We start from the raw sequence: 113,362 nt of genomic DNA, 5'->3' as shown, positions 1-113,362 counted from the left end.
CATGCCGGTTCTGGAGTGCTGGAAGGCGAAACAGGTGTTCGTCTCCAAACGCGGTCAGGGCACCGGCTATTCCGGCATCGAGAACCCGCTGTTCTTCAAAGAAAACACCCGCATGTTCTACGGCGACGCAAAACAGTCCCTCAGCACGCTCCTCAATATCATCGAGTGAGCGGCGGGTGTGCGGGGAATACGATTGAAAGAAGAGGGAGCGGGTCGAGGAGGCCTGCGGACCTCAAACGAAGGGAGAAGACGATGAAGGATCTTCAGAGCAATACGAGAGTGGACGGCAGTCGGCTCTGGGACAGCCTGATGGAAATGGCGCAAGTTGGCCCCGGTCTGCGCGGCGGCAACAATCGCCAGACGCTGACGGATGCCGACAGGGACGGGCGCGATCTGTTCAAACGCTGGTGCGAGGAGGCTGGCATGACGGTTGGCGTTGACAGCATGGGCAATATGTTTGCCCGCCTTGAAGGGGCGGAGCCGGATCTCGACCCGGTGATGATGGGCAGCCATCTGGATACGCAGCCCACCGGCGGCAAATATGACGGTGTGCTGGGCGTTCTCGCGGGGCTGGAGGTGGTTCGCTCGATCCGCGATCAGGGCATCACGCCGCGTCGCCCGATTGTGGTGGTGAACTGGACCAACGAGGAAGGCACGCGGTTTGCACCGGCGATGCTGTCCTCGGGTGTGTTCGCCGGGGTGCATTCGCAGGACTGGGCCTATGCCCGCGAGGATGCAGAGGGCAAGACATTCGGCGAGGAACTTGCGCGGATTGGCTATGTCGGGGATGAGCCGGTCGGCACCCGCAAGATGCACGCGATGTTTGAGCTGCATATCGAACAGGGACCGATCCTCGAGGCAGAAGGCAAAGACATCGGCGTTGTGACCCATGGGCAAGGCTTGAACTGGTTGCAGGTGACGCTGACCGGGCAGGAGGCGCATACCGGTTCCACCCCGATGCCGATGCGGCGTAATGCCGGGCTTGGCGCGGCGAAAATCACCGATCTGGTGCATGAGATTGCCATGAGCCATCAGCCCGACGCCGTGGGGGCCGTGGGGCAGTGCGACTACTATCCCAACAGCCGTAATATCGTGCCGGGTAAAGTTGTCTTCACCATCGATTTCCGGTCGCCCAGTTTCGAGACCCAAGCCGATATGGAAGCGCGCCTGCGCGCAGGGGCCGCAAAGATCGCCGAAGATCTGGACCTGCAACTGGAGATCGAACAGGTCGGCCATTTTGATCCGGTCACCTTTGACGAGGGCTGCGTAAGCGCGGTGCGCAGGGCGGCAGAGAAGCTCGGCTATTCCCATCGCAACATCATCTCTGGCGCCGGGCATGACGCCTGCTGGATCAACAAGGTCGCGCCCACTGCGATGGTGATGTGCCCCTGTGTTGATGGCCTCAGCCACAACGAGGACGAAGACATCAGCCGCGAATGGGCCACCGCTGGCACCGATGTGCTGCTGCATGCCGTCCTCGAGACCGCAGAAATCGTGGAGTAAGACAATGAGCGCGAGAACTGTCATCAAGGGCGGCACCATTGTGACCGCTGACCGCAGCTATGACGCGGATGTGGCCATTGAAGGCGGCAAGATCGTCGAGATTGGCCAGAACCTGAGCGGCGGCAAAGTGCTGGATGCGGAGGGGTGTTATGTGATGCCGGGCGGGATTGATCCGCATGTGCATCTGGAGATGCCCTTTATGGGCACCCATTCGGCGGATGATTTTGAATCCGGCACCCGCGCGGGACTTGCAGGTGGTACCACCATGGTGGTCGATTTCTGCCTGCCCAGCCCCGGCCAGTCGATGCTGGAGGCGTTGGAGGCATGGCACGCGAAATCCAAACGCGCCTGTGCGGATTATTCTTTCCACATGGCGGTGACATGGTGGAGTGAGCAGATCTTTGATGAGATGCAGATGGTGGTCGACCATGGCATCAACTCCTTCAAACACTTCATGGCCTACAAGGGCGCGTTGATGGTGGAGGATGACGAGTTGTTCGACAGCTTCCGCCGCTGCGCGGCCATTGGGGCCTTGCCCATGGTGCACGCAGAAAACGGCGATGTTGTCGCGACCATGCAGCAGAAACTGCTGGCAGATGGCATCACCGGCCCCGAAGGCCACGGTATGTCGCGCCCGCCCGAGGTGGAGGGCGAGGCCACCAACCGCGCCATCATGATCGCCGATATGGCGGGGGTGCCGCTCTATGTGGTGCATACCTCTTGTGAGCAGGCCCATGAGGCGATCCGTCGGGCGCGTCAAAAGGGCATGCGGGTCTATGGCGAGCCGCTCATTCAGCATCTGGTGCTGGATGAAAGCGAGTACCGCAACCCAAGCTGGGACCACGCCGCACAGCGCGTGATGTCGCCACCGTTCCGCGACCAGGCCAATCAGCAAAGCCTCTGGGCGGGATTGCAGGCCGGGTCCTTGCAGGTGGTGGCCACGGATCACTGTGCCTTCAGCATTGAACAGAAACGCTACGGCATCGAGGATTTCACCAAGATCCCCAATGGTACCGGGGGGCTAGAGGACCGGATGCCGGTGCTGTGGACCGAAGGTGTGAACACGGGCCGTCTGACCCCGAATGAGTTTGTGGCAGCGATATCGACCAATATTGCCAAGATCCTCAACATCTACCCGCGGAAAGGCGCGGTGCTGGAAGGCGCGGATGCGGATCTGGTGGTCTGGGACCCTGAAAAGACCAAGGTGATCTCGGCTGAAACGCAGCAATCCGTGGTGGAGTACAACGTCTTTGAAGGGCGCGAGGTCAAAGGCCTGCCGCGCTACACCCTCAGCCGGGGCGAGATCGCGGTGGACAATGGCACCGTCTGCGCCACGGCAGGCCATGGCAAATTCGTCAAGCGCGCGCCCTATCCAGAGGTCAATAAAGCGCTGTCGAAATGGAAAGAAGTGACCGCGCCCCGCAAGGTGGTGCGTGATCCGGAAAACATGCCGGCCTGCGTCTGAGATTTTCCCCGGTCACTGGCCGGGGAATTTTCGTTTGCGCCCTTTGGAGGAAAGGGCCACAAATCCGAATAAAAGGGAGGAAATAAAGAAATGACCGATATAACAAGTGGGTATACCACGTCTCGGGACAGCGAACCGGGCCAGTTGAACCTCGCGGGGCTGGATCCGGAACTCTACAACGAAGACCAGTTGCCGACCACCGCAGCAGAGCGCACATGGAACTGGTTGTCCATTTCAGCACTTTGGGTGGGGATGGTGGTCTGTATCCCGACCTATCTGCTGGCGTCCTATCTGATCGGCGCAGGCATGAGCTGGGATCAGGCGGTGATGACCATTCTCGCCGCCAATGCGATCGTCCTGATCCCGATGGTTCTGGTGGGTCACGCAGGCACCAAATACGGCATCCCGTTTCCGGTGCTCTTGCGCTCGTCCTTCGGCCCGGCCGGGGCCAAGATCCCGGCGGTTGCCCGTGGCATCGTGGCCTGTGGCTGGTTTGGTATCCAGACATGGGTTGGCGGGTCTGCGATCTTTGTGATCCTCAACAAGCTCACCGGTGGGGCGCTTGCGGGGGAGGCACTGCCGTTCCTTGGGATCAGCCTTGGTGAATTTGTCTGCTTCCTCGCCTTCTGGGGCCTGCATCTCTACTTTATAAAGAACGGCACGGAGTCGATCCGCTGGCTGGAGACTTATGCAGCTCCGTTCCTGCTGGCGATGGGCCTTGCATTGCTGGCATGGGCCTATTCGGCGGCGGGCGGTTTTGGCGAGATGCTCTCCACCCCCAGCGCCTTTGATCCGGGTCAGCCCAAAGAGGGGCAGTTCTGGGCCGTGTTCTGGCCGAGCCTGACGGGCATGATCGGCTATTGGGCCACGCTTGCGCTCAATATTCCGGACTTCACCCGTCACGCGCGCAGCCAAAAGGACCAGCTGGTGGGTCAGATGGTGGGTCTGCCGATCCCAATGGCGCTCTTTGCCTTTATCGCGTCGGCTGTGACCTCGGCCACTGTGGTGATCTTTGGCGAGGCGATCTGGGATCCGGTGCAACTGTCGGAGCGCATGGGCGGCTCTGCGGTGATTATCGCGCTGTTTGCGCTGATCGTGGCGACGCTGACGACAAACCTTGCGGCCAATGTGGTGGCCCCGGCGCATGGGTTTGCCAACCTCGCGCCGAGCAAGATCAACCTCAAGCGCGGCGGCTATATCACCGCAGCCATCGGGATCGCCATGTTCCCATGGATTCTGGTGAACCATATCGTCGGCTGGCTGATTGCCTATTCGGCACTTCTGGGGCCGATCGCGGGTGTGATGCTGGCGGATTACTACCTTCTGCGCAAAACCCGGCTTGAGGTGGCTGACCTCTTTAAGGCCAACGGCATCTATTCGGGCCAGAACGGCACCAACTGGGCCGGTATTCTGGCGCTGGTGATTGGTATTCTGCCGAACCTGCCGGGCTTTTTGGCGGGCGTTGGCCTGACCGATGGGACCTCTGCGTTCTTTGCGACCATCTACACCTACGCGTGGTTTGTGGGGCTCTTTGTGGCGGGCGCGGCCTATCTGCTGCTGTCCAAAGTGATGAACAAGTAAACTCTGTCGCTCCGGGGGTGTCCCCGGAGCGCCTCCCGTCTGAGGACATAACCAAGGAGAGTTCTATGCCCAAAGCCTATTGGATCGCCCATGTTACCGTGACCCATCCCGACCCTTATGCGCTTTATGCCAAGGGGGCGACGGAGGCCTTCGCGAAACACGGTGCCCGCGTTTTGGCACGTGGCGGTGCGGTCGAACATCTGGAGGGCGAAGGCCATCCGCGCAACGTGGTGATCGAGTTTGACTCCATGGAGGCCGCGCTCGCCTGTTATAATTCGCCAGAGTATCAAGAGGCCAAGGCCCATCGCGAGGGGGCCGGGATCGCCAATATCATGATCCTTGAGGGCAGTTGATCCTCACCCCTCCAATCTCTGCACCCGGGGCCTCGCCCAGTGATAAAGCGCTCGATCACGGGCGCTTTTTTCATGGCGCGCTGCCAGTTGGCGATACGCAGGCCACAGCCGGTGATGCTCTTTCGCGGACCGGGGCGCCGACGCCTGTGACGGTGGGCCGTTATGCAACTGCGTCCAATCGGTTGCAAATATGATCTTGTTTTGAGGTCGCAGGCAGCAAATGATGCTCGATTAACGGCACGAGAAGGAATTCCTGCCATCAAGATCGGGTACGAGTCTAAGAGGAGTCCCCAATGAGATGGAGACGCTGACGGTGCTCCGGAGGCTTCACCCCCTCGTTCAGGCGTTGGGCAACCGAACCTATCTGCCCACCTGGATCGCGCTTCTGGTCGTGGTCCTCTCCTTTGTGTTTGCCGAAAACCAAAACCGTATCATCCACGAACAGCGCATTCGTGCGGATGTGCAAAGCGAGGCCGGTCTGATCCGATCCCGGCTCGAAGGGTATCTGAACGCCGACATCCAGCTGGTCAAAGGGCTGGTGGCGGTGATCGCCTCGCAGCCTGACATCACGCAGGAACGCTTCAGTGCGCTGGCGGCAGAGACGATCGGGACCAAGTCAGAAATCCTCAATATCGCGGTCGCACCGGACCTCGTGGTGACGATGGTGCATCCGCTGGAACCGAACCGGGCGGTGATCGGGTTGGATTATAACCGCAACGCGGCGCAGCGTGCGGTGGCGTTGCAGGTGCGCGACAGCGGCGATGTTGTGCTGGCGGGGCCGGTGGACCTCGTCCAGGGCGGCACCGGCTTTATCGTGCGGTTCCCGATTTTCACCGGAGAGGGCGCAGACCGGCGCTTTTGGGGGCTGGTGTCTGCGGTGATCGACGCCAACATGCTCTATGCCGCGACGGGCGTGTCTGATCCCAACGGCAATCTGGACATCACCCTGCGCGGGCGGGACGGCACCGGAGAAGCTGGCGCCGTGTTTTTTGGCGACTTGGGCGACAAAGATACCCGCGCGCAGGATCCGGTCTCCATGACGATTGTCCTGCCGACCGGCGAATGGCGGTTGGATGCCGTGCCGCGTGGAGGCTGGCCAACGGCACCCGACAATCTCTGGACCCTGCGTCTGATCCTGGTGATCGCCGGCATCCTGATCCTGGTGCCGACGTTCCTGGCCTGTCGCCTGTCGGCGGTGCGGCGCGGCGCGATCAAGATCCTGCGCAAGCGTGAGCGTGAACTGGAGCTGAAGCAGGCGGAACTCGAACAGCTCTCGGCGGTTGCCCAGAATGCCTCCGACAGCATCGTCCTTACCGATCCGCAGGCGCGGATCATCTGGGTGAACGACGCCTTTTGCAAGATGACCGGCTTTACCGTTGACGAGGCCATCGGATGCACGCCGGGCGAATTGCTGAACGGCCCCGAGACCGATCCGGAGACGATCCGGGCCATTGCGGCGCATTTGCAAAAGGGCGAACGCTATCGGACCGAGATTCTGAACTACACCAAGTCGGGCGAGACCATCTGGGTCGAGACACATCTGGTCCCCGTGCAGGACGATCAGGGCAACGTCAGCATGGTCATCGGCATCGAGCGCGATGTCACCCAGTCCAAGCGTCACGCGGCAGAGCTGGCGGATGCGAAACTGGCCGCCGAGCAGGCCGACCGGGCCAAGTCGGAATTCCTCGCCAACATGAGCCACGAAATCCGCACGCCGATGAATGGGATCATCGGCATGGCGGACCTGCTGTCGGACTCGGAGCTGCCGGAAGAAGAAGAGCAATACGTCGAGATCATTCGAACCTCGTCCCGGGCCTTGTTGAAAATCATCAATGATATCCTCGATCTGTCCCGGCTTGAGGAGGGCAAGCTCAAGCTTGCGGAGGTCGATTTCGATCTCGAAACCTGTATCGAGAATGCGGTGGATGTGCTGCGTCCTGCCGCGCAGGACAAGGGGTTGACCCTGAACATCGACTATGCGCCGGACCTGCCGAAATCGGTGCGCACGGATGACGGGCGGCTGCGGCAGGTTCTGGTGAATCTGGTCGGAAACGCGGTCAAGTTCACGTCCTCGGGCCGGGTGGATGTGCGGGTGATGGCGGCGCCGGGCGATCCCTACCGGCTGACGATCGATGTCGAAGACACCGGCATCGGCCTGTCTGATCTGCAGCTGAAGAACATATTCGAGAGATTTTCCCAGGCCGACGCAGCGACAACGCGCGCCTTTGGCGGTACGGGACTGGGGTTGACGATTTCGCGACATCTGGCCGACCAGATGGGCGGCGATATTACCGTCCGGTCGCGACTGGGCCGGGGCAGTTGTTTTTCGTTGCACATTCAATGCGCCCCACCGGCCGGCGCTCTGGAACAGGCCGAGGTGGCCTTGATGCCGGATCTGGATCTGTTGCGCGGGCGCAAGGTGCTGCTGGCAGAAGACAATCGCACCAATCGCCTGTTGATCCGCAAGTATCTGTCGGATCTGTCGATCGACCTGATCGAGGCGGAGAATGGACGCCAGGCGGTCGAGCTGTGCCAGCTCCATCAGCCGGACGTGGTTCTGATGGATATGTCGATGCCGGAAATGGACGGGATCACCGCTACACGGGCCATTCGGGGCCTCGCGATGGCTCAACCCCCGATCGTCGCGCTTACGGCCAACGCCTTTGCCAGCGACAAGGAAGCCTGTCTGGCTGCCGGTATGAATTGCTTCCTGTCGAAACCGATCAACAAGAAGCAGCTGTTGCAAAGCATGGCCGCCGTGATTGTCGAGCCTGGCGCCCTGAGCCACGTGGCATCTGCCTGAACCATAGACATCTGCAGCTGCGCGGTGACATGCCGTCGCATCTGGATGCGATCCTGGGGGCTTTTGAAACGAATGCGGCACGGCGGGCAACTCCCGCCGTGCCGCACAGAAAGCCGAAGGCCCGCGAGAGGGGCGGGCCTCGACCGTGTGCAGGATGCCCGATAAGGCGTCCGGGCGCGCGCCAGTTCAGGCGCGCGCGGATTGCGGGAGAACAAAGACGCCCGCATCGGGTGGCACGATGCCGGTGCGCAACGGGCATCCGTAGACCTCTGACAGACGCGCATCGGTAAGAACCTCTGCGACCGGCCCGGCCCCGGCAGACCGCCCCTGCGACATGACATGGACGTGATCGGCATACATGGCCGTCAGATTGAGATCATGCATGACGGCGACCACGCCGCCCCCTGCGGAGGCGAAGCCGCGGGCCAGCTCCATCACCGTCAGCTGATGCGCGATATCCAGGCTGGAGACCGGTTCATCCAGAAACAGCCAGCAGGGCGTCCCGTCGCGCATGGGCCGCCAGACCTGCGCGAGCACCCGCGCCAGCTGCACCCGTTGTTGTTCGCCGCCGGACAGCTCCTGATAGAAACGCCCGGCATAGCCATCGAGATCCACCCGGCTCAGGGCGTCAAAGGGCACATCCTGTGCGTTTGCATCCGGGCCGGCGGACAGGCCAAGCCGCACCACCTCCAGCACGGTGAACGGAAAGGCAAGGACGGTCGCCTGGGGCAGAACCCCGCGAATGCTGGCGATTTCCCACGGACGATAATCCTCTATCCGGCGCCCGTTCAGGGTGATGTCGCCGGAATAGGGCAATTCGCCGACCATCGCCTTGAGCAGCGTGGATTTTCCCGATCCGTTCGGGCCGACAATTGCCGAGAATGTGCCGGGGCGGGCATTGAAACAGACATCCTTCAGGATCTGTGTCTTGCCGATGGTGAGGTCGATGTGATCTGCGCGCAGGGTCATTGGTCCACAAGCCCCCGTCGTTTGAGCAGTATCCACAGGAAGACGGGCGCTCCGAGCACCGCAGTGACGATGCCGATCGGCAATTCCGCCGGTGCAATGATGGTTCTGCTGACGAGATCCGCACCCAGCAGCAAGGTTGCCCCCAGCAACGCCGCATTCGGCAGGAGCGTGCCATGATCCGGTCCGGTGGCCAGGCGGAGCACATGTGGCACCACGATGCCCACAAACCCGATGCCGCCGGTGGCGGCGACGGCGACGCCCGTTGCGGCCGCCACCGAGAAGATCGCCGCATTTTTCATGCGCTGGACCGGTATTCCCATGTGGGCTGCTGCCGCCTCGCCGAGGGCAAGGCAGTTCAACCCATGCGCCAGCCAGGTGGAGCCGAGGATGGCCAAGAGGATAACCGGCCCGGCAATCAGTGATTTTTCCCAGGTGGCCCCGGCCAGCGACCCCATCTGCCAGAAGGTCAGGTCCCGCAGTTGCTGATCGTCGGCCATGTAGACCAGGATGCCCGAGACTGCACCCGAGAGTGCACCAAGCGCGATGCCCGCCAGCAGCATTGTTGCCACAGAGGTGCGCCCGCCGCGCGTGGAGACGCGATAGAGGATCAAGGTGCTTCCCCAGCCGCCGATAAAGGCCGCGATCGGGGTCACGTAATGGCCGAACAGGCTCTGCACCCCCAGGGGCAGCAGGCTGCCCAGGATGATCGACACAATCGCGCCAAGCCCTGCGCCGGCGCCGACCCCGACCAGTCCGGGATCGGCAAGCGGGTTCCGGAACAAGCCCTGCATGACCGCGCCGGACACAGCCAGCGCGGCCCCGACCAGGATGCACAGGACGACGCGTGGCATTCGAATATCCCACAGCACGACCCGTTCCATTGTCGTCAATTCCGCGCCCGTGAGGAGTTTGCCAACCGCGCCCCAGAGGGACGTGCCCGACGCGCCGAAAGCGAGGTTCACGACGGTTGCCAGCCCCAGCAGCACCAGGAGAACCACGCTCAGTTGGCGGGCCAGCAGGCGGCGGTCGAAATCCCGTGCCCGCGGTGGGGGGCTGTGGGTGTCTGTATTGTCATAGGTCACCATGGGTCAAAGCGGCCCGTAGAGAGAGGTTGCCAGCTCCAGTGCGGCATCCGCAGTGCGCGGGCCGAAGCCCAACAGATACAGACCGTTCATCCGTACAACCGATCCGGAGGCAGCCGCCGGCGTGGGCTTGATGGACGGGAGCGCAAGCAGTTCCGCATTCGGGGCGCCGTGATCGCCGCCGCGATCCATCATCAGGATCACGTCCGGCGCGGCTTGCGAGACCGCTTCGTCGGTCATCAGCTTGTACCCCTCGAACCCGGTCAGCGCATTGACACCGCCCGCCATGCCGATGATGCCATCCGCAGCGGTATCGGTGCCGGAGGCCATGATCCGTCCGCCACGCGTCGACAGCACGAAGAGCACGCGCTTGCGGTCGGTGTCCGGGATGGAGGCCACTTTCTCTGCAACCGCATCAAGATCGTCGCGCAGCTTTGTGGCGAGGGCCTCGGCTTCGGCGGTTCTTCCCGTCGCCGCGCCGATTGTCGTGATCTTGTCCAAGATCCCCTGGGGGGTATAGCTGTCCGGGACCTCGACAAGCTCGACCTCCGCCTCTTTGAGCACCTCCAGGGTTTCGGCCGGGCCGGCCCCGGCTTCGGAGATGATCAGGTCGGGATTGACCGACAGCACGCCCTCCGGTGCCAGCGCCCGCATGTACCCGACATCGGGCAGGGTGGTTGCGGCCTCGGGATAGACGGATGTCGTGTCGCGCGCGATCAGCCTGTCTTCTGCGCCGAGCGCATAGATGATCTCGGTCACCGATCCGCCGATCGCCAGCACGCGATCTGCGGCGTGGAGGGTCAGGGGCGTCGTAAACAGGGCCAGGCTGAGGGCGATGGTGTGCAAGGGAAGACGCATCACAGTGTTTCCTTTTCTTTTGCGCGGGGGAGGGCGGCCACGAGGGTGTCCCAGGCGGGGCGGCTGTCCAGGTCTTCGGTTTTGCGGCCAAAGATCTGCAGGATGAGGCCACCGTCCGCATCAAATGCTTCGATCGAGGTCGCAGGGCCGCGCTGGGTCGGTTTGGTTACGGCATAGACTTCGGCGATATGATCCAGTCGCAGATGCAGGTTGAAGCGCGGGTCCATGACATTCTGCCACGGTCCCATGGCCTTCAGCCTGTCGATGGCGCCGCCGTGGATCTGGATGCAGCCACGGTTGCCGACAAAGAGCATCACCTCCGTTCCGCTGCCAGCCAGAGCTTGCAGCGCAGCATCAACAGCGCCGACGTCCAGAGCCTCTACGAAAGGTGCGCCGACGTGGCGGTAGGCGCCGAGCCGGTTCATTTTCAGTTTCGAAGTCAGGCGCAGGAACTGGTGGGTGTCGGTCATCTTCGCCCATTCGCTGCGCAAAAGCGCGATCTTATCGAGGTTGACCCTGGGCGCTTCGGCCGGTTTGCGCGGGCTCACGTCGCGCGTGTCCGACTGATCTCCGGTTGCGAGTTGCGCCACCACGTCGGACCAGGCGGCGTGGTTGGATGTGTCACGCAGGTGGATCTTGTGAACGGCGTCCCCGGCTGCATCAAAGATCTGGATCGAGCGTTTGACGCCGCTTTCGGTCTCCGTTTCCACGGCAAACGCGCTCACCCAATGGGAGGGAAACAGACGCAGATCAATTTCAGGCTGCAGAATCATCGCCGCATGCGGCCCGCTTTTGTAGTTACCATAGGAGCCGATGCGCTCATGCACGCAGGAAGCGTTGCGGGTGAGCGCCATCACTTCACCCAGATGCGCGATCTGAGGCATCAACGCGTCCGGATGGGCCGAGACAGCTGTCACCCCCTGGCCGACAAAAGCCGCCAGAAGTTGAGCTTCGGCAATATCATGAGAGTCGCAAAAATCGCGTGCGCGCAGGGTGTTGTGCGCCGCGCGCAAGGCGCGGATGTCGTCTGCGGAAGACGGGGGAGCGTGGGCCATCAAGGGTCCTCGTATTGAAGTGTTGGGATTGCTTGCTGGCACGCGCCGCCGTTCGGGCGCTGGGCTGACATTTCGGCTGCGCATATATTTACACAGCGCGATATTTCTTGACAGAATTAATAAATTATTTTAGGCGCGGCAAGTGTGAACACCCGGTGACGCCAACCTCGCCGGAAAAACAGAACGCAAGACACCAAGCCAGCCCCAAGGCGAGCATGCGGTATTCCTCTGCATCAGATCTATGGGGACGACATGAAAATCCATACAATGCGCCGGGCACTTCTGTGCTCCGCCTCGGGCATGGCCTTGGCCATGACTGCAACTGGCAGCACCGCTCAGGAGCTGAACGAGGGCGAGGGGTTCCTCGGCTATCTGGTCATCGGCAACAACAAGCGCGACGTTCAGACCGACACCGCCACCCCCAAAACCGTTCTCAACGCCGAAGAAATCCAGGACCGGCAGGCCGGCAGCGTGTCGGAACTGATCGATTCCGTGCCCGGCGTCACGCTGGTCAATGCGGGGACGCCGACGGGGGCAGGCATCAATATCCGCGGCTATGGTGCGGACGGGACCTACGGGTCCAACCAGAAAGTGCAGATCCAGCTTGATGGTGCCACGATGGGGTCGGAGGAACTCTATCGGATCGGGACGCAACTCTATACCGACCCGGCGCAGTTCCGCGAAGTTTCCGTGATCCGCGGCACGGTGGGGTCGTATGAATATGGTTCCGGCGTCATCGGTGGGGTGGTGAACCTGGAAACCATTGACGCCGCCGACCTGACCGATGGTGAAATCGGCCTCTCCGGGCGGCAGACCTTTGAATATTACGGCAACGCCAATACGCGGGTCAGTTCCACCATCCTCGGCTGGCAGCCGACCGAGAATCTGGAGTTCCTGCTGAACTACACCTATCGCGAGCAGGGCAACTACACCGACGGCGATGGCAATGAGGTGGCCAATACCGGCTACGAATTGCCGTCTTATCTGGTGAAAGGGAAATACAGTTTCGGGAACAATGCGGACCAGTCGCTGACCTTTTCGCATTCCAAAACCACCTCCGATGAAAAGGATGTGCCCTACGACGCCTTTGCGGGAACGACCACGTTTGGCAACGTGGATCGCTACACAGAAACCACGACAACCAGCCTGCAATATGCCTTCAATCCAATTGGGAATGACCTGATCGATTTGACGGCGACCCTGTCCTATGCCGATCAGTATATCGAGCAGGACATGGTCAGCGGCTCGCCCTTCGCCGCGGCACTGTTGAATGCCGATCACCGCTATGAAACCACCAAGCTGACGGTCAAGAACAGCTCTTATTTCGATGCATTCGGCGTGTCTCACAACCTGCGCGCGGGGGGCGAGATCATCCACAAAGAACGCCTTGACGCCTCCTCCGCGCCGGGGGGCACCGACAAGCGGTTTGCATTGTTTGCCATCGACGAGATCGATTTCGGCAATGGTCTGACCCTGACACCGGCGATGCGCTACGAGACCCAGAACATCGAAGCAAGCGCCGATGGAACTTATGTCACTGCGGGCGAGAGCTTTGACAACAGCGAGCTGATGGGCGGAATTTCCGCACGCTATGCGTTTGAAAACGGTTTCGCGGTCTTCGGGTCCGTGGCCTATACCGCAGGGCTGCCCATTCTCGATGACTTCGATTACGCAACCTACCCGACCTACATGACCCAGAGCGAGAAGGCGGTGACCTACGAGCTTGGCGCATCCTATGACAAGGTCGGTCTGTTCAGCAGCGAAGATCAACTCAAGGCAAAGGTGAACTTCTGGCAGACGCGGCTCTGGGATTATACCTCCGGGACCGACTACGCCACCGTCGACCGGGTCAACACCGAAGGCGTCGAGGTGGAGGCATCCTACAGCCACGAGTCGGGCGCCTATGTGGATATGAACGCCAACATGTCCAGCGGTGAATGGGTCTATGTGGGCGGAACCACTGCCGATTACACCCGGATGCCGGCAAACAGCCTTGGTCTCACCGTTGGCAAGAAGTTCAACGACACCCTCGATGTGTCCTGGGAGGCGGTGCTGACCAAGGACATCCGCAGCACCCCCGGCTATGCGGTCCACAACCTGCGCGCCACCTATGACATCGACACCGGTTTCCTGAAGGAAGCGCAGGTGCGCATCGGCGTCGAGAATATTCTCGACAAGCAGTACACGCCGCATCTGGCAACCCGCGCGGCGGCCGGGCGCAACATCAAACTCTCGTTGGCAGCAGCATTCTGATTTCGAAGGAGATGACACGATGAGATACCGGAGCCAGGTTCATGCCCTTGCCCTCGTGGCGGCTGCCCTTTCTTTCCTCGGGGGGGCAACCGATGCACGGGCAGAGGACACCCCGCCACACTCGGGCGTTCAGATCGAACTCAACGCGCTTCAGGATCAGGGCGGTGCCTGCCGCCTGTCGTTTCTGGCGACGAATGCCCGAGACACCGACATCGAAGAGGCGGTCTATGAGATCGTTCTCTTCGACCGGTCCGGTGGGGTGATGATGCTCACCCTGTTTGATTTTCGAGACCTGCCTGCGGGACGTCCCCGGGTCCGGCAGTTCGATCTGCCCGAGACCGCCTGCGCGGATGTCGGGCGGGTGCTGTTGAACGGTGCAAGCCGCTGCCAAAGCGCGGGCGAGAGCACGATTTGCGAAGAGGCGCTGACCCTCAGCAGCCGCACGGATGTGGAGCTTCTGGGATGATGGATCTTGCTCAAATCTGGTCCGGCGTGCTGACCTCTATTGCTGAAATCGTCGAGGTCGGCGGCCCGGTGGTGGTGTTGCTGCTGGTTCTGTCCGTGGTCAGCGCCGCAACCGTGCTCTACAAGATGTGGCAGTTTCGCCGGGCCGGAGTTGGTCGGCATCGCCGGGTAAAACTGGCGCTCGCGGCCTTCGAACGCGGCGATGCGCGCACAGCAGAGGCAATCCTGGCGGAGTCCAGGAGCTATCTGGTGGCCCCGGTGCGGCGCGCGCTGCACGGCGCAAAGGCGCCGGGGACCGGTGCCGTTTCGGATCGCTGCGATGCCGAGGCCGAGGCGCTGTTTCTGCGTCTTGAAACCGGCCTGGGGTTTTTGGACCTGGTGGCACAGCTTGCGCCGTTGATCGGTTTGTTTGGCACTGTGCTCGGTATGATCGAGGCGTTCCAGGGGTTGCAGTCGGCGGGGACTTCGGTTGATCCGACCGTGCTTGCGGGCGGCATCTGGGTGGCGCTGTTGACCACGGCTGCGGGTCTTGCCGTTGCCATGCCGGTGGCTGCGGTGCATGGCTGGTTGAGCGGCGCGGTCGAGCGCGACCGGGTCTTTGCAAATATGGCGCTGCGCCAGGCCTTCGCCCCCGACGACACTGCGGTGGCGGCGGTTGCGCCGCAAGAGGCGGCAGCCTGATGGGGCTGCGCCTGAACAAACGGCAGGCCAGGCGCCTGTCGATGACGTCTCTGATCGACGTGATCTTTCTGCTGTTGCTGTTTTTCATGCTGTCATCGACCTTTTCCCGCTTTGGCGCGGTGGAGCTGATGGCGGCCGGGCAAGGATCGTCAGACAGCGCGACTTCCCGTCCGGTGTTTCTCCGGCTGGCGGCGAACCATCTGTCGCTCAACGGCGAGACGGTTGCGCTGGAGGGCCTTGCGGACCGCTTGCTGCTGTTGACGGCGGATCTGGCGGAGGCGGATGCGCAGGGGACACAGGTGCTTGTCAGCCTGACCGCCGAGGTCAGTTCTCAACGTCTGGTCGATGTGCTTGCGGTGCTGCGTCGTCAGCCCGGCCTCGCCGTTGCTGTATTGGGGTAGGGGATGCTGTCGCGCACTCGCAAAAGCAAAAGCCAACGAGAGCCCACGATCGCGCTGATCAACGTGGTCTTCCTGATGCTGGTCTTTTTTATGGTTGCAGGGTCGCTGGCGCCGGCACTGGACCCGGCGGTGCGCCTGGTCAAGGCGGCGGATCTGGACGCCAGCCCGCCCCCGGATGCATTGGTGATCCGGGCCGATGGCACCTTGAGTTTTCGCGGCGCGGAACTGACCTCGCCAGAGGCCTATGTGCGGATCGTGCGCGAAGAAGATGCCGCGTTCACCGCACGGCTGGTGCCGGATCGCGGGCTGCCTGCCACCCGGTTGATCGCGGTTGCCAAGACGCTGCGCCAGCTTGGTGCGGCGCGGATTCTCCTGCTGTCGGAGCGCAACCTGTCATGATACCGCGATCCCCTGTCATCGCCGGTCTTTCGGTTGTCGTCGCTCTTGCCGCGCATGCTGCCTTGCTGGTGGAGACCGACGAGGGGCGCGTTGAAATCGCGGGTGGCGGCAGCACCGCCCCGGCGGCCCTGGGCAACAGTTTTGCGGATCTTGCGCAGGGGCGTGCCAGCGCCGTTGAGGCAGAGACGACCACCGAGGCGACGGAGCCTGCCGAGGCCCTGCCGCCGGTCGACGCCGCCGAGGTGCAATCGGCAGCGCAGCCGACGGATGCAACGGCAGCCCCGGCTGTTTCCGCATCAATCCCGCCGGTGCAGCCGGATGCAAGCGCGGCTGACGGCCTGACGCCGATCACGGAGACCGTACCGGTTGTGGATGCGGCGGTAACACCGGCCGCCACCGCGACGCCACAAGCCTCCGTTGCACCGGTTCCACAAGCGGTGGCACCGGTGACCAATGCCAGGGTCGCTCCGGTTGCATCGCCCTCCGAGTTGGCCCCTGACAAAAGCCTTCGACCCGCGGTCCGTCCGGTGCGTCAGGTCAAGCGGCAACCGGTGGCAAGACCCGCTCCCGCGGCGCCACGTGGCAACAGTACCCGCAACGCGCAGGCGGGATCGTCAAGCGGTGCGGAAGGTCAAACCGCGCCGCAGGCCAACAGTGCCCGCGCGGCGCAGGACGCAGGCAAGGGGAATGCCGCAGCCTCCAACTATCCGGGCGAGGTGATGCGACAGATCACCCGCCTGCCCAAGCCGCGAAGCTCCGCCAGGGGCGTGGCGCATGTGGCATTTGTGATCGGGGCAGGGGGGCAGGTGACCTCGGTGCGCATCGCCCGGAGTTCGGGCTCGCCCGCACTTGATCAGTTGGCGGTGCGGCAGATCCGGCGCGCGGCCCCGTTCCCACCGCCGCCAGCCGGTGCGCGGCGCCAGTTCACCATCGGCATCAAGGGATCCTGATCCGACCGCAGTTCCTGTTTGATTAATGCCCGCCAAGGCGCCAGTCTTCAACGCAGCAGGCGCGGTGGAGGATGGGCATGTCCAGTCAGAATGTTGTGGTGATCGGAGCGGGAATTGTCGGAGCTGCCAGCGCCATCTGGTTGCGGCGCGCGGGGCTGGAGGTGACGCTTGTGGACCGCGCCGCGCCGGGCAGCGGCGCCTCATATGGCAACGCCTGCCTGCTGGCCCGATGTGCCATGGTCCCCGTGACAGTGCCCGGGCTGCTGGCCAAGGGGCCGCGCTATCTGCTTGATCCGGAGTTTCCGCTGTTCCTGAGGTGGCCCTACCTGCCACGGCTGCTGCCGTGGCTTGCGCGGTATCTCGGCCATGCCAATGACCGCGATACCCGCCGGATCGCGACGGCCCTGCTGTCCATCACCGGCGACAGCGTCGATCAGCATAAGGCCCTGACCGACGGCACGCCCGCCGCAAAATGGGTGCGTGACTGCGATTACAGCTTTGTATACCGCGACCGGGCGGCCTTTGAGGCGGACAGCTACGCGTGGTCGCTGCGCCGCGAGGCCGGGTTCCTGCCGGAAATCGTCGAAGGGGGCGCGGTGCGGGAAATGGAGCCGATCCTGTCGGACGAGATGCAGCTGCTGGCCGTGAACAAGGACCATGGGTTCATCCTCAACCCCGAGCATTATGTGCAGGATCTCGTGGCCCAGGCCGAGGCCATGGGGGCGAAATACCTGCAAGCGGAGGTCAAGGCGCTGGATATGGCCGGGGGACGGGTCTCGGCCGTGGATACCGACCTGGGGCGTCTGCCCTGCGACCGGGTTGTGCTATCTGCGGGGGTCTGGTCGGCAGAATTGATACGCAATCTGGGACTGCGGGTGCCGTTGGAGGCCGAGCGCGGCTATCACCTTCTGTTCCGTGAGCCGAGCCAGTTGCCAAACAATCCGATGATGCTGACCGAAGGGAAATTTGTCGCCACGCCAATGGACCAGGGGTTGCGTTGCGCCGGCGTGGTGGAGTTTGGCGGGCTGAGTCCGGTCAAATCCCAAAAGCCACTGTCGTTCCTGCGCCGCACCACACGGCGCAGCTTTCCGGCGCTCCGGTATTCACATGAGGAGGAATGGCTTGGCTTCCGCCCCTCTCCCTCGGACAGTTTGCCCCTGATCGGAGAGGTGCGTGGCAGCGGCGTTTACACGGCGTTTGGGCATCAGCACATCGGCCTGACCGGCGGGCCAAAGACGGGCCGCCTCGTGGCGGATATGATTGCGGGCAACTGGCCCAACGCCGACGTCGGACCCTTTGACCCCATGCGTTTTGCCGATTGATTTCACTGCCGGCTGAAAGGTCACGAGCGGGACCGAGGCGGCCCCTAACGCAGTCGGATCGCGATGTTCTTGGTCTGGACGTAGTTCCACAGGGCTTCTCGCCCCTTTTCACGACCATATCCGGATTTCCCAACCCCTCCGAACGGGGTTTCGACCCCGCCCGCATACCATTCGTTGACAAAGACCTGACCTGCGCGGATCTGGCGGGCAGCGCGGGTGGCGCGGTCCAGATCCCGCGTGAAAACACCGCCGACCAGCCCGTAGTCGGTCGAATTGGCAATCTCCACCGCCTCGGCGTCGTCCTTGAATGTCAGGACGGAGAGAACGGGGCCAAAGACCTCTTTGCGGGCGATTTCCATATCGGGGGAGAGACCGGCCAGAACCGTGGGTTGCAAGAAGGCGCCCGGGCGGTTCAGCGCGTGCCCGCCGGTGACCAGTTGCGCACCCTGATCCACGGCGCGGCTGACCATCGCAACGGCACGGTCGCGCTGCGCATCGGACACCATCGCCCCCATGTTGGCACCAAATTCGGGGCGGTCCACGCCGGGGCCCACCGACAGGCCGGAGGCAATCGTTTCCGCCCGTGCAATCAGTTCTTCGGCGCGGCTTTCGTGCACGATGACCCGGCTCATGGCAGAACAGACCTGGCCGGCGTTGAAGTAGATGCCCCAGCGGATGTCCGTTTCAAAGGCCTCGAGGTCGGCATCGTCATGGACGATCGCCGCCGACTTCCCGCCCAGTTCCAGCACGCAGGGCACCACATTCTGGGCGGCGGCTTGGGCGATGGCTACTCCGGTGGGGACCGACCCGGTAAAGACGATCTGGTTGACCATCGGATGCGCGGCGAGTGCGGCCCCGGCCTCATGCCCGTAGCCGCACAGGACGTTGACCGTGCCAGCCGGAAAGCCGACGGCCTCTGCCGCCTTGGCGAACCAGGCGTTGGTCAAGGGGGTCAGCTCCGGGCTCTTGATCACACAGGCATTGCCTGTGGCCAGCGCCGCCGCAAGCGAGCGGGCGGTCATCTCCACCGGGTAGTTCCAGGGGATGATCTGCGCCGAGACCCCCAGCGGTTCATAATCGGTAAAGTCGTAATAGCCGGACCCCAGCGGGATCGACCGACCTTCGACGGTGCTGGCCTGGTTGCCGTAATATTCGAAATAGAGCGCGGCACCTTCGACTTCGATCTCGGCTTCCCAGAGCGGCTTGCCCTGCTCCAGAACCAGCGTGTGGGCGATCGTGCGCTTGTGCTCCTGCAGATAGCGGCCCATGGCCTGAACCATCCGCCCGCGCTCCAGTGGTCGCATGTCGCTGAGCGCGCCGGAGAGGTGGACGGCCCGCGCCGCCATGACCGCCCGATCCACGTCCCCTGCATCCGCCAGGGCCTGCTCTGCGATTTTCTCGCCGGTGGCCGGATCAATGACGTCGATACGCCCGGCGCCGCCATCCACCCAATGGCCGCCAATGTGGTTTTGCCAGTAGAGGGGCAGATCGGTCATGTCGGGGTCCTTTCGGGCGAGGGGGCGCGTGTTGATGGGCCGGTCGGCGGACGACCAGCGCCGGCGCAGTTCAGCAGATCCGGCGCACAGGTCCAAATCGGAATGCGGCGTCGAGATGGTCTGGGGCGACATCGTCCCGGGGCGGGCCATGCTGGGTGCGTGCAATTTTAACAAAATGCGATGTGAAAATACTGCTGTTCCGGCCCCTCCGGAACGCAATTTCAGCGCAAACGGCTGAAAACCGCGGCACTGGGGCTGGTGGGTTTCATCGAATGTTAAGAGCGCCGGGAGCACGCTGTTGCTGGATTGAAACAGGAGGTGTGCTCTTGACAGCATCCGGCCATTCCCATCGCAGGCAGCCCGCATGGCGCGGGCACCGCGTCCCCGCCGGGGCGCGTGGCCGTCTGCGTCGGGTTGCGTTCGGGTGCCGCGTCGATCCCGACCTCCGTCATGCTGCACTGGGGCACCACGCTCATCTTGCGCCGCTGTCCGTATCTGCCCTTCGCTCAGAGTGAAAGAAATGTCCGAACCCACTGCTCCAGAAACTCCTTCCCGTCGTCGTTTTGGCCTGTTGCGTAGTATTCGCTCAAAGATGGTGGTCATCTTTCTGCTGATGGGCGCGGCCTTTGGCCTGTTCGGTTACATGATGCATGTCGTGTTGGACGAGGTTGGCGTGGATATGACGACGCTGACACAGGACCGTTTGCCGGATCTGGTGATCGCCAGCGAGATTTCCGTTGCAGCGGGCGCAACCAAGGACAATATGATTTCCTTGCTGGTGGCCGAAGATACCGAGGCGGTCGAGGCCGCCCGCGACAGGATCGAAGCCTCCACGGCGAAGTTGCAGACCCTGATCTCGACCCTGGATGAGGAGATGCAGCCGCAATTTGCCGCAACCGCGGATGCAGCGACCGTGGCCCTGGAGGATCTGGCACGCGCACGCCAGACTGTTCTTGAAAGCGATGAACAGATTCAGGTCCGGATCGACGATCTGCACCGCATCAGCAGCGAATTGCGCAACCTGATGACCGACCTGTCGCAGATTGCCTCGGTGGAACTCAACAAAGGTGCGGTGAAGACCTACAATGCGATCGATTCCTCTCTGAAATCACTGCTGGAAGTGGACTTCCACAATCTCCAGCTGCTGCTGGAGGCGCGGGCCGAACTCAACCTTCTGGCGGGCACGGCCGTGGCATTCGGGGGCACCAAGGATGCCGAGACCCTGGCGCAGTTGCAGGAGCTGGCGGACAGTTCCGATGCCCGGCTCCTGGAAATCGCCGACCTGATTGAAACCAATGCACCGGCGCTGCTGGATGTGTCCCTGATCCGCAATGCATCGTTCACCCTGCAATCCGTCATTGCACAGAGCCTGTTTCCGTCGGAAACCCTGCGTCGCGCGGCAATGAAGGCGCGTGCCGACACCGACCGTTTCATCGTCATGGCGATCGATGCGCAGGTCGCCAAACTCACCGCCGCCGCGGAAAAAGCCAGCAAGGACAATGGCGATACGCTGCGAGAACTGATGAAGAACGAGGTCGGTTTCCTCAATACGCTGATGGAAATCAGTACCTGGGTCAGCAGTTTCCAAGTCTCCGCGCTGGATGTGTTGACAGCCACGACCGAGGATCAGGTCACCGATGCCGCTTTCGACATGGAAGGGGCAAGCATGAACCTTTCAGTCTACGAGGACTTCCAGGATGCCCGCGTCGGGGAACTGCTCAAAAGCCTCAGCACGCTGAATAATCCCGAAACCGGTCTGGCTGCGCAGAAGGTGACGGCGCTCAACGCCCGCAATGCGGCAATCGCTGCCACGGAAACAACCGAAGCCAAGGTGGTCGATATCGTCAACCGCGCTGCCGAACTGGCCAGCCGGAACCGCGCGGCCATCGGCACCATGGCGGATGACATTTACGTCGAGGTCGCGGATGCCAAGCGCAATCTTCTCGTGGCGCTGGCATTGGCAGCGGGCGTGTTCCTGACGGCCATGATCCTGGTTCAGGTCCTGATCCTGCGCCCGCTGAACCGCATCAGCTCCAGCACCGAGCGTCTGGCCGAGGGAGATCGCAGCCCGATCTCCGGTTTCGAACGCGCCAGCACGGAGATTTATCGCATCGCGCGGTCGCTTTCGGTGTTCCGCGACGGCATCGTCGAAAAGGAAGAGATGGAGCATCTGGCCGAGGAAGAGCGCCGCGAACGCATGGCCGCTCAGGACAAGGCGGTGTCTGCACTTGGCACCGGTCTGTCGCGCCTGTCCGAAGGCGATCTGACCGCTCGTATCGAAGAGGAACTAGCGGAGGGCTACGAACAGCTTCGCACCGATTTCAACCGCACGCTGGATACCCTGAACGAAACGGTTGGACAGGTGGTTGAAACCTCGTCTTCGATCCGCAACGGCGCATCGGAAATCAGCCAGGCGTCGCAGGACCTGTCACATCGCACCGAAAGCCAGGCGGCAACGCTGGAGCAAACCGCTGCCGCGCTGGACCAGATGACCGCAAGCGTGAAATCCGCGGCGGAAGGGGCGCGCGATGTTGAGCGCACCACCAACGAAGCCCGGACCGAGGCCGAGGCCAGCGGCGAGATTGTTCAGAACGCGGTCTCTGCGATGACCGAGATCGAGCAAAGCTCCAGCAAGATTTCCCAGATCATTTCGGTCATTGACGATATTTCCTTCCAGACCAACCTGTTGGCCTTGAACGCCGGCGTCGAGGCAGCCCGGGCTGGCGAAGCGGGGCGCGGATTCGCCGTCGTCGCATCCGAAGTGCGCGGTCTCGCGCAGCGTTCCTCCGACGCCGCGCTGGAAATCAAGACCCTGATCGGGGACAGCTCCAAACAGGTGGAGCGGGGCGTGGACCTGGTGGGCAAGGCCGGGAACGCTCTGGAAAGCATCCTGCAGCGCGTCACGCATATCTCGGAGCTGATTTCCGGCATTGCCACCGGCGCGCAGGAGCAATCCACTGGCCTGGTTGAGATCAACACCGGGATGAACCAGCTGGATCAGGTGACCCAGCAAAACGCCGCCATGGTGGAAGAAGCAACCGCAGCGGGTCAGCTGTTGAACTCTGACGCGCAGGCGCTGGCGGAACTCGTCGCCCGTTTCCGCACCGCCGCGGCCGCCATCAGCCCTGCGGTGGACACTGCACCGAGCAGCTGGGGCGCAGAGGAGGCGGAGGTTGCCTGGGATGCAGACGACGTCGTTGCCGCCGAGGAACCGGTTGAAGACACGGATTGGTCTGACTTCAATTGGGACGATGACGCGGCTGCAACGGGGACATCCTGAGGGGCTGAAGCCAGTAAGACTTGCCAGGCAGACATCTGCTCAGGGCTCCGGTGGAAATCCGCCGGAGCCCTTTTCCGTGTGGCACCGCATTGCAATGAATTTCACATTGAGGTACTAAATTCCGCATATTGAAATTTTGCCGGGCAATGCATCCTGCATCATCGAATACGCCCATGCCGTGGAGGGAGGTTCGCACCGTGTCGCAAGCCGTGACAAATCCTGTTCGCTTTGAAGTCACTGACGGCATTGCTGTCATTGCAATCGCCAACCCGCCCGTGAACGCCTTGAGCCAGGCTGTACGCCAGGGCCTGGACGCGGCGTTTGCAAAGATCGCGGAGCAGAGCGACATCAGGGCCGTGGTGATCTATGGTACGGATCGCACCTTTATCGCGGGGGCGGATATCCGGGAGTTCGGACAGCCCCCGCAGGCGCCGTTTCTGCCCGATGTGATCAACCGCATTGAAGCCTGCGCGGTGCCGGTGATCGCGGCCTTGCACGGGACGGCGCTTGGCGGTGGTCTCGAAGTGGCGTTAGGCGCGCATTATCGCATCGCTGTACCAACGGCACGTTTTGGTTTGCCCGAGGTCACATTGGGGATCCTGCCCGGGGCAGGGGGGACGCAGCGCATGCCACGTCTGGTCGGGGTCGAATTTGCGCTGGATACGATCACGTCGGGGCGTCAGATCGGCGCAAAGGAAGCATTGTCGGTTGGGTTGATTGACCGCATCAGCGAAGATGCGGACCTGCGCGCGATGGGGATTGCCTATGCAAAGGATCTGATTGCGGACGGGGCGGGGCCGCGTCGTACCAGCGTCATGGTGGTAGATCCGGTTGCGCCGGAGGTTTTCGAAGCTGCACGGGACAGGATGGCAAAGAAAGCCCGAGGCCAACTTGCGCCACAGTCCTGCATCAAGGCGGTGGAGGGCGCTGTTGACCTGCCGTTTGGCGAGGGGCTCGCGCAGGAGCGCGCGCTGTTTCAGGATCTGATGGACAGTGATCAGCGGGCCGCATTGATCCATGCGTTTTTTGCCGAACGTCAAGTTGCAAAAGTGCCGGAAATCCAGGGTGTGCAGCCGCGTGCCATGGAGCGGATCGGTGTTATCGGGGGTGGTACGATGGGGGCGGGGATCGCTGTATCCGCGCTGCTCGCCGGACTGGATGTCACCCTGATCGAACGTGATGACACCGCCGCCGCGCGTGCGACGGCCAGCGTGACCAAAATTCTCCAAGGCTCGGTCAAACGGGGCAAGCTTTCGCAGGAGCAATACGACACGATTGTCGGCGGCACGTTTCGGGCCAGCGACGACTATGCCACCCTTGCGCAGGCAGATGTGGTGATCGAAGCGGTGTTCGAGAGCCTGGAGGTGAAGAAGGATGTCTTCACCAAGCTGGATGCCATCTGCAAACCGGGTGCGATTCTGGCCTCCAACACCTCCTATCTCGATGTGAACGAGATCGCGCGCATGACAGCGCGCCCGGCGGATGTGATCGGGCTGCATTTCTTTTCGCCCGCGCATGTGATGCGCCTGCTGGAGATCGTGGTTGCTGACGAAACGGCGCCGGAGGTGACCGCAACCGGTTTTGCGCTTGCGAAACGTCTGAAGAAGGTCGCCGTGCGTGCAGGTGTTTGCGACGGGTTTATCGGCAATCGCATCCTCAGCCACTATCGCAAGGCGGTCGACGGGGCGGTGCTGGCAGGGGCCAGCCCGTTTGAGGTGGACCGCGCACTTGTTGGCTTTGGTCTTGCCATGGGGCCCTTTGCGGTCAGCGATCTGGCGGGGCTGGACATCGGCTGGGCCACGCGCAAGCGGCTGGCGCCGACCCGCGATCCGCGCGAAGTCTATGCGGAATTTGCCGACCGTCTGTGCGAAGCGGGCCATTTTGGTCGCAAGACCGGCAAGGGCTATTACATCTACGCAGAAGACGGCACACACGAAAACGCCGAGGTGCTGGAACATGTGGCCGCGGATCGCGCCGCCAAGGGCATCACCGCGCGTGAGATCTCCGAGCAGGAGATCGTTGATCGCTATATGGCCGCCATGATCAATGAGGCCGCCCGCGTGGTCGAGGAGGGCATTGCGCTCCGGCCGCTCGATATCGATGTGACGCTGCTGAATGGATATGGCTTCCCGCGCTGGCGCGGTGGACCGATGCACTACGCGGATACGGTCGGCCTCGACAAGGTGCTTGCTGATATTGAGCGGTTTGCGCAGGAGGATGCCTTCCTCTGGCAGCCCGCGCCGCTTCTGAAACGTCTGGTGGCTGAGGGCAAGACCTTCGCCGACCTCAACAACGTCTGATCGCCTTCTGAGGGGAATTTTCGATGAAACAAGCTGTTATCGTCTCCACCGCCCGCACCGGGCTCGCCAAATCCTATCGTGGGGCGTTCAACGACACCCATGGCGCTCATATGGCAGGCCATGCCATTGAGCATGCTGTGGCGCGATCAAAGATCGACCCGGCGCTGATCGAGGACGCCTTTATCGGCTGCGGCTATCCCGAGGGCTGGACCGGTGGCAATATCGCCCGTCAGGCAGTGGTGCGCGCGGGCCTGCCGGTGTCGGTTGCGGCCGCAACGGTGAACCGGTTCTGTTCTTCGGGCTTGCAGGCGGTGGCGATGGCCAGCCATGCGATCAGTTTGGAGGGCGCGTCTGCTGCCATCGCCGGTGGCGTCGAGAGCATCAGCCAGATGCCCCCCTCGCGCCCCGCACAGCGTCGGGACACGTGGATCGAGGCGCACAAACCCGAAGTCTACATGACCATGATCGAGACCGCTGACGTCGTCGCGCAGCGCTATGGCATCTCGCGCGAGGCCCAGGATGAGCTCGCCCTGGAAAGCCAGATGCGCACCGCGGCGGCGCAGGCCTCCGGCAAGCTGGATGACGAAATCGTGCCAATCACGGTCACGCAGAAGATCACCGACAAGGAAACCAAGGAGGTCTCCTACAAGGATGTCACCTTCTCGATGGACGATTGCAACCGTCCGAACACCACGCTTGAGGGGCTTTCTGGTCTGAACCCGGTGCGCGGTGAGGGCAATTTTGTCACCGCCGGCAACGCCTCTCAGCTCTCGGACGGGGCCGCTGCGCTGGTGGTGATGGAGGCGGAGCTTGCCGCGCAACAGGGGCTGGAGCCGCTCGGCGCGCTTAAAGGGTTTGTCACCGCCGGTTGTGAGCCCGATGAGATGGGGATCGGTCCGGTCTTTGCGGTGCCCCGCCTGCTGGAGCGTCACGGGCTCAAGGTTTCTGACATCGATCTTTGGGAGCTGAACGAGGCCTTTGCGTCCCAGGCGCTCTATTGTCGCGAGCGGCTGGAGATCGACCCGGCAATCTGCAACGTCAACGGGGGCTCCATTTCCATCGGCCATCCGTTCGGCATGACCGGGGCGCGGATGACCGGGCATCTGCTGCTGGAAGGCAAGCGGCGCGGTGCCAAGCTGGGCGTGGTCACCATGTGTATCGGCGGCGGTCAGGGTGCGGCTGGCCTGTTCGAGATTTTCTGATCGGCGGCCCGGATGGACCTGAGCTACACCGCTGAACAAGAAGCCTTTCGCGCCGAGGTGCGCGCCTTTCTCGCCGAGAAGCTGCCCGAACAGCTGAGCGAGAAAGTCCGGCTGGGCAAGCGCCTGACCAAGGCCGATATGGAGCAATGGCACGCCATTCTCAACGCGCGCGGATGGCTGGCTCCGAATTGGCCCGCCGCCTATGGCGGTGCGGAATGGGACGCGGTGCAGCGGCAGATCTTTGAAGAAGAAGCCAGTCTTGCCCATGCGCCGCGTGTGGTCCCATTTGGCCTGACCATGCTGGCACCGGTGCTGCTGGCATTCGGCACCGAGCGACAGAAACGCCACTATTTGCCGCGTATCCTGAGCGGCGAGGACTGGTGGTGTCAGGGCTATTCAGAGCCGGGCGCGGGATCCGACCTTGCCAGCCTCAAGACCCGTGCGGTGCGCGATGGCGATCACTATGTGGTCAACGGGCAGAAGACCTGGACGACCCTCGGCCAGCATGCCAACTGGATCTTCTGCCTTGTGCGCACCAACCGGGATTGCAAGCCGCAGGAGGGGATCTCCTTCCTGCTGATCGACATGGCCGCGCCGGGTGTCACGGTGCGCCCGATCACGCTGATCGATGGCGCGGCAGAAGTGAACGAGGTGTTTTTTGACAATGTGCGCGTCCCCGTCGACAACCTCGTGGGCGAGGAAAACAAGGGCTGGACCTATGCCAAATACCTGCTGACCCACGAGCGGACCAATATCGCCGGTGTCGGGTTTTCCAATGCAGCGTTGGCGACGCTGAAACAGGTCGCGGCGACCACTATGTCCGGCGGCAGGCCCCTGGCGCAGAACCCGCAATTCGCGGCGCGTGTGGCGCAGGTGGAAATCGATCTGATGGCGATGCGGACGACCAATCTCCGCATGGTGTCGGCCGCGGCGCAGGGGCAGGCCCCGGGACCCGAAAGCTCGATGCTGAAGATCAAGGGCACCCAGATCCGTCAGGAGCTGACATCCCTGTTGCGCCGCGCGGCTGGACCGGATGCCTTGCCGTTCTGGCCCGATGACCTTGATGGTCCTGACACCGACATGCACGCGCGACCGGAACATGCTCCCGCCGCCGCGCCGGGCTATTTCAACATGCGCAAGCTGTCGATCTTTGGTGGCTCCAACGAGATCCAGCGCGGCATCATCACCAAGTCCATTCTGGACCTGTGAGGAGGGAACGGCATGGATTTCACACTGACCGAAGAGCGCGTCATGCTCAGGGACATGCTGCGGCGGTTCCTGTCCGAACAGTATGATCACGACACGCGCCAGGCCGTGCTGGCCGCGGGCGCGCCCTTTGATGCGGGCATCTGGGCGCAATTGGCGGAGCTGGGCATTCTCGGGGCCCTGTTCCCCGAGGCAAACGGCGGCTTTGGCGGCGCGGGGTTCGACATTGCTCTGGTGTTTGAGGAACTTGGCCGTGCCGGTGTGATAGAGCCGGTTTTGTCCTCCGCCATCCTGGGCGGCGGCCTTGTCGCGATGCTCGGGACCGCGGATCAGCAGGCGCTGTTGGCCGAGGTGAAGGCGGGCACGACCCTGCTGGCCTTTGCCCATTCAGAACCGGGGACCCGCTATGATCCGGCCGATGTCTCCATATCTGTGGGGGAGGGGCGCACGTTGAGCGGTATCAAGACCCACGTTCTGGGCGCGGCAGAAGCGCATATGCTGGTGGTGTCCGCGCGCGAGGGTGGGGCTGCGGGCGACACTGAGGGGCTGTCGCTGTTTCTTGTTCCTGCCGATGCGCCCGGCATCCACATCGCGCAACATGTAACGGTTGACGGGGTCTCCGCTGGAACCGTGCGCCTTGAGAATGTGATCCTGCCCGAGACCGCGCGGCTGGGTCCGGCCGGGCGGGCCTTCGATGCGATCGAAGCGGTGTATGCACGCGGCACCCTCGCCGTAAGTGCGGAGGCGCTTGGTGCAATGGAAACCGCCAAGGAGATGACCATTTCCTACCTGAAGGAGCGCCAGCAGTTCGGGCGTCCGATCGGCAGGTTTCAGGCCTTGCAACACCGGATGGCGGATGTGGCGATGGAGGTGGAGCAGGCGCGCTCTGCGGTGATCAATCTTGCCGGGCATCTGGAGGCCGCGCGCGGGATACGTGAGCGCCACGTGAGTGCGGCCAAGAACCTGATCGGTCGCATTGGCGCATTGGTCGCCGAGGAGGCTGTGCAGCTGCACGGCGGCATCGGCATGACGAACGACTATGCACTGTCTCATTTCGTCCGCCGCATCGTGATGATCGACCACCTGTTTGGCGATGTCGATTACCACCTGGAACGTTTTGTCCAGCTCGATGCGGCGCTGTCGTGACGCCAGCGTTGGTGCCGATCAGGCCCGGAGGCGGCGCGGCCCGGCCATGGACAGGGCACCGGTCTGGGTGTCGGGGGCAAAGGCGCTTTTCTTGGTGTTGCAAAAGCCTGTATGATGGAATGCCAGATTGATACAGCGGGGCAGGCGATGATGCGCGAACTTGAGCAGGACCGGCGATATGCCAACACGCTGGCACGTGGCCTGCGTATCTTGCGCGCGTTTCGCCCCTCCGACAACGGCCTGGGCAATCTGGAGATTTCAGAACGCACCGGCATCCCGCGCTCGACCGTGTCGCGGCTGACCTTCACGCTCTGTGCGTTGGGATATCTGACCCACGGTCGCCATTTCGACAAGTATCGCCTTGGCCCGGCGGCGCTGGCGCTGGGCAATATCGCCTCGGCGGCGTTTGGGTTTGTGACCGTCGCCGCCCCGATCATGCAGGCCCTGGCCAATGAGGTCGGCGCATTGGTCGGGGTCGCGATTCAGGATGACGGCAACATGCTGATCGTCAAGACCTGGCGTCCGGAAGGCTCCCGCACCATTTGGCTGGATGTGGGGTACAGAATGCCGCTGCTGACCTCGTCTTCGGGGTTGTCCTATCTGGGGGCCCTGTCGCGCGAGGAACGCGAAAAGGTGGAGGGTCTGTTGCCGGAGGAGAGCTCTGGGACCTGCGAGGAAATCTGGCAGCGCGAGCGCGCCCACTTGTGGCGTGAGGGGTATGCATTTGTGCAGGGCGAGGCGCGGTATTCGCGCTCAATCAACGCCGCTGCGACACCCTTTCGCCCGTCGGAGATCGGCGAGCCGGTGTCTTTTTTCTGCGGTGCGAATGCCGACGATCTGAGCGACGCGCGCATCCACGACCAGGTTGGTCCGGCACTGGTTCAGGCGGTTGCCCAGTTGAAGGCGCTCACCGGTCAGACCGTTTCCGCCGTATCCTCCGGCTGAGGCGAAACCACTGTCAAATCCCTGATACTTAACAGGCGTAGATCCGGTGGGCACGAACACCAAAGGACTTCGCCCATGGCCACCTTCCGCCCTGATCCCATACGCTTCCTGACCGGAGCAGATACCGAACTGTCGCGCCCCAGGGCCATTTCCGAGCCCGCGCAGGGCGGGAAATTCACCCCCGATGGGGAGGTGCTGCCCTTTCCCGGCAACACGGTGATCTGCCATATCGACCCCAAAAGCGATGTGCATGCGGCGCTGTGTGAAATGCAAGACGAGGTCCGGCACAGCGATTTTGGTGCTCTCTTCACCTATCTGCCGCCGGCCAGCCTGCATATGACCGTGTTTCAAGGGATCTCGCCGGATTCGCCGGTCTGGCCCGAAGGTGTTCCGAAGGGCGCATCCCGGGACGAGGTCACAAGCGTTCTGAAAACGCGGCTGGCGGGGCATGACCTGCCGCAGCGCCGGCGTGTCACGGCGACGGGCCTGTTTTGCGGTCATTCGGTGACGCTGGAGGGCTCCACCGACATCGAGGAGGCACGCCTGCGGGCCACCCGCGTCTCCCTGCGCGATCTTACCGGATTGCGGCACGATCATTTCGACACCTACACGTTCCATATCACGCTGGGCTACCTGCTGCGCTGGCTGGATCGTGCGGAGGCCGAGGACCTCGTGGCGTTTTCCAATCAGGTTTATGCGCGCCACGCAGCGCGGTTGTCGGCCATAGAACTCGGCCCCCTAGAGCTTTGCTCCTTTGAGAACATGCACCACTTCGAGCCGGTCACCTGACCGCGCTGCGCGGTCCGCACTGCATTTATGTTTGCGCTAACGCTTGCCATTCCCTGCAAGGCGCGCCAGAGTCGCACCAACTTCGGGGCGCAGCCGCAAAGCGGGCGTGAAAGAGGCGGCAGCACTTGACCTGCGCCGCGCAAGCCTGTTTGACCCTGAGCAACTGATAACCTGAGCATCGGGCTCGACCGTCCGCCCCTGCGTGACAGGGGGGACCGGGCCGGAGGGGCAAAGATGTGGAATCTCATCGCTGACGTTGGCGGAACCAACATGCGGCTGGCAGCCGTGAATGCCGAGGGCGAGATCCTCGAACGGGCGCGCTATGACACCAAGGGCACGCTCAACCTGGAACAGGCCTGCGCCGATTTTGCCGCGCATCGCGGCAGCGCTCCGGGACGGGCCGTGATTGCGGCAGCGGGCGTGGTCCGGGGCGGTTCGGTTCAGTTGACCAATGCCGATCAGAGCTTTTCAGAGCGTGGCATTGCCGCCGCGTTGAAGATCGAACGCGCCAAGGTCCTGAATGATTTCGAGGCCGCGGCGTGGTCGCTCGCGTCGGTGGGTGAGGCGGATGTGACCGTGTTGCAAGGCCAGGCCGTGTTTCCAAAGGAACCCTGTCTGATCATCGGCCCGGGCACGGGTCTTGGCGTCGGGGCCCTGGTCTGGGCCAATGGCGAGCCCTGCGTGGTTCCGGGCGAGGGGGGGCATGTGGCGCTTGGTCCACGCTCCGCCGAAGAGGTACCGATCTTTGAGGCGCTGCGCGAGGAATGGCCCGAGGTCGGCATGGGACCGGGGCTGGTTGTGGAGGCCGAAGCGATCCTGTCCGGCACCGGTTTGCCCTATTTCTATCGTGCGGTTGCCAAAAGCATGGACCTGACCGCGCCGCTGACGACAGGGGCAGAGATCTTTGAATCGGCCAAGGCCAAGCTGGATACGGCGGCGATCCGCTCGGTGCAGCTGTTTGCCCAGTATCTGGCCGGGGTGGCGGGCGATCTGGGGCTGGTGTTTGCGGCCAAGGGCGGCGTGTTCATCAGCGGTGGGGTGGCGGCGGCCAACCCCTGGATCTTTGATGCTGCGTTTGTGGCCGCCTTTAACGCGGGCGGGCGACACACGGCGTGGCGTCAGGAATTGCCGCTGCATCTCTATCATCAGCCTAATTTCGGCCTGATCGGGGCGCGGAACTACTTGCGGGCGCGATGAAACCGTCAGGGCGTCGATGGTGCCCTCTGACCGCTGCCGCGCGCTGTTGGATCATCTGCTGACCTGATGCTCCACCTTTGCGGGTGGGCGTGTGACGATTGCGCGTTGAGCTTGTAGTCACAGCTTGGCATTCTGTTTTGGAAGATCAAGTATTGGACCAAACCCATTACCCGTCAGGAGGTTCGCGTCGCCATGGCGGACAAGACATTGACCACACCGCAGATTTTCACGTTTCGGGGTGCTCCGGTCATCCGCGATGCCGATCTGGCCGCGTTGTTCGACTATAGCACCGGCAACCTCAACAAGCTGGTGAACAACAATGCGGATCGTTTTGGCGAGGATTTTGCATTTCGCCTGTCTCAGGACGAGTTCGAAGACTTGAAACTCCAACTTGGAATATCAAGTGCTCACGGCGGTCTGCGCAAGCCTCCGATGGTCTATACGGAGCATGGTGCGGTGATGGCGGCGACGCTGATCCGGTCGCCACGCGCCGCCGAAGCCTCGCGCTTTGTGGTGAAGACCTTTGTGGCGGCACGGCGGGGGCTGCTCTCACGGGCAAAGGGGCAGAACCTGCCACTGACGCTGCCGGTGAATGACCTGTTGCCGGTCGAGGGCAGTGAGCGACACGGGCTGGTGGCGAAACTCGATGCGGCGCTGGGCCGGGTGCTGGATGCGATCGCCGACCCGGAGCAGGAGACCACCGTGCGCGACGAGGCCCGGGCCATCGCGCTTGACGGCCTGTCAGCCATCAAGGCGCATCTGAAAAAACAGGATATCGCCAACGAGAAAACCCTGACCGAGGTGCAAAAGCTGCTGAAGGAAGCCGAGGCGATCGATACGGAGATCTCGGCCCGTCATATCGAGAACAACCACCGCCAGCTTGCCTATCTGGCCAAACAGCTGCGGATCGTGATCGAGGTGCAGCGCTATCTCGATCAGGGCAATGTGGAAAACTTGCTCGCGGTGCTCAAGGATCTCGGCAACTAGCCTCCTGTCAGCAGGGGCAGATTGGTTGTGGTGGCGGCAGTGGGTCGGTGCGCTTCAGCCGTCCTGTCGCCCGTCCAGCAGCTGTCCGACGTCCGCCAGGTGCTCCTGCATTGCCGCTTTTGCCGCCTCCGGTGCCCCGGCGCAAATGGCATCGGCAATGGCAGTATGTTGCTGCGACAGCCTGGCGATCTGATGCGTGCCAAGTGCCTGTTGCCGTGATCGTGTCCACTCGGCCGCCTGCCGCAGGCTGCGTATCTCCTCGAACACTGTCAGGAACACCGCATTCCCCGCCATTTCGGCAATCTTGTAGTGAAAGATGTCGTCGGCGCGCTCATAGCTGGCCAGGTCCTGTGCCTGCAAAGTCTCTTCCATCAGCCGCAACAGGCGGGCCTTGTCCGCAGAGGTGGCGCGCTCGGCGGCCAGGGCCGCCAAGGGAGGTTCGAGCGTCCGTCTGACCTCCATGAGGTCACGCGGCGCGGCACGTCGCGCCAGCACGCCCAGGCGTTCTGCACCCTGTGCCGGGGGCGGCTGCAAGAAGGTGCCCTGACCATGGCGGCGAAATATCAGCCCTTCTTGTGCCAGTTCTGCAAGAACCGCCCGCAACTGTGTGCGCGACACAGACAATCGCTCCGCAAGGGTGCGTTCGGGCAGCAGTCGCCCCGCGTCAGCCAGCTCGCCGCTGAGGATTGCGGCACGAAGGGCGTCCGTCCGGTGGCGCGCCGTGCTGCCCGAGGGTTTCAGAGCCATCCGATTTGTTCGGCCAGATCTGCGAACATCCGCAGCGCCGTGAGCATCAGGAACACACCAAAACAGAGCTTCAGCGCCCGGCGGGGAATGCTGTGGGCGAGTTTCACACCCACCCGTGCGAAGCTGGTCGAAAGCGGGATGATGACCGCCGCCAGCATGAGGTTCACATAGCCGAGCGACATGGGGGGCAGGCCTTCGGCGGCAAAGCCCGTCGCCATGTAGATCAACGCGCCCGGAAGACCGATGACAAAGCCGATGGCAGCGGATGTGCCGACGGCCTTGCGTATGTCATACCCGAGAAAGCTCAGCGTCGGCACGCAGACGGTGCCCCCACCGATCCCCATCATCGCCGAGACCGCACCGGCAAAAACGCCAAGCGCCGCCCAGACCGGCTTGGAGAAGCTGCGGGGCGCGGTGGCCTCTGCGGGTTTGCGCAGGATCATGTCGAAGGCCACCGCCATCGCAACCGTGGCAAACACCGCCAGCAACACATTGCCGGAGACAACACCGCCAAGAATGCCACCGATCAGCACGCCGGTCAGGATCGAGGGCGCCCAGAGCTTGAGCAACGCGGTGTCGATCGCCCCTTTCTTGTAGTGGCCATAGCCCGAGGAGAGCGAGGTAAAGACGATGGTCGCCAGAGATGTTCCGACCGCAACCTGCATGGTCAGTGCCGGATCCATGCCGGTGAGGGACAGCGCGAAATAGAGCGCTGGAACAATGACGATACCGCCACCAACGCCCAGCAGCCCGGCAAGGATGCCACCTGCGACGCCCGCCGCCGCTGCTACGCCTGCCAGCGGCAGGAGAGTGTCCAATTCCAACATGTCGCGCCGGCCTTCCGTTCTGCTGCGGTCTGCATTGGCGCTAAACCAGTTTGAAATTGGTTGCAATACTTCTGTCCAGAGACGACATGCCCCGCCGGATGGCAGGGCTCAGGAGGTGGGGGCAAAGCCGCTGTGGCTGTCCAGAAGATATTGTGCAATCAGGGGTTTTGCCGCAGCGCCAAGCGCGGATGCATTGGCGCCGATCCGGCCTTCCTGGACCTCTGGCAAGAACAGACCGCGCGCATCTAGTCGGGGCAGTTCCTCGTGGACGCGGGCAACAAGCCGGTTGCGCAAGGAGGGGGGCATGGCGCCGTCGATCACCACCGCCTGAAAATCGATCACGGCGCAGCTGGCCAGCGTCGCACGGGCCAGCGCATGGGCGGTTTCCTCCAGCCACTGATCTGCCTGTTCGGCGATCCTGCTCCAGTCTTGCGGCTGCTGCCAGAGCACGGCGGGATCAATATCCTCGTCGACAAGCCGCCGTTCCAGCACCCGGATCGACGCCGTATCAAGAAGACGCGCCTCGCGACCGTCGGGCAGGCGCGATGGCAGGGGCCCCAATGCGCCCGCGTTGCCGTGGCTGCCTTCGTAGACGGAGCCGTTCAGGATGACACCGCCCCCAAGGAACGACGCGATAAAGAAATAGAGCCCATCGCGCCAGGCCCGGTTGCCACCGAACATGTGCTCTGCGCGGCAGGCGGCGGTGGCGTCATTGATAATGAAAACCTGAAGGTTGCTGAAGCCCGCGATTTCGGTTGCCGGATCCAGTTCCCGCCAGGCTTCCAGGCTGGCTTTGGGTGCTCCGACTTGTTCGTGCCAGCGCCAGAGATCAAACGGAGTGGCGACACCGATGCCACAGATACGGTCTTTGTGATCGGCGGTCATGCCCGCCTCGATGTCGCGCAGGCTGGCTTTGATAAACCCAAACACTTCGGCGGGCTGCGGGTAGCGGTAGCGCAGGCGGCGTTCCGCGTGGATGGTGCCGCTGAAATCGATCAGCAACAGGTCGGTGCTGCGGCGGCCAATTTTGATCCCGTAGGAAAAAAGCCCCTCCGGATTGATGGTCATCGGTACCGAAGGTTTGCCCACGCGACCTTTCTGGCTCTCGCCACGCAAGGTCAGCCCGTCCCGTTCAAGTTTGCGCAGGATGACGGACACCGTCTGCGATGACAGCCCAGTGCGCCGGGCCATCTCGCTGCCGGGCATGGCGCCGTCATGATGAAGGACTGAAAGCATCAATCGTTCATTGTAGGCGCGCACTTCGCTCTGGTTGGCGCCGCTGCTGTATTGGCGTGTGTCTGACATGGGCCGCTCTATGCGCTTCTCCTCGTATTGAGGCAAGAGATTGCCGCTCGCCCATTAATAAATCAAGTTGAATTATTTATTGACAGAGACCGGGAATCGCGGCTTTCTGTGGGCGAGCAGCGTACCGGCACAGCACAGAGAGGGTCGGGCGCGGTGTTCTAAAATCAGTTTCTGGGAGGAGACCATGAAGAAACTTCTGATGACCACCATTGCCGGTGTCGGCTTGATGGCAGGCGCCGCACAGGCGCAGGACACGGTGACGGCCTGCCTGATCACCAAGACAGACACCAATCCTTTCTTTGTAAAGATGAAAGAGGGCGCCACCGCCAAGGCCGAGGAACTGGGTATGGAGCTCAAGTCCTTTGCGGGCAAGATCGACGGCGATCACGAAACGCAGGTGGCCGCGATCGAGACCTGCATCGCCGATGGCGCCAAGGGGATCCTGCTGACCGCTTCGGATACGTCGTCCATCGTGCCCGCCGTGCAGCAGGCGCGGGATGCGGGCTTGCTGGTGATCGCGCTCGATACTCCGCTCAGCCCGATCGACGCAGCGGATGCGACCTTTGCCACCGACAACTTCCTTGCCGGTGAGCTGATCGGCCAGTGGGCTGCGGCCGCATTGGGAGATGAGGCCGAAAATGCCAAGATCGGCATGCTCGATCTCGCCGTCAGCCAGCCGACCGTTGGCGTCCTGCGCGATCAGGGCTTCCTCAAGGGCTTTGGCATCGACCTGGGCGATCCGAACAAATGGGGCGACGAGACCGACCCGCGCATTGTTGGCAACGACGTCACCGCCGGCAACGAGGAAGGCGGCCGGAAGGCGATGGAGAACCTGCTCGCCAAGGATCCGATGATCAACGTGGTCTACACCATCAACGAACCCGCGGCCGCAGGGGCCTATGAGGCGTTGAAATCCATCGGGCGTGAAAACGATGTGCTGATCGTGTCCGTCGATGGCGGTTGCCCCGGTGTGCAGAACGTCAAGGACGGTGTGATCGGTGCCACCTCGCAGCAATATCCGCTGATGATGGCATCGCTCGGCGTTGAGGCGATCAAGAAATGGGCCGACGAAGGTGTGAAGCCGGAGCCGACCCCGGGCAAAGAGTTCTTCGACACCGGTGTTGCACTGGTGACCGACAAGCCCGTGGACGGTGTCGACAGCATCGACACCACCGAAGGGACCAATCTCTGCTGGGGCTGATCCGTGTGGGACGGCGCGGTCTTTTGACCCGCTGACCTGATCTGGTTTCCCGGATCGATTTTGAAAAGGGGCGGCGCGCGTTCGCCGCCCCTTTGCCCCAGACCACAATAAAAACGACACAGACCAACCCCGCCAGCCCGGGTGATTTGGAGGAGTATCATGTCAACCCCGCAGAGCTATGAGGCCGCGGTCGCCGGTAGCCCGGACAAGGTGGCCGAGTTCGACCACGGCCCGCAGAGTTTCATTCAAAAGCTCCAGCATGCGCTACATGTGACACCGTCTCTGGTGCCGCTGATCGTGTTGGTGCTGTCCATCGTGATTTTCGGCCTGCTTCTGGGCGCGAAATTCTTCTCGCCCTTTGCGCTGACGCTGATCCTCCAGCAGGTGGGGATCGTCGGAATCGTCGCCTGTGCGCAGTCGCTGGTGATCCTGACCGCCGGTATCGATCTGTCGGTCGGGGCCATCATGGTGCTGTCGTCGGTGGTGATGGGGCAGTTCACTTTCCGCTATGGATTGCCGCCGGTGATGGGGGTGGCCTGTGGCCTCGTTTGCGGCATGATCTGTGGCTATATCAATGGCTGGCTTGTGGCCAAGATGAAGCTGCCGCCCTTTATCGTGACCTTGGGCATGTGGCAGATCGTGCTGGCAACGAACTTCCTCTATTCCGCCAATGAAACCATCCGCAGCCAGGAAATTTCCGAGCAGGCTGCGTTCCTGCAGTTCTTTGGTGAGAAGATCAAAGTGGGCGGAGCCGTCTTCACCTATGGGGTGATCTTCCTCATCGCGCTGGTGCTGATCCTGGCGTATGTCCTGCGCCACACGGCGTGGGGGCGACATGTCTATGCGGTCGGCGATGACAAGGATGCAGCAGAGCTGTCCGGTGTGAACACCGACAAGGTGCTGATTTCCGTCTATGTCCTGTCCGGATTGATCTGCGCCTTTGCGGGCTGGGCCCTGATCGGCCGTATCGGATCGGTGTCTCCGACCTCGGGCCAGCTGGCCAATATCGAATCCATCACCGCTGTGGTGATCGGGGGGATCTCGCTCTTTGGCGGGCGCGGCTCCGTGCTTGGTACCTTCTTCGGGGCGCTCATCGTGGGCGTCTTCACCCTGGGTCTGCGCCTTCTGGGGGCGGACGCGCAATGGACATATCTCCTCATCGGCGTGCTCATCATCGCCGCCGTGGCTGTGGACCAGTGGATCAGAAAGGTATCGGTGTAATGCAACCCATTCTCAAAGGCCGCAATCTGGTCAAACGCTACGGCAAGGTGACCGCGCTCGATCACTGTGACTTCGACCTGATGCCGGGGGAAATCCTCGCGGTGATCGGGGACAATGGCGCCGGTAAATCCACCCTGATCAAGGCGCTGTCGGGGGCGGTGATCCCGGACGAGGGCACTGTGGAGCTGGACGGCAAACCGGTCAATTTCCATTCCCCCATCGACGCCCGGGAGGCCGGGATCGAGACGGTATATCAAACGCTTGCCATGTCGCCCGCGCTTTCGATTGCCGACAATATGTTCATGGGGCGTGAACTGCGCAAGCCGGGCTGGCGGGGTCAGGTCCTGCGCCAGTTGGACCGCAGCCGGATGGAGGAGATCGCCCGCGAAAAGCTCAACGACCTGGGGCTGTTGACGATCCAGAACATCAACCAGGCGGTGGAAACCCTGTCAGGCGGTCAGCGCCAGGGGGTGGCCGTGGCGCGGGCTGCCGCCTTCGGGTCGAAGGTGATTATCCTCGACGAGCCGACGGCCGCGCTTGGCGTCAAGGAAAGCCGCCGGGTGCTGGAGTTGATCCAGGACGTGAAATCGCGCGGTATTCCGATCATTCTCATCAGCCACAACATGCCGCATGTGTTTGAGGTCGCAGACCGCATCCATGTGCATCGCCTGGGCAAGCGGCTTTGCGTGATCGATCCGAAACAACACGAAATGTCGGATGCGGTGGCCTATATGACCGGTGCCAAGGAACCAGATCCGGCGCTTTCTGCGGCATGATGCAGGTGGCCGAAGAGGCGCTCTGCGCAGCGGTTCTGAGCCGTCTCGACCTCCATGCCGACAAACGTTGTCTGGTGGCGCTATCGGGCGCCCCGGGCAGCGGCAAGTCGACGCTGTCGGGCCCTTTGGCGCAGCAGATGACGGAGCAGGGGATCGCGGCCGAGGTGGTGCCTATGGATGGGTTTCACCTGGACAACGGGCTGCTGGAAAAGCGGGATCTCTTGGCGCGCAAAGGGGCACCGGAGACCTTTGACCTGGCCGGGTTTTCCCATCTGTGCCGCAGGCTCCGGCATGAGGATCACGTGATCTATCCGCTGTTCGACCGCAACCGAGACGCGGCAATCGCTGGTGCGGGGGAGGTCACGCCGGAGTGTCGCGTCGTCATTGTCGAAGGCAACTATCTTCTGTTCGACGAACCCGGCTGGCGTGATCTTTTTCGGCTGTGGGACGTGTCGATCCGAATGGAGGTGCCGCTCGCGGAACTGGAAACACGACTGATCCGGCGCTGGCGGCAGCAGGGGCTGGGGCCCGAAGCCGCACTGGTGCGCGCACGTTCCAATGATCTTGCAAATGCGGCGCGGGTTGCAGCCGCGCAGCTGCCGGCCGACCTGATCGTGGGCTAAGACCGCAAGGCCCGGGTCAGACCTCCGCCCCCGTATCCGACATCGCCCCCGTATCCGACCTCGCCCAAGGGGGCTGGGCAAACGGGTCTAGCCATGCGCGGCGTCGCCGGTTGCGGAGGAAACCGCCTCTGCAGGCGGCAGGCTGTTCAGGAACCCTTGCACATCGCCGAGACTGCGCAGCACATGGATTTGCTTCTCCGCTGGAGCGTGCTGGATCAGGTGCTGGATTTGCTGCCGCGATGTGTGGCGTGTGCGCCAGATGAAACGAAAGAAGTCGAGGTTGAATTGCTCCGGGCAGCCCTCGGGCATATCCGGGCGACTACGTCCCCAGTAAAGAGCAGAGCGCCGGATCACCCGCCAGAACCGCAAACCAAGCGGAACATCAAGCCAGATCACCGTATCGGCACGCGACAGGCGCTCTCTCCAGGTGGCGGAATGGCCCCCTTCGAAGATCCATTCCGGGCGTGCATGGACCTCGGCGCAGCGGCGGGTTTTTTCATCCCGTGGGCGCTCCACCCACCCGGGTGCCCAATGAATGTGATCGATATGAACCACCGGCAGCCCCGTGCGGGCGCCGAGTTTGCGTGCCAGTGTGGATTTGCCGGAGCCCGGTTGGCCAATGATCATTACCCGTTTCATTCCAGACTCCCGGCCAGTTAATTTGCGTCGATACCCAAGGCGACGAGAGCTACCACCAGGGGTTGCATATGACAAGGCGCGTCGCGCGCCATGCGTGGCGCGCATTGATCCCGCTGCCGGGATCACGCCGGCGGGAAGCACTGTCTCAGATCCGTGTATCGCGGTGCCCAGCCTGTCGCCTGTGCAAGGCGCCTTGCAGAGAGCCGTTGATCGAGCATGGGACCCTCCGCCCAGGCGCCTTCACTGGCCAGCACCTCGGCTCGGGAACGGCAGACGTAGGGGGTGGTTTGCCCGTGAGAGAGCGCAAGGATACCTGCGATCTCTGCAACCGGAACGCCGGTCTGAGCAACAGCATTGTAATGCCCCGTGAGCCCCTGCAGCTCGAGCAGCAGGCGATAGGCCCGCGCCAGGTCGTCTCGGTGAATGAGCGGCCAGCGGGTGCTGGCCTTTCCCCAGATCTCGATCGGGCGTTGTGTCCGGACCTGCCGGAGCATCTGCTCCAACACGCCACCTTTGGCGTGGTAGACCATGGCGGGATGAAGGACGGCGGTTGAAAGTGCAGGCGACGCCAGGAGGCGCCGGGCGTGGTCCACCATCCAGGCAAAGGCGGGGATCGGCGCGAAGCGATCCGTCTCGGTGGCAAGGGTGCCGCCGGTGTCACCATAGAGCCAGCACCCACCGGTATAGACGACACGCAGAGGTGTCGCGCGCTTTTCAGCCTGTTTGAGCAATATGCGCACGACGCCGAGGTCGGCGGCGGCCATGTGGTTGTCAAAGGTGGCAGCGGCGTGGATCACGGCCTCCTGATGCGGGAGGGCATCTGCCCAACCGTCCGGGTCACATAGATCGCCAGCAAGGGGTGTTGCCCCGAGTTTGGCGACGGTCGCGGCACTGCGTTGCGACCGGCATAGGGCGGTGACCTCATGCCCTGTACCGAGCAGTTCTTTCAGGATGGCTGTGCCGATGGTGCCGGTGGCACCAAGCAGGAAAACGCGCATGGATCAGACCTCTGCAAAAGGATGTCCAGATCTCTGTGCAGGCTCAACCATGGTTGAGGGCAAGCGTTTTCTCGGCAGGGGGTCCTAGGTTTATAGGCCGGGTCCGCCAACGGGGAGGTTAGACAGCGGACGCGCATGAACGTGGCCCGGCAGGAAACGGGGCGCTGTGGCGCGCCCCGTCTGAGTTTGATCGGTCGTCGGTGCAGCCCTTAGGCGAAATAGACGCCAGCCTCTGCCATCGGCAGTTCGGCCACAACGGTTTCACCTGCGGAAAGACCTGCGATCGCATTGGCCAGGGCAGGTGCCGACGGCGGCGTGCCCGGTTCGCCAATACCTGTCGGGGCAATGGTGGAGGGCACGATATGGGTTTCGATCTGCTTGATGTCAGAGATCCGAAGAGGCTCGTAGTCCGGGAAGTTCGATTGCTCCACCTCACCGCCGGCGAGGGTGATCTGATCTCGCATGGCATGACCGATCCCGTATCCGATACCGCCTTCCAGCTGGGCTCTGATCACATCCGGGTTGATGGCGATGCCGCAGTCGACCGCGGCGGTGACCTTTTCGATCACGATGCCATCATCCGGATTGCCGGAGACCTCTACAACCTCGGCGACATAGGATCCGAACGACTTGTGCACGGCGATGCCCTGGCTGCGTCCTTCGGCGGCCTGACCCCAACCGGCCTTTTCCGCGACCAGTTTCAGAACGCCCGCCTTGCGGGTCTGATCGGCGCCGTCGCCGGTCAGATGGGCGAGGCGGAATTCGACCGGATCCCGTCCCGCGGCGCGGGCGGCCATGTCCATCATGGTTTCCATGACGTAGGCCGTGTGGGTGTGTCCGACCGAGCGCCACCACAGCACCGAGGTTGCTTTCTTGGTATCGGTCAGACCAACCGCCATGCCGGGGATCTGATAGGGGCTGTCGCCAATACCCTCGACCGAGGAATGATCGACACCGTCGTGAACGGACATGGGTTCAAACGCGGTGCCCTTCATGATCGACTGGCCTGCGACCTGGTGTTCCCAGCCCGCAATCGTGCCATCCGCGTTCAACCCGACACGCACCTTGTGGCCAAACGCGGGGCGGTAGTAACCGCCACGGATGTCGTCTTCGCGGGTCCAGACCAGTTTGACCGGGCGTGACCGATCCGTCATCGCAAAGGCGAGACCCGCTTCCACCTGATAGTCCGCATCCGGTGTCGCGCGGCGCCCGAAGGACCCACCTGCGAGCATTGTCTTGATGTGGATCTTCTCCGCCGGCAGGTCAAAGATCTGCTGATAGGCCATATGCGGCCCGGTCGGCATCTGAGCGCCGTCATGCAGCACGATGTCACCCTCGGCGGTCTGCTCGATGGTGCAGTTCAAGGGCTCCATCGGCGCATGCGCCAGCAAGGGGAAATAGAAGGTCTGCTCCAGGACGGTATCCGCCGCGTCCACGGCGGATTTGACAGCCGCGCGATCCGCCTTGTTGACGTTATAGGTGGGCTCCCCGTCGAGCGCGGTCATGATCTCCTCGCGGATTTCCGCGCTTGATCGGGTTTCAGCGGCGGCCATGTCCCACTCGACCTCCAGCGCCTCGCGGGCCTGGATCGCCGCCCAGGTGTTTTCCGCATAGACCGCAACGCCGTGTTTGGTGGGCAGGGTCTGGGCCATGATGAAGCCTTTGACGTCCTTCGCGGCGCTGTCGTCGAACGAGACCACAAGCCCGCCACGCTGCGGCGTGCGCTTGATCATGGTGACCATCTGGTTCGGCAGCTGCACATCTATGGCGAATTGCGCCTGACCATTGACCTTGGCCGGGCTGTCGAGGCGGCGGGTCTCGGGGCTGCCGATGATCTTCCACTCCGACGGCGCGCGCAAACGCGGCGCTTCGGGTGGCGTCATCTCGGCGGCGGCGGCGACAAAATCGCCGAGCGGCGCGCTGTTGTCCGCGCCGGTGACCTGACCGTCGACGATGTCGAGCGTCGCCGGGTCAACGCCCCAGGCCTGTGCGGCGGCGGCAATCAGCATTTCGCGGGCGGTGGCCCCGGCGGTGCGGTATTGTTCCCAGGAATTGGCGATCGCGGTAGAGCCGCCAGTGCCCTGAAAAGCGCCAAAAAACAGGTTGTTGTAGACCTGCGGATCGGAAGGGGCAAATTCGAAATCGATCTGCTCCATGGTCACGCCAAGCTCTTCGGCGATGATGGTGCTGAGGCCGGTGGAGGGGCCCTGACCCATTTCGAAGTGTTTGACGATGGCAAAGATCTTGCCATCGGCATCGATTTTCACAAACGGGGTGAGCATAGCGTCGGCGGATTGACCTGCGGCCATGGCGCCCTTGGCGGTGGCGCCGACAAACAGGACGGCACCGGCTGCGGCGGCGGATTTCAGGAACCCGCGGCGGGAGGTGTTCAAGGTCATGATCTCAGGCCTCCATGATTTCGGACGCGCGCAGTACGGCGGCGCGGATGCGTTGATAGGTGGCGCAGCGGCAGGCGTTGCCCCACATGTAGCTGTCGATGTCGTCGGCGGTGGGTTTGGGCGTTTCGCGCAGCAGGCCGACGGCGGACATGATCTGGCCGGACTGGCAATAGCCGCATTGCACCACGTCCAGCTCGGTCCAGGCCTGCTGGACCGCGGCGCCGATCTTGTCGTCCTGCATGGCCTCAATGGTGGTGATTTCGGCATCCTCGATGTCGTCGACATAGGTCTGGCACGAGCGCACCGGCTCGCCATCCAGATGCACGGTGCAGGCGCCGCAGGAGGCAACGCCACAGCCGAATTTCGTGCCGGTCATCTTGAGGTCATCGCGGATCACCCAAAGCAGCGGGGTGCCTGGCTCGGCGTCGACCGTCTTGATCTCGCCGTTGATTTTAAGGGTAAAGCTCATGGCTTAGGATCTCCTGTTGGGGTGGCGGCCCATCCTGAACCGGTGAGCCAATGCCTGCAGGGCGACGGTGGGCGGGGCAAAGCGCGTGCCGCGCAGCCGTCTGGTGGTAGCTAAAAGATAGGCGGCAGGGGGGCAGGTTCAAAAACAATTGATGCCAATGTTCATGCAGATGAGGCCAATGGTGTTTCGCGTCAGGCTGCGCCTGACACGACCGGCGGGGGCGCGGGCTCGTTGAGCCCGCGCCCCCGCGCACTCAAACCGATGTCAGGCAGAGGCCTCCTGCCGTTGGACGCCCGGGTCTAGAGCGATGCCACCAGATCTCCGGCCGCAAGCCGTGCCCGGGCCTGCAAGGGGGTCAGGCCGGTCCAGTTGCGAAAGGCGCGATAGAAGGAATTCGGATCGCTGTAGGCCAGGAGATAGGAGATTTCCTCGACGCTGATATCGTCCTGACGCAGATAATGGAGCGACAGCTCGGTACGGGTTTCATCAAGGATTGACTGGAAGGTCACCGCCTCCCGCGCCAGATGGCGATACAGCGTGCGTTTGGACATCACCATCTGGCGGCACACCGCATCTGCCGTGGCGTGTCCGGACGGCAGCAATTCCAACAGCGCTGCCTTGACCCGTGCAGAGGTGGGTTGGCTGGCGCGCCAGTCCAGCATCTGGCGGCGCAGCTCCTTTTCAAACGCCGGCCAGATCTCTGTGGCCTCGGAAATCAGGCGTCGGGTGCTGTCTTCCGGTGCAAGCAGGAAGCTCAGGCTGTCGCCGGTGGTGATCTCGCAGCCCACATCGGCCTCCAGCGCTGCCATGTCGATTTCAAGGGACAGGACCGAAGCGGGAAGGGTCACAGCCAGCGGCACCACGTGACAGGCTGTGCAGGCGCGGATGAGTTCCAGGAAAAACACCAGCTCAAAGACAGACATGCCCGCCGGCACAGGACAATCCGGCATGGTGGAGGTGACAATCACCCGCGTGCGGCCCTCCATCTGGGCACAGGTGATCTGCACGGGCGCAACCAGCGGTTTGAAGACGTTGAGCCGTTCCAGCCCGGTCACCACATCCGGGCTGCAGGAAAAGGCAAGCAAGGCGGGCTTGAAGGGGGTCCGTGCCGAGGTCTTTGCAAGATGCAGTACGGTATCCAGCGACCCGGCTTCGGAAAATGTCGCCTCCCAGAGGTCAAAGATCTGGCGACCGGACACTCCGCGCTGTTCGTGATCGAGCAGGTCGACTGGCAATCCGGCACGGCGCATGATCCGTTCGGGATCGATTTGCAGCAAGGCGCAACACCCTTTCAGAGTTTTGACAAAGGGGAAACGCTCTGCTTGCGCCATGGGGACCTCATGTTTCGGGTTGGCCGGTGGAGGCAGGAAGATCCCTAGTAGATCGGTACAAATGGTCGCGGTGCAAGGGGCAGGGCCTCAATTCACACGGAGTGGCATTATTTGCAGGTGTGGTGGCGCGATTTGCACAATCTACCCATCCAGAATGATCGCGGCTCCTGCGGTTTTGCCGGTAGATCGAGGGCGGTTTGGCATATCGGAGACAGGACAGGCACAGCGCCCTTTGGCGCGGTGCTTTTGAATTGGACACGATCCGCATCGCGCCTTTGCCACCAGTGGTACGTGCGGTAAAGGCGAGGTGCGGTAGGTGAGCGTACCGGCCAGGCAGGGAGGGATCTTGCCACCCCGTTCGGGCCTCTGTCCTGTCGCGGGACCGCCTGCGTGGGGGTCAGGCGCGTTCCAATTGGCTGGCTTCGCGGGCCAGCTCTTCGATCGCCTTCCAGTCGCCTGCCTCGACCAGTTTGGCAGGTGCAACCCAGCTGCCACCGGCGCAGATCACGTTCGACAGGCTCAGGTAGCTGTTGGCATTGGCCGGGCTGACGCCGCCGGTGGGGCAGAAGGAGATTTGCGGCAAGGGCGCGCCAATGGCCTTGAGTGCGGGCGCACCGCCAGAGGCCTCGGCGGGGAAGAACTTCAGCATGTCATAGCCAAGCTCCAGCAGCGCCATCGCCTCGGATGCGGTGGCTGCCCCCGGCAGCATCGGCAGATCGGCGGCCAGTGCGGCGTCCAGCAACAGCGGCGTGGAGCCGGGGGAGACACCGAATTTGGCGCCCGCGGCAACGGCGGCGGTGACATCGGCGGGGGTGACCAGCGTACCGGCGCCGACAACGCCGCCTTCGACCTGCGCCATTTCGCGGATCACATCGAGGGCTGCGGGCGTGCGCAGGGTGACTTCCAGTGCGGGCAGGCCACCGGCCACCAGCGCCTCGGCCAGGGGGCGGGCGTGTGCAACATCGTGGACGACCAAAACCGGAACGATGGGGGCCAGCGCGCAAATCTCGCGCGCCTGTTTGCTGGCGTCTTGCGGGGTAAGGGCCATGGGATCAGACTCCAAATACGGTTGCGCCGGTGTCGGCGGAGGTCACGGAATTGCGGAACAGGGCGAAGAGTTCGCGCCCGGTGCCGTGCTGATAGGATGTGAGGTCGGCGGTGGCGGCGGGGCGGTCGAGCACGCCTTCGGTCAGCACCTGCAGATCGCCGCTCAGCGCATCCACCCGCACCACATCGCCATCCTGCAGTTTGGCGATCACGCCGCCGTCCAGGGCTTCGGGCACCACATGGATCGCCGAGGGCACCTTGCCCGAAGCACCGGACATGCGTCCATCGGTGACAAGCGCCACTTTCTGCCCGCGCCCCTGCATGATCGACAGGAAAGGCGTCATGGAGTGCAGCTCCGGCATGCCATTGGCCTTGGGGCCCTGGAAGCGGACCACGATAACCACGTCACCCTTGTCGAGTTCGCCTGCCTTGAAGGCGGCCTTGGCCTCGTCCTGATCGTGGAAGACCCGTACCGGAGCTTCGACCACACGGTGCTCCTCGGCCACGGCGGAGATCTTCATCACCCCGGTGCCGAGGTTGCCGGTGAGGCGCGCAAGGCCGCCGGTGGGCTGGAAGGGGTCGGAAGCAGGGCGTACGATCTTGTCGTTGAGCGTTTCCGTGGTGCCCTTGCGCCATGTCAGCGCGCCTGCATCCAGGAAGGGCTCCATCAGGTAGGAGCCAAGACCCTCGCCGGTCACGGTTTTGGTGTCGGGGTGCAGGTAGCCCGCGTCCAGCAGCTGGCCGATCATGTAGCCCAGACCGCCTGCGGCGTGGAAGTGGTTCACATCCGCCAGCCCGTTGGGATAGACCCGCGCGATCAGTGGTACCACGTCAGAGATTTCGGAGAAATCCTGCCAGTCGAGGATGATCCCGCCGGCGCGTGCCATGGCGATCAGGTGGATCAGCAGGTTGGTGGAGCCGCCGGTGGCCATCAGTCCGACCATACCATTCACGAACGCCTTCTCATCAAGGATATCACAGGTCGGCGTGTAGTCATTGCCAAGCGCCGAAAGCGACAGCGCGCGCTTCGCGCCTTCTTTGGTCAGCGCATCGCGCAGCTCGGTGCCGGGATTGACGAAGGAGGAGCCGGGCAGGTGCAGCCCCATGAACTCCATCAGCATCTGGTTGGTGTTGGCGGTGCCATAAAACGTACAGGTGCCGGGGCCATGGTAAGCGGCCATTTCGGCCTTCAACAACTCATCTCGACCGATCTCACCCTTGGCAAACTTCTGGCGGATCTGGGCTTTTTCGTCATTCGAGAGGCCGGAGGTCATCGGCCCGGCAGGCAGGAACACTGCGGGCAGGTGGCCAAAGGCCTGCGCGCCAATCACCAAACCGGGGACGATCTTGTCACAGACGCCGAGGAAGACAGCGGCGTCAAAGACGTTGTGTGACAGCGCAATACCTACGGACATGGCGATGCTGTCGCGCGAAAACAGCGACAGCTCCATGCCTGCTTCGCCCTGCGTGACTCCATCGCACATGGCCGGAACGCCGCCTGCCACCTGCGCGGTGCCGCCCGCTTCGCGCACGGCGTCGCGGATCAACATCGGATAGGTCTCAAACGGCTGATGCGCCGAGAGCATGTCGTTATAGGCGGTGACGATCCCGAGGTGGCCGCCTGTGCCGGTGGCGAGTGTTTCCTGATCCGGGCCGGTGGCAGCATAAGCATGGGCCTGACCGGAACAGCTGAGGTGCGCGCGTGCGGGGCCTTTGGAGGCGGCGGCGCGCATCCGGGCAAGATAGGCCTCGCGCGTGGGACGGCTGCGTTCGATAATACGGTCGGTGACGGCGGCGAGTGTGGCATTGAGCGACATTGGCGTGCCTCCTTTTCAGATCTTACAACAGGGTCAGGCGCCGATAGCGCGCCAGCGGCGGCCATCGCGATGCAGGAGCAGGAGCGCGTCTTCGGGTCCCGAGCCGCCCTGATCGTAGGGTTGCGGCGCGCGGGTGGAATTGTCCCAGGCCCCGACGATGGGATCGGCCCAGGCCCAGGCGGCCTCGACCTCGTCGCCGCGCATGAACAGGGTCTGGTTGCCGCGGATCACATCCATGATCAGCCGCTCATAGGCGTCCTGCGGGCGCCCCGCCTCGGGCAGACTGTCGGCAAAGGTCATGTCCAGATCCGCCGAGGTCAGGCGCATGCCGCCGGGGCCGGGATCCTTGATGGTGGTCTTGAGCGTGATGCCCTCGTCCGGCTGCAGGCGAATGACCAGCATATTGCCATCAATGGCGTTGTCCTCGCCAAAGATATTGTGCGGCGGCTTGCGGAAGTAGACGGCGATCTCCGACACCCGCTCGCGCAGGCATTTGCCGGTGCGCAGGTAGAACGGCGTGCCCGCCCATCGCCAGTTGGCCACCTCGACCTTCATCGCAACAAAGCTCTCGGTGCGGCTGGCGGGATTGCCCGCATGGTCGCGGTAGCTGTCGTCACCCGCCTTGGCGCGGTACTGCCCACGCACGATGTTGTCCATCGGCGTCGCCTCGAGGCTTTCGATCACCTTGAGTTTCTCATTGCGCACGGCGTTGGGTTCAAAGGTCGAGGGCGGCTCCATCGCGGTGAGACACAAGAGCTGCATCAGGTGGTTTTGCACCATATCCCGCATCGCGCCGGATTTGTCGTAGTATTCACCACGCCCCGCCACAGAGATGCTCTCGGAGACGGTGATCTGCACGTGGTCGATATGATGCGAGTTCCACTGCGGTTCAAACAGCGAATTGGCAAAGCGCAGCGCCATCAGGTTTTGCACCGTTTCTTTGCCAAGGTAGTGGTCGATCCGGTAGATCTGGCTTTCTTCAAAGTGCTCGCGCAGGGCTGCGTTCAGCGCCTGAGCCGAGGCCAGATCGTGGCCAAAGGGTTTTTCGACCACGATGCGGCTGTCGTCATCCGCGATGCCGGTGGATTTGAGCCGCCCGGCAATGTCACCAAAGAGCGAAGGCGCAACCGAGAGGTAAAACGCCCGCACCACACCATCGCGCAGCTTGCTGCCGAGGTCGGACCAGCCGCCTTCGCCCTTGGCATCGACGGAGGCATAGTCGAGCAGCGCCAGAAACCGCTCCACATCGGGCTCCGCATCGGCGGGGATGTCACCGAATTCCTTCAGCGCGTCGCCCACGAGGGTCTGGAACTCGCCCTGATCCATCTTGGAGCGTGACGCCCCGATGATGCGGCTGGTGTCGTCGAACTGGCCGATCTGGAACCGGTGGAACAGGCTCGGCAGGATTTTGCGCCGTGCAAGGTCGCCGGTGGCGCCGAACAAGACGAAGTCGAAACTGTCTACGGGGATGACGCGGGATACCATAAGTGTCTTCCTCTTGGTTGGCGGGTCAGGTTGAAAGCTTGGCCAGCAGGCCACGGGTGGAGGCATCTTTTTGGGATGCATCTGCCCCTTCGACCATGGGCAGGAGGCGGGTCGCCAGTTCCTTGCCCAGCTCGACGCCCCATTGGTCAAAGGAGTTGATCCCCCAGATCACGCCTTCGGTGAACACACGGTGTTCATATAGCGCAACGATCTGGCCAAACACGAAAGGCGTCAGTTTGGGATAGGCAATGGTCACCGAGGGACGGTTGCCGGGAAAGCTCAGATGCCCGGCCATTCGGTCAGCGTCAGCGCCGCTAAAACCGCGGTTTTCGGCGATCTCGCGCGCCTCATCCCAGGACCGTCCCAGCATCAGCGCCTCGGATTGGGCGAGGCAATTGGCCTTCAGCAGGTTGTGCTGATGGGCCAGATCGGGCTCGTGACCTGTGGCGGCGATCAGGAATTCGGTGGGGACCACCTGCGTGCCCTGATGGAGCAGCTGGTAAAACGCATGCTGGCCATTGGTGCCCGGCTCGCCCCAGACTACGGGGCCAGAGGCGCGGGGCAGGGGGGTGCCGTCTAATGCGACGGACTTGCCGTTACTCTCCATATCAAGCTGCTGCAAATAGGCAGGCAGGCGGGAGAGCCGCTGATCGTAGGGCAGCACCGCGCGCGAAGCATAGCCGCAGATATTGTTGTGCCAGACACCAATCAGCCCCAGAAGCGCGGGTAGGTTTTCAGACAGTGGCGCGCTGCGGAAATGCTGATCCATCGCCGCCGCGCCATCAAGGAACGCGCGAAATGCCTCTGGCCCCACAGCGATCATGATTGGCAGACCGATCGGCCCCCACATGGAATAGCGCCCGCCTACCCAATCGGCAAAGCCAAAGACGCGGGCGTCGGGAATGCCCATCGCGGCGGTCTTGTCCATCGCGGTCGATACCGCCGCCAGATGCGCCGAGACATCTTCGCCAAGAGTGCCTTGTAGCCATGTGATGGCGGTCTGGGCGTTGGTCATCGTCTCGATGGTGGTGAAGGTTTTCGAGGCGATCACGATCAATGTGGTTTCAGGGTTCAACCCCGCCAACACATCATGAATATGCGCGCCGTCCACATTGGAGACAAAATGACAGGCAGGCCCGTCGTGATAGGGGGCAAGCGCCAGTGTCGCCATCACGGGACCAAGGTCAGAGCCGCCGATGCCGATATTCACCACATCCGTAAACGCCTTGCCGGACTTGGTCACATAGCTGCCATCGCGCAGGGCAGATGCGAACCCACCCATGCGGGTCAACACCTCCTGAATACCGGGCACCACGTTTTCGCCGTCCACCTCGATCACCGCGTCTGCCGGAGCACGCAGGGCAGTGTGCAGCACCGCGCGGCCTTCGGTGGTGTTGATCTTCTCGCCCGACATCAGCGCGTCGATCTTTGCGGTGAGATCCGCGCTTTCGGCCAGCTGCAACAGCAGGTCGTGTGCCGTGTCATCCAGTGCGGTCTTGGAGTAATCCAACAGCATGTCATCTGCGGATGCCGTGTACCGGTCAAACCGATCAGCGTCCTGTGCAAACCGCGCGGCCAGCGGCGTGGATTCTGTCGCGGCACGATGGGCCTGGAGTTTGTGCCAAATATCACTCATCGGATCAGCTCCTCATGGGTCTGCGGCGGGACCGGCTATCAGGCTGGCCGGGGCCGGGCGGGGCGAAAAGGGACGGCTGCGTCGACTCTCGCCGCCTATATGCCAAGTTAGCGCTAACAATGCCAGATCTAATTCAGACCTCTCATCGCGATAGCCAAGCGCGGTTGCCCGATCCTGTCTCAGGGTCCGTGACATGTTCGGATCTGCCCGCTGCTTCTCTGCTTTGTTCGAGGTCTGTATGCCATGACAGCGCTGTCGTACCAACAGGGCATGCAAAAAAAACCGCAGTTGTGTGAAGCGGTTCATAGTGTCCCAAAGCGCCGCCCGGTACGGTCTTTCCCATACAAAGCGGATTACACGCCCGAGATTTGGAGGAAAGTGATATGGTCCAACACATCAAAACCGTTGCCTTGGCGGCCCTGATCGCGGGCGTTTCCCTGAGCAAGGTCTATGCGTCAGATGCCTATTGCCCGACCGCGGATCACGCAGCGGCAGCGATTGTGACGCAGGTCTGACGCCGACAGTCTGCCGGTTCTGACCTCAACGTTCAGCCCATGTCTGTGCCCGCGCGGCTTGCGGGTGAGTCGAGGCCACCGATCTCGCATAGATGTCGGATCACCTGTTCCACGCCGGTCCCATGGCGCATCGCGGCAAAGACGAATGGCAAGCCCTTGCGCATCCGGGTGGCGTCGCGTTCCATCACCTCAAGTGAGGCCCCCACATGTGGTGCCAGATCGGTCTTGTTGATGATCAACAGATCGGACCGGGTGATGGCGGGGCCGCCCTTGCGGGGGATTTCTTCGCCCGCTGCGACGTCGATCACATAGAGCGTCACATCCGCCAGTTCCGGTGAAAACGTCGCAGAGAGGTTGTCTCCACCGCTCTCGATCAGCACGATTTCCACCTCCGGGTGGCGTTTTTGCATCTCGGCCACGGCCGCGAGGTTGATCGAGGCATCTTCGCGGATGGCCGTATGCGGACAGCCCCCGGTCTCGACGCCAATCACACGGTCCTGCGGCAGGATCTGCTGACGCATCAATGCCTCGGCGTCCTCCTGCGTGTAGATGTCATTGGTGATCACACCGATGGAGTGATGATCCTTCAACGCGCGGGCCAGCTGCGCCGTCAGGGTGGTTTTGCCTGCACCCACGGGGCCACCGATCCCAACGCGAAGCGGGCCATTGTGCGAAGTGGTCTTCGAAGTCATGAGCGGAAGATCCTTGAATATTGGGTTTCATGGCGCATGGATGCGATGTCTGCGGCAAAACTCGCACCAAGGAGATCGTCGAGCGTGCTGGACAAGGCGGCTCCGGCTGTGTCGCGCAAGTGCGGCGAGAGGGCAGAGAGGCGCTGCTGCGCGTCTGTCTGGCCAAGCGCCAGAAGTCTTTGGCCAGCGGCGATGAGGTTTGAAAGGAATGCATGCAGATACATCTGCACGGTGAGGTCCAGCGGGATGTCATGTTGCCGTGCGGCACATCCCACCGCCACCGGATAGGTAAGCTGCGCAAGGTCATTGCCCCAGGTGGCGGCTGTGGTTCGGCAAAACGCCGCGCCTTGCAGGTCGGTCTCTTGCAAGCGCTCGGCCGAGGGGCAAAACGCGCGGGCGGTGGCGTCGATCTCGGACAGGTCCGTGGCCGTCTCTGCCCGATAGGCACAGACCAGCAGCACCGCGTCAGAGCGTGCGCCCCCATGGGTCAGAAGGTCTGTCAGCCATCGGGACAACCCGTTCCCATCGCTGACGTGCCCCTCTGCCACCGCACACTCCAGCCCGTGTGAATAGGCAAAAGCCCCCACCGGATAGGCAGGCGACAGCCATTGCATCAACAAAAGCGTGGCCTCAGTGCTCATGGCTGTGGTCGTGATCGGCTTGGCCGTGATGATGCGTATGCCCATGTTCATGCGCATGGGTGCGCCCGTGGCCATAGGCGCCACCTTCCGGGGTGAACGGCTCTTCGACCTCGCGCACAGTGGCACCGAGGTGGTCGAGCATCGCCCGGATCACATGATCTCGCTGGATCAGCAGGCGGGTGTCTTCGATCTGGCAGGGGGTGTGGCGGTTGCCGATGTGCCAGGCGATCCTTGGCAGGTGCTCTGCGGTGACCTCCAACAGCGGCTCAGAGGCTGCGACCACAAGCACCTCGCCGCCGCGCTCCAGCAGAAGAACGCCGCCATGATCGAGCGAAGTCGTATTGGGCAGGTCAACCAGCAGGCGCTCACCGCTCTCGCAGGTCAGCACCTTGCGACGCAGAAAGCGGGCGTCATAGTCGAGCACCACGCGGTCGCGAGGGCTCTGGTCATGCGGGTGCCCGTGGTAGTGGCGGGCGGTCAGCCGGGGGGCGCTCATGACAGGCCCCCCGCTGTGGTCGTTTTCAGATAACTCTGCGCGCAGAGGCTCAGACGTACATGATGTCCGAGAAGACGTGTTTTACAACGTCGTCGCGCTTCAGGCCGCGCTTTGCCAGTTCCTCGTCGGACAGCGCCATCAAGGTGCGGGCGCGGTTCACACGATGGTTGGATTCTGCGAGGTGAACCAGACCGTTGCCAATCGCGCGGAAAAAGCCTGCGATCAGGCCCAGCGGATTGAAGGGGGCGCGTGTTTGTGCGTTCGATGCGTATGCCATGGGGATGTGCTCCTGTGTTCAAGAATGTCTCTCCCGTGACACCAATATAGCTGCGGTGCAGCAAATAGGTAGGTAGTATTGACGCATTCCCGCCATGCGTCTGTGACAAGGCAAGCGGTGAAGATTCTGATTTTGCTGAATATTTCGGCATGATGATGGGGCCTTTGATGGATTTGTCGCCGTGTTTTGGCCAAGGGGGCAGCCGCGCGACTATCTCGTGGTTGCAGCTGGTTTGCGCTTCAGAACAGGAAATACCGCTGCGCCATGGGCAGCTCCGCCGCTGGCTGACAGGTCAGCAGTTCCCCATCTGCGCGCACCTCATAGGTTTCCGGGTGGACCTCGATATGTGGTGTCGCATCGTTGAGCTTCAGCGCGGATTTACCGATCCCCCGCGTGCCCTTCACGGCGAGTGTTTGTTTTGCCAGGCCAAGTTTGCCGCGAATGCCCGCCGCCTGCGCCGCCTCTGACACGAATGTCACGGCGGAGTGTTCAACAGAGCGGCCATAGGCCCCCCACATGGGCCGGGAATAGACCGGTTGTGGCGTCGGGATCGAGGCGTTGGGATCGCCCATCTGGGCACAGACAATTGTGCCCCCAATCAGCACCATTTCCGGCTTCACGCCAAAGAACGCCGGGTTCCACAGCACCAAATCCGCGCGTTTGCCCACCTCGATCGAGCCAATCTCATGCGAGATACCATGCGCGATCGCCGGGTTGATGGTATATTTCGCCACATAGCGGCGAACGCGGAAATTGTCGTTCTCGCCGACCTCATCCGAAAGCCGCCCGCGCTGTTTCTTCATCTTGTCGGCGGTCTGCCACGTGCGGATGATCACCTCGCCGACGCGCCCCATCGCCTGACTGTCCGACGCGATGATCGAGAACGCCCCCATATCGTGCAGGATGTCCTCGGCCGCGATGGTTTCCCGGCGAATGCGGCTTTCGGCAAAGGCCACATCTTCAGGGATGGATTTGTCGAGGTGGTGACACACCATCAGCATGTCGAGGTGTTCTTCGAGTGTGTTCACAGTGAAGGGCCGCGTCGGGTTGGTCGAGGACGGCAGCACATGCTCCTCGCCGCAGATCTTGATGATATCGGGGGCATGGCCACCGCCTGCGCCTTCGGTGTGAAAGGCATGGATCGTGCGGCCTTTCATGGCCTTTACGGTATGTTCGACAAAACCCGATTCATTGAGCGTATCGGTGTGGATCATCACCTGCACATCCATCGCATCGGCAACCCCGAGACAGCAGTCGATGGCTGCGGGGGTGGTGCCCCAGTCCTCGTGCAGTTTCAACGCGCAGGCACCTGCGTTTACCTGTTCCTCGATGGCAGCCGGCAGCGAAGCATTCCCTTTGCCGGCAAAGGCGAGGTTCATCGGAAACGCATCCGCCGCCTGCATCATGCGACCAAGGTGCCAGGCACCGGGGGTGCAGGTGGTGGCCAAGGTCCCATGCGCTGGCCCGGTGCCGCCGCCCAGCATGGTGGTGAGACCAGAGTGCAGCGCATCCTCGATCTGTTGTGGGCAGATATAATGGATATGACTGTCAAACCCACCCGCCGTGAGGATGCGCCCTTCGCCCGCGATCACCTCGGTGCCGGGGCCAACGATAATGGTCACGTCGGGCTGGGTGTCCGGGTTTCCGGCTTTGCCGATGGCATGGATGCGCCCATCCTTCAGGCCGATGTCAGCCTTGTAGATGCCGGTCCAATCAAGGATCAGCGCATTGGTGATCACAGTATCAACCGCGCCCGCCGCGCGCGTGGTCTGTGCCTGCCCCATCCCGTCACGGATCACCTTGCCGCCGCCGAATTTGACCTCCTCGCCGTAAGGTCCGGTGAGGTCGCGCTCCACCTCGATGATCAGGTCAGTATCGGCCAGCCGCACGCGGTCCCCGGTGGTGGGGCCATACATGGCAGCATAGTCAGAGCGGGAGATCTTGGCGGGCATGTCGGGCTTATCCTGCTGTTCTAGATATGTTTTTCTTGTCAATGCACGGCAGAGGACCGGGTGTTCTGCGTGTCGTGCATTTGGGAAGATTGTGATGTGTGAAGATTGGGAGGTTCCTGAGCCGCTGCGGCTCGCCCTTCATCAAGGAGCGCCTTTTCGTGTCTACATTCAGTTTTTCCTGATCCTGCTTGTCGAGGCAGATCGGTAAGTCGAGATCTCGAAACGACCCGCCCGGACGACAGGCCGGGCCGCGTCCGACCCTCCCCCCAGGGAGGGCGCGTTGGCATCGTATAGACAGGCGAACTCGCTGCTCTGGGGCGTGAGGGCGCGTTCATTATCGAAGGCAGCGGCGCCCACCCAGGCTCGGTCGCGGCCCTCAGCGTCTCCATCACAACTCCCCCATCACCTGAGCATTGAACCCATAGATCGTGCGCGCACCCCCAATCGGGATCAGTTGCACTTCGCGGCGCTGACCGGGCTCAAACCGCACGGCGGTGCCTGCGGCAATGTCCAAGCGCAGACCACGAGCGGCGGTGCGGTCAAACTCCAACGCCGGGTTGGCTTCGGCAAAATGGTAGTGACTGCCCACCTGAACCGGGCGGTCGCCGGTATTGGCAACCATCAAGGTGAGGGCCTCGGCCCCCTGATTCAGGGTCAATTCGCCACTGGCGGGGAACATCTCTCCGGGGATCATGTGAAGCGCTCCTCAGCCTGCGAGTCCAAGTGCGGATCCGGCAAGGACAACGCAGGCCCCAAGGACGCGGGGCAGGGTGGCGCTGCGCTGCGCCAAGGTCAGCCCACCCGCAACACCGGCGCCGTGCAGCAGAGCCGTGGAGAGCGCAAAGCCTGCCAGATACGGCAGGGCCGCGGCCGCACCGATTTCCGCACCGTGAGCATGGCCGTGAAACAGCGCAAAAATCCCGGTGATCGCCGCCGCCCCCGCAAGCGGCATCCGAAGGGCCAGCGCAGCCATACCGCCCAGCACCATGACAGAGGCGAGGATCATCGGCTCGACCAGGGGCAGGTCCACGCCGCGCATGGCGAGAAGGAACCCGAGCGTCATCATGCCCACAAAGGCGGTCGGCAGCAGCCAGAGTGCGCGGGTCTCACCCGTGCGGCGCGCCTGCACAACGGCCCATAGACCCACCGCCACCATGGCGAGGATATGATCCGGGCCGAACACCGGATGGCTGGCACCAGCGGCAAAGGATCCATGCCCGGCCGGGTCCTGATGCGCAAAGGCAGGGCTGGCGGTCAGCAGGGCAGCGAGGGAAAGGGCAATGCGGGATTTCATATCGGTCAGTCCTTGGAAAGCGGTCAGTCAGCGAATGGGGTTGTGTACGGTCACCAGCTTGGTGCCGTCGGGAAAGGTGGCCTCGACCTGAACCTCGTGGATCATCTCGGGCACGCCGGCCATGCAGTCTGCACGGGTGATGACCTCGGCCCCGGCCTGCATCATTTCTGCGACGGAGCGGCCATCGCGTGCGCCTTCGACCACAGCATCGGTGATCAGCGCGATTGCCTCGGGGTGGTTGAGTTTGACCCCGCGGGCGAGCCGCTTGCGCGCGACCTCGGCCGCCATGGCGACCAGCAGTTTGTCCTTTTCTCTCGGGGTCAGGTTCATGGATGTGGCGCTTTCATGGTCAAAGTCTCCAGCAACGGGGCAGGCCACCCTCGGTCAGCCTGTCAAGAAGGGGCAGCAGGCTCTGGCGCAGGACAAAACTATCCACCGCCAAGAGCCGCATGTGCAGTAAATCAGGGGCCAGGAGCGAGGCGCCGCCGAGGGCGTCGCCGCCGTCCGGCAGGTGAGCGCGCAGCCCCCCCAGCGTCGCCTCGGCGTCTGGTGCGGCCAGCAGGAGGGTCGCCATCGCGCTGCATGGCGCCGACAGGACGCCAGCCACGCCCGGACGGCTGAGCTGCGCCGCCAGATCGCCTTGCAGATGGATTGCATCGCGATAGACCAGCTGTCCCGCGCGCCGGATCTGGATGTGATCGCGAAACCGCGCGGAGGTGAGCGCCTCGCCCATTGCGGCGCGTCCGAACACCAGCGGCTCTACCAGCAAGAGCCGTGCGTCCTCTGCCAGATCGGCTTGCAATCTCCGGGTGAAATCGCTGCTCTGAAAGAGGATGGTTTCCTGTGGCAGCCAATTGAGGCAGGCACGGGCGGCGACGCTCAGGTGTGTGGTCATCTGGCCGCTCTGCCCTGGTTGCGCGCGGTAGGCGCGTTCGGCGGCCTGGGTGGTGAGGGTCAGCTGGCTGTCCGGCCTGGCTAAGGCGTCAATGGCAAAGTGATCACCTCCGGTAATGCCGCCTGCAGTGTTCACCAGAACCGCCTCCAGCGGCGGGCGGCCCTGGGGAAACAGCAGTTTCAGCGCCCCGGACTGATGCAGGTGATCGAGCGCGACCTGACCATCGCCACGGCGCTTGGTCGAGAGGCGCGCCCGCCCGATCGCCCGGGGTTGAGCGATGGCAGGCGCATCGGCCAGCGCGGGCGTCCGTGCCGTTATGTCGGTGATGTGATTGATCGCCCTCTCCCCGAAATGCCGCCACCGGGTCGGTTCCAATGGCGTGTCCTCACGGTTCGATTTGTCCCAGCCTGGGCGCGGAAGTGCCATTTCAGACCGCAGTTTCAGGCGGCTGAATGGCGTGTTTGACGATTTTTGCGCCGTTTTGCGCAAAAGCCGCCCAATAAATGGGCATGTGGTGATTTGTCCGCGAGCGGCCGGGGCTGGCAATTGCCAAGCGATGCGGCGTTGCAGAAATCTGAACCCGTCCGGAGAGGATGACCCCGCCGCCAAGAATGCGGGGCCCCGGTCCGGCCGCTAACGATAAGGCGTGTGACGACCCTGCGAATTGCACCTCGACCGGGCCGCCACACTCAATCGCAACAACAGTTGCAGGGTGGGAAGGTAATGCTCCGCTGCCGGTTCGGCAAGCGACAGCGGCCCGATGTGCCCTGCGTGGAGGGATCTACGATGACGTTTTTCACCAAAACCGCTGCCAGCGTGCTGGCTTTGACCATTGGCGCAGGCGCCGCCGCCGCCGCAGACTGCCCGATCAAGGTGGGTGTGCTGCACTCGCTGTCCGGCACGATGGCGATTTCGGAAACCACGCTCAAGGACACCATGCTGATGCTGGTGGAGGATCAGAACGACAAAGGTGGCCTGCTGGGATGCGAGCTGGAGGCCGTGGTGGTCGACCCTGCCTCCGACTGGCCGCTCTTTGCCGAAAAAGCACGCGAACTGCTGACCGTTCATGATGTCGACGTGATCTTCGGCAACTGGACCTCGGTCAGCCGCAAATCCGTCCTCCCCGTTATCGAAGAGCTCAACGGCCTGCTGTTCTACCCGGTCCAGTACGAAGGCGAAGAGAGCTCCAAGAACGTCTTCTACACCGGCGCCGCCCCGAACCAGCAGGCGATCCCGGCGACGGATTACTTCCTCGAAGAACTGGGCGTGGAGAAGTTCGCGCTGCTTGGCACCGACTACGTCTACCCGCGGACCACGAACAACATCCTGGAGGCCTACCTCCAGGACAAGGGCATCCCGGCTGAGGATATCTTTGTCAACTATACGCCCTTTGGCCACTCCGACTGGTCCAAGATCGTCGCTGATGTCGTGGCGCTGGGCGCGGATGGCAAGAAGGTCGGCGTGATCTCCACCATCAACGGCGACGCCAATATCGGCTTCTACAAGGAGCTGGCGGCGGCGGGTATCTCTGCCGATGACATCCCGGTGGTGGCCTTCTCCGTCGGCGAAGAAGAGCTTTCCGGCCTTGATACCTCCAACCTTGTGGGGCACCTGGCCGCGTGGAACTATTTCCAATCTGCCGACACCGAAGCCAACATGGCCTTTGTCGACAAGTGGAAGACCCTGATGGGGCAGGAGCGCGTCACCAATGACCCGATGGAGGCGCATTACATCGGTTTCAACATGTGGGCCAATGCGGTGAGCGCTGCGGAGACAACGGATGTCGATGCGGTGCGAACGGCCATGTATGGTCAGGAGTTCCCGAACCTGACCGGGGGCACCGCCGTGATGCTGCCGAACCACCATCTGGCAAAGCCGGTGCTGATCGGCGAAATCCAGGAGGACGGCCAGTTCGACATCATCTCCGCCACCGATCCGGTGCCCGGCGACGCGTGGACCGATTTCCTGCCCGACTCCGCTGTCCTGACCTCGGATTGGAAGGATCTTGGCTGTGGCATGTACAATACCCAGACCGAGACCTGTGTGCAGTTGAAATCCAACTACTGATTTCTCCTGACGAGCTCCGGGTGCCTGACGGCCCCGGAGCCGATTGACACCGACCTCCGGGTTCAACCGGCGGCACCAATAGGGCCGGACCACCTTCCATGACATGTAAATTTCGTGCTGATCTGCTGCTGTTCTTCTGCGGTGTGCTGGCATTGGCTCTGGCCAGTTTCGCCAGACCCGGGCACGCGCAGGAGGCCGGCCCCCTGCAACAGCTGTTGCAACAGGATGCCGCTCTGATCTCCAAAGCCTCACGCAGGACCATCGGACCGGTCATTGACCGCATCGTCGCCTCCGACTTGCCGGCGGTGCCCATGTTCCTGTCGGCCTGGCAGGACAAGACCATCTGGCAACGCCGCGCGGACGGTCTGTTCTTTGTCGGCGCGGACATGGGGGATCGCACCTATCGTCTGACGGATATCGACAGCGGCGCGGTGATCGCGACCGTCCCGAAGGATGATCTCAAGCAGTTGAAACCGAACAGTGGCGTGCGCGGGCTGATCGCCACCGCCCTGGTCCGGTTCCAGCTGTCCGACCCCGACCCCAGTCTTCGGGAGGAGGCGTTGACCGCCATCGAGCGCCGACCGGAGGCGGGGCTGCTTGCCCCTCTGCGCACCTCTATCGACACCGAACCCGATACCGAGCTGAAGGCCCGGAAGTTGCGGATCGAGCGCCTGTTGACCATCGGCCATGGGCGTGATCCGGCCGAACGCGTTGCCGCGATCAAGGACATGTCGGGCGATCTCGGCGTTGATCTGCGTGCCGCACTCAACCCGCTGGTCGCCACGCGGTTGCAGATCTCCACAGACCTCCCCGAAGGGATCAACCTCGCCCGTGTTTTGTCTCCCGGAGGGCCCGATCTGGGCCGTCTCGAAGCCTATGACATGCTGGCGGAGGCGGAACTGGCGCCAGCGCGCCAGACGCCGGATCAGATCAGGACCGTGCTGTCGAACCATGTCGAGGGCGGCACCGTCGGAGGCGTCGCGCTGGTGCGGCTTTCGACCCCGGACGCCCGTGCCATCGCCTATGACACCTTGGCGCAAGAAGGCAAGGTCGCGCCTTTGGTCCGGGACGAGGAGATCGACGCGGCACTTGCGGCGCATGTGTTCTTTGAAACCTACGCGGAGCCGAACCCGGAGGTGACCGCCGCCGCTCTTGCTGCGCTGCAGGGCATCTCCACCCGTGTCGGTCTCAATCAGACGCTGGACCTGGGGCTGGATGCGATTTCACTGGCCTCGATCTATTTCCTGGCGGCGATCGGTCTTGCCATCACCTTTGGCCTGATGGGGGTCATCAATATGGCCCATGGCGAATTCATCATGATGGGCGCCTATACCGGCTATCTGGTGCAGCAGGTGATCCCGAACCACACGGTGTCGATCCTGCTGGCTATCCCGCTCGCCTTTGCCGTCACCTTTGCCGCTGGCGTCGCAATGGAACGTCTGGTGATCCGCCACCTCTACAATCGGCCACTGGAAACCCTGCTTGCGACCTTTGGCATCTCCATCGCCCTGCAGCAGCTGGCCAAGAACATCTTCGGCACCCAGGCGCGTCCACTGACGGCCCCCGGCTGGCTGGATGGGGCACTGGTCCTGAACGACGTGGTGGCGATCAGCTACATCCGCATCGCGATCTTTGTTCTGGCGCTGATCTTCCTCGGCTTTTTCCTCTTCCTGATGAAACGGACCCGTCTCGGGCTTGAAACCCGGACAGTGACGCAGAACCCGCGCATGGCCGCCGCCATGGGCATCAACCCGGGACGCGTCAACATGCTGACCTTCGGTCTCGGCTCCGGCATCGCGGGCATCGCAGGCGTTGCCATCGGCCTCTACGCCAAGGTCACGTCCGAGCTGGGCGCCGACTATATCGTGCAAAGTTTCATGACCGTGGTGGTCGGCGGTGTCGGCAACATCTGGGGCGCGCTCCTCGGCGCCACGATGATCGGCACCCTGCAAAAGGGGATCGAGTGGCTCAACCCCTCCAATACGCTCGCCGCCCAGACCTACATGATCATCTTCATCATCATTTTCATCCAGTTCCGGCCCCGCGGCATCATCGCCCTCAAAGGCCGCGCAGCAGGAGATTGACCGCCATGACCCTTCATCTTTTTCCAAGTACCTCGGGGGGGACGGGGGGCTGGCCCCCCGCCGCAGGAGGGGCGCGCCATGCGTAGATCCTTTGTCGCCCAAAACCCCTCGGTGCTGGTCTTCCTTCTGGGCCTCGCGGCCTTCACCCTCGGCGTCAGCCTCCTGGCCGAAGGGTTTGGCATCGGTCTCATTTCCACCTCTTTCATCAAGACATTGGGAAAAACGCTCTGCCTCTGTCTTGTGGCCATCGCGATGGACCTGATCTGGGGCTATTGCGGCATCCTGTCCTTGGGCCATTTCGCCTTCTTCGGTCTCGGCGGTTACATGATCGGCATGTGGCTGATGTATGCGCGCACCGAGATCATCGTGGAGGCCTCGCTTGCCCAGGGCGTGATCCCGCCAACCCCGCAAGAGGTGATCGACGGCATCGGCAGCCAGATCTTCGGCGTGGTGGGCGCGTCGGACTTTCCGGTGATCTGGATGTTCGCCGACAGTCTGACGCTGCAGCTTGCTCTGGTTCTGCTGGTGCCCGCGATCCTGGCGCTGGTCTTTGGCTGGTTGGCGTTCCGCAGCCGCGTCACCGGCGTGTATCTGTCGATCCTGACCCAGGCGATGACGCTGGCGCTGGCGCTTTACCTGTTCCAGAACGACTCCGGCCTGCGCGGCAACAATGGCCTTTCGGGCTTGCAGAACCTGCCCGGTGTCACGGCGCCACAATCGGCGATTTCGCTCTGGTTCTTCTGGGCCTCGGCGCTGGCCCTCGGGCTGGGCTATCTCCTCAGCGCCTGGGTGGTCTCCGGCAAGTTCGGCTCCGTCATCCGCGGCATTCGCGACAACGAGGCCCGCGTGCGCTTCCTCGGCTACCCGGTCGAAAGCTTCAAGCTGATGCTGTTCACTCTGACCGCGATGATCGCGGCCATCGCGGGCGCGCTCTATTATCCGCAGGCGGGGATCATCAACCCGGCAGAGATTGCCCCCATCGCCTCGATCTACCTGGCGGTCTGGGTCGCCATCGGCGGGCGGGGGCGGCTCTATGGCGCGGTTCTGGGTGCGGGATTTGTCAGCCTTGTCTCCACCTGGTTCACCGGCGGGCAAGCGCCCGACATCAATCTGGGGTTCTACACCGTGCAATGGGTGGACTGGTGGCAGGTGATCCTTGGGCTGTCCTTCGTGCTTGTCACGCTGTTTGCGCCCAAGGGCATCGGCGGTCTGTTTGACCTTCTGAACCGCGGGGACAAGGCATGAGTCAGATGAATACGCTTCTGGAGGTGTCCGGTGTCTCCGTGTCCTTTGACGGGTTCAAGGCGATCAACAACCTGTCGTTTCAGATTGGCCCGGCGGAACTGCGCGCGGTGATCGGCCCCAATGGCGCGGGCAAGACCACCTTCATGGATATCGTCACCGGCAAGACCCGGCCCGACGCGGGGCGGGTGCTCTTTGGTGAAAAATCCATCTCCTTGCTCACTCTGTCCGAAGCGCAGATCGCGCAGGCGGGGGTGGGGCGCAAGTTTCAGAAACCCACGGTGTTTGAGGATCAAACCATCCGGGAAAATCTGATGATGGCGCTGAAGGCTCCGCGCCGATGGTGGTCGGTCCTGACCTTCCGGGCAGAGGATACCCATCTCGCACGTGTCTCGGAGCTGGCCGAGGAGGTTGGTCTGTCGGACCAGCTTGATCGCATCGCGGGAGAACTGTCGCATGGGCAGAAACAATGGCTGGAGATCGGCATGCTGCTGGCGCAGGAGCCGCGCCTTCTGCTGGTCGACGAACCTGCTGCCGGCATGACGCCGGAAGAGCGCGCGCATACCACCGATCTGCTGGTCGAGGCCGCCCGCACCCGCGCCGTGGTTGTGGTCGAACATGACATGGAGTTCGTGCGCCGCCTCAATTGCAAGGTCACGGTCCTGCATGAAGGGGCGGTTCTGGCCGAGGGCGGTCTGGACCACGTCACGGCTGATCCGCATGTCATCGACGTGTATCTGGGGCGCTGAACATATGCTGGAACTGAACGATATCACATTGCACTACGGCCATAGCCAGATCCTGAACGGGGTCTCGATGACTGCCGAGGTGGGCGAGGTGACCTGCGTGATGGGCTGCAACGGGGTCGGCAAGACCTCGTTGATGAAGGCGATCACCGGCACCCATGCGCGCTCGGGCGGAGGGGTGACGCTGGACGGTGAGGTGCTGGGGGTGCTGCCGGCGCATGTATTGGCGCAGAAAGGCATCGCCTATGTGCCGCAGGGGCGCGATATTTTTCCGCTGTTGACGGTCAAGGAAAACCTGGAGACCGGTTTTGCCTGCCTGCCCAAGAGCGCGCATCACATCCCGGATCATATTTTCGATCTGTTCCCGGTGCTGAAGGAGATGATCTCGCGCCGGGGTGGGGATCTGTCGGGCGGTCAGCAGCAGCAGTTGGCCATCGCGCGTGCGCTGATCACGCGGCCCAAGCTGCTGGTGCTGGATGAACCGACCGAGGGCATTCAGCCCAATATCATCACCCAGATCGGCGAGGTCATCAAACTGCTGCGCGATCAGGGCGAAATGGCGATCGTGTTGGTCGAGCAGTATTTTGATTTTGCCTATGCACTGGCGGATCGTTTTGTGGTGCTGCGCCGGGGTGATGTGGTGATGGCGGGCAAAAAGGGTGAGGTCGAACGCGCGGCGCTGCTGGACGGTGTGTCCGTCTAAGCGGGTTTTAAGCCCGGGGGCAAGAAGGGGGCGCTCCCGCCCGGTTTGCCCGCATTAAAAATGCCGTCAAACCCGTTGGGCCCGGCAGCGCACCTGCGGTGCGCTGCGGGTGCGCTGGGGCAGGCGTGCCGTGTCGTCTCTGAGCAATGGGATTGGCCTTTGGTGATCGGGTCGGCTATGCAAGGAACCAAAGTGTTTAACTTGCAAAGGACATTCCAGCATGACCCCGCTTCAAGGTCTCAAGGTGGTGGAACTCGCCCGTATTCTCGCCGGTCCGTGGATCGGGCAGGCCTTGGCGGATCTGGGGGCGGAGGTGGTGAAGGTCGAAAGCCCCGAAGGCGATGACACACGCCGCTGGGGGCCGCCCTTTGTGGAGCGGGACGGAGACAAGACTGCAGCCTATTACTATGCCGCCAACCGGGGCAAAACATGTGTCACCGCAGATTTTCGCACGCCAGAGGGGCAGGCCAAGGTCCGCGATCTGGTTGCGGGCGCAGATATCCTGATCGAGAACTTCAAGGTCGGCGGACTGGCGAAATATGGCCTCGATTATGAAAGCCTCGCTGAGGTGAATCCGCGGCTCATTTATTGCTCGGTCACGGGGTTTGGGCAGGATGGGCCTTATGCCAGCCGCGCGGGGTATGATTTCCTGCTGCAAGGCATGTCGGGGCTGATGTCGATCACCGGCGCAGCGGAGGGTGAGCCGCAAAAGGTGGGCGTCGCGATCACGGATGTTGTGACAGGGCTATACGGCAGCATCGGCATTCTGGCCGCCGTCGAGCAGAGGCACCGGACTGGACGGGGACAGCATATCGATATGTCCTTGCTGGATTGTGCCACGGCCATGCTGGCGAACCAGAATATGAACTATCTGGTGACGGGTGACAGCCCCACTCGCATGGGCAATGAGCACCCCAATATCGCGCCCTATCAGGTGATGGCGGTGCGCGATGGGCATGTGATCCTTGCGGTCGGCAATGACGGTCAGTTCACGCGGCTGTGCGATGTGCTGAACCTCGGAGGTCTCAAGGATGACCCCCGTTTTCGCACCAACCAGTTGCGGGTCGCAAACCGGGGTGATCTGACGCCGATGCTGACGGCGGCGCTGGCACAGTGGAGCCAGGCGGAGCTGCTTGCCGCATTGGAGGCCGCGACCGTTCCGGCGGGGCCGATCAACACCATCGGGCAGGCGTTCGACGACGCGCAGATCAAACATCGACAGATGCAGATCGCGCCCGAAGGCGTGCCGGGCGTGCGGGGACCTTGGGTGTTTTCGGATGCGGAGCTGGCGCTTGACCGCTCGGCACCGGTATTGCCGCGCAAGGCAGACTAACTGGGCGGATAGGCGTCGAGCGTCACACTTAAAGGCACCTCATCGCCAAGCAGACGTCGCACCTTGGGGTCGAGGCGCGGGCTATCCTTAGGCAGGGCACCGACATCAGCAAGGGCGTCGCGCGCAGTGCGTTTTTCCTCAAGCCGCACCCAGACCGTGCGGGTGGAAAACGGGCGCCGATTGGCCCCGGCAGAGACCCCCAGCACCAGCCCTTGCAGATAAGAGATCTGATGCGGGTGTTCCGGCATCAATATCGTCTCTGAGAGAGCGCCGACGGTGTTGCGGGGACGCTCTGTCAGACACAACCGTCCGCCGCGTTCTGCAACCAGCCCCAGATAGGTGCTGCGCTGGCGGATGCTGCCATCACTTGCGTGGGCGCGCTCAAATGTATGGCTTACCACATAGCCATCGACCTCTTTGAGATGGATCAGCGAGCGCAGCACCTGTCCGGGCCATGTGGGCGTGCAAAAATACCCATGATAGGTGCCGAGAAACCGGCGCAGGGGGCGGGCCTGATCGGCAAAACCCGTGCCGATGTGCAAGAGCGGCGCGGGGAGCTTGGGCGCGGTGGTCGGGCGACGTGCGGCTGCGAAGTGATCGGGGTCCGTAAAAAGATCGGCCTCTCCCACGTCGAAATGACGCGCGATGCGGCGCAGGTTATGCGCCGAGGGCAGTCCGGCCCCCGAAAGGTAGCGGTTGAACTGTTGCCGATTGAGGCCGATCTCGCGGCAGATCTGCGCGATCGAGGGGGCCTCGGCGCAGAGAAACCGTAGATTCTGACTGAAGGCCGTGCGCATGGTCCGAGCTTTCGCGATGTGACGCGACTGTGCGTACATCTGCATCATCTCGCGTACAAGTGCGCAGTTTCGCCCTGTCCGGATTTCGCGCACACTCTGCCCAAACGCACAAGGAAACGAGGCCGACATGTCCGCGCAGACTCCCATCACCGTGACTGAACACCTGTGGATCCCGCTGCCCGATGGGCGCAGGCTCGCGGCGCGGATGTGGCAGCCCGCAGGCCCAGGCCCGTTTCCGGTGATCCTTGAGTATCTGCCCTACCGCAAACGCGATGGCACGGCCCCACGGGACGCCACCACGCATCCGGTGTTTGCCGCCCATGGCTATGCCTGTGTGCGGGTGGATATCGCGGGCTCCGGTGACAGCGACGGGCGCTTTGATGACGAATACTCCGAGCAGGAACTCTCGGATGGTGAGGCGCTGCTGGAGTGGATCGCGCAGCAGCCCTGGTCGACGGGCAAGGTCGGCATGATCGGGATTTCCTGGGGCGGGTTCAATGGCTTGCAAATGGCCTACCGCCGACCGGAGGCCTTGAAAGCGGTGGTTTCGGTGGCCTCCACCGTGGATCGCTATGCTGACGATATCCATTATATGGGGGGCTGCCTGCTCAGCGATAACAAGAACTGGGCGAGCCAGATGTTTGCCTATATGACCCGGCCACTGGATCCGAAGCTGCGCCCGGATTGGCGCGCGGAATGGTTGGGCCGGATCAATGATCTGCCCTTTATGGCGGCGGATTGGCTGCGCCATCAGACGCGGGATGCGTTCTGGAAACATGGCTCTGTTTGCGAGGACTGGTCGGCGATTGAGGCGCCGGTGCTGGCAATCACCGGCTGGGCCGACGCCTATGTGAACGCCCCATCCGCGCTGGCTGCAAAGATGACCGGCGCGCCGGCCAAGGCCTTGATGGGGCCTTGGGAACACCGCTATGCCCATATCTCTCAGATTGAGGCAGCGGATTTTCATGGCGAGGTGCTGCGCTGGTTTGATCAATACCTCAAAGGGGAGGACGCCGGGGCAGAGGCCTTGCCCGACTACCGGGTCTTTATGCAGGAGTTCACTGCGCCAAGCCCGAAGAACCTGCCACAGAATGGCCGTTGGGTGGCCGAAGCGCAGTGGCCCTCGCCCGATGTCATAGACGTGGTGTGGCCGCTGGCCGAGGGGGGATTCGCACCCGAGCCGCAGGCGGGTACGGCGAGGGTCCACAGCCCGGCGACCGTTGGGCAGGCGGGCGGCTATTTCTGCCCCGGTATCCGGATCGACAATGAACGCCCCGGCGACCAGAGTGTGGATGACCGGGCCTCGACCTGTTTTGACAGCACCGCGTTGCTCGCCCCGATGGAGATCCTGGGCCGTCCGCGTGTGCGGCTGGCCTTCAGTGTCGACAAACCCGTTGCGCAGGTGGTGGCGCGGTTGTGCGATGTGGCGCCCTCCGGTCAGTCGCAGCGCATCACCTATCGTCCCCGCAACCTGTGCCATGACGACAGCCATGAGGTGGCAACGCGGCTGGAGCCGGGCAAGCGCTACGAGGTGGAGTTTGAGCTGAATGAATGCGCGCATCGGGTGCTGGCCGGGCATCAATTGCGGCTGGCGCTGTCGACCTCCTATTGGCCGATTGTCTGGCCCGCGCCGGAGGCTGCCGAGATCACGCTACATCTGGATGGGTGCGCGCTGATCTTGCCGGAGCGCCGCGTCGAGGTCGAGATTGAGGCCCAGGCCCCGTGCGCGGCGCGTGACTACCCGAAGTATCAGGCCGAGGTGTTGGAAAAGCCGTGGGGCGAGGCCGAGACACGGGTGGAAGCGGACGGGACTCATGTGCTGGAGAGCTTTGACAGCTATGGCGCGGCGCAGGATCTGACCCATGGCCAGCGTGTCGCCAGTAACGTGCGGATGCGCTATGCGATCCACCCCGATGATCCGGCCAGCGCGCGGTTTGACTGTGCTTGGGTCTTCAACTTTGGCCGCGATGGCGAAGACGATCAGGAGGACTGGGGCGTTCGGATCGAGACCGACAGTTCGATGCATTGCGACACCGAGAATTTCACCCTCTGGCGCGGGATCAAAGCCTATGAGGGTGAAGAGGTGGTGCTGACGCGCGAGTGGACCGAGGTCATCCCGCGCGGCTGTCTCTGACGGTGGGCCCAAAGGGGCCACCCAGTTGAACCAAGGCGCGCGCCCGTCAGGATTGCGGCAGGGCGCGCGGGTCGAATTGGCACATCTCGCCCGCTTTGGCCAAGGCCTGATCCAGCCCGGAGAGGGAAAAACCACCGTAGAGCCAGGTTTCACCTTCGGCTGCGCGATCCACCGCAAAGCCAAAATCGCCCTTGGTGGTGAGCATGGCGCCGATCAATTCAGAGATGAAGCCCGGTGTCAGGCTCGCACCATAGGTGAAGCCCGGTGCGGTATAGAAAAACATCTCGTCACCAAACCACACCGGCTCATCCCCCAGATAGAGCGTCACACTGTCCGCAGCCTCATCCCAGGGGGCCTCGACCTCGTCAGGGCCGTAAGGCGTGTAGATATAGTCGAAGGTGGCATTCAGACCGTTGTTTTCGAACGTGAACTCCAGATAGCCGGAGGTGTCGCGCGCGGAGGAGAGCGTATAGACGTGGCAGGTGTTGCCCTTGTAGACCGCCGCCCAATTGCCAGCCTCAAGGAACAGCGTCGAGGCCTGCGCGAAGCCACCCATCAGAGACAAGGCGAGCGCCGCAGCGATAGATTTCAGCATGAAAGATGTCCTAAACAAACGTGGTTGGCGCAAAGCTACTGCGCAATAGATGCGGAATCCTTAATGCGTTATCGCGTTTGCTGCTAACCGGGGATACCGTGGTTCAGTCATCCGTCACATGGATCGCGAATTGCTCTAGCCCCGCGGATTGGGCTTCGATCACGCGGAAACTCTCGCGCACGCCAGCCTCGGTCAGGTCTCGCGCAACTGTCAGCAGCGTGTTGGGGGCGTGATCCTCGCAAAGCTCTGCCATATGGTCGATCTCGGCTTCGGCCACGGGGCGGGCGCTGGCCATATCCGGCGCGCCATAGGTCTCCATGAAATGCCGGGCGAGCTGTTCGATCAGCGTGGTGACCTCGTCGGCCTCGATCTGGGTCACGGCGACAAATGTCACCCGACCCGCAGTCTCCAGCCCCATCCAGCCGTTGGCAAAGGCCTGACGCTGCTTGCCAACAAGGTCGCCCTCGCTCCAGTTGGAGAACTCGAACCCACCGGAAATACACCATTCCCCGGTGCGGGCGGGGCTGGCAAAGACGTTCATGTCGCTTTCGTCAAAATGAATGGCACGGGCCAGTTTCATCGCGTCTTTCTCCTGTCAGTCCCGCACCAGAACAGTGGTGAGCGGGATCAGATGGGTTGTTGTGTCGTCGCGCAGGAGCATGCCGAAATCCTCATCGACGCCAAGGAAGGTACCACTCTGCCCGGCTTGCTGGCGATCTTCGCCGATGCCATGCGCAAGCCCGCGCCATTCTGCATGAAGCGCTTTGAGTTCGCCTTCGTCCCATCGGTTGATCCAATGCAGGCAGTGGCGGGTCCAGCTTTCCAGCAGGCGCGGCGCAGCCACATCGGCGCAGCCTTCGGCATAGAGCGCGGTTTGATCCGGTGTGTCGCCCCCGTCGCCCGCAGGCCAGAGCGGCAGGTCCAAGCCCACTACCAGCCAGTCCGGCTGGGCGTCGGGTGCATCGGTGCTGGCCGCGATGCGACGGCTTCCACATCGCGCGCCATTGATCAACAGACCACCGTCCCAGTCCAGATGCACGGCAACTTCGGGCGGGGCGAGCGCGCCAAGGGCGTTCTGAAAGCCCAGGCCGCACACGGGCAGCATCGCCATGGCCTTGGCCAGCGGCACTTCGGGTGCGAGCACCAGTGCGGCACGCAAGACGTCAGTGCCGAGGTCATAGACCACAAGCCCGGCATCGACGCCCAGCTCGGCCTTCTGGCAGGCGAGATCAAACGGGTCCTGTCCCGGACCTGCGGCCTCGCCCGTCATCAGAGGGGGGAAGGTGACAGTCTCGCTCATGCGGCGCCGCGCTCCACGAGGGCTGCGGCGATGTCCTGAAAGGCCCGAGCCTGTGCGCTGTCGGGTTTGGAGACCACGATGGGCGCGCCGCCATCCGCCGCCAAACGCACATCCAGATGCAAGGGCACCTCTGCCAAAAGCGGTACGTTCAGTTTCTCAGCCTCTGCCGCAACGCCGCCATGGCCAAAGATATGCTCCTCATGGCCACAGTTGGAACAGATGTGGGTCGACATGTTCTCGATGAGGCCGAGGATCGGCACGTTCAGCTTGTGGAACATATCAATGCCTTTGCGGGCATCAATCAGGGCCACATCCTGCGGGGTGGAAACCACAATCGCCCCGTCCACCTGCGCCTTTTGCGCCAGCGTCATCTGCACGTCGCCGGTGCCCGGCGGCAGGTCCACGATCAACACATCGAGCGCGCCCCATTGCACCTGCATCATCATCTGTTGCAGCGCGCCCATCAGCATCGGGCCGCGCCAGACCACGGCCTGATCGTCATTGGTCATCAGACCGATCGACATCATGGTGACGCCGTGATTCCGCAGCGGCAGGATGGTCTTGCCGTCGGGGCTGGCCGGTCGGCCAGAGACACCCAGCATGCGCGGCTGCGAGGGGCCGTAGACATCCGCATCCAAGAGACCCACGCGTTTGCCAGCCTGCGCGAGGGCGCAGGCAAGGTTGGCCGAAACGGTGGATTTCCCCACGCCGCCCTTGCCCGAGGCGACTGCGATGATCTTTGCGACGCCGGGGATCTTTTGCGGGCCTTGCGGCTCTGCGGGTTTGTTGGGTTTGAGATCCGGCGGAGCTTTGGTGCTATGCGCCGTCATCAGGGCCGAGACTTTCTCAACACCCGCGAGGTCGCTCACCAGTGCCTCGGCCTGATCGCGCACCGGCGCGTAGGCCTCGGATTTGGCCGGATCAATTTCCAGCACAAACCGCACATTGCTGCCTTCAATGGTGAGGGCGCGGATGATGCCTGCGGCGACGATATCGTTGCCGCTCACGGGGTCTTTCAGGGTCTTCAGGGCGTCGAGGACGGCGTCGCGGGTGATGGACACGCGGGTCTACTCCTTGGTTGGTCTGGTGGTTGGCCTGGTCAGGTCACGCGGCTGCATGGTGCCTGCTACGCGCGCGGGTTGGAAGGGCTCAGTGGCGCAAGTTTGCGTCAATGGTCGCGCCGCGTGCTGAGATAATCCTCAGTGGTGCGCACCCGGGGACTTTCCTTGCCCGCGAAGGGAGAATCCTTTTGGTGGAATTGCGCATTCACGCGGCAATCATCGCACATCTGGATCATCTTGGCGGCATCCGGGTTGGCAAACATCGCATGATTGCCCGCAAGCTTTTCCATGATCCGCTCCACGGTGGATTTGACCCCGAAGAGGCTGCCACATTCGATGCAGGCAAAGGGCTCTTCTTCATTCAGAACCACCTGATCCAGCGCCGAGGCGGCAAGGTTCAGGCGCGGCTCATAGGTGATGGCATCCTCCGGGCAGACATTGGCGCAGAGACCGCATTGCAGGCAGGCATCTTCCTGAAAGCGCAGCTGCGGCAGGTCCGGGTTGTCCCCCAACGCCCCCGACGGGCAGAGCGACACGCAGGACAGGCACAGGGTACAGGCATCCTGATCGACCAGCACTGCGCCATAGGGTGCACCCTCTGGCAGTGGCAATTCTGTGTCAGCGGCGTTCAGGGCCAAGGCGGCCTGTCGGGTGATCTGGCGGCGGGTGCCCATGGGGCGTTGGACTGTCGCGGGGGCTGCGGGCAGATCGCGGGTCTCGTAGAGTGCATCACACAGCGCCTCGGGTTCTGCCGCATGCAGCAGGCGCGCGGCATCAGCGGAAATCGCATTGGCCAGATCAACCTCGCGCGTTTGAACCTCAAGATCGGCGCGCGGCCCGGGCAGCAGGCAAACCTCGCGGAACCCAGCGGCACGCGCCGCGAGGATTTCTGCATGGCCAAAGGTGTTGAAGGCCTCGACCTCCAGCGGAATGACGCTTGCGGGGAGGCCACGGTCAAACCGCGCGGCGAGGCGGATCATCTCGGCACCATGGGCGTCCACCACCAGCAGCCGGGGCGTGTCGCCGCCCGCCGCCAGATAGGCCTTGGCGAGGGTTTGAACACGCAAAAACAGGCTCTCAGCCGGGGGCGCATCATAGGTGATGGCGCTGGACGGGCAGAGCGAAGCACAGGCGCCGCAGCCTGCGCAAATCATCGGATCAATGGCAACGCTGTCGCCATTGGGCGTGATCGCACCAGTGGGGCAGGCATCCAGACAGCGGGTGCATCCGGTCTGACGCGCGCGGGAATGGGCGCAAAGCAGCGGCTCCGCCTTCACATAGAGCGGTTTTTCAAAAGTGCCGACCAACTGGCTGGCGGCCAGCACCGCGTCCGCCACCGCAACCGGCGATTTCGGATCCGCGCGCAGGTAGCCTTCGCGTTTCTCGGGGGCCGGGAACAGGGGGGCGTCACCGCGCAGGTCGAGGATGACATCGCACGCGGAGCGGCCTGCGTCGCGGGGCGCGCTCCACGTCCAGTCACGCCCGGTGACATCGAGCGATTGCAGCGCGTCCACCGTCACCTCGAAACTGCCAAGCGCCCCGCGCGCGCTGCGCAGCTGCCCTCGGATTGCGTCGAACCCGCGGCTGAGCGGCGGCGCGGCGTCATCGGTCAGCAGGACCGTAACACCAAGGATATCCTGTAGCTTCTCGGCGGCAGGCAGCGCCACATCCGCAGAGCCGACGATCAGGCACAGACCTTCGCTGATCACATCGACGCTCTTGGCGGGGCGGATATCCAGCTGCGCCTCGGCCACCAAGGCGGACATTTTGGGTAGTACATCGCCTGCGGTCTGCGCCTCTTGGGACCATCCGGCCCGGTCCCGCAGGTCGAGGAACCGGGGGGCTTCCCGACCCAATTCCTCAGCCAGGGCGGTGAAAAAGCGGCTTTCCTGCCCGCAACAAAAAATTGCGTCCGGGTCCTGCAGCGCGGTGGCAGCGGCCTCAGATTGGGTTGTGCAGAGGCTGGAATGCACCTTTGAACACGGCAGTCCCGAGGCCGCGCTAAGCGCCTCTGAATCGAGCGGCTGTGATCCGGAACAATCACACAATATCAACTGCTTGGGCATGTTTTCCTCGCTGGCGGTCAGGCTGGCATTCAGGGCTCTGCGCTGGGTCTTGAGGTATACCCTAGGCATGTTTTTGCCAGAACGTAAACCGCCGCGAAGACGCGGTTTCTGGCTGCGCCGACCGGGTTCCGCAGGGTGATTCGCCGAGCGATCAGAAAAACTGAATGCCTGATAAAAAAACTAGAAATAGACAATTCGTCCGCTTCGGCGGATTGCCCTGCAATGGCGCCGCCAAATTGTCCAGTGATGGCCAAAATCCGGGCAGGTGGTGAACTGCTCGCTTTTGTCCACGGTGTGGTTTGCGGCAAGCTTACGCAACAAGAGTCAGGGATGGGTCGTGGACCAGAACTACGCAAAGATGGACGTGATGCCGCTTGGGGTCGTGATCCGGCGCACGCCGGGGGTGACGCCTTGGGCGCGTTGGGCGTGGCGTGTGGTGGCGGTGCTGCCCGGAGCCGCTGACGCCGACTGGAGCCTGATGCGCGAGGAAGGCGAGGCCTGCGAGTTTCACGCAGCCACGCTGCCGCTCGAATTGCACCGCGCCGATGCCGAGGCCTACATGCAGGGTCTCACGGCCACTCCGCCGAGTATCTACGTGGTGATGCGACCGGGGCCGGATGCCCGCCCGTCGGTGACGCTGGTCACGGCCTCGCCGTTTGAGGCGCAGGATTATGCCGACACCGGCGAGGATCAGGTCGAGAAGGTCGAGATGCCTGCGGGTCTGGTGGCATGGGTGCGCGATTTCACCCTCGCGCATTTCAAGGAAGAAGAGTTCAAGAAGCGCCGTCGCGACCGCCAGCGCGTGGATCTGGAAGAGGACGGCGTGGGCGATGCGCGCATTCCGCAACTGACGGATGTGTATCGCGCCCCGGCCAAGGCCCGTAAGGAGCGCCTGCAATGAGTGCGCAGGATTTCTGGTCCCGCCGTCGCGCTGCGGTCGAGGCGGAAGAGGCGCAGGAGGCCCGCGCGCTGAAGGAGGCCGAAGCGCAGGCGCGGGACGCTGAACTGGCAGAGCGCAGCGATGCAGAGCTTCTCGCCGAGTTGGATCTGCCGGACCCGGATACGTTGGGGCCGGGGGATGATTTCAAGGCGTTTCTCACCGAAGCCGTTCCCGCACGTCTCAAGACACGCGCGTTGCGTCGGCTCTGGGTCACCAACCCGGTTCTGGCAAATGTCGACGGGCTGATCGACTATGGCGAGGATTTCACAGATGCGGCGATGGCGGTGGAAAACATCCAGACCGCCTATCAGGTCGGCAAAGGCATGACCGCCCATGTGGAGGAGCTGGCCCGCCAGGCAGAGCGTGAAGCGGCAGCACAAGACGCCGAGGACGTCGCACCGGACGTTGCAGCCTCTGATGCGCCAGAGGACACCATTTCGCCGAAGGACGCAGCGGATGCAGATCCTGCGCCAGTCGCCTCTGCCGAGGTCGCAGCGGTGCAAACCGATGAGTTGGCGCAGAGCGATGCGCAGATCGAGGATACCCCGCCACAGGTGACATCGCGCCGGATGCGCTTTGTCTTTGAGGATGCGGAGGCAACACCATGACACAGGAGAGCCCGATGACAGACGCAGCCGTGACCACAGAGCGGGTCAGCGAAGAGGATCGGCTGCGCGCGGATCTCTATAACTACCTTGGCCTGATGCTGGCCGCGCCGCCGAGCGAGATGCTGCTGGAACAGACGGCTGGGCTCTCAGGGGATGAGACGCCGCTGGGGCAGGCGATCACCCAACTGGCACGGGTGGCCAAACGCACCAAACCCGCCGGAGCCGAACGCGAGTTCAACGCGCTGTTCATCGGTCTGGGTCGGGGGGAGTTGCTGCCCTATGCGAGCTATTACCTCACGGGTTTCCTGAATGAGAAACCGCTGGCAGCCCTGCGCAAGGACATGAGTGCCCGGGGGCTGAGCCGCGCGCCCAATGTGTTTGAGCCCGAAGACAACATTGCCTCCCTGATGGAGATGATGGGGGCGATGATCGTGGGCCGATTTGGTGCCGCCACACCGCTTGCGGAGCAGAAAACCTTTTTCAACAAACACATCGGTCCGTGGGCCGCGCATTTCTTTGCCGACCTCGAGGGCGCAAAGAACTCCGTGCTGTATGCCTCGGTCGGCGCGGTGGGGCGGGCCTTTATGGAGATTGAGGCCGAAGGATTTCGGATGGGGGGCTGAGCACTCTGATCCACGACGATGCGCCCGCAGGAGGCAGGCGCAGGGCGGGGCGGCCCGGACGCCCGAACGACTGGACCTGAAGACCGAAAGAGGAGGAGGATCCACATGTCACGGAAAGAGGATGGCGCAAGCCGCCGCGACTTTCTGAAACTGGCTGCAACCACCACGCCCGCAGCGGCGGTGGCCCTTGCAACCACCGGAGGCGAGGCCGAGGCCGCAACCCCGGATCTGTCATCGAACAAGATGCAGGATACCGCGCATACCCGCGCCTATTACGACAGCACCCGGTTCTGACCGGATGCCTTTCATGCCTGAGCCGACTGGTTGCGTGACGCCCGACTGAGCAAAGGTTTCTCAATAAACCCAGCGCGTTCCTGACTGCAGGGACAAGCAAGGGAGGTTTTAAAATGCTTAGGAAAAAGACCAACGGGGTTGCGCGACGCCCCCAGCGGACCAGTATCCTGTCCAAGGTCGGCGACACAGCCGTCGACCGCCGCGCGTTCCTGCGCGGATCTGGCCTCGCCATCGGCGGGCTTGCGGCGATCAGCGCCACCGGCGGAACGGTGACGCAGGCCAATGCCGCGGCCTCTGCGACGGGTGAGGTTGAAATCATCAAATCCGTCTGCACCCACTGCTCTGTCGGCTGCACGGTCCTGGCAGAAGTGCAGGATGGTGTCTGGACCGGTCAGGAGCCGGGTTGGGACAGTCCCTTCAATCTCGGGTCGCACTGCGCCAAGGGCGCATCGGTGCGCGAGCATGCCCACGGCGAGCGCCGCCTGAAGTACCCGATGAAGAAAGAAGGCGGTGAGTGGAAGCGCATCAGCTGGGAACAGGCCATCGACGAGATCGGCGACCAGATGATGTCGATCCGCGATGAAAGCGGCCCCGACAGCGTTTATTGGCTCGGCTCGGCCAAGCACAACAACGAACAGGCCTATCTGTTCCGCAAGTTCGCCGCCTACTGGGGCACCAACAACGTGGATCACCAGGCGCGGATCTGTCACTCCACCACCGTTGCGGGTGTTGCGAATACATGGGGCTACGGCGCCATGACCAACAGCTACAACGACATCCATAACTCCAAGGCGATCTTCATCATCGGCGGTAACCCGGCCGAGGCGCATCCCGTCTCGCTGTTGCACGTGCTGAAGGCCAAGGAGCAGAACAACGCGCCGCTGATCGTGTGTGACCCGCGTTTTACCCGCACGGCGGCCCATGCGGACGAGTATGTGCGCTTCCGTCCCGGCACCGACGTGGCGCTGGTCTGGGGGATTCTGTGGCACATCTTTGAAAACGGCTGGGAGGACAAGGAGTTCATCCGCACCCGTGTCTGGGGTATGGACCAGATCCGCACCGAAGTGGCCAAATGGACGCCCGAAGAGGTCGAACGCGTCACCGGCACCCCGGGTAGCCAGCTCAAGCGCGTGGCGCGGACCCTGGTGAACAACCGTCCCGGCACCGTGATCTGGTGTATGGGCGGCACGCAGCACACCAACGGCAACAACAACACCCGTGCCTACTGCATCCTGCAGCTTGCACTCGGCAACATGGGCACCTCCGGCGGCGGCACCAACATCTTCCGCGGTCACGACAACGTGCAGGGGGCAACCGACCTTGGCGTTCTGAGCCACACGCTGCCGGGCTATTATGGTCTGTCGGCTGGCGCATGGGGCCACTGGGGCCGCGTCTGGGGCGAAGACATGGACTGGCTCAAGGGGCAGTTCGAAACCGTCAAATCCTCCGACGGCAAGGACAAGAACCTGATGAACCTGACGGGCATTCCGGTGTCCCGCTGGATCGACGGGATCCTTGAGGACAAGGAGAACATGGATCAGCCCAACAATGTGCGGGCCATGGTTCTCTGGGGCCACGCGCCGAACTCTCAGACCCGGATGACGGAGATGAAGACGGCGATGGAGAAACTCGACATGCTTGTCGTGGTGGACCCCTATCCGACCGTCTCTGCCGTGCTGCATGACCGCACCGATGGCGTCTACCTGCTGCCCGCCTGTACTCAGTTTGAGACACGTGGCTCGGTCACGGCGTCGAACCGGTCGCTGCAGTGGCGCGACAAGGTGGTGGACCCGCTGTTCGAAAGCCTGCCCGATCACGTGATCCTGGCCAAATTCGCCAATAAGTTTGGCTGGGCAGATCGTCTCTTCCGCAATATCGAGATGGAAGACGCCGAGACCCCCAACATCGAGAGCATCACCCGCGAGTTCAATGCGGGCATGTGGACGGTGGGCTACACGGGGCAAAGCCCGGAGCGTATCAAACTCCATATGGCGAACCAGCACACGTTTGACCGCACCACGCTTCAGGCCGTTGGTGGCCCGGCGGATGGCGATTATTACGGGATGCCGTGGCCCTGCTGGGGCACACCCGAGATGAACCACCCGGGCACGCCGAACCTTTATGATATGTCCAAACCGGTGGCCGAAGGTGGCCTGTGTTTCCGCGCCCGTTTCGGGGTGGAACGCGATGGTGACAATCTGCTGGCCGAAGGCGTGTCAAACCCCGGTGCGGAAATTCAGGACGGCTATCCTGAGTTCACCATGCAGATGCTCATGGATCTGGGCTGGGACGGCGACCTGACGGACGAGGAACGCGCGGCGATCGATGCGGTTGCTGGTCCGTCGACCAACTGGAAAACCGACCTCTCCGGCGGGATCCAGCGGGTTGCGATCAAGCATGGCTGCGCCCCCTTCGGCAACGCCAAGGCCCGTGCCGTGGTGTGGACCTTCCCAGATCCGGTGCCGCTGCACCGCGAGCCGCTCTACACCAACCGGCGGGATCTGGTGGCGGATTATCCGACCTATGAGGATCGGAAATTCTACCGTCTGCCCACCATGTATGCCTCGATCCAAAAGAACGACGTCTCCAAGGAGTATCCGATCATCCTCACCTCCGGCCGTCTGGTCGAATATGAGGGCGGCGGTGATGAGACCCGTTCGAACCCATGGCTTGCGGAATTGCAGCAGGACATGTTCGTCGAGATCCACCCGCGCGATGCCAATGACATCGGTGTGCGGGATGGGGCTCAGGTCTGGGTCGAAGGCCCGGAAGGCGGCAAGGTCAAGGTGATGGCCATGGTGACAGAACGGGTGGGTGAGGGCGTTGCCTTCATGCCGTTCCACTTTGGCGGGCACTTCCAGGGTAAGGACCTTCGGGACAAATATCCCGACGGTGCGGACCCCTATGTGCTGGGCGAAAGCACCAACACCGCGCAGACATATGGCTATGACTCGGTCACTCAGATGCAAGAGACCAAAGCCACCCTCTGCAAAATCATGCCAGCGTAAGGAGACGGACATATGGCACGAGCTAAATTCCTGTGCGACGCCGAACGCTGCATCGAGTGCAACGCCTGCGTCACCGCTTGTAAGAACGAGCACGAAGTCCCCTGGGGTATCAACCGTCGCCGTGTTGTGACCATCAATGATGGCAAGCCCGGCGAACGGTCGATCTCGGTCGCCTGCATGCATTGTTCCGATGCACCCTGTATGGCGGTCTGCCCGGTGGACTGTTTCTACCAGACCGAGGACGGGGTGGTTCTGCACTCCAAGGACCTCTGCATCGGCTGTGGCTACTGCTTCTACGCCTGTCCCTTTGGGGCACCGCAGTATCCGCAGGCGGGCAACTTCGGCTCTCGCGGCAAGATGGACAAATGTACCTTCTGCGCCGGTGGTCCTGAGGAAAACAACTCTCAGGCCGAGTTCCAGAAGTACGGGCGCAACCGGATCGCAGAAGGCAAATTGCCGATCTGCGCCGAGATGTGCTCCACCAAAGCGCTGTTGGCCGGCGATGGCGACACAGTCTCCGCTGTCTACCGCGAGCGTGTGGTGGCCCGTGGCTTTGGCTCCGGCGCCTGGGGCTGGGGAACCGCTTACGATCAAAAGGGCGGCTGACGCCCACTTTTGATCCCAATACGCCTACTATGAGGCGGCCCGCCATTGTGGCGGGCCCCTCCTTCTATGCGCACGTTTCCTTTCTCAAATCCGGCTCAACGGGAGGTCCATCCATGCCGCGCCTGATTTTCGTATTCGTCCTTAAACTGGCCCTGCTCTGCGGCCTGTCTGCCCATGCGCAGGACGCACCCCCCGTGGCACCTGATCGTTCCGCCACCGGTGGGGCGCAGACACTGGAGGACATTCTCGCGCGGCAACGTGGCGAGGCGCTGGACGACAGTTTCCGCAGCGACGCGACGGGCGACCCTGACAGCGCCGCCGGGATTGCACAGCAGCTGGGCACCCTGGGTGGCCAGTCCGATCCCGAACTCTGGCGGGCGTTGCGCTACAATTCCGCCGATATTCGCGTCTCTGCCGGGGGCGATGTGGCCACGGTTCTGGTGCAGGACGGCGGTATGAACTGGCTGTCCGTCCGGGCGGGCCCGTTGCGGCAATATGGTGGCTGGCTCCTGCTGGGCACGATTGCCGCGCTGGCGGTGTTCTTCCTGCTGCGGGGCCGTATCCGTGTCGACGGGGAAAAGACCGGGCGCACGGTGACCCGTTTTGCCTTTGTCGAGCGGATGACCCACTGGACCCTCGCCGGATCTTTCATCCTGCTTGGTCTGACGGGGCTTCTGACGCTCTTTGGTCGGGTGGCGATCCAGCCGTATCTGGGCAAGGACGTGAATTCGGTGCTGCTCATCGGCTCCAAATGGATTCACAATTCCGTCTCCTGGGCCTTCATGTTGGCGCTGATTCTGGTGTTTGTCATGTGGGTTGCGCATAACATCCCGAACAAGCTGGATCTGGTCTGGATCAAGCAGTTCGGTGGCATCATCGGCAAGAAACACCCCCCCGCAAAGAAGTTCAACGCCGGTCAAAAGGTGATTTTCTGGTCGGTCATCCTGTTCGGGGCCTCGATCTCCGTCTCCGGCCTGTCGCTGCTGTTCCCGTTTGAACTGCCGCTCTTTGCCAAGACCTTTGCCATTCTCAATGACACCGGCATCCCGCAGTGGCTTGGCTACGGCGTCTTGCCCACAGAGCTTGCCCCGCAAGAGGAGATGCAGCTTGCCCAGCTCTGGCACGCGATCGTCGCCTTTGTGCTGATGGCGATCATCATCGCCCATATCTATATCGGCACGCTTGGCATGGAAGGCGCGTATGATGCCATGGGTTCTGGCGAGGTGGATGAGGCCTGGGCGCATCAGCACCACTCGATCTGGCTTGAGGAAGTGCAGAAGAAAGAGCGCGCCAAGGCTGAAAACACAGGCGCCACCCCGGCGGAGTGACGTGATGCGGCGACTGGCGCTCAGCCTTGCGCTCTGTGCTGCGCCCGTCTGGGGCGCGGGTGCAGAGGACTTTGTGACCCTCAAAGGGCACGGCGGGCCAATCATGGCGCTTGCCGTGGATGATGCGGATCGCGTGGCCAGCGCCAGTTTCGACAATACTGCTGCCATTTGGCAGGAGGGCAGACCTACGTGGTTGGAGGCCCATGACGCGGCCACCACTGCGGTGACCTTTGGCCCGCGTGGGGCGCTGTTCAGCGGTGGCGATGATTTTGTGATCTATCGCTGGCAGCAGGGACAGCCGCAGCACATCGGGCGTCATGCGGGCAAGATCCGTGCGCTGGATGTCTCGTTGGATGGGGCGTCTCTGGCCTCAGCCAGTTGGGACGGCACCATCGGTCTTTGGTCACTGAACGGCGGTGGCGGGCAGCAGATCACCGTGGGCGCAGGTGTCAACGATGTGCGCTTTGATGCCAAAGGGCGCCTGTTTGCCGCGACCATGGCCGGGCAGGTGCAGGTCTATGACACGCCCGACGCAACACCCCGGCTCCTGGCCGAACAGGGGTTTGGCATCAACCGTCTGGTGCTGTCGCAAGAGGGCTGGCTCGCCTATGGCGCGGTGGATGGCGGCACCCGGGTGATCGACATGGAAACCGGCGCACAGATTGCCGATTTCACCCTCGACCGCCGCCCGATCCTCGCCTTGGCCTATCATGCGCAAAGCCAGCAGATCGCGGTTGGCGACGGTCATGGCTACATCATGATGATCGACACCCGCAATTGGTCCATTGCCCGCGATTTCAGGGCGATGCGCGAGGGGCCGGTCTGGGCATTGGCGTTCTCGCGCGATGGCAGCCGCATCTGGGCCGGGGGCATTCATGATGTGATCTATGGCTGGCCCATTGCGCTGATGGACAGCCATCAGGCTGCCGGAAACGAGACACGCAGTTTTCTGCAAGCCCCCGAAACCATGAGCAACGGTGAGCGCCAGTTCATGCGCAAATGCTCCATCTGTCATGATTTGAACGATGCGGGACAGCGCCGGGCCGGGCCACATCTGGCAGGTCTGTTCGGGCGTGCGGCGGGCAGCCTGCCGGGCTACCGCTATTCCCGGACATTGCTGCAATCCGACCTGATCTGGACGGACGAGACCATTGATGCCCTGTTCGACCAAGGGCCTGACCACTATATTCCGGGGTCCAAGATGCCGATGCAACGCATCACCGCCCCCACGGATCGCCAGGATCTGATAGACTATCTGAAAACCGCGACAAAACTTCCGGAGGACGACTGAAATGAAAGCCATGCTGACAGGCTTTGCCCTCATTGCCGCAATCGCGGTGGGCGCTGACTTTGCGCTGGAGCGTGCAGGATTTTCCGCGCAGGACCAGAACTCCGGTGCTGCCGTGCGCCTGAACTGACGCGCCAGATGAACGTCTCCGCCACCATCCGCGATGAATACTCAGAATCGCTGTCGTCCGCATCGATCCTCGTGATTGATGACGAACCCGGCATGCGTCACTTCATGACCAAGATCCTGGAACCTCGCTGCAAACGCGTGGAACAGGCAGCCTCCGCGGCAGACGCCTCTGATATTCTCGACAAGGCCCATTTCGACCTGATCGTGCTGGATAACATCATGCCGGGGAAAACCGGGCTGGACTGGGTGGCTGAACAGCGCCGGGTGGGGCTGTTTGCCGACACTATTCTGGTGACCGCCTATGCGGATCTCGATACGGCCATTCAGGCGCTCAGGATCGGGATTGCGGATTTTGTGCTCAAACCCTTTCGCGCCAATCAGATCCTCAACGCGGTGGCGCGCGCCCTCGACCGCAAGTATCTGCGGCGGGAAAATTATCTGCTGAAGCACGAGCTTTCAGCCGAGCAATCCGGCGCGCGTGGCCGCCTTTTGGGCAAATCCGCCGCCATCGAAAAGGTGCGCCAGATGTTGCAACGGTTGGCCCCCTTGCCGACGCCGGTGCTGTTTACCGGCGCGTCCGGCACCGGCAAGGAAATCGCCGCCCGCACGTTGCATTCGCTCTCGGACCGGGCGGAAAAACCCTTTGTCGCCGTGAACTGCGCCAGCCTGTCGCCGGAGCGGCTGGCGGAAGAGCTGTTCGGGGTGATCGAGGAGCACGAGCGTCGGCGCGACGGTCTGTTTCTGCATGCGGATGGCGGCACATTGTTCCTCGACGAGGTCGCGCAGATGCCGGAACAGGTGCAGGCGGCGCTGCTGCGGGTGCTCGAAGATCAGAAAGTGCGCCCCGTGGGGGCAGAGCGCGACATCCCGCTGAACTTGCGCTTTTTCTTTGCCACCAACATGGATTTGCAGCAGGCAGTGGCGGAGGGGCGCTTTCGTGCGGATCTCTACCACCGCATCAATGTCGTCAATATCGAGATGCCACCGCTGAAGGAGCGGGTCGAGGATATTGTCGAACTGGCCGCGCAATTCATGGAGCAGTTCTCGCTCAGCCTGGGCATGCCGGCGCTTGAAATGGACGAAGAGACGCTGTTGAAATTTGCCCGATACGATTGGCCGGGTAATGTGCGGGAACTGCGCAATCTAATCGAACGTTCGGTGATCCTGGGCGCGTTTCCGGAGGCCTTTTCCGGTACCGGCTCGGTGACGGGCGTGGCTGCGGTCGAGAATCTGGATCTGGTGATGCAGCGCCATATCATGCATGTGCTTGACGCCTGCGATGGCAACCGTGCCGAGGCGGCGCGCCGGCTTGGGGTGTCGCGCAAGACCATCGACCGCAAATGTGCCAGCTGGGGCGTCTGATCCGAGGTCGCGCGGGCTGATCCCGGGGATGCATGCGCGCATCAGACTGGCGCTGCTGCGGGCGGGATGCCGGGTGCGGGGGCGTCAGATGCCTGATCCGGGCCGGGCAGCCAGATCAGGAACTCGGCGCCCCGGGCGCGCCGGTTCCGGACGCTGATGTGGCCGCCCGCTCTTTGTATCAGGGTTTGGCTGATTGACAGTCCCAATCCGGTCCCTTCGCCCTGTTTGGTCGTGAAGAACGGATCGAAGATCTGGCCAATCCGGTCGGCGGGAATGCCCGGTCCGGTATCCGCGATGCGCAGGGCGACGCCTGCATGGCCATTCCTGCTCTCGCCCGCGACAGAGAGCGCAAGCGTGCCTTGACCGTCCATCGCCTGACTTGCGTTGATGATGAGATTGATGATGACCTGTTGCAGCTCGCCGGGGTCGATACGCACACAGGGCGCGTCATCAAACTGCGTCAGGACGCGGATTTCCTGTTTGGAGATCACATGGTCCACCAGCACCAGGCAGTCACGGACCACGGCCGCCACATCCACATGTTCCGCAAAGGTGCCGAATTCCGACGGGCGGGCGAATTGCAACAGTTTGCCCACAATGGCCCCGATCCGCATCACCTGATTGTCGATCAGGTCAAGCTCGGTGCGCACAGGATCTGCCCCGTCACCCAGCGTCATCCGCATCACGTCCACATTGCCTTGGATCACCGCGACTGGGTTGTTGATCTCATGCGCGACCCCGGCGGTGATTTCACCGATCGAGGCGAGCTTTTCGCTCATCACCAGCTGGCGAAAGGTCTCTTCGAGTTTTTCATTGGCGATCTTCAGCTCGCGGGTGCGTTCCTCGACACGGGTGTTCAGCTCATCCGCCCAGTTTCGCAACCGCCGGTCCCGTTCCTGCACCTGATCGAGCAGCGTATCGAGGTGATCGGCAACCTGCCCGATTTCGTCGTGGCGCCCGATGGTGCCATTTCGCGCGGTGAGGTCGCCGCGTTCAACCCGCGCCATGGTGCGGGTCATGCGTTCAAGCGGGGCAAAGATCCCCTTTGCCAGCCACAGGAACAATGGCGCGGACAGGGCAATCACCAGCGCAAATGCGCCAACGACAATCCAGTAGGCTTCCCGTTTTGCGGTTTGATAGGGGGCCTCCAGAAACCCGACGTAGAGCATGCCGACACGTGTGCCAAAGCTGTTGGTCAACGGCAGATAGCCCGAAATATACCAGTCATCGACCACAAAGGCGCGATCCAGCCAGGTCTTGCCCTGGCCCAGAACCGCCTCACGCACCGCGGCAGAGACCCGGGTCCCCAGCGCCCGGACATCTTCGAACAGGCGCACATTGGTGGACACCCGGGTGTCGTCCAGAAACAGCGTCGCGGTGCCCTGGCGACTGACATCGGATTGCCCATGCAGATAGACCAGCGCGTTGATGGTATCGATGAAATCGAGGTTCCGGTTCAGCAGCATCCCACCGACCAGCACCCCCCGGTGCCCCTCGACCCGGATGGGCGCGGCGGAATGCACCACCATGCCGCGATCCTCGACGCGGCGGTCGGTCGGCGCGGCGGCTTCGGTTTCGATCAGCTCGATGCGGGCACGGGCTGCCAGTGCGGGGGAAATCGCCTCCAGCTCGGCGGCTGGAAAGATGTCGATCTCGGAGGCCATCCGACCCGCGGCAGCCTCGTGGACCACGGGCCATTTGGCCTTTTCCCGCGTCAGGGTCTCGCCTTGTAGCAGGTAAAGAAAATCAAGTTGCAGCGCCTCGCGCTGGGTGTCGAGAAACCGCGCCGGCGGAGCGCCGTCAGACAGGACCCGGGCCAGCCGTGCGGAACTGGCAAGCTCTTGCAGGGCGCGCGCGGAATTGGCCTGCAGCTGGCCGAGATATTGCTCGGCAATACGCAGATCGCTTTCGACATTGGCGATCAGAACCTTGTCGTAATCGGCATTCCAGCGCGCCATGGCCAGCACCATCAGCAGCGGCATCAAAACGATGAGCGGCAGGAGCGCAAGCAGCAGCAGGCGCAGGCGGACAGATTTGAGCACGTCTGGCGGCCTCCCTCCTGGCGCCGGATAAGGGGCATGTCTGCCGTCCAATGTCGCCGGTTCTCGATCCGGGTGCAAGGTCCCAGTCAGCGGGCAATTGGGATGACCTGCAATTGCAGCACGCCGTCGGGGGCGCAATCACGGGCGGGGGAATGCGCGCTGGCGGCACGTCGCCGCCGCTCAGGCCGGCACCTCTGCGCCAGCCCAATCAAACTGTTTGCCGCTGTCCGCCGGCCCCAATCCGGCAAGGACCGATACCAGGCGCTCCGCTGCATAGTGCGCGGTGAACAGTTTACCGTCCGGCACATTGGCCTGAAACGGCGCAGAAAGGGCGGTGTCCACCGTTCCGGGGTGCAGGCAGACACAGATCGCGTCGCGGTTCTTGCGTGCAACTTCGATGGCGTAGTTGCGCATCAGCATGCACAGCGCCGCCTTTGAGGCGCGATAGGCGTGCCAGCCGCCCAGCTGGTTGTCGCTGATCGATCCCACCCGCGCCGCCAGCGCGGCAAACACGCTGCGCCCTTCGCGGGGCATCCGGCCGAGGATGTGTTTGGCGACCAAGGCAGGCCCGAAGGTGTTGATGCGGAACACCTGCTCAAACGCAGCCATATCCTGATGGCGGTAGCTTTTTTCGGGGGCGAGTCCGGTCTCCGGATCGGTCAGCAGGCCGGTGGCAAGGATCACCAGATCCGGCGCGCAGACCTGCGCGGCCAAGGCCTCGATGTCGGCTTCGGATGTGATGTCTGCCCGATGCTGCTGGATTTTGGCCAGCGCTGCCTGAGCGCCCGAAAAGGCAAGGTTCCCACGGCGTGCAACAGCATGAACCCGCTCGACAGTCGCCATCCCGGCATAAGCCTCGACCAAGGCCCGGCCAATGCCGCCGGACGCCCCAAAGATCAACACGTTGCGCGGTTCAGTCATATCAGCCTCGTGATCCATTTGCGGGGCAGATGCGCGGCGATGCGGAACACCCAGGAAAACGGCGCGGGAAAGGAGCTCTGAAAGCGGTTCGAGCGCAGCGCCTTCATGCAGCAGGCGGCGGCCTGTTCCGGGGTTTGGATCATCGGCATCTTGAAATCGTTCTTGGCCGTGAGCCGGGTCTTGATAAAGCCCGGGTTGATCACCTGCACCTTCACATCGGTGTCGCGCAGGTCGCGGTGCAGGTTTTCGCCCAGATGCATGACGGCGGCCTTGGACGCGCCATAGCCAATAGCGCCGGGCAGGCCGGTGAACCCAGCCAGAGAGCCGATCAGCACGATATGCCCCTGTCCGCGGCGCGCCATGCGCGGGGCAACCCGGCCCATCACCCGCATCGCGCCCATGAAATTGACCTCGCAAATCGCCTCTGCCGCCTCCGGCTCCCAGTCCTGCACCGTCATCGGATCATAAAGACCCGCACAATAGATGACGCCATCGACGTCATTTGCCTGCCTTGAGGCCGCCACCACGGACCCCGGATCGGTGACATCCATCGGCAGCGCCTGCGCATCGCGCAATGTCTCAGCGAGCGCGTTCAGCCGGTCTGCGCCGCGTGCCGACAGGATCAGGGATGCGCCCTCCTTGTCCAGCGCCTCGGCAAGCGCCCGCCCCAGACCTTCGCTGGCGCCGATGATCCACCATGTCTGGCCATTGAACCTCATGGCTGCGCCTCGGATGCGCCATCCGGGGCAGGGCGGATGGTCGCGATCAGCTCGGCCACCTTGATGCCGAATTTGCGCATCTCGGAACGGTTCATGATGGTGCCGTTTTCCATCAGGTACATCCAGTCGGTGACATCCAGCACATGCCCGCCGGCATCCTCCGGCAGGCGTAGCCGGTAGCGAAGCTGTACCGTCGCGCCTGTGTGCTGCCCCGTGCCGGTACCGATAATATCCTCGGCAGTGGCGGTGAACCGGCCGTTCTCGCCGACCTCCAGCATCCACTGGCGGGCCTGTGTGCCGCCGCCCGCGTAGGCAAAATCCTCCGTCAGCGTGCCCTTGGCGCCCTCCCAGCTGCCGTTCATCTCGGCCACGAACCGGGACACCACGCGCCCGGTGGGCCCGTAGATCATGCCCTCGGAAATGAAGCGCCCGTTCAGGTGCTTGCGAATGTCAAAGGCGGGATCGGTGTTGCCATAGTCTGACGGGCGCTGTGCGCGGAACCCGAAACCGGGGCGCAACAGCGCCAGGAGCAGCACGAGGATGGTGATGCCGAGGAGCAGTTTCATACATGGACCTCTTCACGGGGGAGTTGCAGCGCCAGCGCGATGGCGGCGCATTTGATGAGACAAGGAAGAGCCGCATACCCGAGGGTGAGGGTCGTGAGCGCGGCCTCAGAGTTTTCGGCACCGGGGCGGTAGCCGCTTAGTTCCAGCAGCGGCAGCAGCAGGATGGCGGCGCTCGCCAAGGCAAGTTTCGCGGCAAAGGACCAAAGCCCGAAGGCACGCCCTGCCTGGAGCCCTGCGCGGTCCAGAGCGCCTGCAAAGAGTGCGGGCAGGATCACCATATCCGCACCCAGGGCCGCGCCGGAGCCGAGACAGATCAGGGCAAAGCCGATCGCAGCCCCCGCAGGCAGCAGCGCAGCGCCGATAAAGGCAAGGATCGCCAGACACATCGCAAGGATCAGGGTCCGGGCGGCGCCGTGCCGCGTCGCAGCGCGGGTCCAGAAGGGGATAGAAACCCCTGCCGCCACAAAGAACAGGATCAGAAACGGCCCGGCCAGGTCCGGCAGCCCAAGCCGGTCTTCGACAAAGAACAGAAACAGCGTCGAGGTGATCGCCACCGGCAATGCGTTGACAAAGGCCAGCGCCAAAAGGCCCAGCCCGCCAGAGGCCCGCAACTCCGCAAGCGACAGTGGAGATTGCGCAGGGGCCGAGACACGCCACAGCGGGCGGCTGACCCAGAGTGCGATCAGGCACACACCGGCCAGCACTCCGCCAAAGGCCGCATAGCCGCTGCCCGTGGCCCCCAGCATCACAAGCACGGCGGGCGCGCTGGCCGCAAGAATGATGCCACCCAATGTGCCCGCCTCGCGGTAGCCGGCCAGATGGATCAGCCCATCGGTTTGTGCGGCAAGGGCCGCGCTTTGGCCGTAAAACAGAATGGTTCCAAGGCTATAGGAGGTGAACACCAGCACAAGGGCCGCGATGAACCACCATAGACCACCGCCGTCGGGGCGCAGCGTGTAGAGCATCACAAATCCCAGCGCCATTCCCAGGGCGGCACAAGTCGCAAAGGCGGTTTTTTTGTCCGGGTAGCGATCCACCAGCCAGCCCAATGCGGGATCTTGCGCAAAATCCATCACCCGGATGGCTGCAAGGATCACGCCAAGGGTTGCAAGGCTCATCCCCAGCTCGCCGGTCGCGTAGCGCGGCAAATGGATATAGAGCGGCAGCCCAGCCGCAGCCAGCATCAGCGCATATGTGCTGACCCGCCAGTGCATGTTCACTCGCCCCGCAACTGTGCCGACAGGCGCGCGGAACGGCTGTTGGGGGACAGCCAGATGCCGAGGAACCGCCTGCGCAGATCCGGGTGTGATACCCGGCAGGTGCGTTGGCCATTCAGGCGCATTTCCACCGTATCCGGATCGGTTGCGATGGCCACGTAACTATCACCCTGTTGGACAGGGCGGTAACAGGTGGCCAGTTTTTGCAACATCTCGGGCAAGTCGGGCTGCGTGCCCTCGATGCGCTGCAGCTCCTTCTGCGTGCCTTGCAGGAGTTCCTGATTGGAAAAGCTGCGCGCGTAGTCCAGGCGCAGCGACAGAGGCTGATCCCAGCCGAACCGCTGCGCGCCTTCTGTATGAAGCGTCGCCGTGTAGACCTCGAACCCCAGAAAACGCAGTGTGGCCTGACCCAGTTGCACCGGCGCCTTGAGGCCGGTGGCGCTGGAGCTTGCCAATAAGGGCGGCGCCAGCGACAGGGCGGCCAGCAGCGACAGCCCCGCGATCAGCGAGAGGACAGTGGCAAGGCCGGTCTCAGGTCGCATGGGTCAGCTCCACCTGCACCACATCGGTCTGGCGGGTCTCAAAGGATGCCGCGCAAATCTGCAGGTAGAACTGCCAGTTGCGCAGGAACCCCTGATCGTAACCCAGACCCATCACCTTGTCCGAGGCCGCACTCAGGCGCTCTGACCACATCCGGCAGGTGCGGGCATAGTCCTGACCAAAGCCAAAGTTGTCAGTGACCTTCAGCCCCGCCCTGGCGGCGTGATGCGCGATCATGGCATCCGACAACAACATGCCGCCGGGAAAGGTATATTGGCGGATATAGTCCGATCCCTTGCGGTAGATGTCGAAATAGGCGTCCGGCACGGTGATTGCCTGCACCACGGCACGACCGCCCTCGGCCAGACGGTCCTTCAGCATCTCGAAATACTGCGGCCAGTACCGTTCGCCCACGGCTTCGATCATCTCGATCGACACGATGCCGTCGAATTTGCCCTTGGTATCGCGATAGTCACAGAGCTGGATTTCCGCGCGCCCATCAAGACGTGCATCGGCAAACCCGTGTTGGCTCGGGGAAATGGTGATGCCGGTCACATGGCGTCCGCGATCTGCGGCGCGTTCTGCAAACCCGCCCCAGCCGCACCCGACCTCAAGAATGCGTTCGGCATCGCTGGCGCGGTTCAGGATGCGGTCGTATTTGCGGTGTTGCGCATCCTCCAGCGTCTTGTCACCGGGGGCAAACAGGGCCGAGGAATAGGTCATGCTTTCATCGAGCCAGAGCTGGTAGAACTCATTACCGACGTCATAATGCGCCTTGATATTGCGGCTGGCCCCGGCGCGGGAATTGGCGCGCAGGATGCGGTCCACCAGGCGAAACTTCAGCGTGGCAAGGCGGCTCGGATAGGCAAAGGCCTCAAGATAGTCGAGGTTCAGGAGCGCCACTTGCGTCACCGCCTCGATCGACGGTGTGTCCCACAGCCCGGCCACATAGGTTTCGCCCAACCCGATGTCCCCGCGAGAGGCCAGCGCGGTCACCACGCCCCAGTCGTTGATCTGCATCTCGGCCGCCGGTTCACCCTGGCCAAAATCATGCACCTCGCCTTCGGGGGTGATCAGCCGCAGGCTGCCCCGTCGGATCCGGGCGCAACTGTCGAGAAAATCGCGTTTCACGCGGTTGGTGATGAACAGCATCAGCTTACCTCCTGTTCGGGCGGAAGCGGGCGTCTTCTGTAGCGCGCGCCCTTGAGTTTGAGTTTCAGGGCCTGCCAATAGATCAGCGCAACGGTGCGCAGCGCGCCGAGCGGGCGGCGCAGGCTGGCTTTGATCAGGCGGGCGTTGTTCAGGTCGTGCACATCGCCCACCAAAGTGGCGATCACGCCTTCCGCACCGTTTTCATGGGCGATGCGGATGGCGATCCGTGACTTCGTTATATCAAAGGTAAACCGATACGCGCCCGCGACCTCCTGAAAGGGCGAGACGTGAAAGATTTTCTGCGCCGTCAGGCAGGTTTTGGCCGTGATCGGCGTGAAATCTGGCTGCGCACAGAGATAACTGTGACGGTCCCCGAAGGTGTTTGAGACCTCTGCGATCACCGCGCGCAGGTCATCGCCTTCATAGGCGAGCCAAAAGCTCACGGGGTTGAAAATATAGCCCAGAAAGCTCGGTTGCGTCAGCAGCAAGATGGTTAGGTCGTCCGGGGCAAGCCCTGCGTGCTCAAAGACCTCTTTGGCCCACGTCAGCCCGCGTCCCTGTTTTGGGGCGCCGCCGTGATTGCGATCCATCACGGATGCAAGATTCCAGCGATTGCGCGAAAACAGCAGCGGCCCCCGCGTCGAGTTCGGGTCAAGCAGCACATAGTCCACCCCGTAGCGAAAGACATTTTGGATGCCGCCACGTCGCGCATGGGTGGTGGTGCCCGCCAGATAGTGCGGCCAGCGCGGGGTATGGTCGCCGGGCGCGTTCATGCGAGCAGCTCTGCCGCGTCGCGGCTGCTGTGATAGCGGGCGTCGATGCCACGTGCGACGCGCACTGCGCTGGCAAAGCCGTCCTCATGGAAACCGTGGCGCAGATAGGCCCCCGCAAACCATGTGTGGTTCTGCCCCTGCATCGCCTGTACCGCCCCCTGTGCCCGGATCGCGGCGCGATCAAACACCGGGTGGCGAAAGGTCTTGTCGTCATAGATCAGCTGCGGGTTTACGTCCTGCACCGGGTTGAGAGAGACAAATAGCGGATCGTTTTCCGGCAGGTTCTGCAAGCGGTTCATCCAATAGGTGACGCCGATCGCCGGGCGGTTGTCACGCTGATCCGCCTTATAGACCCAAGAGGACCAGCAGGCGCGGCGGCGGGGCATCTGGCCCGCATCCCGGTGCAGGATCATGTGATTGTCCTGATAACGCATCACCCCGAGGGTGGCCTGTTCCTGAGGTGTGGGACGGGCCAGCAGGCGCAGGGCATCATCCGAATGGCAGGCAAAGATCACCTCGTCATAACCCTCAGCCTGCGCATCCGGCAGGCGCAGGGTGACGCCATCCTCAGTGCGCTCGACCGATTGGACCGGGCAGGCTGCGCGCAGATCCACGCCGATCTTTTGCAGATGCTGGGTCAGGCGGCGGACATATTCGCGGCTGCCGCCTTTGACCGTCCACCATTGATGCTGACCCGAGGCAGACAGCAGCGCGTGATTGCGAAAGAACCGCACCAGAGAGCGTGCCGGGAATGCGCGGATCTCTTCGGGAGGGGTGGACCAGATCGCGCCGCATATCGGCATCAGGTAATACCGCTGGAACCAGTCCCCAAGAGACAGTTCCTGCACCATCTCGCCAATGGTGGTGCTGTCATCATGGGCCACGCCCTCGGCGCGGGCGTTGAAGCGCAGTATGTCGCGCACCATGCCAAAAAATGCGGGCCGGCCAAGGTTGCGGCGCTGACCAAACAGCGCGGCGATGTCTTTCAGCCCGTATTCCACCGCACCGTTCTGGATGGTGGCTCCAAAGGACATGTCACTGCGCACCACCGGCACATCCAGCGCGTTGAACATGCGCGTCAGATGCGGGTAGTTCACATAGTTGAACACGATGAACCCGGTATCCACCGGCTGATCGCCGCGAATGCCTGCCGTCACCGTGCGTGCATGCCCGCCAAGCCGCGCGGAGGCCTCAAACAGGGTCACATCATGACGTGGACCAAGGAGCCATGCGGCGGCCAGACCGGATATGCCACCGCCGACAATGGCGATCCGGCGGCGCTGAGAGGGCAGGGCATCAAATGACATGTATTCTCCATCGGTTTTCATAAGCTTACGAGGCGACGGGCGAGAACGGATCAAAAAAGTGGAAATTCGCGAGACAATGACGGGTTTTTGCGATCCAGCGGCATTTTTTGTGATCCACCGGTCCCAACGCTGCGTACCCCGATCATGTTTGAAGCTCCTGCCGTTCTCTGCGATGACAGCCTTGAAGACCCCGTCGCGCCCGCTAGGGTGAGCGGGGGCGCAGGCAGTTGCCGGGAGAGCGACAGAGTGACAGGTGAGGCATATTCCGAGACGACGGTCTGGATGCTGGCAGTGCGGGATCAGCGCGACAAGGTGGCCTTTGGTCGCCTGTTTGATCACTTTGCACCGCGGCTCAAAGGCGTCATTTGCCGCTCGGGGCTGCCGCCTGCGCAGGCCGAGGACATCGTGCAGGACGTGATGCTCACGGTCTGGCGCAAGGCACATATGTTCGATCCCGGGCGGGCTCAGGTCTCTGCGTGGATCTACCAGATCGCCCGCAACCGGCAAATCGACATACTGCGCAAGGAAAAGCGGCCGGTGCCGGAAGAACTGAAGCCGGTCGAGGATACAGAGGAAGACGCGTCACAGGTGGTGGCGCTGGAACAGGAAACGCAGGCTTTGCGCGCGGCGCTCAAGACGCTGAAACCCGCGCAGCGCGAAATGGTGGAACGCGCCTATCTGGGCGAGCTGACCCATGCGGAGATCAAGGCCGAAACAGGCCTGCCGCTGGGCACTATCAAATCGCGCATCCGGCTGGGGCTGGAGAAGCTGCGTCACGAGTTGAAGGGAACGGAACGCACATGACGGGCATTACGCACCACATCCCTGATGAGTTGCTGATCGCCTATGCGGCAGGCAACCTGCCAAAGGCTTTTTCGCTGGTGGTGGCCGCGCATGTGTCCATGTGCGACGAGTGCCGCGCCCGGCTCGGCGCGCATGAGGCTCTGGGCGGCGCGCTGCTGGATGACATGCCGGCGACGGATGTGTCGTCGGACCTGAAGGGACGGCTGTTCGATGCCTTGGACGATCCGATCTCGGTCGAGCAACGCTATGATCGTGCGGGTATTTTCCCGGCGCCTGTCATGGAGGCGCTGGGCGGTCTGCCGCCGAAATGGACCCCGCTGGGACTGGGTGTGCGGCAGATGATCCTGGATCATGACCGCAGCGGCAGCGTGCGATTGCTGTATATCCCCGGTGGCCAAGGGGTGCCGGATCATGGCCACAATGGCTTGGAGCTGACGCTGGTCTTGCAGGGCGCCTTTCGTGACGAGACCGGGCGCTTTGGGGTAGGGGATCTCGAGATCGCCGATGGCGATCTCGAGCATGAACCGATTGCCGAGGTTGGTCCCGCCTGCATTTGCCTGGCGGCGACGGATGCATCGCTGCGGTTTCGGTCGTTTGTCCCCCGGCTGCTTCAGCCTCTTTTCCGGATCTGATTGTCCAATTGTGCCCGCACGGTCTGCCGCCCTTTTTGCGAGATCTGATAGGGGCTTGAGAACCGGCTCTGGATCAGTCGCTTGCGTCTGAGACTTTGAAAGATTTCCAGCGTGCAATTGGACAGGATCATCCCGTCGTGGGTGTAGCAGGTCACCGAGGTGATCCGGCCGTTGGGCGCGCGTTCATAGAGGACTCGACCGCCCTGTGCCAGCGCGTGCAGCACGCGCTGTTCGTTCTTCGAGATATTCATTGGATATTGCCTGTGATTGAACCATGTCAAACCGGCACGCGCACGCCAAACGGCCGCGCTTGCGCGGGGGGACAGGTTTCGGGACCGCCGAACCTGTCACTGCGTGGTTGCAATCTCCAACATCAACAATTCCATTGTCTGAATGGACGGGTGCCTGTGCTTACCATGCTCGCAGGATGGAATTCAATCACGGTTCGTGATCCAACGGCACTGATAAGGCGCAAGTGTGATTTCCAGATCGCCCCTGAACGCATCGCCCGACAGCAGGTCGTGCCAGGTTTCGCCTTCGATCAGGTTCAGCGCGCCCGGCGGCAGGGTGACGCTGTCGCCGCTGACATTATGCAGGGCAAAGATTGATTGCGCGCGATCCAGAGACTGGCGCCAGAGGGCAAAGACCCGATCATCCAGGTGCAGGGTGAATTGCGTGGCGTTGGGGTGGAACGCCGCCTGTTCTGCCCTGATTTTCAAGCGTGACGACAACGCCGAGAACACCTGCGCCTGATCCGTTTCGGGATCGGCCAATCGCCGGGTCAGCTCCGGGTAGTCCCAGCGGTGGCGGTTGACCGCCCGGTTCATGCCCCGGCGCGCCACGGCGGCGTGATCGTTGGCGGTTGCCAGCAGCGCATGAATGTAGAAGGCAGGAATTCCCTCCAGGCTCATCGGGATGGTTTGCGAGCAGACAAACCGCGCGATCTTTTGGTCGTCCGCGCCCCGCAGCGTCCGGGTCATGGCATCAAAGAAGGTGCAGTTCACCTCGTAGGGGGCCTCACCGCCTCCCGGCAGCGAGCGCATGGACACCAGCCCGCCGCTTTCCCTGACGCAGGCGATCATACCGTCGATCTCCTGTTGTGGCAGAACCCCCTCGGCGGGGCGCATGCCGATGCCGTCATGGCTGGCGGTAAAATTCAGATAGGCACAGCCCAGCGGGGCAGGGGGCATTGCACGCGCCCATTTCAGCAGAAAACGCGCCGACCCGGCCAGCATCGCGTGCAGGATCAGCGGCGGCAGCGGGAAGTTATAGACAACATGCGCCTCGTTGCGGTTGCCGAAATAACTCAGGTTCTCGGTCCGCGGGACATTGGTTTCGGTCAACACCACCACTGTTTCGGTCGCGTAATCCGCCAACAGCCGCAACAGCTGCACGATCGCATGCGTCTCCGGCAGGTGGATGGAGGAGGTCCCGGCCCGTTTCCAGATGAAGGCCACCGCATCAAGCCGGATGATCCGTACCCCCTGATCGATGTGCAGGCGGATGATCCGCAGGATTTCCAGCAGCACGTCCGGGTTTTCGAAATTCAGATCCACCTGATCGTGGCTGAAGGTGCACCAGACATGCTTGGGTCCGTTTGCCGTATCAACCAGCTGCAACAGCGGCGTGGTTCTGGGGCGCACCACATCCGAGAGGTCGTCATCGGGACTGGCCTCATAGAAAAAACGATCGTAGGGCGCCTGGCCCTGGCGGTAGGCATTGAACCAGGGGCTCTGTGACGAAACATGATTGAGCACCATGTCCGACATCAGGTGAAACGCCTCGCCGATCCGTCGAATGTCGGCCCAATCCCCCAGTTCCGGGTTGACCTTGCGGTAATCGGTGACCGCAAACCCGTCGTCAGAGGTATAGGGAAAGAACGGCAGGATATGCACGCCGTCCACCACGCCCTGCATATGGGTGAGCAGGAAGTCATGCAGCAGGTCGAGCGGCTTGTGCGTGCCGTCGATCAGCGTGTTGCCATAGGTGATCATCAGCGCATCGCGCTCCGACCAGAGCGTATTTCCGGGCACGCGCGGCCGTTTGCGCCGGTGTGTGCCATCCGGCCAGAAGGCCTCCACGACCTGCGAACCGAGGATTTCGCAATCGACGTCCGGGTAGATCCTGGTCAGGAGCCGCGACAGGCGGGCTCCGAAAGATGCGCTTCCTTGCGCCATCTGGCTACACTCCCTCACCTGTGCGGATTGATTTCCGCTTTGCCGTCAATTGCTTCGCGCCCGGGTGGTTCGAGGATCAGCCTATCCGCGTCGGTGCAGGGGCGTAAACCGCCGAGCCGTGTTCACGGCCTGGACCCCGGCTGAAATGACCATTTAACGGGCAGATGCGCGACATCGGACGGGCCCGCGCTATCTTGAGATATCGGAGTTCCGTCGCGCATGCAGGTCACCTCTGGTGCGACGGGGCTTGATCGTCAGCGTCGTTAGCGATAACGATTGCCGCGAGTGATAGCGGTACCATCAGGGTGCCGTGCCCGGAAACCGAACCGGAGTTATTGGCAAATGACCCTTAAGATCGCGATCAATGGATTTGGCCGGATTGGCCGCAACGTGCTGCGTGCCCTGCTGGAGAATGACACCACGGATGTGGAAGTCGTGGCCATCAACGACCTGGCCCCGCCGGCCACTCAGGTCCACCTGCTGAAGTATGACAGCGTGCATGGCCGCCTTGGGGCGGATGTGGTTGTCGAAGGCGACACCATGAAAGTGGGCCGTCACGAGATCCGCCTGACCGCGATCCGCAATCCCGAAGAGCTGCCCTGGTCCGATGTGGACATCGCCTATGAATGCACCGGCCTCTTCACCACCCGCGAGGCAGCGGCCCGCCATCTGAAGAACGGCGCGCAGCGCGTGCTGATCTCCGCGCCCGGCAAGGAAGTCGACCGGACCGTGGTGTTCGGCGTCAACGACGGTGACCTGACCGCGGATGACGTCATCGTGTCCAATGCCTCCTGCACCACAAACTGCCTGGCGCCTGTGGCCAAGGTTCTGGATGACGCCTTTGGCATCAAGACAGGCTACATGACCACCATTCATGCCTATACCGGCGACCAACCGACCCACGACACCACCCACAAGGACCTGTATCGGGCCCGCGCTGCGGCGCTGTCGATGATCCCGACCTCCACCGGCGCGGCCCGGGCGATCTCCGAGGTGTTGCCGCATCTGAAAGGCCGCCTCGAAGGGTCTGCAATCCGGGTGCCAACGCCGAATGTCTCGGTTGTGGACCTTACCTGCCAGCCGGAGAAGGCGGCCTCGGTCGAGGCGATCAATGCAGCGATCCAGGCGGCCGCGACAGATGGCCCTCTGAAAGGCATTCTGGGATACGAAGACGAGCCGCTGGTCTCGATCGACTTCAACCATGATCGCCGGTCGTCGATCTTTGCCGCACCGCAGACCGCAGTCACCTCGGAAGGGCTGGTGCGTGTTGTCAGCTGGTATGACAACGAGTGGGGCTTCTCCAACCGCATGATCGATACCGGTCGCGCGATGGGCAAGTTTCTCTGAACCACAGCGCAGTTGAAACGAGATACCAAAGGGCCGTGGCATCAGCCGCGGCCTTTTTGATTGTCTGCACTGTGGGTGGGCGCGGCACACTGTGGACATGCCCGGCGCGTTTTTGCTGAAATAACGAGCGAGAGATCGCGTTGACCCGGGCAGGGGAAGCCATGAACATACGCGAAGAAAGACGCGGTGATGAAGCCGCCATTCACGCACTTACCGTGGCTGCGTTCAGGGGGCATCCCTATAGTGACGGCACGGAACCCGGGATCATATCCGATTTGCGCAGCGCCGGTGCATTGTCCCTGTCCCTGGTCGCGGCGGATCGGGACGAGGTGATCGGTCACGTCGCCTTTTCTCCGGTGACGATCGATGGTGCCGACTGCGGTTGGTTTGGCCTCGGGCCGATTTCGGTCACCCCGGATCGGCAGCGGCAGGGGATCGGCTCCCTGTTGATCCGCGACGGTCTGAAACGGCTTTCGGCGCTGGGGGCCAAGGGTGTCGTGCTGTTGGGGGATCCCGCCTATTACTCGCGGTTTGGCTTTGCCTGCCACGCAGGTTTGGTGCTGCCGAATGTCCCCGTCGAATACTTCATGGCCCTCACCTTGCAGGGCCCGAACCCAACGGGCGAAGTCGCCTATCATGCGGCCTTTCGCAGCTGAGGCGCATATTTCGCACGGGCCCCAGGTTATTCCGGGACAAACTCGGCCTCATCCGCCAGTGCCGCCGCCTTCAGATCGCCGAGAAAGCTCGGGTTGGCGGAATGGATGCGGTTCCAGTTGGGAATAAAGGGCGTCTCGTGCGGGTTTTCGAGAAAGACCTGCCCCGCGGTCATGATGTTGTTGGCAAACATCTCCACCATCTTTTCCTCGCCATGACGGTCCATTTCCAGGCCGTTCATGATCGCGTCGTGAGAATAGGCCTCCAGCAGGTCCAGCGCCGAGCGATAGTAGGTCGCCTTGAGCGTGCGAAAGACATTGGGCGTGAACACGGTACCGTCCGCCGCGAGCTTGCGGAAAATGGCCTTGCAGATGTCGGTGGACATACGGTTGAGACCTGCAGAGGCATCCTCGGGGCTCAGGGACTGGTGTTTGTGATCGTAGTTGTCGGCGATTTCCACCTGGCACACCGCCTTGCGGCCGAGGTTCCGCCAGGCCTCTGACAGGACGCCGATCTCCAGCCCCCAATCGGAGGGGATGCGCAGGTCCGGCAACAGCGGCGCCCGCAGGGCCATCTCGCCGGAGAGCGGATAGCGGAAGCTGCGCAGATAGTCGATGTAGTCACGATCCCCGATGGTGCGCTTGAGCGCGATCAGCAGCGGCGAGACCAGCAGGCGGGACACCCGACCGTTCAGCTTGCCGCCACCGACGCGGGCATAAAACCCCTTGGACAGCTGGTAGGAGAACGCCGGATGCGCCACCGGATAGACCAGGCGGGCCAGCATCTCCTTGGAATAGGTGGTGATATCGCAGTCATGGATCGCCACGACAGAGCTTTCGGCCTGGGCCAGCAGGTATCCGATGCAGGACCACACGTTCTTGCCCTTGCCGGGTTCGGGCGGTGCCAGCCCCTGTTCGGCAAGCCGCGCACCAAGCGCGCGCATCCGCGGGCTGTCGTTCCAGAGCACCCTGTGGTTCTGCGGCAGCGAGGAAAAATATTGCCGGGCGTGGCGATACTCCGCCTCCGTGGCCCGGTCGAGGCCGATCACGATGTGGTGCAGATACGGCACCCGCGCCAGCTCATCCAGGATGTGGCGCAGGGCTGGCCCTTCCAGCTCCGAATACAGACAGGGCAGGATCAACGAGATCTTGCGGGTCTGGGCAAAGGTTGACAGTTCGTATTCCAGTTCTTCCACCGGGCGGCAGCGCAGATCGTGAAATTGGGCAATATTGCCGTTCTGGTGGAAGTCAGCCATGCGTGGCGGTTCCTTTCTGTTCCTGATCCCAGTCTGAGAGAAGTTGCATCACCGCTGCGTACCAGCCGTCGGGACCGGAGTGCTCTGTGCGCAAAATGCGGTGTTCATGTTGAAACCGGGGCAGGTCCGGGCTGTGCGGATTGCGGATCACCACGCCGCGGTCGGCCGCAGCGATCATGTCAAAATCATTGGGTGCATCCCCGATCGCAATGGTGAAACAGCCGCGATAGCGCTGCCGCAGTCTCACCATCTGATCGGCCTTGCTTGCCCCAAAGGACAGGGTCAGGAACCGCCCGCCCCGGCTGGCATTGATCCCGTGCCGCGCCAGGGCGGCCAGAAATGCGGCGTGCTGATGGGCGTCACCCTGCCATAATCCGGGTTCGCTGAATTGCCGGGCCTTGGCGCGCTCGGCCTGAAGATGGGACAGGCCGGTCTGGGCACTGACTTCGGCAACACTCATGTCGCCAAAACCGCGAAACGGGGCGTTCAGGGTGCTCAGCACCTGCCGAATGGCGCGATAATCGGCGGTCTTGCTGCCAATGCCCTCGGGCGAGACACAGGCGGCGCCGTTCTCGACAATCATCGGCGTATCGCCCAGGCCCAGATCATGATGAAGCGGCAGCATCTCTGCCGCGGTCTTTGAACTGGCAAGAACCAGTATCCCGCCGCGTGCGTAGATCTCGGCGATGGCGGGCAGCGCCGGAGTATAGTCATAGCTGTCGTGATCCAGCAGGCTGCCATCCAGATCACTGAAAACCAGAAGTCGTCGCATTGCATGCCTCCTTGTCAGAGGGGCTATGTTCTGAGCTTAGGTCGCAGCGCGGATCAGGCAATCAGTGCTAATGCAGGTTTTATTTTAATTCGCACAGTTTTCGGAATTGCGCCTGCTTTTTATGCAGGACTTTCGGCGTGAGGCGGCAAGCACGAATTGCGCGGGCAGGGCGGCGCAAGGAATGGCGCACCGGAACAGCAGCCCGCAACTGAGATCTTCGGGGCGCGAGGATTCTCATCTTTGTGCAGCGCGCGCGAGGGGCAAACGCGGGTGGCATCTGCTTTGCGACGGCGGCCTTCAGAATTGCGACCTCTCCGGAAAACAAGCCGACATTCAGTGACGTATTGCCGTCATTTCCTGTCGGATCGCCGTTGGCGGTTCGCGTGGCGAAACAGGAGGCTACGCAAATCCACCACATGCTTCCCAGGTCGGTGGCAACACAAAGGGCACATGCGATTCCTTGCCTCATGTGCCGAGAAAATAACAGAGAGGAATGTCAGTTTTATGTCTCTTAAACCTCCTTTGACGGAGCTCGAGATCAAGACCGCGGACAGCGGTTTTTACAAAGGGTTCACCAAAGACGTCACCATCACCGCCAAGATTCTCGTTGCGGCGCTGATCCTCTGGGCCGTTGCCTTTCCCACCCAGGCCGCCGACGTGTTGTCGCGGTTCAATACTCTCATTCTTGCCAGCTTCAATTACTGGTACATTTACGTCGTCGCCTTTTTTGTGATCGTCTGCCTCGGGCTCGCCATCTGGCCCAGTTCCGGCAACCTGCGGCTGGGCAACGAGGATGAAAAGCCCGAATTCTCGGCCTTTTCCTGGTTCTCGATGATGTTCGGTGCGGGCATGGGGATCGGCGTGCTGACCTATGCCACCGGCGAACCGATCTACCACTTCCAGAACAACCCCGATGTGATCCAGGGGCTGGTCGCGGGAGCGAGCGCCGAGACGGTCCGCTCGGCCTACAAATGGTCCTTCCTGCACTGGGGCCTGTCCCCGTGGGGGGCCTACGCCTTGACCGGGCTGGCGCTTGCGTTCTTTGCCTATCGCCGCGGTCTGCCGCTGACCATCCGCTCCGCCCTGACGCCGCTGTTTGGCGGGCGCCTGTCCGGCTATGTCGGGCACACGGTTGATGTTGTTGCGGTGATCGCAACGGTCCTCGGGGTGTCGCAGACGCTGGGCTATGGGGTCGAACAGTTCGTCGCCGGTCTGAACCGTATCGGTCTTGGCGACTGGTTGCTGGTGACGGCTGCCGACGGATCGCAAAAGGCTTCGGTCGCGGCGGTCATCCTGTCGCTGGTGGTCATCATGGGGGCCTCGACCCTGTCCGCGCTGTCCGGTGTCGGCAAAGGCATCAAATGGCTCTCCAATATCAATATGGCGCTGAGCTTCTTTCTGCTGTTCTTCTTCCTGCTGTTCGGGTCCACGTTCTTTGGCCTGAATGCGCTGGCAACGGGGATCTATGACTATGTCGTGGCCCTCCCGAGCATGATGTTCACGGTCTGGAGCGACAATGGCACCGAGGTCGGGGCTGCGCTCGAAGGCTGGCAAGGTGGCTGGACCGTCTTCTACTGGGCCTGGTGGATTGCATTTGCCCCCTTTGTCGGCCTGTTCCTGGCGCGGATTTCGCGGGGACGTACCATTCGCGAGTATGTCTTCGGCGCCATGCTGGTGCCATCGGTGATGTGTTTCGTCTGGTTCGCGCTGGTCGGCGGCACCGCCATTGATCTGGAACTCTCCGGCGTCGCGCAGAATGCGATTCTGGGAACCGGCCTGTCGGATCAGCTGTATGCAACCCTCGCGGTGTTGCTGAGCGATGGTCTGGCCTGGGTGTTCTCCGTGGTGGTTGCGGTTCTGCTGCTGACCTATCTGGTGACTTCGGCCGACTCGGCGGTGCTGATCATCAACACCATCAACGCAGCCGGTGACGAAGGACCAAAGGCGCGTCCGCATATCATCTTCTGGGGTGCGGCGCTGGCCCTGGTGGTCGGGGCGCTGCTGATCGTGGGCGGCCTCGGGGCCATCCAGACGGCCATGGTGATCGGCGCGCTGCCGTTCTCGGTGGTCATGGCGCTGATGGGCGTTGCCCTCATCAAGGCGATCATCAACGACAGCATTCGTGGCCGCGCGGGCCTGCCCGTGACCGCGGACGAGATCGCCGGAGAGTAATCCCGGCGGTCCACACCAGTTTCGGTGTTGCCAGACTGAAATCGCCCGCCGGACGTGCCGTCCGGCGGGCGATTTTGTTTTGGTCCCGGGGAAACCGGCTCGGAATACCGGAATCGCAGCGGGTCAGGACATCGTTGACAGCGCCGCGACACTGCGCATGGCTGTGGTCACCGCGTGGTGCAGCGACAGCGCAAAGGAGCGCGCGACAAGAATGTCATAGGCCTGATCCTGCTCTCGGCAGAGCAGGAAGACGTTCATGTGCTCCAGAAGCAGGCGCTGGGCGCTGCCGTTGCTCAGGGCCTGGAGGTCTGTCATGACCAAACGCTCCAGCACCCGGATCACCCCGTCACCTTGGAGCGTAAAGACCACCCAGCCATCATTCTGCTCTGTCACCGATGCGGTCATACCGAGGTCGTCCGCCAGAGTCCGGGCGAGGTGCTCCTGTTCGGTGTGATCGGCGGTGACAAACCATTGCTGAAGGGCTGTTCCGAACACATCAACAGAGGGACCGTTGCGAAGCGTGCCAAGGTCCACAGGACCGGAGGCAAGCGTGGCGAGGGTCGCGGCAACTGCATCCTCATACCCCTGACGCGCGGTGACAGAGGCAATGGCGCGGTTCGGACACTCGATCAGGGTCCAGGGGCCGATGGTCTCCACGCAGGGATGGTCGGCACCAAATGCGGTGCGTGCGATGAGGCGGGGGGCGGGGCTTTGATCAGGCACGCAGACGCTCTCCTTCGGGATCGATGAAATGGGGGCTGACCACGCGGGCCTTCAGGCTCTGGCCTTGAAGCGGGTTGGCGACGGTAACGACCTCGCCCAGGCGGTCCTGTCCGCGTTCGAGGAAACCAAGCGCGATGGATTTGCCCAGGTGCGGCGAATAGGCGGCGGAGGACAACCAGCCTTCGCTGGCCCCTTGCGCGGTTGCGGTGGTTGCAAAGAGGTGGCTGCCCGCGGGCAGGGGGGGCTCTCCGTCCAGTGCCTCAAACCCCATCAGCCGGACGCCTTCGGGGGCGTTCAGCCCGTCGCGCCGGGACAGCACCGCACCGATGGAGTCCTTCTTCGTCGACACCATGCGCCCCATCCCGAGGTGATCGGCCGAGGTCTGGCCGTTCAGCTCATTGGCGGTGGCGTGACCTTTCTCGATCCGGAGCACGCCGAGGGCTTCGGTGCCATAGGGGGTGACGTCGAACTCCGCGCCCTCCGTCATCAGCTCGCGCATCAGGGCGTCGCCATAGCGGGTCGGCACGGCGATCTCATAGGCCAGTTCGCCGGAAAAGGAGATCCGGAACAGACGCGCGCGCAGGCCGCCGCAGATGGTGATCTCGCCACAGCCCATAAAGGGGAAGGCCTCGTTGCTGATGTCATGACCGGGATCGACAAGTTTTTGCAACAGCTTGCGCGCATTCGGCCCCGCCACCGCATATTGCGCCCAGGCGTCGGTGGTGGAGATCAGCTGCACGTCCATCTCTGGCACCAGGCATTGGCGCACGAACTCCATGTGGCGATAGACCGGTCCGGCATTGGCGGTGGTGGTGGTGACGACGAAGTGATCCTCGGCCAGGCGCGCGGCGGTGCCGTCGTCCATGGCGATCCCGTCCTCGCGCAGCATCACCCCGTAGCGGCATTTGCCGACCGGCAGCTTGGCAAATCCATTGGCGTAGACAAGGTTCAGGAAGGTCGCCGCGTCCTTGCCCTGCACATCGATCTTGCCCAGCGTGGTGACGTCGCAGACGCCGACGGATCTGCGCACGGCAAGGGCCTCGCGGTCGACCGTCTGGCGCCAGTGTGTTTCGCCCTGGCGCGGGAAATACTGCGCGCGCAGCCACAGGCCGGCCTCGACAAAGACCGCACCCTGTTCCTCGGCCCAGTGGTGCGAGGGGGTGAGGCGGGTCGGTTTGAAGTCCTTGCCCGCAGCCCGCCCGGCCAGCGCGCCCATAGCGACGGGGGTATAGGGCGGGCGGAACATGGTGGTGCCGGTTTCGGCGATGCTCTGGCCGGTGGCCTCTGCCATCACCGCAAGCCCGCCGAGGTTGGAGGTCTTGCCCTGATCGGTTGCCATGCCGAGGGTGGTGTAGCGCTTGAGATGCTCCACCGAGCGGAAACCCTCCTGATGGGCGAGCTTCACATCCTTTACGGTGACGTCGTTCTGGAAATCGAGCCATTTGCGGCCCTTGCCTTCGGCCACATACCAGAGGGGGGCGATGTCATAGGCGCCATCTTCGGCGCGCGGGCAGGGGAGCGCGGTGGTCTTGAGGTCGAGTGCCTCGAGCGCTGCGCGCGCGGCGTCGATACCGGATTGCAAGGCCTCAGCAGTGGAGAACAGACCCGATGCGGCGCCCGCCACACGCATCCCCTGAGGCAGCTGCGCGCCGGGCACGAAGCTTGCGATCTGGTCGTTCCAGACCGGGCGGCCACGCTGGTGGCAGGTGAGGGAGACATTGGGGTTCCAGCCGCCGGAGACACCAAGCGCCTGACAGGGCAGGGTCTGGGTGTTGCCGTCTGCGCGGCGGATCGTAACGCCGGTGAGGCCAAGCTTGCCCTTGGCGTCCACCACCTGCGCCCCGGCAAACAGCGGGTAGTCGCCAAGGGCGGTGGCGCTGGGTCGACTGTCGACCACGCCGACAACGTCCACTCCCAGCGCGGCGAGATCGCGTGCCGTGCGGTGACCGTTGTCGGTGTTGGTGAAAACCGCCACCTGCTGCCCCGCCGTGACCGCCCAGCGGTTGGCATAGGCCCGCATCGCGCCAGCCATCATCACGCCGGGGCGGTCATTGTTCTGAAAGGCGATCATGCGTTCGGTCGCTCCGGCACACAGGAGGCTCTGGCGGGCATAGATCCGCCACAGCGTCTGGCGCGGCATGTCTGGCGCAGGCGCGGCGACGTGGTCTGCGTTGCGCTCCAGCGCCGCATAGGTCCCGTGGTCAAAAGCGCCAAGCACCGTGGTGCGATGCATGAGACGCACATTGGGCAGGGTTTGCAGTTCGGCGACGGCAGTCGCGGCCCAGAGATGTGCGGGCGTGCCGTCGATTTCCTCGACCTCGGCATTGAGGCGACCGCCAAGGGTGAAATCCTCATCCGCAAGGATCACCTGCGCGCCATTGCGCCCGGCGGTCAGCGCCGCGGCCAAACCTGCGGGGCCAGCACCGATGACAAGCAGGTCGCAATGCAAAAAACCCTTGTCATAGGCATCCGGATCCGCCTCCATCGAGAGCGACCCGAGGCCCGCCGCGCGGCGAATGATCGGCTCGTAGAATTTTTCCCAGAAGGCGCGGGGCCACATGAAGGTCTTGTAGTAGAACCCGGCGGTGAGGACATTCGAGAACAGATCGTTCACGCCAAGCGCATCAAAGGCGAGCGACGGCCAGCGGTTCTGGCTCTGCGCGCTCAAACCGTCGTACAACTCCGCCACGGTGGCGCGGGTGTTGGGCTCCTGCCGCGCGCCGGTGCGCAGCTCGACCAGCGCGTTGGGCTCTTCGGACCCGGCAGAGACCAGCCCGCGCGGGCGGTGGTACTTGAAGCTGCGGCCCATCAGGCGCACGCCATTGGCCAGCAGGGCCGAGGCCAGCGTGTCGCCGGGATGGCCCGTGTAAGATCTGCCGTCGAAAGTGAACGTCAGGGGCCGGCTGCGATCAAGCTGGCCGCCGGAGAGACGGTTGATCTGGCTCATGCCGCGCCCCTCCGGGCCAGAGCCACATCGCGGGCAAGCTCCACCTTCAGGATGTCATGCGTGGTGGTGTCGCGCGTCACCACGAGCCAGGAGCGGTCGCCTTGTTCATGGAACCACAATTCGCGGTGCTGGCCGGCAGGATTGTCGCGCAGGTAGAGGTAATCATGAAAGGCGCGCGCAGCGTCCTCCGACAGCCAATACGGCCGGTTGATAAGCCCTGCATCGCCCAAATAGGTGAATTCTTGCGCGTCGCGGGGGCCGAGGAGCGGGTGGGGAATGATCATCGTTCTGTCCGGGTTTGTCTGTGGGCGTTTCGGGTCAGTGCAGGTTCGGCTGGGCGCCGACGCCTTTTTCGTCGATCATGCGACCGGTCTGGGTGCGGTCGAGACGATAGGCCGTCGCCGTGTCATGCGGCTGGTCGGTGGCAAGGAGATGGGCAAAGGCATACCCAGACGCCGGCGTTGCCTTGAAGCCGCCGTAACACCAGCCGCCGTTGAAATAGAGCCCGTCAACAGCGGTGCGGTCGATGAAGGGCGAGCCATCCATCGACATGTCCATGATGCCCCCCCACATCCGCAGCAGCCGCGCGCGCCCGATCATCGGCATCAGCGCCATGCCGCCTTCGGCCACGTCCTCGACCACCGGCAAGTTGCCGCGCTGGGCGTAGGAATTGTAGCCGTCGATATCGCCGCCAAAGACCAGGCCGCCCTTGTCGGACTGGCTGACGTAGAAATGCCCGGCCCCAAAGGTGATGACGCCCGGGATCACCGGTTTCAGCCCTTCGGAGACAAAGGCCTGCAACACGTGGCTCTCGATCGGCAGACGCATCCCGGCCATCGCCATGACCTTGGAGGAATTGCCCGCCACCGCCACGCCGACCTTTGTGGCACCGATATAGCCGCGCGAGGTCTCGACCCCTTTGATGCGGCCCTGTGCGATGTCAAAGCCGGTGACCTCGCAGTTCTGGATAATGTCGACGCCGTGGCTGTCCGCCGACCGGGCATAGCCCCAGGCCACCGCATCGTGACGCACGGTGCCGCCACGGCGATGCACCAGCGCGCCCTTGATCGGGAAGCGCGCATTGTCGAAGTTCAGGAATGGCGCTTCTTTGCGGACCTGTTCCGCATCCAGCAGTTCCGCATCCGAGCCTTGCAGGATCATCGCATTGCCGCGGCGGCGATAGGCGTCGCGTTGGCTGTCGGTATGGATCAGGTTCATGATGCCGCGCTGGCTGACCATCGCGTTGTAGTTCAGGTCCTGTTCCAGCCCCTCCCAGAGTTTCAGCGAGAACTCATAAAACGGCTCATTGCCGGGCAGCAGGTAGTTGGAGCGGATGATGGTGGTATTGCGTCCCACGTTGCCGCCGCCGATCCATCCCTTTTCAAGCACCGCAATACGGGCCTTGCCATAGACCTTGGACAGGTAATGAGCGGTGGCGAGCCCATGCCCGCCGCCGCCGATGATGATGTAATCATAGGCGGGCTGCGGGTCTGGGTCGCGCCAGGCGGGAGTCCAGCCCTTGTGTCCGGTCAGGGCTTCCTTGGCGATGCGGAGCGCGGAGTATCGCATGTGGTGTCTCGGGTCCTTGGCAACTGCTTTGCGTGACACTAGGCGTCTTGAAGGCTGTTGACTTTTCCAATTCAGTCGAATTTTTGTCATATATGGACAATCCAGAGACACCCCGCCGGTATGGCGTTTTGCTCGTCGACGGTTTTGCGCTGATGTCGGCGGCCTCCGCGGTTGAACCGTTCAGGGCTGCAAATCTCCTGAGCGGGACGGACCTCTACCGCCTCACGTTCCTGTCGCGACAGGGGGGGCGGGTCTGTGCGTCCTGCGGCGCCGGGTTCGACACGGAGCCGATCAGCAGCGGGGCCATGGCGGCTGGAGGGCCGCTTGACCTTGTGTTTGTGATCGCGGGCGGGGATCCGTTTGCAACGCTGGACCCTTTGGTGCTGGCGTGGCTGCGGCGACTACAAGCGGCGGGGGTGCCGCTGGGTGGCATTTCGGGCGGTGCGGTGCTGTTGGCCCGCGCGGGCGTGATGGCAAATCGCCGCTTCACAGTGCATTGGGAGCACTTCGACGCCCTGCGTGCGCTGTCGGAGGACTACCTGATGGAACGGCGGCTCTTCGTCATTGACCGGGATCGCTATACCTGCGCGGGGGGCGTGGCGCCACTGGACCTGATGCATGCGTTGATCCGCTCGGATCATGGTGCGGCGCTGGCCCGCAGGGTCAGTGATTGGTACATCCATACCGGCATTCGCGCCGCGGATGCTCCGCAACGTTCGGATCAGACGGAGGGGCTGCACCGGGCTGTGGCAGCCGCCCTGGCGCTGATGGAGACGCATCTGGCCGACCCCCTGACGCTGGAGCAACTGGCCCAGCTGGTGGGGCTCAGCCCCCGCAGTCTTTCGCGACAGTTTTCTGCCGACATCGGCCAGAGCGTGATGCGACACTACCTGGTGCAACGGTTGGAAAAAGCCGACGACCTACTGCGCCAGACCCGCCTGCCGGTGTCGGAAGTGGCCTTGGCCACGGGGTTTGTCAGCCAGGCGCATTTCGCCAAGAGCTTTGGCGCGCATTTCGGCCACAGCCCGCGCGTCCGCCGTGCCGAGGCGCGTGGGTGACCGGGCCACTTGGCGCTGCGGCGCGAAATGGCTATCCCTGTCTCTGATGATCAGGAAAGGACTGCCCATGCCCGCCGCCCATCCCGCGTATGTTGTACCGCCCCCGCCACAAGCGGCCTTGCCCATCCTCGGGTCGCAGGCGCTGTTTCCGGTGCGGCGCGTCTATTGCATCGGCCGCAACTACGCCGCCCACGCGATCGAAATGGGGCATGACCCGGAGCGCGCGCCGCCGTTCTTCTTCCAAAAAGCGCCGGATAGTCTCGATGCGTCCGGTGAATTTCCCTATCCGGTGATGAGTGCGGAGGTACACCACGAGGCAGAGCTTCTCGTGGCCCTGGGCCAGGGCGGCCAGGACATCACCGAAGCAGAGGCGCTGGAGCATGTCTGGGGCTACGGGCTCGCGCTCGATATGACGCGGCGCGATCTGCAAGGCCAGGCCAAGGCTGCGGGCCGTCCTTGGGAGATCGGCAAATCCTTTGAACACGCAGCGCCGGTGGCGCCGCTCTCGCCAGCCACAGAAATCGGCCACCCGCACGAGGGGGACTTGCGCCTGACGGTGAACGGAGACCTGCGGCAGCAGGGCAATCTCAACCAGATGATCTGGAAGATCCCGGAGATCATCGCCCATCTCTCGCGCTATTACCGGCTTGCGGCAGGGGATGTGATCCTGACCGGCACACCTGCCGGGGTCGGGCCGGTGCAACGCGGTGATGTGATGGAACTGTCCTGCCCCCCTCTGACATCCCTGCGTGTCGAGGTGGTCTGAAACCTGTCCGCGGGGGCGCGGCCGTCAGGCCGCGCCCCCGCGCTGGTCGGATGCGTCAGCATCCGAAACACCGCACCCTGGTGACGGGTCGTCCGCCCTGGCTCTCCGGCTTGTCCAGGGTCTGCCGGCGCAACACGGGGTCGTTCTTTCTGACGCATGCGGAACAGAACCGCGAGCTCAGCGTTAAGCTTGCACCCCACCGGCGGAGCAACGGCATTCTGTCCATGGCACGAGATCGCGCAGGGTCCTCCGGGGCCGGGTTGGTCACCTGTCGGGCAAAATCCTCAGGTCTTGCCGTATTTGACAGGACCTCGGTCTTCACGGGTTCTTTTGGGGCGACAAACAACCTATGTCTGATCGGGGCCAATGCGGCGGACGGACTGGAAATGAGGGGCAAATGACTTCAGAATTTGATGCGGCGCGTCTGGGGCCCATTCTCTATTATCGCGGGTTGGAGCAGGGCGGTTTGCGACTGGCTGCGATGGTTCTTCTGCCGGCGGGGGAACAACCGGGTCCTCTGCAGGCCGATGGGCGCGCGCATGATCCTCTCCGATTGCGGCAGGTCGGCGAGAATGTGATCTGGCGCTACGATTTCACCCTCTCTCAGGACGCGGGCGGCTATCAGTTCGACGGCGAGACCTACCCGGTCCAGACCAGGGTCGACGGCGACCTGCGGATCGCCTTCGCCTCCTGCAACGGCGAGGAAGAGGGCGATCTCGACCGCGATCAGGAGGAGCGCAACAAGATGTGGGCGCATATGTGCGACGAGCACCGACGCGCCCCCTTTGCGCTGTTGTTGCAGGGCGGCGACCAGATCTATGCCGACGAGGCCACACAGGGCCATCCGCTCAGTGATGCCTGGCCGGATCAGGTGCCGCGCCCCCGGAATGCAGAGGAGCTCGAGGACCTGGCAGATCACCTGCGCGGACGCTTTGCCGCGCGCTATGTGCAGGCCCTGTTTGGCGCGGCCCCCAGCTGGATCATGGCGCGGGTGCCGACGCTTGCGATCTGGGACGATCATGACATCTGCGATGGCTGGGGCTCGCTCTATCGTCGCAAGACCCACTCCGAGGTCGGTCAATGCCTCTACCGGGTTGCCCGCGAGATGTATCTGCTGTTCCAGCATGCGGCGGTGGAGGCGGACATCCCGGATCTGTTCCTGGACAAGACCGGCACCTCCCTGTCCTGGCAGCGCGCCTTGCCCGGGGTGCAGTTCCTGGCCCCCGATCTGCGTGCAGAACGCGGGCGGCGGCAGGTCATGGGGGCCTATGGCTGGTCCGCCACCGAAGCCATGCAGCCGGGGACAGAGCACACGTTTCTGATATCCAGCGTACCGCTGTTGGGGCCCCGCCTGTCATTGGTGGAGCGTTTCATGCTGATGATCCCCACGATGCAGAAATACGAAGATGACCTGCGCGATCAATGGCAAAGCCGGGCCCACCGCGCGGAATGGGTTCGGATGCTGAAGCAGGTTCTGAAATGGCATGAAACCAGCCCGGTGACGGTGGTATCCGGCGAGATCCATCTGGCCACGCGGGCCGAAATGCAGGCGCGGGAGGCGCCGGTGCAACAGCTTGTGGCCTCCGGCATTGCCCACCGGGCCCCGCCGCAAGCCTATGCGCGCGGATTGGGCACGCTGGCGGGGCTGGGGGACGCGCCGGTTCCGGGCCACCCGATCCGTATCCACCCGCTGCCGGGGCAGAAGCATCGCTACGCGGCGGAGCGGAACTACCTGGAATTGAAGCGGGAAAATGGAACCTGGAGCGCCATCTGGCATCTGGAGGACAGCGGCAGTACCGCGCCGATGGCGCTGGCCGAAGGGACGGGCTGCGCCGGATCCTCTTCACCTTTGTGAAATTTGTCTGAACTTTTCCTTGCAGTCCCGGCTTTCGTTAAGGGGAAGATTAACGCTCCTGAGGTCTTCTGTCTGCAACGCCGGGGTGGCGGAGTGGGAAGAAAACTGTGCGTGGATGGGGCGTCGGGGATGCCTTGTCCATGCGCAGATCGAGTGGACCGGCGGCATCAGATGACACAGCACAACAGGACTGCGATCACGCTGCAACGGGCGACTGGCCCGGCATGGTGCCTCAAAGGGGCTGCGATAGTGTGCACCAGTCTTCTGCTGTTGTCCCCAGGACAGGCGCATCTGCCCGACAGCCTGTCAGGGGACAGCCCGTTGATGCGGCAGTCTGCGCAAATCCGCAGGCCGCTGCGCACGCCTGTTCAAGAACAACTGCGGCGCGCGTCGATGAACTGGCGGTGTCAGGCGGTCTGTGACGAGACCGGGCGCCTGCGTCAGACCTGCCTGATGCTTGCGGATCCGCGCCTCAGCGGTTTGGGGCAGGGGCTGGATCACCTGTCAAAAGCGCAACCAGCGCAGAAATCACTCAGTGACCTCGGGCTGCTGGAGGGCCGTGATCGCCCAACCTGCTAGGGCAGGCGTGCGCGGTGTCGATCCGGCATCCAGTCCGGCGCAGGCCGGCGCAGGGGACTTACTCTGCCGCATTTGCGTTCAGCGCGATCTGATTGACATAGGCCATCAGATCGTCGCGCAAATCCTCGCGGGCGAGGGCAAAGGCGACCGTCGCACGCAGGAACCCGGCCTTGGAGCCGCAATCAAACCGTTTGCCGTCAAAGCGATAGCCATAGACGGGTTCACCCTGGCCGATGTCCTGGGCGATCGCGTCGGTGAGCTGGATCTCGCCGCCCGCGCCTTTCTTCTTCTGTTGGAGGTTTCTCATCACCGAAGGGGACAGGATATACCGGCCGATCACCGCGAGGTTCGAGGGCGCATCCTCTGCCTTTGGTTTTTCGACCATCCCGTTGACCGAAACCACTTTGCCCATGTCCTCTTTGACATCGAGTACACCATAGGATGAGGTCTTCTCGGGCGCGACTTCCATCGCCGCCACCATATTGCCGCCGGTTTCCTCATAGGCTTCGACCATCTGCTGCAGGCAGGGT

General features: G+C 62.9%; 103 protein-coding genes. 53 read left to right on the top strand and 50 right to left on the bottom strand.

Going from position 1 to position 113,362, the window contains the following annotated elements; translation table 11 throughout:
- From MHM88_RS19400 to MHM88_RS19375, 6 genes are all read left to right on the top strand, one after another.
- A partial coding sequence (locus MHM88_RS19400; protein ID WP_239368344.1) for an NAD(P)(+) transhydrogenase (Re/Si-specific) subunit beta occupies positions 1-169 on the top strand: 169 nt, incomplete at its 5' end.
- Positions 170-252: 83 nt separating this feature from the next.
- Positions 253-1,503: a Zn-dependent hydrolase gene (locus tag MHM88_RS19395; protein WP_239368330.1), complete on the top strand. Its 1,251-nt coding sequence runs from the start codon at positions 253-255 to the stop codon at positions 1,501-1,503.
- A 4-nt stretch (positions 1,504-1,507) separates the two neighbouring features.
- Positions 1,508-2,968, top strand: a complete 1,461-nt coding sequence (gene hydA, locus MHM88_RS19390; protein WP_239368328.1) for a dihydropyrimidinase — start codon at positions 1,508-1,510, stop codon at positions 2,966-2,968.
- A gap of 90 nt (positions 2,969-3,058) precedes the next feature.
- Positions 3,059-4,549, top strand: a complete 1,491-nt coding sequence (locus MHM88_RS19385) for an NCS1 family nucleobase:cation symporter-1 (protein WP_239368326.1) — start codon at positions 3,059-3,061, stop codon at positions 4,547-4,549.
- 65 nt (positions 4,550-4,614) lie between these two features.
- A complete protein-coding gene (locus MHM88_RS19380) occupies positions 4,615-4,902 on the top strand; it encodes a DUF1330 domain-containing protein (protein ID WP_239368324.1) in 288 nt (95 codons plus the stop codon).
- 298 nt (positions 4,903-5,200) lie between these two features.
- Positions 5,201-7,705: an ATP-binding protein gene (locus MHM88_RS19375; protein ID WP_239368322.1), complete on the top strand. Its 2,505-nt coding sequence runs from the start codon at positions 5,201-5,203 to the stop codon at positions 7,703-7,705.
- A 186-nt stretch (positions 7,706-7,891) separates the two neighbouring features.
- Here MHM88_RS19375 and MHM88_RS19370 read toward each other — a convergent pair whose 3' ends face one another.
- From MHM88_RS19370 to MHM88_RS19355, 4 genes are read right to left on the bottom strand one after another with little or no spacing between them, the layout of a single operon-like run.
- Complete coding sequence (locus tag MHM88_RS19370) at positions 7,892-8,674, bottom strand: heme ABC transporter ATP-binding protein (protein WP_239368320.1); 783 nt, start codon at positions 8,672-8,674, stop codon at positions 7,892-7,894.
- Positions 8,671-9,759, bottom strand: a complete 1,089-nt coding sequence (locus MHM88_RS19365) for an iron ABC transporter permease (protein ID WP_239368318.1) — start codon at positions 9,757-9,759, stop codon at positions 8,671-8,673. The genes MHM88_RS19370 and MHM88_RS19365 overlap by 4 nt, the downstream gene beginning before the upstream one ends.
- A gap of 3 nt (positions 9,760-9,762) precedes the next feature.
- Positions 9,763-10,614 carry a hemin ABC transporter substrate-binding protein gene (locus MHM88_RS19360; protein WP_239368316.1) on the bottom strand — a complete coding sequence of 284 codons (852 nt, stop codon included), beginning with the start codon at positions 10,612-10,614 and terminating at the stop codon, positions 9,763-9,765.
- Positions 10,614-11,669: a hemin-degrading factor gene (locus MHM88_RS19355; RefSeq protein ID WP_239368314.1), complete on the bottom strand. Its 1,056-nt coding sequence runs from the start codon at positions 11,667-11,669 to the stop codon at positions 10,614-10,616. The genes MHM88_RS19360 and MHM88_RS19355 overlap by 1 nt, the downstream gene beginning before the upstream one ends.
- 252 nt (positions 11,670-11,921) lie before the next feature.
- On the opposite strand from MHM88_RS19355, the gene MHM88_RS19350 reads away from it, so the two are divergent.
- From MHM88_RS19350 to MHM88_RS19320, 7 genes are all read left to right on the top strand, one after another.
- Entirely contained in the window at positions 11,922-13,922 is a 2,001-nt protein-coding gene (locus MHM88_RS19350) for a TonB-dependent receptor domain-containing protein (RefSeq protein ID WP_239368312.1), read from the top strand.
- Between the two features lie 19 nt (positions 13,923-13,941).
- Positions 13,942-14,388, top strand: coding sequence for a hypothetical protein (locus MHM88_RS19345; protein ID WP_239368310.1), 447 nt, complete (start codon positions 13,942-13,944; stop codon positions 14,386-14,388).
- A complete protein-coding gene (locus tag MHM88_RS19340; protein ID WP_239368308.1) occupies positions 14,385-15,068 on the top strand; it encodes a MotA/TolQ/ExbB proton channel family protein in 684 nt (227 codons plus the stop codon). Before MHM88_RS19345 ends, MHM88_RS19340 begins: the two co-directional genes overlap by 4 nt.
- Positions 15,068-15,469 carry a biopolymer transporter ExbD gene (locus tag MHM88_RS19335; RefSeq protein ID WP_255734778.1) on the top strand — a complete coding sequence of 134 codons (402 nt, stop codon included), beginning with the start codon at positions 15,068-15,070 and terminating at the stop codon, positions 15,467-15,469. Before MHM88_RS19340 ends, MHM88_RS19335 begins: the two co-directional genes overlap by 1 nt.
- 3 nt (positions 15,470-15,472) lie before the next feature.
- Positions 15,473-15,868, top strand: a complete 396-nt coding sequence (locus MHM88_RS19330) for a biopolymer transporter ExbD (protein WP_239368304.1) — start codon at positions 15,473-15,475, stop codon at positions 15,866-15,868.
- Positions 15,865-16,818 (top strand): TonB family protein, encoded by a 954-nt coding sequence (locus tag MHM88_RS19325; RefSeq protein WP_239368302.1) that lies wholly within the window; start codon positions 15,865-15,867, stop codon positions 16,816-16,818. The genes MHM88_RS19330 and MHM88_RS19325 overlap by 4 nt, the downstream gene beginning before the upstream one ends.
- Positions 16,819-16,895: 77 nt before the next feature.
- On the top strand, positions 16,896-18,140 hold the full coding sequence (locus tag MHM88_RS19320) for an FAD-binding oxidoreductase (RefSeq protein ID WP_239368300.1): 1,245 nt from the start codon (positions 16,896-16,898) through the stop codon (positions 18,138-18,140).
- A gap of 44 nt (positions 18,141-18,184) precedes the next feature.
- Here MHM88_RS19320 and MHM88_RS19315 read toward each other — a convergent pair whose 3' ends face one another.
- Entirely contained in the window at positions 18,185-19,636 is a 1,452-nt protein-coding gene (locus MHM88_RS19315; protein WP_239368298.1) for an aldehyde dehydrogenase family protein, read from the bottom strand.
- A gap of 520 nt (positions 19,637-20,156) precedes the next feature.
- Between MHM88_RS19315 and MHM88_RS19310 the strand changes: the two genes are divergently transcribed.
- From MHM88_RS19310 to MHM88_RS19270, 9 genes are all read left to right on the top strand, one after another.
- Positions 20,157-22,916 (top strand): methyl-accepting chemotaxis protein, encoded by a 2,760-nt coding sequence (locus MHM88_RS19310; protein ID WP_255734774.1) that lies wholly within the window; start codon positions 20,157-20,159, stop codon positions 22,914-22,916.
- 209 nt (positions 22,917-23,125) lie between these two features.
- Positions 23,126-25,216 (top strand): FAD-dependent oxidoreductase, encoded by a 2,091-nt coding sequence (locus tag MHM88_RS19305; RefSeq protein ID WP_239368294.1) that lies wholly within the window; start codon positions 23,126-23,128, stop codon positions 25,214-25,216.
- A gap of 23 nt (positions 25,217-25,239) precedes the next feature.
- Positions 25,240-26,418 carry an acetyl-CoA C-acyltransferase gene (locus tag MHM88_RS19300; RefSeq protein WP_239368292.1) on the top strand — a complete coding sequence of 393 codons (1,179 nt, stop codon included), beginning with the start codon at positions 25,240-25,242 and terminating at the stop codon, positions 26,416-26,418.
- A 12-nt stretch (positions 26,419-26,430) separates the two neighbouring features.
- The gene (locus MHM88_RS19295; protein ID WP_239368290.1) at positions 26,431-27,627 is read left to right on the top strand and encodes an acyl-CoA dehydrogenase family protein; all 1,197 of its coding nucleotides are present in this window, start codon (positions 26,431-26,433) and stop codon (positions 27,625-27,627) included.
- A 12-nt stretch (positions 27,628-27,639) separates the two neighbouring features.
- Complete coding sequence (locus tag MHM88_RS19290; protein ID WP_239368288.1) at positions 27,640-28,770, top strand: acyl-CoA dehydrogenase family protein; 1,131 nt, start codon at positions 27,640-27,642, stop codon at positions 28,768-28,770.
- A gap of 111 nt (positions 28,771-28,881) precedes the next feature.
- Entirely contained in the window at positions 28,882-29,715 is an 834-nt protein-coding gene (locus tag MHM88_RS19285; protein WP_370687514.1) for an IclR family transcriptional regulator, read from the top strand.
- A 75-nt stretch (positions 29,716-29,790) separates the two neighbouring features.
- Positions 29,791-30,504 carry a DUF1868 domain-containing protein gene (locus MHM88_RS19280; protein ID WP_239368286.1) on the top strand — a complete coding sequence of 238 codons (714 nt, stop codon included), beginning with the start codon at positions 29,791-29,793 and terminating at the stop codon, positions 30,502-30,504.
- Positions 30,505-30,738: 234 nt separating this feature from the next.
- On the top strand, positions 30,739-31,701 hold the full coding sequence (locus tag MHM88_RS19275) for an ROK family protein (RefSeq protein ID WP_239322695.1): 963 nt from the start codon (positions 30,739-30,741) through the stop codon (positions 31,699-31,701).
- A 192-nt stretch (positions 31,702-31,893) separates the two neighbouring features.
- Positions 31,894-32,688, top strand: coding sequence for an ORF6N domain-containing protein (locus tag MHM88_RS19270; RefSeq protein WP_239368284.1), 795 nt, complete (start codon positions 31,894-31,896; stop codon positions 32,686-32,688).
- A gap of 54 nt (positions 32,689-32,742) precedes the next feature.
- On the opposite strand, the gene MHM88_RS19265 is transcribed toward MHM88_RS19270, so the two are convergent.
- From MHM88_RS19265 to MHM88_RS19255, 3 genes are all read right to left on the bottom strand, one after another.
- On the bottom strand, positions 32,743-33,435 hold the full coding sequence (locus MHM88_RS19265) for a FadR/GntR family transcriptional regulator (RefSeq protein WP_239368282.1): 693 nt from the start codon (positions 33,433-33,435) through the stop codon (positions 32,743-32,745).
- Complete coding sequence (locus MHM88_RS19260; RefSeq protein ID WP_239368280.1) at positions 33,426-34,262, bottom strand: sulfite exporter TauE/SafE family protein; 837 nt, start codon at positions 34,260-34,262, stop codon at positions 33,426-33,428. Before MHM88_RS19260 ends, MHM88_RS19265 begins: the two co-directional genes overlap by 10 nt.
- Positions 34,263-34,370: 108 nt before the next feature.
- A complete protein-coding gene (locus MHM88_RS19255; RefSeq protein ID WP_239368278.1) occupies positions 34,371-35,567 on the bottom strand; it encodes an ROK family transcriptional regulator in 1,197 nt (398 codons plus the stop codon).
- 184 nt (positions 35,568-35,751) lie between these two features.
- On the opposite strand from MHM88_RS19255, the gene MHM88_RS19250 reads away from it, so the two are divergent.
- The 4 genes from MHM88_RS19250 to MHM88_RS19235 all read left to right on the top strand — a co-directional run bounded on the left by MHM88_RS19250 (position 35,752) and on the right by MHM88_RS19235 (position 39,388).
- On the top strand, positions 35,752-36,768 hold the full coding sequence (locus MHM88_RS19250; protein WP_239322700.1) for a sugar ABC transporter substrate-binding protein: 1,017 nt from the start codon (positions 35,752-35,754) through the stop codon (positions 36,766-36,768).
- A 159-nt stretch (positions 36,769-36,927) separates the two neighbouring features.
- Positions 36,928-37,989 (top strand): ABC transporter permease, encoded by a 1,062-nt coding sequence (locus MHM88_RS19245; protein ID WP_239322701.1) that lies wholly within the window; start codon positions 36,928-36,930, stop codon positions 37,987-37,989.
- The gene (locus tag MHM88_RS19240) at positions 37,989-38,765 is read left to right on the top strand and encodes an ATP-binding cassette domain-containing protein (RefSeq protein ID WP_239368276.1); all 777 of its coding nucleotides are present in this window, start codon (positions 37,989-37,991) and stop codon (positions 38,763-38,765) included. Before MHM88_RS19245 ends, MHM88_RS19240 begins: the two co-directional genes overlap by 1 nt.
- A complete protein-coding gene (locus MHM88_RS19235; RefSeq protein WP_239368274.1) occupies positions 38,762-39,388 on the top strand; it encodes a nucleoside/nucleotide kinase family protein in 627 nt (208 codons plus the stop codon). Before MHM88_RS19240 ends, MHM88_RS19235 begins: the two co-directional genes overlap by 4 nt.
- Positions 39,389-39,475: 87 nt before the next feature.
- On the opposite strand, the gene MHM88_RS19230 is transcribed toward MHM88_RS19235, so the two are convergent.
- From MHM88_RS19230 to pgi, 9 genes are all read right to left on the bottom strand, one after another.
- Entirely contained in the window at positions 39,476-40,027 is a 552-nt protein-coding gene (locus MHM88_RS19230) for an AAA family ATPase (protein WP_239368272.1), read from the bottom strand.
- 122 nt (positions 40,028-40,149) lie between these two features.
- Complete coding sequence (locus tag MHM88_RS19225) at positions 40,150-41,025, bottom strand: NAD-dependent epimerase/dehydratase family protein (protein WP_239368270.1); 876 nt, start codon at positions 41,023-41,025, stop codon at positions 40,150-40,152.
- A gap of 209 nt (positions 41,026-41,234) precedes the next feature.
- Positions 41,235-43,424 (bottom strand): xanthine dehydrogenase family protein molybdopterin-binding subunit, encoded by a 2,190-nt coding sequence (locus tag MHM88_RS19220; protein WP_239368268.1) that lies wholly within the window; start codon positions 43,422-43,424, stop codon positions 41,235-41,237.
- 4 nt (positions 43,425-43,428) lie between these two features.
- Positions 43,429-43,893: a (2Fe-2S)-binding protein gene (locus MHM88_RS19215; RefSeq protein ID WP_239368266.1), complete on the bottom strand. Its 465-nt coding sequence runs from the start codon at positions 43,891-43,893 to the stop codon at positions 43,429-43,431.
- A 299-nt stretch (positions 43,894-44,192) separates the two neighbouring features.
- The gene (locus MHM88_RS19210) at positions 44,193-45,170 is read right to left on the bottom strand and encodes an AraC family transcriptional regulator (protein ID WP_239368264.1); all 978 of its coding nucleotides are present in this window, start codon (positions 45,168-45,170) and stop codon (positions 44,193-44,195) included.
- A 451-nt stretch (positions 45,171-45,621) separates the two neighbouring features.
- On the bottom strand, positions 45,622-46,272 hold the full coding sequence (gene eda, locus MHM88_RS19205) for a bifunctional 4-hydroxy-2-oxoglutarate aldolase/2-dehydro-3-deoxy-phosphogluconate aldolase (protein ID WP_239322709.1): 651 nt from the start codon (positions 46,270-46,272) through the stop codon (positions 45,622-45,624).
- Positions 46,273-46,276: 4 nt separating this feature from the next.
- Positions 46,277-48,088, bottom strand: coding sequence for a phosphogluconate dehydratase (gene edd, locus MHM88_RS19200; RefSeq protein WP_239368262.1), 1,812 nt, complete (start codon positions 48,086-48,088; stop codon positions 46,277-46,279).
- A 33-nt stretch (positions 48,089-48,121) separates the two neighbouring features.
- Positions 48,122-49,573: a glucose-6-phosphate dehydrogenase gene (gene zwf, locus MHM88_RS19195; RefSeq protein WP_239322711.1), complete on the bottom strand. Its 1,452-nt coding sequence runs from the start codon at positions 49,571-49,573 to the stop codon at positions 48,122-48,124.
- A 25-nt stretch (positions 49,574-49,598) separates the two neighbouring features.
- Positions 49,599-51,209, bottom strand: a complete 1,611-nt coding sequence (gene pgi / locus MHM88_RS19190; protein ID WP_239368260.1) for a glucose-6-phosphate isomerase — start codon at positions 51,207-51,209, stop codon at positions 49,599-49,601.
- Positions 51,210-51,592: 383 nt separating this feature from the next.
- Between pgi and MHM88_RS23155 the strand changes: the two genes are divergently transcribed.
- Positions 51,593-51,724, top strand: a complete 132-nt coding sequence (locus tag MHM88_RS23155; RefSeq protein ID WP_255734769.1) for a hypothetical protein — start codon at positions 51,593-51,595, stop codon at positions 51,722-51,724.
- A 32-nt stretch (positions 51,725-51,756) separates the two neighbouring features.
- Here MHM88_RS23155 and ureG read toward each other — a convergent pair whose 3' ends face one another.
- The 9 genes from ureG to MHM88_RS19145 form a co-directional block, all read right to left on the bottom strand.
- Positions 51,757-52,416 carry an urease accessory protein UreG gene (gene ureG / locus MHM88_RS19185; protein ID WP_239368258.1) on the bottom strand — a complete coding sequence of 220 codons (660 nt, stop codon included), beginning with the start codon at positions 52,414-52,416 and terminating at the stop codon, positions 51,757-51,759.
- Entirely contained in the window at positions 52,413-53,057 is a 645-nt protein-coding gene (locus MHM88_RS19180) for an urease accessory protein UreF (protein ID WP_239368340.1), read from the bottom strand. Before MHM88_RS19180 ends, ureG begins: the two co-directional genes overlap by 4 nt.
- Positions 53,047-53,553, bottom strand: coding sequence for an urease accessory protein UreE (gene ureE / locus MHM88_RS19175; RefSeq protein WP_239368256.1), 507 nt, complete (start codon positions 53,551-53,553; stop codon positions 53,047-53,049). Before ureE ends, MHM88_RS19180 begins: the two co-directional genes overlap by 11 nt.
- Before the next feature lie 49 nt (positions 53,554-53,602).
- A complete protein-coding gene (locus tag MHM88_RS19170; RefSeq protein ID WP_005615377.1) occupies positions 53,603-53,830 on the bottom strand; it encodes a hypothetical protein in 228 nt (75 codons plus the stop codon).
- Between the two features lie 239 nt (positions 53,831-54,069).
- Complete coding sequence (ureC, locus tag MHM88_RS19165) at positions 54,070-55,782, bottom strand: urease subunit alpha (RefSeq protein ID WP_239368254.1); 1,713 nt, start codon at positions 55,780-55,782, stop codon at positions 54,070-54,072.
- Between the two features lie 388 nt (positions 55,783-56,170).
- Positions 56,171-56,476, bottom strand: coding sequence for an urease subunit beta (locus tag MHM88_RS19160; RefSeq protein WP_239368252.1), 306 nt, complete (start codon positions 56,474-56,476; stop codon positions 56,171-56,173).
- A 12-nt stretch (positions 56,477-56,488) separates the two neighbouring features.
- Positions 56,489-57,076: a HupE/UreJ family protein gene (locus MHM88_RS19155; protein ID WP_239368250.1), complete on the bottom strand. Its 588-nt coding sequence runs from the start codon at positions 57,074-57,076 to the stop codon at positions 56,489-56,491.
- 27 nt (positions 57,077-57,103) lie between these two features.
- Positions 57,104-57,406, bottom strand: a complete 303-nt coding sequence (locus MHM88_RS19150) for an urease subunit gamma (RefSeq protein ID WP_065324833.1) — start codon at positions 57,404-57,406, stop codon at positions 57,104-57,106.
- Between the two features lie 19 nt (positions 57,407-57,425).
- Positions 57,426-58,250 (bottom strand): urease accessory protein UreD, encoded by an 825-nt coding sequence (locus MHM88_RS19145; protein ID WP_370687515.1) that lies wholly within the window; start codon positions 58,248-58,250, stop codon positions 57,426-57,428.
- Positions 58,251-58,757: 507 nt separating this feature from the next.
- On the opposite strand from MHM88_RS19145, the gene urtA reads away from it, so the two are divergent.
- The 6 genes from urtA to MHM88_RS19115 all read left to right on the top strand — a co-directional run bounded on the left by urtA (position 58,758) and on the right by MHM88_RS19115 (position 66,146).
- Complete coding sequence (urtA, locus tag MHM88_RS19140; RefSeq protein ID WP_239368246.1) at positions 58,758-60,038, top strand: urea ABC transporter substrate-binding protein; 1,281 nt, start codon at positions 58,758-58,760, stop codon at positions 60,036-60,038.
- Between the two features lie 98 nt (positions 60,039-60,136).
- Complete coding sequence (gene urtB / locus MHM88_RS19135; RefSeq protein ID WP_239368244.1) at positions 60,137-62,122, top strand: urea ABC transporter permease subunit UrtB; 1,986 nt, start codon at positions 60,137-60,139, stop codon at positions 62,120-62,122.
- Between the two features lie 78 nt (positions 62,123-62,200).
- Positions 62,201-63,367, top strand: coding sequence for an urea ABC transporter permease subunit UrtC (gene urtC / locus MHM88_RS19130; protein WP_239368242.1), 1,167 nt, complete (start codon positions 62,201-62,203; stop codon positions 63,365-63,367).
- A 5-nt stretch (positions 63,368-63,372) separates the two neighbouring features.
- A complete protein-coding gene (gene urtD, locus MHM88_RS19125; RefSeq protein ID WP_239368338.1) occupies positions 63,373-64,113 on the top strand; it encodes an urea ABC transporter ATP-binding protein UrtD in 741 nt (246 codons plus the stop codon).
- Positions 64,114-64,117: 4 nt separating this feature from the next.
- Positions 64,118-64,813 carry an urea ABC transporter ATP-binding subunit UrtE gene (gene urtE / locus MHM88_RS19120; RefSeq protein WP_239368240.1) on the top strand — a complete coding sequence of 232 codons (696 nt, stop codon included), beginning with the start codon at positions 64,118-64,120 and terminating at the stop codon, positions 64,811-64,813.
- Between the two features lie 220 nt (positions 64,814-65,033).
- Entirely contained in the window at positions 65,034-66,146 is a 1,113-nt protein-coding gene (locus tag MHM88_RS19115; RefSeq protein ID WP_239368238.1) for a CaiB/BaiF CoA-transferase family protein, read from the top strand.
- Here the strand turns inward: MHM88_RS19115 and MHM88_RS19110 are convergent.
- A complete protein-coding gene (locus tag MHM88_RS19110) occupies positions 66,143-66,943 on the bottom strand; it encodes a helix-turn-helix transcriptional regulator (protein ID WP_239368236.1) in 801 nt (266 codons plus the stop codon). The genes MHM88_RS19115 and MHM88_RS19110 overlap by 4 nt on opposite strands.
- 127 nt (positions 66,944-67,070) lie before the next feature.
- On the opposite strand from MHM88_RS19110, the gene MHM88_RS19105 reads away from it, so the two are divergent.
- Positions 67,071-69,077, top strand: a complete 2,007-nt coding sequence (locus MHM88_RS19105; protein WP_239368234.1) for a CocE/NonD family hydrolase — start codon at positions 67,071-67,073, stop codon at positions 69,075-69,077.
- 46 nt (positions 69,078-69,123) lie between these two features.
- On the opposite strand, the gene MHM88_RS19100 is transcribed toward MHM88_RS19105, so the two are convergent.
- The 5 genes from MHM88_RS19100 to MHM88_RS19080 form a co-directional block, all read right to left on the bottom strand.
- On the bottom strand, positions 69,124-69,672 hold the full coding sequence (locus MHM88_RS19100; protein WP_239368232.1) for a hypothetical protein: 549 nt from the start codon (positions 69,670-69,672) through the stop codon (positions 69,124-69,126).
- A gap of 103 nt (positions 69,673-69,775) precedes the next feature.
- Positions 69,776-70,252, bottom strand: coding sequence for a DUF6505 family protein (locus tag MHM88_RS19095; protein WP_239368230.1), 477 nt, complete (start codon positions 70,250-70,252; stop codon positions 69,776-69,778).
- Positions 70,253-70,267: 15 nt separating this feature from the next.
- Positions 70,268-70,972, bottom strand: coding sequence for a biotin/lipoate--protein ligase family protein (locus MHM88_RS19090; RefSeq protein WP_239368228.1), 705 nt, complete (start codon positions 70,970-70,972; stop codon positions 70,268-70,270).
- On the bottom strand, positions 70,969-72,033 hold the full coding sequence (gene apbC, locus MHM88_RS19085) for an iron-sulfur cluster carrier protein ApbC (RefSeq protein ID WP_239368226.1): 1,065 nt from the start codon (positions 72,031-72,033) through the stop codon (positions 70,969-70,971). Before apbC ends, MHM88_RS19090 begins: the two co-directional genes overlap by 4 nt.
- A 107-nt stretch (positions 72,034-72,140) precedes the next feature.
- Positions 72,141-74,099, bottom strand: a complete 1,959-nt coding sequence (locus MHM88_RS19080; RefSeq protein WP_239368336.1) for a 4Fe-4S binding protein — start codon at positions 74,097-74,099, stop codon at positions 72,141-72,143.
- A gap of 367 nt (positions 74,100-74,466) precedes the next feature.
- Between MHM88_RS19080 and MHM88_RS19075 the strand changes: the two genes are divergently transcribed.
- The 10 genes from MHM88_RS19075 to MHM88_RS19035 all read left to right on the top strand — a co-directional run bounded on the left by MHM88_RS19075 (position 74,467) and on the right by MHM88_RS19035 (position 84,285).
- The gene (locus MHM88_RS19075; RefSeq protein ID WP_239368334.1) at positions 74,467-75,000 is read left to right on the top strand and encodes a DUF3305 domain-containing protein; all 534 of its coding nucleotides are present in this window, start codon (positions 74,467-74,469) and stop codon (positions 74,998-75,000) included.
- Entirely contained in the window at positions 74,997-75,647 is a 651-nt protein-coding gene (locus MHM88_RS19070) for a DUF3306 domain-containing protein (protein ID WP_239368224.1), read from the top strand. Before MHM88_RS19075 ends, MHM88_RS19070 begins: the two co-directional genes overlap by 4 nt.
- Positions 75,648-75,661: 14 nt before the next feature.
- Positions 75,662-76,270: a molecular chaperone gene (locus MHM88_RS19065; RefSeq protein ID WP_239322732.1), complete on the top strand. Its 609-nt coding sequence runs from the start codon at positions 75,662-75,664 to the stop codon at positions 76,268-76,270.
- Between the two features lie 105 nt (positions 76,271-76,375).
- Positions 76,376-76,564, top strand: a complete 189-nt coding sequence (locus tag MHM88_RS19060; protein ID WP_005674136.1) for a twin-arginine translocation signal domain-containing protein — start codon at positions 76,376-76,378, stop codon at positions 76,562-76,564.
- 113 nt (positions 76,565-76,677) lie between these two features.
- A complete protein-coding gene (locus tag MHM88_RS19055; RefSeq protein WP_239368222.1) occupies positions 76,678-79,572 on the top strand; it encodes a formate dehydrogenase subunit alpha in 2,895 nt (964 codons plus the stop codon).
- Between the two features lie 12 nt (positions 79,573-79,584).
- Complete coding sequence (fdh3B, locus tag MHM88_RS19050) at positions 79,585-80,178, top strand: formate dehydrogenase FDH3 subunit beta (RefSeq protein WP_005640291.1); 594 nt, start codon at positions 79,585-79,587, stop codon at positions 80,176-80,178.
- A 113-nt stretch (positions 80,179-80,291) separates the two neighbouring features.
- The gene (locus MHM88_RS19045; RefSeq protein ID WP_239368220.1) at positions 80,292-81,506 is read left to right on the top strand and encodes a formate dehydrogenase subunit gamma; all 1,215 of its coding nucleotides are present in this window, start codon (positions 80,292-80,294) and stop codon (positions 81,504-81,506) included.
- Between the two features lie 4 nt (positions 81,507-81,510).
- On the top strand, positions 81,511-82,797 hold the full coding sequence (locus tag MHM88_RS19040) for a c-type cytochrome (RefSeq protein ID WP_239368218.1): 1,287 nt from the start codon (positions 81,511-81,513) through the stop codon (positions 82,795-82,797).
- A gap of 1 nt (position 82,798) precedes the next feature.
- On the top strand, positions 82,799-82,924 hold the full coding sequence (locus MHM88_RS23150) for a hypothetical protein (protein WP_009176220.1): 126 nt from the start codon (positions 82,799-82,801) through the stop codon (positions 82,922-82,924).
- A gap of 8 nt (positions 82,925-82,932) precedes the next feature.
- On the top strand, positions 82,933-84,285 hold the full coding sequence (locus tag MHM88_RS19035; protein ID WP_239322736.1) for a sigma-54 dependent transcriptional regulator: 1,353 nt from the start codon (positions 82,933-82,935) through the stop codon (positions 84,283-84,285).
- A 41-nt stretch (positions 84,286-84,326) separates the two neighbouring features.
- Here MHM88_RS19035 and MHM88_RS19030 read toward each other — a convergent pair whose 3' ends face one another.
- From MHM88_RS19030 to MHM88_RS18990, 9 genes are all read right to left on the bottom strand, one after another.
- Positions 84,327-86,267 (bottom strand): cache domain-containing protein, encoded by a 1,941-nt coding sequence (locus tag MHM88_RS19030; RefSeq protein WP_239368332.1) that lies wholly within the window; start codon positions 86,265-86,267, stop codon positions 84,327-84,329.
- Positions 86,268-86,507: 240 nt separating this feature from the next.
- Entirely contained in the window at positions 86,508-87,248 is a 741-nt protein-coding gene (locus MHM88_RS19025) for an SDR family NAD(P)-dependent oxidoreductase (protein ID WP_239368216.1), read from the bottom strand.
- On the bottom strand, positions 87,245-87,967 hold the full coding sequence (locus MHM88_RS19020) for an SDR family oxidoreductase (protein ID WP_239322738.1): 723 nt from the start codon (positions 87,965-87,967) through the stop codon (positions 87,245-87,247). Before MHM88_RS19020 ends, MHM88_RS19025 begins: the two co-directional genes overlap by 4 nt.
- Positions 87,964-88,533: a DUF3833 domain-containing protein gene (locus MHM88_RS19015; protein ID WP_239368214.1), complete on the bottom strand. Its 570-nt coding sequence runs from the start codon at positions 88,531-88,533 to the stop codon at positions 87,964-87,966. Before MHM88_RS19015 ends, MHM88_RS19020 begins: the two co-directional genes overlap by 4 nt.
- Positions 88,530-89,747 carry an MFS transporter gene (locus MHM88_RS19010; protein ID WP_239368212.1) on the bottom strand — a complete coding sequence of 406 codons (1,218 nt, stop codon included), beginning with the start codon at positions 89,745-89,747 and terminating at the stop codon, positions 88,530-88,532. The genes MHM88_RS19015 and MHM88_RS19010 overlap by 4 nt, the downstream gene beginning before the upstream one ends.
- 2 nt (positions 89,748-89,749) lie before the next feature.
- On the bottom strand, positions 89,750-90,292 hold the full coding sequence (locus MHM88_RS19005; RefSeq protein WP_239368210.1) for a chalcone isomerase family protein: 543 nt from the start codon (positions 90,290-90,292) through the stop codon (positions 89,750-89,752).
- The gene (locus MHM88_RS19000; protein WP_239368208.1) at positions 90,282-91,442 is read right to left on the bottom strand and encodes a cyclopropane-fatty-acyl-phospholipid synthase family protein; all 1,161 of its coding nucleotides are present in this window, start codon (positions 91,440-91,442) and stop codon (positions 90,282-90,284) included. Before MHM88_RS19000 ends, MHM88_RS19005 begins: the two co-directional genes overlap by 11 nt.
- Complete coding sequence (locus MHM88_RS18995; RefSeq protein ID WP_239368206.1) at positions 91,442-92,215, bottom strand: DUF1365 domain-containing protein; 774 nt, start codon at positions 92,213-92,215, stop codon at positions 91,442-91,444. The genes MHM88_RS19000 and MHM88_RS18995 overlap by 1 nt, the downstream gene beginning before the upstream one ends.
- Positions 92,212-93,522: an NAD(P)/FAD-dependent oxidoreductase gene (locus tag MHM88_RS18990; RefSeq protein WP_239368204.1), complete on the bottom strand. Its 1,311-nt coding sequence runs from the start codon at positions 93,520-93,522 to the stop codon at positions 92,212-92,214. The genes MHM88_RS18995 and MHM88_RS18990 overlap by 4 nt, the downstream gene beginning before the upstream one ends.
- A gap of 246 nt (positions 93,523-93,768) precedes the next feature.
- Between MHM88_RS18990 and MHM88_RS18985 the strand changes: the two genes are divergently transcribed.
- Positions 93,769-94,326: a sigma-70 family RNA polymerase sigma factor gene (locus MHM88_RS18985; protein WP_370645728.1), complete on the top strand. Its 558-nt coding sequence runs from the start codon at positions 93,769-93,771 to the stop codon at positions 94,324-94,326.
- Positions 94,323-94,958, top strand: a complete 636-nt coding sequence (locus tag MHM88_RS18980) for a ChrR family anti-sigma-E factor (RefSeq protein WP_239368202.1) — start codon at positions 94,323-94,325, stop codon at positions 94,956-94,958. Before MHM88_RS18985 ends, MHM88_RS18980 begins: the two co-directional genes overlap by 4 nt.
- Here MHM88_RS18980 and MHM88_RS18975 read toward each other — a convergent pair.
- Positions 94,937-95,209, bottom strand: a complete 273-nt coding sequence (locus MHM88_RS18975; RefSeq protein WP_239368200.1) for a YjhX family toxin — start codon at positions 95,207-95,209, stop codon at positions 94,937-94,939. The two genes, MHM88_RS18980 and MHM88_RS18975, sit on opposite strands and share 22 nt — an antisense overlap.
- Positions 95,210-95,392: 183 nt before the next feature.
- Positions 95,393-97,135 (bottom strand): alpha-amylase family glycosyl hydrolase, encoded by a 1,743-nt coding sequence (locus MHM88_RS18970; RefSeq protein WP_239368198.1) that lies wholly within the window; start codon positions 97,133-97,135, stop codon positions 95,393-95,395.
- 342 nt (positions 97,136-97,477) lie between these two features.
- On the opposite strand from MHM88_RS18970, the gene gap reads away from it, so the two are divergent.
- Entirely contained in the window at positions 97,478-98,482 is a 1,005-nt protein-coding gene (gene gap / locus MHM88_RS18965; RefSeq protein WP_239368196.1) for a type I glyceraldehyde-3-phosphate dehydrogenase, read from the top strand.
- Positions 98,483-98,643: 161 nt separating this feature from the next.
- Complete coding sequence (locus tag MHM88_RS18960; protein ID WP_239368194.1) at positions 98,644-99,138, top strand: GNAT family N-acetyltransferase; 495 nt, start codon at positions 98,644-98,646, stop codon at positions 99,136-99,138.
- A 26-nt stretch (positions 99,139-99,164) separates the two neighbouring features.
- Here MHM88_RS18960 and MHM88_RS18955 read toward each other — a convergent pair whose 3' ends face one another.
- Positions 99,165-100,391 carry a glycosyl transferase gene (locus MHM88_RS18955; RefSeq protein ID WP_239322750.1) on the bottom strand — a complete coding sequence of 409 codons (1,227 nt, stop codon included), beginning with the start codon at positions 100,389-100,391 and terminating at the stop codon, positions 99,165-99,167.
- Positions 100,384-101,163 carry a mannosyl-3-phosphoglycerate phosphatase gene (locus tag MHM88_RS18950; protein WP_239368192.1) on the bottom strand — a complete coding sequence of 260 codons (780 nt, stop codon included), beginning with the start codon at positions 101,161-101,163 and terminating at the stop codon, positions 100,384-100,386. The genes MHM88_RS18955 and MHM88_RS18950 overlap by 8 nt, the downstream gene beginning before the upstream one ends.
- 504 nt (positions 101,164-101,667) lie before the next feature.
- On the opposite strand from MHM88_RS18950, the gene MHM88_RS18945 reads away from it, so the two are divergent.
- Entirely contained in the window at positions 101,668-103,335 is a 1,668-nt protein-coding gene (locus MHM88_RS18945) for a BCCT family transporter (protein ID WP_239368190.1), read from the top strand.
- A 123-nt stretch (positions 103,336-103,458) separates the two neighbouring features.
- Here MHM88_RS18945 and MHM88_RS18940 read toward each other — a convergent pair whose 3' ends face one another.
- From MHM88_RS18940 to MHM88_RS18925, 4 genes are read right to left on the bottom strand one after another with little or no spacing between them, the layout of a single operon-like run.
- Complete coding sequence (locus MHM88_RS18940) at positions 103,459-104,058, bottom strand: sarcosine oxidase subunit gamma (RefSeq protein ID WP_239368188.1); 600 nt, start codon at positions 104,056-104,058, stop codon at positions 103,459-103,461.
- Positions 104,051-107,005 (bottom strand): sarcosine oxidase subunit alpha family protein, encoded by a 2,955-nt coding sequence (locus MHM88_RS18935; protein ID WP_239368186.1) that lies wholly within the window; start codon positions 107,003-107,005, stop codon positions 104,051-104,053. Before MHM88_RS18935 ends, MHM88_RS18940 begins: the two co-directional genes overlap by 8 nt.
- Positions 107,002-107,289, bottom strand: coding sequence for a sarcosine oxidase subunit delta (locus MHM88_RS18930; protein ID WP_239368184.1), 288 nt, complete (start codon positions 107,287-107,289; stop codon positions 107,002-107,004). The genes MHM88_RS18935 and MHM88_RS18930 overlap by 4 nt, the downstream gene beginning before the upstream one ends.
- A 34-nt stretch (positions 107,290-107,323) precedes the next feature.
- On the bottom strand, positions 107,324-108,574 hold the full coding sequence (locus tag MHM88_RS18925; protein ID WP_239368182.1) for a sarcosine oxidase subunit beta family protein: 1,251 nt from the start codon (positions 108,572-108,574) through the stop codon (positions 107,324-107,326).
- Between the two features lie 152 nt (positions 108,575-108,726).
- Here MHM88_RS18925 and MHM88_RS18920 point away from each other — a divergent pair, with 152 nt between their 5' ends.
- The 4 genes from MHM88_RS18920 to MHM88_RS18905 all read left to right on the top strand — a co-directional run bounded on the left by MHM88_RS18920 (position 108,727) and on the right by MHM88_RS18905 (position 112,832).
- Complete coding sequence (locus tag MHM88_RS18920) at positions 108,727-109,632, top strand: GlxA family transcriptional regulator (protein WP_239322757.1); 906 nt, start codon at positions 108,727-108,729, stop codon at positions 109,630-109,632.
- 67 nt (positions 109,633-109,699) lie between these two features.
- Complete coding sequence (locus tag MHM88_RS18915) at positions 109,700-110,398, top strand: fumarylacetoacetate hydrolase family protein (protein ID WP_239368181.1); 699 nt, start codon at positions 109,700-109,702, stop codon at positions 110,396-110,398.
- A gap of 397 nt (positions 110,399-110,795) precedes the next feature.
- Positions 110,796-112,253: an alkaline phosphatase D family protein gene (locus MHM88_RS18910; protein WP_239368179.1), complete on the top strand. Its 1,458-nt coding sequence runs from the start codon at positions 110,796-110,798 to the stop codon at positions 112,251-112,253.
- 249 nt (positions 112,254-112,502) lie between these two features.
- Positions 112,503-112,832, top strand: coding sequence for a hypothetical protein (locus MHM88_RS18905; protein ID WP_239368177.1), 330 nt, complete (start codon positions 112,503-112,505; stop codon positions 112,830-112,832).
- 58 nt (positions 112,833-112,890) lie between these two features.
- Here MHM88_RS18905 and MHM88_RS18900 read toward each other — a convergent pair.
- Positions 112,891-113,362: UTP--glucose-1-phosphate uridylyltransferase (locus MHM88_RS18900; protein ID WP_255734765.1), on the bottom strand; the 472-nt coding region annotated here is incomplete at its 5' end.

It is taken from the genome of Epibacterium sp. MM17-32, from assembly GCF_022348205.1.
GTDB lineage: Bacteria > Pseudomonadota > Alphaproteobacteria > Rhodobacterales > Rhodobacteraceae > Epibacterium.
This window is presented reverse-complemented; position numbering and strand designations above follow the sequence as displayed.

Bases quoted from the DNA above. Each gene is read 5' to 3' on its own strand.
- MHM88_RS19235 (WP_239368274.1), top strand. From the start codon at position 38,762: ATGATGCAGGTGGCCGAAGAGGCGCTCTGCGCAGCGGTTCTGAGCCGT.
- urtD (WP_239368338.1), top strand. From the start codon at position 63,373: ATGAATACGCTTCTGGAGGTGTCCGGTGTCTCCGTGTCCTTTGACGGG.
- MHM88_RS19030 (WP_239368332.1), bottom strand. From the start codon at position 86,267: ATGCCGCTGCTGATGGTGCTGGCCATGGCGCGCTGGAATGCCGATTAC.
- MHM88_RS23155 (WP_255734769.1), top strand. From the start codon at position 51,593: ATGGTCCAACACATCAAAACCGTTGCCTTGGCGGCCCTGATCGCGGGC.
- MHM88_RS19395 (WP_239368330.1), top strand. From the start codon at position 253: ATGAAGGATCTTCAGAGCAATACGAGAGTGGACGGCAGTCGGCTCTGG.
- urtA (WP_239368246.1), top strand. From the start codon at position 58,758: ATGACGTTTTTCACCAAAACCGCTGCCAGCGTGCTGGCTTTGACCATT.
- MHM88_RS19065 (WP_239322732.1), top strand. From the start codon at position 75,662: ATGACAGACGCAGCCGTGACCACAGAGCGGGTCAGCGAAGAGGATCGG.
- MHM88_RS18935 (WP_239368186.1), bottom strand. From the start codon at position 107,005: ATGAGCCAGATCAACCGTCTCTCCGGCGGCCAGCTTGATCGCAGCCGG.
- MHM88_RS19075 (WP_239368334.1), top strand. From the start codon at position 74,467: ATGCCGCTTGGGGTCGTGATCCGGCGCACGCCGGGGGTGACGCCTTGG.
- MHM88_RS19170 (WP_005615377.1), bottom strand. From the start codon at position 53,830: ATGGCATACGCATCGAACGCACAAACACGCGCCCCCTTCAATCCGCTG.
- MHM88_RS19275 (WP_239322695.1), top strand. From the start codon at position 30,739: ATGTGGAATCTCATCGCTGACGTTGGCGGAACCAACATGCGGCTGGCA.
- MHM88_RS18975 (WP_239368200.1), bottom strand. From the start codon at position 95,209: ATGAATATCTCGAAGAACGAACAGCGCGTGCTGCACGCGCTGGCACAG.
- MHM88_RS19255 (WP_239368278.1), bottom strand. From the start codon at position 35,567: ATGTCAGACACACGCCAATACAGCAGCGGCGCCAACCAGAGCGAAGTG.
- MHM88_RS18910 (WP_239368179.1), top strand. From the start codon at position 110,796: ATGACTTCAGAATTTGATGCGGCGCGTCTGGGGCCCATTCTCTATTAT.
- MHM88_RS19150 (WP_065324833.1), bottom strand. From the start codon at position 57,406: ATGAACCTGACCCCGAGAGAAAAGGACAAACTGCTGGTCGCCATGGCG.
- hydA (WP_239368328.1), top strand. From the start codon at position 1,508: ATGAGCGCGAGAACTGTCATCAAGGGCGGCACCATTGTGACCGCTGAC.
- MHM88_RS18955 (WP_239322750.1), bottom strand. From the start codon at position 100,391: ATGGCTGACTTCCACCAGAACGGCAATATTGCCCAATTTCACGATCTG.
- MHM88_RS18970 (WP_239368198.1), bottom strand. From the start codon at position 97,135: ATGGCGCAAGGAAGCGCATCTTTCGGAGCCCGCCTGTCGCGGCTCCTG.
- MHM88_RS19215 (WP_239368266.1), bottom strand. From the start codon at position 43,893: ATGAGCTTTACCCTTAAAATCAACGGCGAGATCAAGACGGTCGACGCC.
- MHM88_RS19325 (WP_239368302.1), top strand. From the start codon at position 15,865: ATGATACCGCGATCCCCTGTCATCGCCGGTCTTTCGGTTGTCGTCGCT.
- MHM88_RS19295 (WP_239368290.1), top strand. From the start codon at position 26,431: ATGGACCTGAGCTACACCGCTGAACAAGAAGCCTTTCGCGCCGAGGTG.
- MHM88_RS19040 (WP_239368218.1), top strand. From the start codon at position 81,511: ATGCGGCGACTGGCGCTCAGCCTTGCGCTCTGTGCTGCGCCCGTCTGG.
- MHM88_RS19000 (WP_239368208.1), bottom strand. From the start codon at position 91,442: ATGCTGTTCATCACCAACCGCGTGAAACGCGATTTTCTCGACAGTTGC.
- gap (WP_239368196.1), top strand. From the start codon at position 97,478: ATGACCCTTAAGATCGCGATCAATGGATTTGGCCGGATTGGCCGCAAC.
- MHM88_RS19320 (WP_239368300.1), top strand. From the start codon at position 16,896: ATGTCCAGTCAGAATGTTGTGGTGATCGGAGCGGGAATTGTCGGAGCT.
- MHM88_RS19115 (WP_239368238.1), top strand. From the start codon at position 65,034: ATGACCCCGCTTCAAGGTCTCAAGGTGGTGGAACTCGCCCGTATTCTC.
- MHM88_RS18925 (WP_239368182.1), bottom strand. From the start codon at position 108,574: ATGCGATACTCCGCGCTCCGCATCGCCAAGGAAGCCCTGACCGGACAC.
- MHM88_RS19315 (WP_239368298.1), bottom strand. From the start codon at position 19,636: ATGACCGATCTGCCCCTCTACTGGCAAAACCACATTGGCGGCCATTGG.
- MHM88_RS23150 (WP_009176220.1), top strand. From the start codon at position 82,799: ATGAAAGCCATGCTGACAGGCTTTGCCCTCATTGCCGCAATCGCGGTG.
- MHM88_RS19335 (WP_255734778.1), top strand. From the start codon at position 15,068: ATGGGGCTGCGCCTGAACAAACGGCAGGCCAGGCGCCTGTCGATGACG.
- MHM88_RS19380 (WP_239368324.1), top strand. From the start codon at position 4,615: ATGCCCAAAGCCTATTGGATCGCCCATGTTACCGTGACCCATCCCGAC.
- MHM88_RS19025 (WP_239368216.1), bottom strand. From the start codon at position 87,248: ATGACTGAACCGCGCAACGTGTTGATCTTTGGGGCGTCCGGCGGCATT.
- ureE (WP_239368256.1), bottom strand. From the start codon at position 53,553: ATGAGCGCCCCCCGGCTGACCGCCCGCCACTACCACGGGCACCCGCAT.
- MHM88_RS19005 (WP_239368210.1), bottom strand. From the start codon at position 90,292: ATGCGACCTGAGACCGGCCTTGCCACTGTCCTCTCGCTGATCGCGGGG.
- MHM88_RS19270 (WP_239368284.1), top strand. From the start codon at position 31,894: ATGGCGGACAAGACATTGACCACACCGCAGATTTTCACGTTTCGGGGT.
- MHM88_RS18995 (WP_239368206.1), bottom strand. From the start codon at position 92,215: ATGAACGCGCCCGGCGACCATACCCCGCGCTGGCCGCACTATCTGGCG.
- MHM88_RS19310 (WP_255734774.1), top strand. From the start codon at position 20,157: ATGTCCGAACCCACTGCTCCAGAAACTCCTTCCCGTCGTCGTTTTGGC.
- urtB (WP_239368244.1), top strand. From the start codon at position 60,137: ATGACATGTAAATTTCGTGCTGATCTGCTGCTGTTCTTCTGCGGTGTG.
- MHM88_RS19360 (WP_239368316.1), bottom strand. From the start codon at position 10,614: ATGCGTCTTCCCTTGCACACCATCGCCCTCAGCCTGGCCCTGTTTACG.
- MHM88_RS19020 (WP_239322738.1), bottom strand. From the start codon at position 87,967: ATGAGGTTCAATGGCCAGACATGGTGGATCATCGGCGCCAGCGAAGGT.
- MHM88_RS19240 (WP_239368276.1), top strand. From the start codon at position 37,989: ATGCAACCCATTCTCAAAGGCCGCAATCTGGTCAAACGCTACGGCAAG.
- MHM88_RS18920 (WP_239322757.1), top strand. From the start codon at position 108,727: ATGTCGGCGGCCTCCGCGGTTGAACCGTTCAGGGCTGCAAATCTCCTG.
- MHM88_RS18930 (WP_239368184.1), bottom strand. From the start codon at position 107,289: ATGATCATTCCCCACCCGCTCCTCGGCCCCCGCGACGCGCAAGAATTC.
- MHM88_RS19015 (WP_239368214.1), bottom strand. From the start codon at position 88,533: ATGAAACTGCTCCTCGGCATCACCATCCTCGTGCTGCTCCTGGCGCTG.
- MHM88_RS19370 (WP_239368320.1), bottom strand. From the start codon at position 8,674: ATGACCCTGCGCGCAGATCACATCGACCTCACCATCGGCAAGACACAG.
- edd (WP_239368262.1), bottom strand. From the start codon at position 48,088: ATGTCGCTCAATGCCACACTCGCCGCCGTCACCGACCGTATTATCGAA.
- urtC (WP_239368242.1), top strand. From the start codon at position 62,201: ATGCGTAGATCCTTTGTCGCCCAAAACCCCTCGGTGCTGGTCTTCCTT.
- MHM88_RS19220 (WP_239368268.1), bottom strand. From the start codon at position 43,424: ATGACCTTGAACACCTCCCGCCGCGGGTTCCTGAAATCCGCCGCCGCA.
- MHM88_RS19280 (WP_239368286.1), top strand. From the start codon at position 29,791: ATGGCCACCTTCCGCCCTGATCCCATACGCTTCCTGACCGGAGCAGAT.
- MHM88_RS19100 (WP_239368232.1), bottom strand. From the start codon at position 69,672: ATGCTGAAATCTATCGCTGCGGCGCTCGCCTTGTCTCTGATGGGTGGC.
- MHM88_RS19110 (WP_239368236.1), bottom strand. From the start codon at position 66,943: ATGCGCACGGCCTTCAGTCAGAATCTACGGTTTCTCTGCGCCGAGGCC.
- MHM88_RS19060 (WP_005674136.1), top strand. From the start codon at position 76,376: ATGTCACGGAAAGAGGATGGCGCAAGCCGCCGCGACTTTCTGAAACTG.
- MHM88_RS18950 (WP_239368192.1), bottom strand. From the start codon at position 101,163: ATGCGACGACTTCTGGTTTTCAGTGATCTGGATGGCAGCCTGCTGGAT.
- MHM88_RS19225 (WP_239368270.1), bottom strand. From the start codon at position 41,025: ATGCGCGTTTTCCTGCTTGGTGCCACCGGCACCATCGGCACAGCCATC.
- zwf (WP_239322711.1), bottom strand. From the start codon at position 49,573: ATGGTATCCCGCGTCATCCCCGTAGACAGTTTCGACTTCGTCTTGTTC.
- MHM88_RS19035 (WP_239322736.1), top strand. From the start codon at position 82,933: ATGAACGTCTCCGCCACCATCCGCGATGAATACTCAGAATCGCTGTCG.
- MHM88_RS19265 (WP_239368282.1), bottom strand. From the start codon at position 33,435: ATGGCTCTGAAACCCTCGGGCAGCACGGCGCGCCACCGGACGGACGCC.
- MHM88_RS18990 (WP_239368204.1), bottom strand. From the start codon at position 93,522: ATGTCATTTGATGCCCTGCCCTCTCAGCGCCGCCGGATCGCCATTGTC.
- ureG (WP_239368258.1), bottom strand. From the start codon at position 52,416: ATGACTTCGAAGACCACTTCGCACAATGGCCCGCTTCGCGTTGGGATC.
- MHM88_RS19290 (WP_239368288.1), top strand. From the start codon at position 27,640: ATGGATTTCACACTGACCGAAGAGCGCGTCATGCTCAGGGACATGCTG.
- MHM88_RS18980 (WP_239368202.1), top strand. From the start codon at position 94,323: ATGACGGGCATTACGCACCACATCCCTGATGAGTTGCTGATCGCCTAT.
- MHM88_RS19070 (WP_239368224.1), top strand. From the start codon at position 74,997: ATGAGTGCGCAGGATTTCTGGTCCCGCCGTCGCGCTGCGGTCGAGGCG.
- MHM88_RS18960 (WP_239368194.1), top strand. From the start codon at position 98,644: ATGAACATACGCGAAGAAAGACGCGGTGATGAAGCCGCCATTCACGCA.
- eda (WP_239322709.1), bottom strand. From the start codon at position 46,272: ATGGCCCTTACCCCGCAAGACGCCAGCAAACAGGCGCGCGAGATTTGC.
- MHM88_RS19055 (WP_239368222.1), top strand. From the start codon at position 76,678: ATGCTTAGGAAAAAGACCAACGGGGTTGCGCGACGCCCCCAGCGGACC.
- MHM88_RS19160 (WP_239368252.1), bottom strand. From the start codon at position 56,476: ATGATCCCCGGAGAGATGTTCCCCGCCAGTGGCGAATTGACCCTGAAT.
- MHM88_RS19385 (WP_239368326.1), top strand. From the start codon at position 3,059: ATGACCGATATAACAAGTGGGTATACCACGTCTCGGGACAGCGAACCG.
- MHM88_RS19045 (WP_239368220.1), top strand. From the start codon at position 80,292: ATGCCGCGCCTGATTTTCGTATTCGTCCTTAAACTGGCCCTGCTCTGC.
- MHM88_RS19365 (WP_239368318.1), bottom strand. From the start codon at position 9,759: ATGGTGACCTATGACAATACAGACACCCACAGCCCCCCACCGCGGGCA.
- MHM88_RS19285 (WP_370687514.1), top strand. From the start codon at position 28,882: ATGATGGAATGCCAGATTGATACAGCGGGGCAGGCGATGATGCGCGAA.
- urtE (WP_239368240.1), top strand. From the start codon at position 64,118: ATGCTGGAACTGAACGATATCACATTGCACTACGGCCATAGCCAGATC.
- MHM88_RS18945 (WP_239368190.1), top strand. From the start codon at position 101,668: ATGTCTCTTAAACCTCCTTTGACGGAGCTCGAGATCAAGACCGCGGAC.
- MHM88_RS19105 (WP_239368234.1), top strand. From the start codon at position 67,071: ATGTCCGCGCAGACTCCCATCACCGTGACTGAACACCTGTGGATCCCG.
- MHM88_RS19355 (WP_239368314.1), bottom strand. From the start codon at position 11,669: ATGGCCCACGCTCCCCCGTCTTCCGCAGACGACATCCGCGCCTTGCGC.
- MHM88_RS19010 (WP_239368212.1), bottom strand. From the start codon at position 89,747: ATGCACTGGCGGGTCAGCACATATGCGCTGATGCTGGCTGCGGCTGGG.
- MHM88_RS19090 (WP_239368228.1), bottom strand. From the start codon at position 70,972: ATGAGCGAGACTGTCACCTTCCCCCCTCTGATGACGGGCGAGGCCGCA.
- MHM88_RS19330 (WP_239368304.1), top strand. From the start codon at position 15,473: ATGCTGTCGCGCACTCGCAAAAGCAAAAGCCAACGAGAGCCCACGATC.
- MHM88_RS19260 (WP_239368280.1), bottom strand. From the start codon at position 34,262: ATGTTGGAATTGGACACTCTCCTGCCGCTGGCAGGCGTAGCAGCGGCG.
- fdh3B (WP_005640291.1), top strand. From the start codon at position 79,585: ATGGCACGAGCTAAATTCCTGTGCGACGCCGAACGCTGCATCGAGTGC.
- pgi (WP_239368260.1), bottom strand. From the start codon at position 51,209: ATGAGTGATATTTGGCACAAACTCCAGGCCCATCGTGCCGCGACAGAA.
- MHM88_RS19250 (WP_239322700.1), top strand. From the start codon at position 35,752: ATGAAGAAACTTCTGATGACCACCATTGCCGGTGTCGGCTTGATGGCA.
- MHM88_RS18915 (WP_239368181.1), top strand. From the start codon at position 109,700: ATGCCCGCCGCCCATCCCGCGTATGTTGTACCGCCCCCGCCACAAGCG.
- MHM88_RS19155 (WP_239368250.1), bottom strand. From the start codon at position 57,076: ATGAAATCCCGCATTGCCCTTTCCCTCGCTGCCCTGCTGACCGCCAGC.
- MHM88_RS19345 (WP_239368310.1), top strand. From the start codon at position 13,942: ATGAGATACCGGAGCCAGGTTCATGCCCTTGCCCTCGTGGCGGCTGCC.
- ureC (WP_239368254.1), bottom strand. From the start codon at position 55,782: ATGCCCGCCAAGATCTCCCGCTCTGACTATGCTGCCATGTATGGCCCC.
- MHM88_RS19340 (WP_239368308.1), top strand. From the start codon at position 14,385: ATGATGGATCTTGCTCAAATCTGGTCCGGCGTGCTGACCTCTATTGCT.
- MHM88_RS19350 (WP_239368312.1), top strand. From the start codon at position 11,922: ATGAAAATCCATACAATGCGCCGGGCACTTCTGTGCTCCGCCTCGGGC.
- MHM88_RS19245 (WP_239322701.1), top strand. From the start codon at position 36,928: ATGTCAACCCCGCAGAGCTATGAGGCCGCGGTCGCCGGTAGCCCGGAC.
- MHM88_RS19095 (WP_239368230.1), bottom strand. From the start codon at position 70,252: ATGAAACTGGCCCGTGCCATTCATTTTGACGAAAGCGACATGAACGTC.
- MHM88_RS19300 (WP_239368292.1), top strand. From the start codon at position 25,240: ATGAAACAAGCTGTTATCGTCTCCACCGCCCGCACCGGGCTCGCCAAA.
- MHM88_RS19375 (WP_239368322.1), top strand. From the start codon at position 5,201: ATGGAGACGCTGACGGTGCTCCGGAGGCTTCACCCCCTCGTTCAGGCG.
- MHM88_RS19230 (WP_239368272.1), bottom strand. From the start codon at position 40,027: ATGAAACGGGTAATGATCATTGGCCAACCGGGCTCCGGCAAATCCACA.
- MHM88_RS19080 (WP_239368336.1), bottom strand. From the start codon at position 74,099: ATGCCCAAGCAGTTGATATTGTGTGATTGTTCCGGATCACAGCCGCTC.
- MHM88_RS19180 (WP_239368340.1), bottom strand. From the start codon at position 53,057: ATGAGCACTGAGGCCACGCTTTTGTTGATGCAATGGCTGTCGCCTGCC.